General features: G+C 58.6%; 88 protein-coding genes and 1 other annotated feature (2 of these 89 only partly in view). Of the genes, 52 read left to right on the top strand and 36 right to left on the bottom strand.

The features are described from left to right. The 7 genes from F3I21_RS16765 to F3I21_RS23260 form a co-directional block, all read left to right on the top strand. A protein-coding gene (locus F3I21_RS16765; protein ID WP_223815708.1) for an ankyrin repeat domain-containing protein crosses the window boundary here: on the top strand, positions 1-267 show its 3' end. Its footprint begins 489 nt before the window's first position; the window shows 267 of its 756 coding nt (coding positions 490-756); its start codon lies beyond the left edge, outside the window; its stop codon occupies positions 265-267. Positions 268-401: 134 nt separating this feature from the next. Then, positions 402-659, top strand: coding sequence for a hypothetical protein (locus F3I21_RS23430; protein ID WP_223815707.1), 258 nt, complete (start codon positions 402-404; stop codon positions 657-659). After that, the gene (locus F3I21_RS16760) at positions 656-1,015 is read left to right on the top strand and encodes an ankyrin repeat domain-containing protein (RefSeq protein WP_255467582.1); all 360 of its coding nucleotides are present in this window, start codon (positions 656-658) and stop codon (positions 1,013-1,015) included. The genes F3I21_RS23430 and F3I21_RS16760 overlap by 4 nt, the downstream gene beginning before the upstream one ends. A 212-nt stretch (positions 1,016-1,227) precedes the next feature. After that, a complete protein-coding gene (locus F3I21_RS16755; RefSeq protein ID WP_150059361.1) occupies positions 1,228-5,145 on the top strand; it encodes an RHS repeat-associated core domain-containing protein in 3,918 nt (1,305 codons plus the stop codon). 37 nt (positions 5,146-5,182) lie between these two features. After that, on the top strand, positions 5,183-5,722 hold the full coding sequence (locus F3I21_RS16750) for a hypothetical protein (RefSeq protein ID WP_223815706.1): 540 nt from the start codon (positions 5,183-5,185) through the stop codon (positions 5,720-5,722). 474 nt (positions 5,723-6,196) lie between these two features. Beyond that, positions 6,197-6,508: a hypothetical protein gene (locus tag F3I21_RS16745; protein WP_150059359.1), complete on the top strand. Its 312-nt coding sequence runs from the start codon at positions 6,197-6,199 to the stop codon at positions 6,506-6,508. 535 nt (positions 6,509-7,043) lie between these two features. Then, a complete protein-coding gene (locus F3I21_RS23260) occupies positions 7,044-7,307 on the top strand; it encodes a hypothetical protein (RefSeq protein ID WP_190286105.1) in 264 nt (87 codons plus the stop codon). Between the two features lie 169 nt (positions 7,308-7,476). Here the strand turns inward: F3I21_RS23260 and F3I21_RS16735 are convergent, their stop codons facing one another. Beyond that, positions 7,477-8,151, bottom strand: a complete 675-nt coding sequence (locus F3I21_RS16735; protein ID WP_150059357.1) for a YtjB family periplasmic protein — start codon at positions 8,149-8,151, stop codon at positions 7,477-7,479. 107 nt (positions 8,152-8,258) lie between these two features. Between F3I21_RS16735 and serB the strand changes: the two genes are divergently transcribed. The 3 genes from serB to nadR all read left to right on the top strand — a co-directional run bounded on the left by serB (position 8,259) and on the right by nadR (position 12,169). Then, the gene (gene serB, locus F3I21_RS16730) at positions 8,259-9,236 is read left to right on the top strand and encodes a phosphoserine phosphatase (RefSeq protein WP_021506809.1); all 978 of its coding nucleotides are present in this window, start codon (positions 8,259-8,261) and stop codon (positions 9,234-9,236) included. A 13-nt stretch (positions 9,237-9,249) separates the two neighbouring features. Further along, positions 9,250-10,632 carry a DNA repair protein RadA gene (radA, locus tag F3I21_RS16725; protein WP_021506810.1) on the top strand — a complete coding sequence of 461 codons (1,383 nt, stop codon included), beginning with the start codon at positions 9,250-9,252 and terminating at the stop codon, positions 10,630-10,632. Positions 10,633-10,942: 310 nt separating this feature from the next. Further along, positions 10,943-12,169 (top strand): multifunctional transcriptional regulator/nicotinamide-nucleotide adenylyltransferase/ribosylnicotinamide kinase NadR, encoded by a 1,227-nt coding sequence (nadR, locus tag F3I21_RS16720; protein WP_010618490.1) that lies wholly within the window; start codon positions 10,943-10,945, stop codon positions 12,167-12,169. Positions 12,170-12,218: 49 nt separating this feature from the next. Here nadR and ettA read toward each other — a convergent pair whose 3' ends face one another. From ettA to atzF, 10 genes are all read right to left on the bottom strand, one after another. Then, positions 12,219-13,886: an energy-dependent translational throttle protein EttA gene (gene ettA / locus F3I21_RS16715; RefSeq protein ID WP_071813584.1), complete on the bottom strand. Its 1,668-nt coding sequence runs from the start codon at positions 13,884-13,886 to the stop codon at positions 12,219-12,221. Positions 13,887-14,002: 116 nt separating this feature from the next. Next, positions 14,003-14,767, bottom strand: a complete 765-nt coding sequence (gene deoR, locus F3I21_RS16710; protein WP_058757230.1) for a DNA-binding transcriptional repressor DeoR — start codon at positions 14,765-14,767, stop codon at positions 14,003-14,005. A gap of 113 nt (positions 14,768-14,880) precedes the next feature. Next, complete coding sequence (gene urtE, locus F3I21_RS16705; RefSeq protein ID WP_141496370.1) at positions 14,881-15,579, bottom strand: urea ABC transporter ATP-binding subunit UrtE; 699 nt, start codon at positions 15,577-15,579, stop codon at positions 14,881-14,883. Position 15,580: 1 nt separating this feature from the next. Continuing rightward, positions 15,581-16,372 carry an urea ABC transporter ATP-binding protein UrtD gene (gene urtD / locus F3I21_RS16700; RefSeq protein ID WP_058757139.1) on the bottom strand — a complete coding sequence of 264 codons (792 nt, stop codon included), beginning with the start codon at positions 16,370-16,372 and terminating at the stop codon, positions 15,581-15,583. After that, on the bottom strand, positions 16,365-17,441 hold the full coding sequence (gene urtC / locus F3I21_RS16695; protein ID WP_150059356.1) for an urea ABC transporter permease subunit UrtC: 1,077 nt from the start codon (positions 17,439-17,441) through the stop codon (positions 16,365-16,367). Before urtC ends, urtD begins: the two co-directional genes overlap by 8 nt. Next, positions 17,441-19,006, bottom strand: coding sequence for an urea ABC transporter permease subunit UrtB (urtB, locus tag F3I21_RS16690; protein WP_150059355.1), 1,566 nt, complete (start codon positions 19,004-19,006; stop codon positions 17,441-17,443). The genes urtC and urtB overlap by 1 nt, the downstream gene beginning before the upstream one ends. Before the next feature lie 257 nt (positions 19,007-19,263). Continuing rightward, positions 19,264-20,532, bottom strand: coding sequence for an urea ABC transporter substrate-binding protein (urtA, locus tag F3I21_RS16685; RefSeq protein WP_150059390.1), 1,269 nt, complete (start codon positions 20,530-20,532; stop codon positions 19,264-19,266). Between the two features lie 30 nt (positions 20,533-20,562). Continuing rightward, positions 20,563-21,264, bottom strand: a complete 702-nt coding sequence (locus tag F3I21_RS16680; RefSeq protein ID WP_021506818.1) for a GntR family transcriptional regulator — start codon at positions 21,262-21,264, stop codon at positions 20,563-20,565. A gap of 9 nt (positions 21,265-21,273) precedes the next feature. Beyond that, positions 21,274-24,891 carry an urea carboxylase gene (gene uca / locus F3I21_RS16675; RefSeq protein ID WP_150059354.1) on the bottom strand — a complete coding sequence of 1,206 codons (3,618 nt, stop codon included), beginning with the start codon at positions 24,889-24,891 and terminating at the stop codon, positions 21,274-21,276. A gap of 2 nt (positions 24,892-24,893) precedes the next feature. Next, positions 24,894-26,690 carry an allophanate hydrolase gene (gene atzF, locus F3I21_RS16670; protein WP_127834546.1) on the bottom strand — a complete coding sequence of 599 codons (1,797 nt, stop codon included), beginning with the start codon at positions 26,688-26,690 and terminating at the stop codon, positions 24,894-24,896. A 256-nt stretch (positions 26,691-26,946) separates the two neighbouring features. Here atzF and sltY point away from each other — a divergent pair, with 256 nt between their 5' ends. Together sltY and trpR are read left to right on the top strand one after the other, a co-directional pair. Then, positions 26,947-28,866: a murein transglycosylase gene (sltY, locus tag F3I21_RS16665; RefSeq protein ID WP_058757134.1), complete on the top strand. Its 1,920-nt coding sequence runs from the start codon at positions 26,947-26,949 to the stop codon at positions 28,864-28,866. A gap of 43 nt (positions 28,867-28,909) precedes the next feature. Beyond that, positions 28,910-29,218: a trp operon repressor gene (gene trpR / locus F3I21_RS16660; protein WP_021508685.1), complete on the top strand. Its 309-nt coding sequence runs from the start codon at positions 28,910-28,912 to the stop codon at positions 29,216-29,218. On the opposite strand, the gene yjjX is transcribed toward trpR, so the two are convergent. Continuing rightward, complete coding sequence (yjjX, locus tag F3I21_RS16655) at positions 29,219-29,737, bottom strand: inosine/xanthosine triphosphatase (protein WP_021508686.1); 519 nt, start codon at positions 29,735-29,737, stop codon at positions 29,219-29,221. It abuts the gene before it with no gap. Positions 29,738-29,788: 51 nt separating this feature from the next. Here yjjX and gpmB point away from each other — a divergent pair, with 51 nt between their 5' ends. Then, positions 29,789-30,436: a 2,3-diphosphoglycerate-dependent phosphoglycerate mutase GpmB gene (gene gpmB / locus F3I21_RS16650; RefSeq protein WP_021508687.1), complete on the top strand. Its 648-nt coding sequence runs from the start codon at positions 29,789-29,791 to the stop codon at positions 30,434-30,436. 331 nt (positions 30,437-30,767) lie between these two features. On the opposite strand, the gene robA is transcribed toward gpmB, so the two are convergent. Further along, positions 30,768-31,643 (bottom strand): MDR efflux pump AcrAB transcriptional activator RobA, encoded by an 876-nt coding sequence (gene robA / locus F3I21_RS16645; protein WP_021508651.1) that lies wholly within the window; start codon positions 31,641-31,643, stop codon positions 30,768-30,770. A gap of 193 nt (positions 31,644-31,836) precedes the next feature. Between robA and creA the strand changes: the two genes are divergently transcribed. Then, a complete protein-coding gene (gene creA / locus F3I21_RS16640; RefSeq protein ID WP_022548913.1) occupies positions 31,837-32,310 on the top strand; it encodes a protein CreA in 474 nt (157 codons plus the stop codon). 50 nt (positions 32,311-32,360) lie between these two features. On the opposite strand, the gene arcA is transcribed toward creA, so the two are convergent. Further along, complete coding sequence (gene arcA / locus F3I21_RS16635; RefSeq protein ID WP_021508652.1) at positions 32,361-33,077, bottom strand: two-component system response regulator ArcA; 717 nt, start codon at positions 33,075-33,077, stop codon at positions 32,361-32,363. Positions 33,078-33,686: 609 nt separating this feature from the next. Here arcA and F3I21_RS16630 point away from each other — a divergent pair. From F3I21_RS16630 to thrC, 5 genes are all read left to right on the top strand, one after another. Beyond that, positions 33,687-34,406 (top strand): tRNA/rRNA methyltransferase, encoded by a 720-nt coding sequence (locus tag F3I21_RS16630; RefSeq protein ID WP_104093702.1) that lies wholly within the window; start codon positions 33,687-33,689, stop codon positions 34,404-34,406. Positions 34,407-34,577: 171 nt separating this feature from the next. Then, the gene (thrL, locus tag F3I21_RS23425; protein WP_128601299.1) at positions 34,578-34,649 is read left to right on the top strand and encodes a thr operon leader peptide; all 72 of its coding nucleotides are present in this window, start codon (positions 34,578-34,580) and stop codon (positions 34,647-34,649) included. Then, positions 34,585-34,708 (top strand) — a sequence feature (Thr leader region). It overlaps the preceding gene by 65 nt. A 26-nt stretch (positions 34,709-34,734) precedes the next feature. Beyond that, positions 34,735-37,197 (top strand): bifunctional aspartate kinase/homoserine dehydrogenase I, encoded by a 2,463-nt coding sequence (gene thrA / locus F3I21_RS16620; RefSeq protein WP_021508654.1) that lies wholly within the window; start codon positions 34,735-34,737, stop codon positions 37,195-37,197. A gap of 2 nt (positions 37,198-37,199) precedes the next feature. Beyond that, a complete protein-coding gene (gene thrB / locus F3I21_RS16615) occupies positions 37,200-38,129 on the top strand; it encodes a homoserine kinase (protein ID WP_031279903.1) in 930 nt (309 codons plus the stop codon). A gap of 3 nt (positions 38,130-38,132) precedes the next feature. Beyond that, entirely contained in the window at positions 38,133-39,416 is a 1,284-nt protein-coding gene (gene thrC / locus F3I21_RS16610; RefSeq protein ID WP_021508656.1) for a threonine synthase, read from the top strand. Between the two features lie 119 nt (positions 39,417-39,535). On the opposite strand, the gene yaaA is transcribed toward thrC, so the two are convergent. Continuing rightward, positions 39,536-40,309, bottom strand: a complete 774-nt coding sequence (gene yaaA / locus F3I21_RS16605; protein ID WP_058757132.1) for a peroxide stress protein YaaA — start codon at positions 40,307-40,309, stop codon at positions 39,536-39,538. A 212-nt stretch (positions 40,310-40,521) separates the two neighbouring features. On the opposite strand from yaaA, the gene tal reads away from it, so the two are divergent. From tal to F3I21_RS16590, 3 genes are all read left to right on the top strand, one after another. Continuing rightward, the gene (gene tal / locus F3I21_RS16600) at positions 40,522-41,475 is read left to right on the top strand and encodes a transaldolase (protein ID WP_058757131.1); all 954 of its coding nucleotides are present in this window, start codon (positions 40,522-40,524) and stop codon (positions 41,473-41,475) included. 124 nt (positions 41,476-41,599) lie between these two features. Next, positions 41,600-42,187, top strand: coding sequence for a molybdopterin adenylyltransferase (gene mog / locus F3I21_RS16595; RefSeq protein ID WP_058771520.1), 588 nt, complete (start codon positions 41,600-41,602; stop codon positions 42,185-42,187). 113 nt (positions 42,188-42,300) lie between these two features. After that, positions 42,301-43,611, top strand: a complete 1,311-nt coding sequence (locus F3I21_RS16590; RefSeq protein WP_150059353.1) for an MFS transporter — start codon at positions 42,301-42,303, stop codon at positions 43,609-43,611. Positions 43,612-43,650: 39 nt separating this feature from the next. Here F3I21_RS16590 and satP read toward each other — a convergent pair whose 3' ends face one another. Next, positions 43,651-44,211: an acetate uptake transporter gene (gene satP, locus F3I21_RS16585; RefSeq protein ID WP_059011785.1), complete on the bottom strand. Its 561-nt coding sequence runs from the start codon at positions 44,209-44,211 to the stop codon at positions 43,651-43,653. Between the two features lie 297 nt (positions 44,212-44,508). Here satP and dnaK point away from each other — a divergent pair, with 297 nt between their 5' ends. The 4 genes from dnaK (at position 44,509) to F3I21_RS16565 (ending at position 49,433) form a co-directional block, all read left to right on the top strand. Next, complete coding sequence (dnaK, locus tag F3I21_RS16580) at positions 44,509-46,419, top strand: molecular chaperone DnaK (protein WP_021508662.1); 1,911 nt, start codon at positions 44,509-44,511, stop codon at positions 46,417-46,419. Between the two features lie 103 nt (positions 46,420-46,522). After that, positions 46,523-47,659: a molecular chaperone DnaJ gene (gene dnaJ / locus F3I21_RS16575; protein ID WP_021508663.1), complete on the top strand. Its 1,137-nt coding sequence runs from the start codon at positions 46,523-46,525 to the stop codon at positions 47,657-47,659. Between the two features lie 375 nt (positions 47,660-48,034). Next, the gene (locus tag F3I21_RS16570; RefSeq protein WP_150059352.1) at positions 48,035-48,808 is read left to right on the top strand and encodes a siderophore-interacting protein; all 774 of its coding nucleotides are present in this window, start codon (positions 48,035-48,037) and stop codon (positions 48,806-48,808) included. Positions 48,809-48,893: 85 nt separating this feature from the next. After that, complete coding sequence (locus tag F3I21_RS16565; protein ID WP_150059351.1) at positions 48,894-49,433, top strand: PadR family transcriptional regulator; 540 nt, start codon at positions 48,894-48,896, stop codon at positions 49,431-49,433. A 5-nt stretch (positions 49,434-49,438) separates the two neighbouring features. Here the strand turns inward: F3I21_RS16565 and F3I21_RS16560 are convergent, their stop codons facing one another. Then, entirely contained in the window at positions 49,439-49,726 is a 288-nt protein-coding gene (locus F3I21_RS16560) for a SelT/SelW/SelH family protein (RefSeq protein WP_021506610.1), read from the bottom strand. A gap of 342 nt (positions 49,727-50,068) precedes the next feature. On the opposite strand from F3I21_RS16560, the gene F3I21_RS16555 reads away from it, so the two are divergent. Genes F3I21_RS16555 through F3I21_RS16535 form a run of 5 tightly spaced genes read left to right on the top strand, consistent with a single transcriptional unit; the run spans position 50,069 to position 56,104 of the window. Further along, on the top strand, positions 50,069-52,435 hold the full coding sequence (locus F3I21_RS16555) for a TonB-dependent receptor domain-containing protein (RefSeq protein ID WP_150059350.1): 2,367 nt from the start codon (positions 50,069-50,071) through the stop codon (positions 52,433-52,435). Positions 52,436-52,485: 50 nt separating this feature from the next. Continuing rightward, positions 52,486-53,517: a hemin-degrading factor gene (locus tag F3I21_RS16550; protein WP_150059349.1), complete on the top strand. Its 1,032-nt coding sequence runs from the start codon at positions 52,486-52,488 to the stop codon at positions 53,515-53,517. Beyond that, the gene (locus F3I21_RS16545) at positions 53,514-54,338 is read left to right on the top strand and encodes a hemin ABC transporter substrate-binding protein (RefSeq protein WP_150059348.1); all 825 of its coding nucleotides are present in this window, start codon (positions 53,514-53,516) and stop codon (positions 54,336-54,338) included. The genes F3I21_RS16550 and F3I21_RS16545 overlap by 4 nt, the downstream gene beginning before the upstream one ends. After that, on the top strand, positions 54,331-55,332 hold the full coding sequence (locus F3I21_RS16540) for an iron ABC transporter permease (protein WP_104093696.1): 1,002 nt from the start codon (positions 54,331-54,333) through the stop codon (positions 55,330-55,332). The genes F3I21_RS16545 and F3I21_RS16540 overlap by 8 nt, the downstream gene beginning before the upstream one ends. Beyond that, complete coding sequence (locus F3I21_RS16535) at positions 55,325-56,104, top strand: heme ABC transporter ATP-binding protein (RefSeq protein WP_150059347.1); 780 nt, start codon at positions 55,325-55,327, stop codon at positions 56,102-56,104. The genes F3I21_RS16540 and F3I21_RS16535 overlap by 8 nt, the downstream gene beginning before the upstream one ends. 17 nt (positions 56,105-56,121) lie before the next feature. Here the strand turns inward: F3I21_RS16535 and F3I21_RS16530 are convergent, their stop codons facing one another. Continuing rightward, positions 56,122-57,114 carry an MDR family oxidoreductase gene (locus F3I21_RS16530; RefSeq protein WP_059011800.1) on the bottom strand — a complete coding sequence of 331 codons (993 nt, stop codon included), beginning with the start codon at positions 57,112-57,114 and terminating at the stop codon, positions 56,122-56,124. A 560-nt stretch (positions 57,115-57,674) separates the two neighbouring features. Here F3I21_RS16530 and F3I21_RS16525 point away from each other — a divergent pair. Next, positions 57,675-59,822, top strand: coding sequence for an ornithine decarboxylase (locus F3I21_RS16525; RefSeq protein ID WP_150059346.1), 2,148 nt, complete (start codon positions 57,675-57,677; stop codon positions 59,820-59,822). Between the two features lie 68 nt (positions 59,823-59,890). On the opposite strand, the gene mltC is transcribed toward F3I21_RS16525, so the two are convergent. Genes mltC through mutY form a run of 3 tightly spaced genes read right to left on the bottom strand, consistent with a single transcriptional unit; the run spans position 59,891 to position 62,382 of the window. Next, positions 59,891-60,970, bottom strand: coding sequence for a membrane-bound lytic murein transglycosylase MltC (mltC, locus tag F3I21_RS16520; protein WP_021506619.1), 1,080 nt, complete (start codon positions 60,968-60,970; stop codon positions 59,891-59,893). Between the two features lie 54 nt (positions 60,971-61,024). Continuing rightward, on the bottom strand, positions 61,025-61,297 hold the full coding sequence (locus F3I21_RS16515; protein WP_059011805.1) for an oxidative damage protection protein: 273 nt from the start codon (positions 61,295-61,297) through the stop codon (positions 61,025-61,027). Further along, positions 61,297-62,382: an A/G-specific adenine glycosylase gene (gene mutY / locus F3I21_RS16510; protein WP_150059345.1), complete on the bottom strand. Its 1,086-nt coding sequence runs from the start codon at positions 62,380-62,382 to the stop codon at positions 61,297-61,299. Before mutY ends, F3I21_RS16515 begins: the two co-directional genes overlap by 1 nt. A 154-nt stretch (positions 62,383-62,536) precedes the next feature. Between mutY and trmB the strand changes: the two genes are divergently transcribed. The 4 genes from trmB (at position 62,537) to F3I21_RS16490 (ending at position 66,937) form a co-directional block, all read left to right on the top strand. Next, positions 62,537-63,256 (top strand): tRNA (guanosine(46)-N7)-methyltransferase TrmB, encoded by a 720-nt coding sequence (trmB, locus tag F3I21_RS16505; RefSeq protein ID WP_021506621.1) that lies wholly within the window; start codon positions 62,537-62,539, stop codon positions 63,254-63,256. Further along, a complete protein-coding gene (locus F3I21_RS16500) occupies positions 63,256-63,582 on the top strand; it encodes a YggL family protein (protein ID WP_021313105.1) in 327 nt (108 codons plus the stop codon). The genes trmB and F3I21_RS16500 overlap by 1 nt, the downstream gene beginning before the upstream one ends. Positions 63,583-63,754: 172 nt before the next feature. Next, on the top strand, positions 63,755-64,471 hold the full coding sequence (locus F3I21_RS16495) for a DUF2884 domain-containing protein (protein WP_104188379.1): 717 nt from the start codon (positions 63,755-63,757) through the stop codon (positions 64,469-64,471). A 210-nt stretch (positions 64,472-64,681) separates the two neighbouring features. After that, positions 64,682-66,937 carry an Ig-like domain-containing protein gene (locus F3I21_RS16490; RefSeq protein ID WP_150059344.1) on the top strand — a complete coding sequence of 752 codons (2,256 nt, stop codon included), beginning with the start codon at positions 64,682-64,684 and terminating at the stop codon, positions 66,935-66,937. 70 nt (positions 66,938-67,007) lie between these two features. Here the strand turns inward: F3I21_RS16490 and hemW are convergent, their stop codons facing one another. The 4 genes from hemW to F3I21_RS16470 are packed head-to-tail and all read right to left on the bottom strand — an operon-like array spanning position 67,008 to position 70,019. Beyond that, positions 67,008-68,138 (bottom strand): radical SAM family heme chaperone HemW, encoded by a 1,131-nt coding sequence (hemW, locus tag F3I21_RS16485; RefSeq protein ID WP_058757116.1) that lies wholly within the window; start codon positions 68,136-68,138, stop codon positions 67,008-67,010. Continuing rightward, complete coding sequence (locus F3I21_RS16480; protein ID WP_059011651.1) at positions 68,131-68,724, bottom strand: XTP/dITP diphosphatase; 594 nt, start codon at positions 68,722-68,724, stop codon at positions 68,131-68,133. Before F3I21_RS16480 ends, hemW begins: the two co-directional genes overlap by 8 nt. A gap of 20 nt (positions 68,725-68,744) precedes the next feature. Next, on the bottom strand, positions 68,745-69,299 hold the full coding sequence (locus F3I21_RS16475) for a YggT family protein (RefSeq protein WP_021506626.1): 555 nt from the start codon (positions 69,297-69,299) through the stop codon (positions 68,745-68,747). 12 nt (positions 69,300-69,311) lie between these two features. Then, positions 69,312-70,019 (bottom strand): YggS family pyridoxal phosphate-dependent enzyme, encoded by a 708-nt coding sequence (locus F3I21_RS16470; protein WP_150059343.1) that lies wholly within the window; start codon positions 70,017-70,019, stop codon positions 69,312-69,314. A gap of 16 nt (positions 70,020-70,035) precedes the next feature. Between F3I21_RS16470 and F3I21_RS16465 the strand changes: the two genes are divergently transcribed. After that, complete coding sequence (locus F3I21_RS16465) at positions 70,036-71,028, top strand: type IV pilus twitching motility protein PilT (RefSeq protein WP_150059342.1); 993 nt, start codon at positions 70,036-70,038, stop codon at positions 71,026-71,028. Positions 71,029-71,094: 66 nt separating this feature from the next. On the opposite strand, the gene ruvX is transcribed toward F3I21_RS16465, so the two are convergent. The 7 genes from ruvX to F3I21_RS16430 form a co-directional block, all read right to left on the bottom strand. Continuing rightward, positions 71,095-71,511, bottom strand: coding sequence for a Holliday junction resolvase RuvX (gene ruvX, locus F3I21_RS16460; protein ID WP_058757113.1), 417 nt, complete (start codon positions 71,509-71,511; stop codon positions 71,095-71,097). Further along, on the bottom strand, positions 71,511-72,074 hold the full coding sequence (locus F3I21_RS16455) for a YqgE/AlgH family protein (protein ID WP_021506630.1): 564 nt from the start codon (positions 72,072-72,074) through the stop codon (positions 71,511-71,513). Before F3I21_RS16455 ends, ruvX begins: the two co-directional genes overlap by 1 nt. A gap of 85 nt (positions 72,075-72,159) precedes the next feature. Then, positions 72,160-73,104 (bottom strand): glutathione synthase, encoded by a 945-nt coding sequence (gene gshB / locus F3I21_RS16450; RefSeq protein ID WP_058781622.1) that lies wholly within the window; start codon positions 73,102-73,104, stop codon positions 72,160-72,162. Positions 73,105-73,200: 96 nt separating this feature from the next. After that, positions 73,201-73,932, bottom strand: coding sequence for a 16S rRNA (uracil(1498)-N(3))-methyltransferase (gene rsmE, locus F3I21_RS16445; protein ID WP_058757111.1), 732 nt, complete (start codon positions 73,930-73,932; stop codon positions 73,201-73,203). 73 nt (positions 73,933-74,005) lie between these two features. After that, positions 74,006-74,713 carry a deoxyribonuclease I gene (gene endA / locus F3I21_RS16440; RefSeq protein ID WP_150059341.1) on the bottom strand — a complete coding sequence of 236 codons (708 nt, stop codon included), beginning with the start codon at positions 74,711-74,713 and terminating at the stop codon, positions 74,006-74,008. 78 nt (positions 74,714-74,791) lie between these two features. Further along, the gene (locus F3I21_RS16435; protein ID WP_150059340.1) at positions 74,792-75,304 is read right to left on the bottom strand and encodes a SprT family zinc-dependent metalloprotease; all 513 of its coding nucleotides are present in this window, start codon (positions 75,302-75,304) and stop codon (positions 74,792-74,794) included. Between the two features lie 105 nt (positions 75,305-75,409). After that, positions 75,410-76,804, bottom strand: coding sequence for a sugar porter family MFS transporter (locus F3I21_RS16430; protein ID WP_031279461.1), 1,395 nt, complete (start codon positions 76,802-76,804; stop codon positions 75,410-75,412). 781 nt (positions 76,805-77,585) lie between these two features. Here F3I21_RS16430 and F3I21_RS16425 point away from each other — a divergent pair. After that, a complete protein-coding gene (locus tag F3I21_RS16425) occupies positions 77,586-78,041 on the top strand; it encodes a DUF943 family protein (protein WP_150059339.1) in 456 nt (151 codons plus the stop codon). A gap of 158 nt (positions 78,042-78,199) precedes the next feature. Here F3I21_RS16425 and metK read toward each other — a convergent pair whose 3' ends face one another. Continuing rightward, positions 78,200-79,351 (bottom strand): methionine adenosyltransferase, encoded by a 1,152-nt coding sequence (gene metK, locus F3I21_RS16420; protein ID WP_021506636.1) that lies wholly within the window; start codon positions 79,349-79,351, stop codon positions 78,200-78,202. A gap of 796 nt (positions 79,352-80,147) precedes the next feature. Here metK and speA point away from each other — a divergent pair. From speA to speB, 7 genes are all read left to right on the top strand, one after another. Then, complete coding sequence (gene speA / locus F3I21_RS16415; RefSeq protein WP_071813582.1) at positions 80,148-82,127, top strand: biosynthetic arginine decarboxylase; 1,980 nt, start codon at positions 80,148-80,150, stop codon at positions 82,125-82,127. Between the two features lie 705 nt (positions 82,128-82,832). Continuing rightward, positions 82,833-83,528 (top strand): EAL domain-containing protein, encoded by a 696-nt coding sequence (locus F3I21_RS16410; RefSeq protein ID WP_058757107.1) that lies wholly within the window; start codon positions 82,833-82,835, stop codon positions 83,526-83,528. 201 nt (positions 83,529-83,729) lie between these two features. After that, positions 83,730-96,713: an Ig-like domain-containing protein gene (locus F3I21_RS16405; RefSeq protein ID WP_150059338.1), complete on the top strand. Its 12,984-nt coding sequence runs from the start codon at positions 83,730-83,732 to the stop codon at positions 96,711-96,713. 71 nt (positions 96,714-96,784) lie between these two features. Then, complete coding sequence (locus F3I21_RS16400) at positions 96,785-98,236, top strand: TolC family outer membrane protein (RefSeq protein WP_031279469.1); 1,452 nt, start codon at positions 96,785-96,787, stop codon at positions 98,234-98,236. Then, on the top strand, positions 98,233-100,416 hold the full coding sequence (locus tag F3I21_RS16395) for a type I secretion system permease/ATPase (protein ID WP_150059337.1): 2,184 nt from the start codon (positions 98,233-98,235) through the stop codon (positions 100,414-100,416). The genes F3I21_RS16400 and F3I21_RS16395 overlap by 4 nt, the downstream gene beginning before the upstream one ends. Then, the gene (locus tag F3I21_RS16390; RefSeq protein ID WP_370515563.1) at positions 100,416-101,639 is read left to right on the top strand and encodes an HlyD family type I secretion periplasmic adaptor subunit; all 1,224 of its coding nucleotides are present in this window, start codon (positions 100,416-100,418) and stop codon (positions 101,637-101,639) included. The genes F3I21_RS16395 and F3I21_RS16390 overlap by 1 nt, the downstream gene beginning before the upstream one ends. Before the next feature lie 133 nt (positions 101,640-101,772). After that, positions 101,773-102,693, top strand: a complete 921-nt coding sequence (speB, locus tag F3I21_RS16385; RefSeq protein ID WP_021506644.1) for an agmatinase — start codon at positions 101,773-101,775, stop codon at positions 102,691-102,693. Positions 102,694-102,887: 194 nt separating this feature from the next. Here the strand turns inward: speB and F3I21_RS16380 are convergent, their stop codons facing one another. After that, complete coding sequence (locus F3I21_RS16380) at positions 102,888-103,643, bottom strand: M48 family metallopeptidase (RefSeq protein ID WP_021506645.1); 756 nt, start codon at positions 103,641-103,643, stop codon at positions 102,888-102,890. A 273-nt stretch (positions 103,644-103,916) separates the two neighbouring features. Between F3I21_RS16380 and tkt the strand changes: the two genes are divergently transcribed. The 6 genes from tkt to argO all read left to right on the top strand — a co-directional run bounded on the left by tkt (position 103,917) and on the right by argO (position 111,542). Further along, positions 103,917-105,908: a transketolase gene (tkt, locus tag F3I21_RS16375; RefSeq protein ID WP_058757105.1), complete on the top strand. Its 1,992-nt coding sequence runs from the start codon at positions 103,917-103,919 to the stop codon at positions 105,906-105,908. A 398-nt stretch (positions 105,909-106,306) separates the two neighbouring features. After that, a complete protein-coding gene (epd, locus tag F3I21_RS16370) occupies positions 106,307-107,326 on the top strand; it encodes an erythrose-4-phosphate dehydrogenase (protein ID WP_150059335.1) in 1,020 nt (339 codons plus the stop codon). Between the two features lie 51 nt (positions 107,327-107,377). Next, the gene (pgk, locus tag F3I21_RS16365) at positions 107,378-108,541 is read left to right on the top strand and encodes a phosphoglycerate kinase (RefSeq protein WP_021506648.1); all 1,164 of its coding nucleotides are present in this window, start codon (positions 107,378-107,380) and stop codon (positions 108,539-108,541) included. Positions 108,542-108,645: 104 nt separating this feature from the next. After that, a complete protein-coding gene (gene fbaA / locus F3I21_RS16360) occupies positions 108,646-109,725 on the top strand; it encodes a class II fructose-bisphosphate aldolase (RefSeq protein ID WP_058757103.1) in 1,080 nt (359 codons plus the stop codon). A gap of 188 nt (positions 109,726-109,913) precedes the next feature. Then, positions 109,914-110,789: a small-conductance mechanosensitive channel MscS gene (gene mscS, locus F3I21_RS16355; protein WP_021506650.1), complete on the top strand. Its 876-nt coding sequence runs from the start codon at positions 109,914-109,916 to the stop codon at positions 110,787-110,789. A 129-nt stretch (positions 110,790-110,918) separates the two neighbouring features. After that, the gene (gene argO, locus F3I21_RS16350; RefSeq protein WP_021506651.1) at positions 110,919-111,542 is read left to right on the top strand and encodes an arginine exporter ArgO; all 624 of its coding nucleotides are present in this window, start codon (positions 110,919-110,921) and stop codon (positions 111,540-111,542) included. Here the strand turns inward: argO and F3I21_RS16345 are convergent. Then, a complete protein-coding gene (locus tag F3I21_RS16345) occupies positions 111,521-113,797 on the bottom strand; it encodes an FAD-dependent oxidoreductase (protein ID WP_370515564.1) in 2,277 nt (758 codons plus the stop codon). The genes argO and F3I21_RS16345 overlap by 22 nt on opposite strands. A 61-nt stretch (positions 113,798-113,858) precedes the next feature. Between F3I21_RS16345 and F3I21_RS16340 the strand changes: the two genes are divergently transcribed. Beyond that, on the top strand, positions 113,859-114,557 hold the full coding sequence (locus F3I21_RS16340) for an IclR family transcriptional regulator (protein ID WP_021506653.1): 699 nt from the start codon (positions 113,859-113,861) through the stop codon (positions 114,555-114,557). Here F3I21_RS16340 and F3I21_RS16335 read toward each other — a convergent pair. After that, positions 114,544-115,343, bottom strand: the 3' portion of a protein-coding gene (locus F3I21_RS16335) for an MFS transporter (RefSeq protein WP_125309832.1). Its footprint extends 508 nt past the window's final position; 800 of the gene's 1,308 nt are visible here — the last part of the coding sequence; the start codon falls outside the window, past its right edge — the gene reads right to left on this strand; the stop codon is at positions 114,544-114,546. The two genes, F3I21_RS16340 and F3I21_RS16335, sit on opposite strands and share 14 nt — an antisense overlap.

The following is a 115,343-nucleotide window of genomic DNA, read 5'->3' as shown; positions in this document are numbered from 1 at the left end:
GAATATCTGGTCGGTATCGGTGCTGATGTAGATCAACCTGACTCAGCTGGCAAAACTGCACTGATGGTGGGATTGGGGAGGTATGATTTAGATGAAGTTGATTTCCTGTTACAACATGGTGCAAATCCTAACGTAAAAAATAAAGCAGGCTGGGGTTTTAGAGAAATGCTACAGAAAAAAATTGAAAAAGGCGACAATGATACTACAATGAAAAAACTTCTCGAAATCAAAAAAATAGCCGAAAGTAAAGGCATGAGGACCTTTTAAGAAGGAAAGGGAGTGCTAAAAATTATTACAGGGACGTACTGCATAAAGTTCTTTGCTTTCGTATTCATTCTTCTTGTTGTGAATAAATGTCTGGCTAAGGCTGTTTCAGCTGAAAATAATTCTCAGGTTATGCTTTGAAAGCCGCTGTTGCTATCAGAGAGGGAAACGCTTTTGCAGTGGATACCTTAGCTAAGGTCGATATCCTGAATATGTCAGGCAAGAAGGGAATGACACTTTTGATGTACGCGCTTTTAACCGCAACAAACAAAAAAACAGATGCCAGTTTTCAAATCGTAACCGAACTGGTAAAGAAAGGCGCGGATCCGTTGTACATTATTCCTCAATATGGCAGTGCTGCAGATGCTATGGCCCGCTCAAACTTAAGGCATTGATTGCGGGAGGTCTTGATAAAAATGCTGTTAGTAGTGCACGTCCATTGATCATGAACGCAACGTCAGAAAACTCAATGCCTGTGCTGGAATATCTTGTCAGTATAGGTGCCGATGTTAATAAGCCCGATACCGCTGGTAAAACGGCGCTTATTTTTGCTTTGACAAGAATGGACCTCGATCAGGTTGAATACCTCTTACATCATGGCGCCAACCCAAACGCAGTGACGAATGCTGGATGGGGGTTTAGCAATTTACTCGAAGACATGCTTAAGAAGGAAGGTAAAAACAATGATGCTACGGCACTTAAATTAATGGAAATCAAAAGACTTGCTGTTGCTAAAGGCATGCGGATTTGAGTTTTAATTTTACTGTTGTTACCTCTTAATTTATGGGGTTCTATGATTTCTCCACAAAAGATATTGCCTTCAGCCTGAAACCTCAACCTATAGATTAGCTAGTCGCCATTTTAAATGGCGGCTGCGTCAACGTTACTTTATCTTTTATTAATCTGAAAGTACCCGCACATATCCTTACTCATTAATACCTGAATTTCCTGCACGGAGCTCCAATGGCAACCGGAAACACGATTGGTAAATTACAATATGCGCCTGCGCCCCAGGGCCACGTTACGGCGGGCAGTGCCAACCCGCCTAAAAAGAAAAGCTGGTGGAGCGATTATGGCGACTGGGTACACACCGGCCTTGATGTCCTTGGCGCAGTCCCCGTCATTGGTGCCGTAGCAGACGGCGCTAACGCTGCTATTTATACCGCTGAGGGAGATTATGGCAACGCGGCACTTTCAGCTGCCTCTGCTGCAGCCAACTTTGTGCCTGGCGGTGGGGCAGCTTTTAAAGCGGGTAAGCTGGCAGCGAAAGCTGGCAAAGCGGTTGAGGCAGCAAAAGTCGGGAAAACCGTCGCCAAAGAAAGCACAGCACTGGCTGAAAAGGCTGCAGTGAAGGCAGAAAGTTCTGCTGCCAGAGCAGAAACTAAAGCAGCAAAAAAAGAAGCTGACGAAGTTATTAAAGCGAAAAAGGCCGGCAGTAATAAAGGCGGAAATGATAAAGGGCATGGGCAGAAAAAAACTGAGCCCTGCAAAATTCCGCAGAGGCCGTTGCCAGAGGTTGAGATGGCAATCGGTAGTCCGGTAAATCCTTTGCTGGGTATTAAATTACTTTTTGACGATCAAGATAAAGATTTTTCTTTTCCCGCTGCGGTACCGCTTAACTGGCAGCGTTTGTATTTCTCTGATGAAACAGGTAACGGCTGGTTAGGTCAGGGGTGGTCTTTACCTTTTGCTCAGGAATTACGCAAAGACAACGAACTGCTGATTCTGGTTGATGAACAGGGTCGAGAAATTGATTTTCCCTGGCCACAGTCGGGTCGGGAGCCGCAGTTGCATCGCTATGAGCAGCTATTACTTTCCCAGCCACAGCCGGGCGAGTTTTGCATTTCTGCGCCTGATGAAAGCCAGAACTGGCACTTCACTCATCAGGCAGGAGAGGGCCGCTGGCTACTTTCGGCAATCAGCGATCGCCACGGTAACCGCCTTACTCTGCAGTACAACGCGCAACATCAGCCGATATTAATTACTGACAGTGCAGGACGACGCTTCAATATTACATTTACCCGACTGATGCTTGATGAAGATCGAAGCGTAGAACGTATCACTGCCGTAAGCGTTTGTTATCCGTCTGCCCCCCTGAGTGCCGAAAAGCTCTGCAGCTATGATTATTCTTCTGAAGGAGATTTAAGTGCTGTTCGCAATGAGCATGATGAGGTGCTGCGTGAATTTCGTTATCGAAATCACGTAATGGTGGCACATCGTCGAGCGGGCGAACTTGAGTGTTTCTATCACTACGATAAACACGCACCGGATGGCAAAGTACTGGCGCATCGTGACAGCCTTGGCGGTGAATGGCGTTTCGAGTACGCCAGTAACAGTACAACCGTCACTGACGCATTGGGCCGCGTCACGCGCTATGACTTTGACGATAACCACGAGTTAACCGGTTTTCGTGATGCTTCGGGCGGCTATATCCGCATTCGCCGTAACGCGCGTGGACAGATAATACAGCTTACTGATCAGGCTGGCCGTGTGACGCGTTATCGCTATGATGAGCGCGGTAACTGCACTGCTGTTATCGAACCGGATGGCCAGACGACACGCTTTGACTACCATGCTCGCTGGAACCTGCCAGTGCGGGTTACAAACATGCTGGGCGGTATTCGCGAATACCATTATGACGTTGCAGGCAGCCTGATTCGTTTCACTGATGAGATTGGCCGCATTACCGAATATAACCATGACGATCAGGGTAACCTGGTTCGTATCCGCGACGCGGCAGCAGGTGTTCAAAAGCTGAGCTGGAACAGTGCCGGCTTTTTAACTAGCCATACCGATTGTTCCGGACGCACCACATGCTTTGATTATGACAAGTACGGCTGGATCAGGCAGCAAACTGATGCCGCAGGCAACGTTACCACTCTTTATAACCGTCGTGATGGTCTGCCACAGCGCATTGTGCATGCGGATGGCGGTGTCGAGCGCTTCGAGTTTGACCGCTGGCAGCGCCTGACAGCCTGGTATGACGCACAGAATCAGGCAACACGCTGGACGCTGGCGGGGGACGGTCTGCCGTTGACGCGAACAGATGCGCTCGGTAACCCTATTAGCTATGAATACGATCGCGCACGTCGTCTGGTTGCTCTCATCAATGAAAATGGCACGCGCTATAGCTTCAGTTACGATGCGCATAACAACCTGATCGGTGAACAGAGGTTCGATGGTTCTGCCACCTATTATGAATATGATGCCAGTGGAAATGCGCTGACGCGTACCGAGCGAGGCGACGGCAGCGGCCCGGAAATTCGCACGCATTATCGGCGCGATAACTGCGGCAGGCTGCTTGAGAAGCTGGTGGCACGCGGCGGAGATGCAAAGTGGCAGCGTACCCGCTTCAGTTACGATGCGCTGGGACGTCTGACAACTGGCGTCAATCACGGCGGACGTGTGGAGCTAGAGTGGGATGATGCCAGCCAGTTGCTGGTGGAGCGCAGCCTGATTCGTGGTATTAATTACGAGCTGCGCCATCAGTATGACGAGCTGGGTAACCGTACTCATACCAGGCTACCGGACGGTCGTGAGCTGAGTAACCTTTATTATGGCAGCGGTCACCGCGTGCAGGTCAATTTTGGCGGTCGCGTCATCAGCGAAAGCGAACGTGACATGCTGCACCGTGAGGTGCGCCGTACCCAGGGAGCGCTGGCCAGCGAGTATGTTCATGATGAGATGAGCCGGCTGGTGAGCCAGCGCGCTATGCGCGGTGACAGCACGGCGGTGGCACGTGATTATGTATGGCAACGCAACGGCCAGCTAATGCAGATGGTCGATCACTACACCGGTGACCACCGCTACGAATATGACGCACTGGGCCGACTCACGCGAGCGCAGGATGAGCGGTTTGCTTTTGACCCCGCACATAATTTGCTGAATGAGGTCGGCGCGCCGCCGTTGAAGGATAACCGTCTAAGGGTGCACGAAGACCGGCGCTGGGCGTATGACAGCTTTGGCAACGTGGCTGAGAAGCGCATTGGTCGGCATACGGTGCAACAGTTTTCCTGGAACGCCGAGCACCAGCTGACAGAGGCGGTAAGCACGCGTAACGGCACAGAACAGCGCACTACTTACGGCTACGATGCGTTCGGTCGACGCAGCTGGAAACGTGACGCCTTTGGCGTGACGTGCTTTATCTGGGACGGCAACCGTCTGCTGAGCGAAGTGCGTGGCTCGCGCCAGCACATCTGGATTTATGAAGACGAGAGCTTTGCACCACTGGCACAGATCAGTCTGCAGCAGGGTGAAACGGAGCACGCAGCGCAGGTACACTGGTATCACAATGACGTTGCGGGCATGCCGCGTGAGCTGACCAGTGCGGATGGTAGTGTAGCGTGGCGGGCAGAGTACCGGGCGTGGGGCAACACGGTGCGGGTAGAGCATGCGCAGGTGCGCCATGCTGAGCCGTTACACCAGCCGTTGCGCTATCAGGGCCAGTACTACGATGCAGAAACGGGTTTGCACTATAACCGGTTCCGCTACTATGATCCGGATACGGGTCGGTTCATCAGTCAGGACCCGATAGGGCTGGCGGGTGGGCTGAATCTTTATCATTATGCGCCGAACCCGCTGGCATGGATTGATCCCCTGGGTCTTTCAAAATGCCACTTAGATAATCCTAAGAAAAAAGTAAACAGTGCTGAAATAGGCGATATAGTAAGGACTCCATCATCACATCCTGAAGATTTTGTTAAAGTAAAAGGTGGGAATTATAAGAATAATCATACAAATGAAATATGGAGTAAAAGTAATACATCGCATAGTGATAAACAAGGTGAATGGAAAGTTGGTATAGGTAAAGCGGAACCAAAGCCAAGGCATAAAATAACTATAGGTATGAGTGATGGAAAGATCATTAAAATCGATAAGTAGCCTCTCACTAAATGAAATTAATTTCTCTGGATTTAGATTGTCTAAAAGTTGGGTCGGTTTTTTTGAAAAAAAAGATTCTTTTTCATACCCTCTAATTGACGAGGCTATTTCTTTATTCGAAGGGTTTTTTGGTAAAGAAGATGAAGGTGTAATTGTTATTGCAGCTCTTTCATTTAATGATGAAAGAGAGGGTGATAAAGAAACGATTGATAATTATCAGGCTTTATATGAGGAGATGAAAGATAAAAAATTACTTTTGCCAATGACCGAAGAGTTTGAAAGTTATCTTTATGGTGATTCTTGTTTGCCGGCTTTTTCACTCAGCTTAAGTAAAAAAAGTCATGACTTCAGAGGCCTATCAAGATTGATGATGTGTCATGCTGGAGTTGTTGGTCAGGTTTGTTTTTATATTAATCTGGATTTAAATGTGGCCATTTATCCACATGATGATGTCGGATTTGGGTGTATTGCTCTTAACGAGGAATATAAAAAATGTGAAGAGTTTCTGCATTATTGTGCGAAAAATGAATCGTTTAATGTTTTTATTGATAGCGATAATGGATTGGTAAAGTTATGATTGTTGATGTGTTTGCAAACTTATTCTTAACTTGCTTGTCCAGAACTTTATGGATAATTGGCTGTGAGTGTAAATAATAACGCCAGGGCGCCATTGATTAAGCTAATATAACTCGTGCGAGGCTAGTGGTATTATAAAGGTGTGAGGGATATAAAGTAATGCCATTGTAGTGACGAGGCTGGTTTTGGTCTTGATGTTTTACAGTGATCTTTATTTAATTAAGTAATAAATATTGTAACTTTCATTAGTTGGTTGTTTTTTCGTTGGCTTTTTTTAGTGCGTTTTTATCATCATTGATAAATGGTTTTTACGGGTTTTTAGTCTTTAGGGTCATTGTCTAACCGATATTTTATTGAAACACATGCCCCAACCTTAAGCCACAATAAATTCGTAATCAACGGTTTCATTCTGATTAATTAACTGTTGTTGACAATATTAAAATTTATAATCACATAATAATTAAAGGGGGTGGTGGTGTCGAGAAATAAAAAGAAAATATATTTAACAGAGGCTGAGGCAATTGATTTATATAAGGAGGTTTATTATATATTGGTGTCATTAAATAATATAGCTCATTATTATTATAACGAATCAACAATCAATGAGGAGAAGCGAAGAGCGTATGAGCGAGAAACTACCAATTTCATTGATGATAATGATGTTACTACATTGTTATCGAAGATGAGAGGAATGATTGGAGGTAAATTTGACCGTGAGCCTGGAGAGGATGATATGGACGATTTGGAGAGAGCTACTGAAAACACTAAATATTGGGAAGGTCCATAATTATCAGAGCATTAGCATAAAATTTAATTCAAACTATCCTTATGTCGATACATTGCTATATCTTTTCGGGTAAGGATAGTGCTACAACTTTCCATAAATTTCAAGAATAGTAGATGACCATTAGGGATAACTGGTGGTTTAAACATTTAAACATGTGTGCCTGATTATTAAAGCTTGAACGATTCGCGGACTTTACCAAATAAACGCCACGAAAAGAACATAGTTTTAACAATTCGATCTATTAATAGAAGTTTAAAGATTATTATACTTAGCGTGATAAATTAGCGCTGATGTCATAAGATGATTGCAAAATAGTCGTCACAGTTGTTATTGCGATAATAAATTTCCCTATTGTGCCAAAAACTAACAATCCGTCATGACTGGAGAGTAATCATAATTAATCTATTGGAACTTAAAGCCCCGAAGTGAAGATCCTGCAGCTGCTCAGGGCGCTGGATATCCTGGCTTAAGATATCAAGCTGTGGTTTCAAATCTCCCCCTGAACATAGGTTGTTAAAACTATGAGGGTTCGCTGGTGAATGCTTTAAATGATTTAATGAGATCGCTCGAAAAAATGATAGTTGAGCTTAATGCGAATGGTAAAATTGAGTCAGCGATTTTTTTCACTAATTGGTATAATGAAATAATCAAGTGTGGTGATAAAGTTTCTCTTGAAATATTAGAAAAACTATCAACATGCAGAGCTATGTCTCAATATGCTAATTTCTCCCAGAAAGAAGAAATGCTGCTTGATGATGTCGTAGATAATGCAATAGCGGTTAAAAATAAGGTCCCATAATAGTAGCCGGACGCAATCTTAACGATCCTTCCGGCTTTTTCTCTTAAGCTGCCAGTCGTCAGAATCAGGCTGTCCTGTCCAACTTTCACCGTCACTCTGTATCCCATCTCAGCCAGCCACCTCCCGGCAATATTAACCTGCGACGTGCTTCTATAGAGAGCTATCTGCCTCAACCCTCTTTCCTCTCCGTCTCCACACTCTCCGCCGCCGTCTCTTCCTCTTTATCTTCTTTCACCGTTCTGCTGGCCGTCAGCAGGAACGGTGATTGCTGCCAGCGGGTACGGCGATCGCGCAGCAGGGTACGGGTCAGGATAATGCCGATCGCCAGCGCCAGCAGCATCATCAGGCGCAGAATATTAGTGGTGTTATCCACCTGACGCGATTCCGTCACCAGCACATGGGTATCCAGCGTAATACGCAGAAAACCCTGCGGACCCTCTTTCCCTTCCAGCGGCTGGACAATCTGATGATTGAAATAGCTACCGGCACGTTTACCGTCGAGCGCCAGGCGGTCGCGCACATTAATACTCTCACCGCTGTGGGCCACCAGGCTGCCGTCGTCGGCATAGACCGAAGCATCCAGCACGCGGCTGTTATCCGTCATCTGATTCAGGATGGCTTCAATCTGCGTGCGGTTATCGTCGCTGTTATCCATGAGCGGTTTCAGGCTGAACGCCACCTGGCGCGTCAGCGTGTGCGCCAGCTCCTCGACCTGTTCGGAACGGGCCATCTGATGGCCAAGACTAAACCATGACGCGCCCTGCATCAGCACCACTAACAGCGCCAGCGAGATAAGAACGATCACCGTGCGATGCAGGCGAAATTTCAGTGTGGTTTTGACCATCAGAAACCCGTGTGACGTAACAGCAGAAAGGCTGGCAATTATGTTGCCAGAACCCGCGCAGACAAGGTAGCCTCTTGCGTGGTTTTGTTGTCCCTACAGGAGCTGTAATGCCAAATCGTCTTACCTGGTGCGATCTGCCCGCCGATGTCTCTCTTTGGCCGGGTTTACCCCTTTCCCTGAGCGGTGATGAAGTGATGCCGCTGGATTACCGTGCCGGTCGGACTGGCTGGTTACTGTATGGGCGCGGGCTCGATAAACAAAAACTGACCGATTATCAGCATCAGCTGGGCGCGGCGATGGTGATCGTCAGCGCGTGGAATGTCGATGAGTATCAGGTAATCCGGCTGGCGGGCTCGCTGACACCGCGTGCCAGCAAGCTGGCGCATGAGGCTGGCTTTGATGTGGCGCCGCTCGGCAAAATCCCTCATCTGAAAACGCCAGGGCTGCTGGTAATGGACATGGATTCCACCGCCATCCAGATCGAGTGCATCGATGAGATCGCCAAACTGGCGGGCTGTGGCGAACAGGTGGCGGAAGTGACGGAACGCGCGATGCGCGGCGAGCTGGATTTTAAAGCCAGCCTGCGTGAGCGCGTGGCGAAGCTGGCCGGCGCTGACGCCAACATCCTGAAGCAGGTGCGCGACACGCTGCCGCTGATGCCGGGCCTGACCACGCTGGTGCACAAGTTGCAGGCGCTGGGCTGGCAGGTGGCGATTGCCTCGGGCGGGTTCACCTTCTATGCCGATCACCTGCGGCAGACGCTGCATCTGGCCGCTGCGGTGGCCAACGAACTGGAAATGCGTGACGGTAAGCTGACCGGCGAAGTGCTGGGGCAAATCGTCGACGCGCAATTTAAAGCCGATACCCTGAACAGTCTGGCCCAGCGCTTTGACATCGCACCGGAACAAACCGTGGCGATTGGCGATGGTGCTAACGATCTGCCGATGATTAAAACGGCGGCGCTGGGTATCGCCTATCATGCTAAACCCAAAGTGAATGAGCAGACGGAAGTGATTATCCGCCACGCTGACCTGATGGGGGTGTTCTGCATTCTCACCGGCAGCCTGATTCACGAAGAGCGTTAACTGAGGATTTGATTTGGCCAAAGCGGCAAAACGCGCCTTCGTCTGTAACGAATGCGGCGCTGACTATCCGCGCTGGCAGGGGCAATGCAGCGCCTGTCACGCCTGGAATACCATTACCGAGGTGCGCATTGCCGCCTCGCCTGCGGCCGCGCGCAACGAGCGCCTGAGCGGCTATGCCGGTAGCGCCGGTACCAGCCGGGTGCAGAAGCTGTCGGAGATCAGTCTGGAAGCGCTGCCGCGTTTCTCGACCAGTTTTAAAGAGTTTGACCGCGTGCTGGGCGGCGGCGTGGTGCCGGGCAGCGCGATACTAATTGGCGGTAACCCTGGTGCCGGTAAATCGACGCTGCTGTTGCAGGTGATGTGTAAGCTGGCGGAAGGGATGAAAACCCTGTACGTCACCGGCGAAGAGTCGCTGCAGCAGGTGGCGATGCGCGCCCATCGTCTGGGATTGCCGACGGAAAACCTCAATATGTTGTCGGAAACCAGCATCGAGCAGATCTGCCTGATCGCCGAGCAGGAGCAGCCGAAGTTGATGGTGATCGACTCGATCCAGGTGATGCACATGGCGGAGATCCAGTCATCGCCGGGCAGCGTGGCGCAGGTGCGGGAAACCGCCGCTTACCTGACGCGCTTCGCCAAAACGCGCGGCGTGGCGATCATCATGGTCGGTCACGTCACCAAAGATGGCTCGCTGGCCGGGCCGAAGGTGCTGGAGCACTGCATCGACTGTTCGGTGCTGCTGGACGGCGATGCCGATTCGCGCTTCCGCACGCTGCGCAGCCACAAAAACCGCTTTGGTGCGGTGAATGAGCTGGGCGTCTTTGCCATGACCGAGCAGGGCATGCGCGAAGTCAGTAACCCGTCTGCTATCTTTTTGTCACGCGGCGATGAGATCACCTCCGGCAGTTCGGTGATGGTGGTCTGGGAGGGCACGCGCCCGCTGCTGGTTGAGATTCAGGCGCTGGTGGACCATTCGATGATGGGCAACCCGCGCCGCGTGGCGGTTGGACTGGAGCAGAACCGTCTGGCGATTCTGCTGGCGGTGCTGCACCGTCACGGCGGTCTGCAGATGGCCGATCAGGATGTATTTGTGAACGTGGTCGGCGGCGTCAAAGTCACCGAGACCAGTGCAGACCTGGCGCTGCTGCTGGCGATGGTGTCGAGCCTGCGCGATCGCCCGCTGCCGCAGGATCTGGTGATTTTTGGCGAAGTCGGACTGGCCGGGGAGATTCGTCCGGTGCCGAGCGGCCAGGAGCGCATTTCCGAAGCGGCCAAGCACGGCTTTAAGCGCGCCATTGTGCCGGCAGGGAATGCGCCGAAGAAGGCGATTGACGGTATGAAGGTGTATAGCGCGAAGAAACTGGCGGACGCGCTGGCGATTCTGGACGAGCTGTAAGGTGAGTTGTTGGGGGGAGGTTGGGCTTGTGCTCCACCTTTTCCCTCACCCTAACCCTCTCCCGCTTACGGGAGAGGGAACCGTTCGCAGGGGCGGGAAGTACGGTACCAATCTGTTGTTAACCGCTCTGTTCAGGATTTTCCTCCTCGCCCGCTTACGGGAGAGGGAACCGATCGGAGCGGCGGGAAGTACGGTACCGATCTGTTGTTAACCGCTCTGTTCAGGATTTTCCCCCTCTCCCGCGGGCGGGAGAGGGCCGGGGTGAGGGCCCGCGCGCACCATCCCTCTAATTCCATGCAGGAGGCACCACATGTCATCGTTTGACTATCTGAAAACCGCGATTCGCCAGCAGGGACACACATTGCAGCAGGTGGCTGATGCCAGCGGGATGACCAAAGGCTATCTGAGCCAGTTGCTGAATGCCAAAATCAAAAGCCCGAGCGCGCAGAAGCTGGAAGCGCTGCACCGTTTTCTCGGGCTGGAATTCCCGCGTCGCGACAAAACCGTGGGCGTGGTGTTCGGGAAGTTCTATCCGCTGCACACCGGTCACATCTACCTGATCCAGCGCGCCTGTAGCCAGGTCGATGAGCTGCACATCATCATGGGCCATGACGATCCGCGCGATCGCCAGCTGTTTGAGAACAGCGCCATGTCGCAGCAGCCCACCATCAGCGATCGTCTGCGCTGGCTGCTGCAGACCTTCAAGTACCAGAAAAACATCCGCATCCATTCGTTCAACGAAGAGGGCATCGAGCCCTATCCGCACGGCTGGGATGTGTGGAGCGCCGGTGTGAAAACCTTCCTCGCGGAGCAGGGTATTGAGCCCGACTGCGTATATACCAGCGAAGAACCGGATGCGCCGATGTATCAGCAGCATCTGGGTATTCCGGCGGTGGTGATCGATCCGCATCGATCGTTTATGAACATCAGCGGCAGCCAGATTCGTCAGGATCCGTTCCGCTACTGGGAATACATCCCGACTGAAGTGAAGCCGTTCTTCGTGCGCACCGTGGCGGTGCTCGGCGGTGAATCGAGCGGCAAATCGACGCTGGTCAACAAGCTGGCCAACATCTTCAACACCACCAGCGCGTGGGAGTATGGCCGCGATTATGTCTTCTCGCACCTCGGCGGCGACGAGATGGCGCTGCAATACTCCGACTACGACAAAATCGCGCTCGGCCAGGCGCAATACATCGATTTCGCCGTCAAATACGCCAACAAAGTGGCGTTTATCGACACTGACTTCATCACTACCCAGGCGTTCTGCCTTAAGTATGAAGGGCGCGAGCACCCGTTCGTGCAGGCGCTGATCGATGAGTACCGCTTTGACCTGGTGATTCTGCTGGAAAATAATGTGCCGTGGGTGGCCGACGGCCTGCGCAGCCTCGGCAGTTCGATGGATCGCCGTGAGTTCCAGTCGATGCTGGTCACCATGCTGCGTGAAAATCACATTGAATATGTGCACGTCAAAGAGGATGACTACGACACACGCTTCCTGCGCTGCGTCGAGCTGGTGAAGCAGATGCTGGGCAGCTAGCGCAGCACAACAAAAAAGGCGCCGCGGCGCCTTTTTGTTATCACAGCGATTACTTCGCCATGCGCTTGTACTTGATACGCTTCGGCTCCAGCGCTTCGGCGCCGAGGGTGCGTTTCTTGTACTCTTCGTACTCGGTAAAGTTACCTTCGAAGAACTCCACCTTACCTTCATCCTGATAGTCGATGATGTGGGTGGCGATACGGTCGAGGAACCAGCGGTCGTGCGAGATCACCATCGCGCAGCCCGGGAACTCCAGCAGGGCGTTTTCCAGTGCGCGCAGGGTTTCGATGTCCAGGTCGTTGGTTGGTTCGTCGAGCAGCAGCAGGTTGCCGCCCACCTGCAGCAGTTTCGCCAGGTGCAGACGACCACGCTCACCACCAGACAGTTCGCCGACGCGTTTGCCCTGATCGGTGCCCTTGAAGTTAAAGCGACCAACATAAGCGCGGCTCGGCATCTCGGTATTGCCGATGCGCATAATGTCCTGACCGCCAGAAACTTCTTCCCACACGGTTTTTGAATTATCCATCGCATCGCGGAACTGGTCGACCGACGCCAGCTTCACGGTTTCGCCCAGCTCGATGCTGCCGGAATCCGGCTGCTCCTGGCCTGACATCATGCGGAACAGCGTCGATTTACCGGCGCCGTTAGGACCGATGATGCCGACGATGGCGCCTTTCGGCAGCGAGAACGACAGATCGTCAATCAGCACGCGATCGCCATACGCTTTGCTCAGATTCTTCACTTCCAGCACTTTGTCGCCGAGGCGCGCGCCAGGTGGAATGAACAGTTCGTTGGTCTCGTTACGTTTCTGATAATCGGTGTTGTTGAGCTCTTCAAAGCGCGCCAGACGGGCTTTGCCCTTAGACTGACGGCCTTTCGCGCCCTGGCGCACCCACTCCAGCTCTTTCTCGATCGATTTACGACGCGCCGCTTCCTGAGAAGCCTCCTGCGCCAGACGCTGATCTTTCTGCTCCAGCCATGAAGAGTAGTTGCCTTCCCATGGAATGCCTTCACCACGGTCCAGCTCCAGAATCCAGCCGGCAACGTTATCGAGGAAGTAACGGTCGTGGGTGATGGCTACCACGGTGCCTTCGAAGTCGTGCAGGAAACGCTCCAGCCACGCGACGGATTCGGCATCCAGGTGGTTGGTCGGTTCGTCGAGCAGCAGCATGTCTGGCTTTTCCAGCAGCAGACGGCACAGCGCGACGCGGCGGCGTTCACCACCGGACAGGTTGGCGATTTTGGCATCCCACTCCGGCAGACGCATGGCATCGGCGGCGCGGTTCAGCTGGGTTTCCAGGTTGTGCCCGTCGTGTGCCTGGATCACTTCTTCCAGACGACCCTGCTCAGCGGCCAGCTTGTCGAAGTCGGCATCCGGATCGGCGTACAGCGCGTACACTTCGTCGAGACGCTTCAGCGCGCCAACCACTTCCGCGACGGCTTCTTCCACCGACTCACGCACGGTGTGTTCCGGGTTCAGCTGAGGTTCCTGCGGCAGATAGCCGACTTTGATGCCCGGCTGCGGGCGAGCTTCCCCTTCGATATCTTTATCAATGCCGGCCATGATGCGCAGCAGGGTCGATTTACCCGCGCCGTTCAGGCCGAGTACGCCAATTTTGGCGCCAGGGAAAAAGCTAAGGGAGATATTCTTCAGAATGTGACGCTTCGGCGGAACCACTTTGCCGACGCGATGCATGCTATAGACGAATTGAGCCACGTTGTGATGAGCCTCTTGGTCTGTAATGGGTGGAACGTCAGATGCTGAAGTTTAGCCGTTTTCACCCGGCAATCACAGCCGCATTGCGCGCAATCTTCCGCAGCGGCGGAATAATGCTAGCCGCAATGCAGGGTGAGCCTGGCCGCCTGCAGCACGGCAAGCAGCGCGGGCGGAGGCGGGCTGTCGCTGACCAGCATATCAAACAGCGAGAAGTCACCAATGCGCGCCGGCAGTACCTTGCCGTACTTGCTGCTGTCGCCGACCACGATTTTGGTCTGCGCCCGCTGCAGCGCCAGATGCTTGATGGGCAGTTCATTGAGGTTATAACAGGTGGCACCCTGCGCGGCGTCCATGCCGGCGGCAGAGATAAAGGCTTTATTGGGGCAGAGCGCATCCAGCACCGTGACCTGCTCGAGCGGGGTAAACACGGCGTTATCGGCGTGGAATTCGCCGCCGCACAGAATCACTCGACAGTGCGGCTTCTCTTTTAACGCCAGAAAGGTGTTGATCGCGCTGCAGATGGCGGTGAAGGGCAGATCATTATCAATCGCTTCGATCACCAGCGGCAACGTGGTGCCGCAGTCGAAAAACACCGTGTCGTTGGCCTGTACCAGCGCGGCAGCCCGCTGTGCCAGCAGACGTTTCTTGCTGACGTTGAGGTTTTGCTGGTCGCTGACAAAATAGTGCGCCACGTTCTGCCGCGGGTCGCGCATCACATAGCCACCCAGCAGCACCACGCCCTGCGTCGCGCCGGTTAAATCGCGGCGGATGGTCATTTCTGACACGCCCAGCAGTTGCGCGGCCTGTTTTAAGTGCAGGGTGTCGCTGTGTTTCAGCGCCTGCGCCAGCTTATTGATTCGTTCGTCGCGGCGGGTTTCCATCAGTAACTGTTCGCTCAACCTTCGCTGCGGCCGGAATGGCCGGGTGGAGGGTAAACATAAGTTTTTTCTTGCAGATTAACAACCTGTCTTCTGCCTGCCCGCCCGCCGCGCGGCTAAATCGCCACCAGCCCGCGCACGCCCTCGCTCTCCATATTCACCCCTGCGCCGCGCTGCACAATTTCGCCGCGCGACATCACCAGATAACTGTCGGCCAGTTCGGCGGCGAAATCATAAAACTGCTCAACCAGCAGGATCGCCATGTCACCGCGCTGCGCCAGCTGGCGGATCACCGCACCGATCTCTTTGATCACCGACGGCTGGATCCCTTCGGTCGGCTCATCGAGGATCAACAGCTGCGGCTGGCAGGCCAGCGCCCGGCCGATCGCCAGTTGCTGCTGCTGGCCGCCTGACAGATCGCCACCGCGCCGCGTTTTCATCTCGCGCAGCACCGGAAACAGCTGGTAGATCTCCTCCGGTACCCGGCTGGCCTGGGCGCCGGAGAAGCGCGCCAGCCCCATCAGCAGGTTCTCTTCCACCGTCAGACGCGGAAAAATTTCGCGTCCCTGCGGCACATAAGCAATGCCGGCCTGCACGCGCTGGTGTGGCTTGCGCGTGTTAATCAGCTGGTTTTGCCAGCGAACCTCGCCGGATTTGACCGGAATCAGCCCCATCAGACACTTCAGCAGCGTGGTTTTGCCCACGCCGTTGCGCCCCAGCAGGCAGGTTATCTCGCCCGGGCGAGCCTCAAACGACAGACCGCGCAGGATATGGCTGCCGCCGTAATATTGATGCAGTTCTGCTACCTGTAACATCTCAGCGCCCCAGATATACGTCGATAACCCGATCGTCCGCCTGTACCTCGCGCAGCGATCCCTCAGCCAGCACCTGGCCCTGATGCAGCACCGTCACGTGGTCGGCAATGGTTTCCACAAAGCCCATGTCATGTTCCACCACCATCAGTGAGTGCTTGCCCGCCAGGCTGCGGAACAGCTCGGCGGTGTAGTCGGTTTCGGCATCGGTCATGCCGGCTGCCGGTTCGTCCAGCAGCAGCAGGTGCGGCTCCTGCACCAGCAGCATGCCGATTTCGAGAAACTGCTTCTGCCCGTGCGACAGCAGACCCGCCTGCCGCTGGCGTTCGCCGCCGAGTCGCAGCAGTTTCAGCACCTCGTCGATGCGATCGCGCTGCTCGCCGCTAAGCCGGGCGCGCAGGCTGGCCCACACCGATTTATCGTTTTTCAGCGCGATTTCGAGGTTTTCAAACACCGTCAGCGCTTCAAACACCGTGGGTTTTTGAAACTTGCGGCCAATGCCGGCGCGGGCGATTTCGACCGGCGACAGCTGGCGCAGATCGGTATCCTGGTCGTAGATCACCTGGCCGCTGTCCGGCCGGGTTTTGCCGGTGATCACGTCCATCAGCGTGGTTTTTCCCGCGCCGTTCGGGCCAATCACGCAGCGCAGTTCGCCGACGCCGATCTGCAATGACAGATCGGTCAGCGCGCGGAAGCCGTCAAACGAGACGTTGATGTTCTCCAGCTGCAGCACCGGATCGGTTTGCTGACGATGGCGATCCGCCGGGTGCGGTTGGGTAAACAGTTGCTCAGTCATGACGCCTCCGGCGCAGCAGGCCAATTACGCCACGCGGCAGAAAAAGCGTGACCAGGATGAACATCAGGCCCAGGAAAAACAGCCAGTATTCCGGGAAGGCGACGGTGAACCAGCTTTTGGCACCGTTGACGATGGCCGCACCCAGCAGCGGGCCAATCAGCGTGCCGCGTCCGCCGAGCGCCACCCAAATCGCCGCTTCAATCGAGTTGGTCGGCGACATTTCACTCGGGTTGATGATGCCGACCTGCGGCACGTACAGCGCACCAGCCAGCCCGCACAGCACGGCGGAGAGCGTCCAGACGAACAGCTTGAAGCCCTTCGGATCGTAACCAATAAACATCAGGCGGTTTTCCGCATCGCGCACCGCCGTCAGCACGCGACCAAACTTACTGCGCGCCAGAGCAAAGCCCAGCGCCAGGCTGAACAGCAGCAACAGCACGGTCGCGATAAACAGTGCGATACGCGTGCCGGTGGCGGTGACGCTGACACCGAGCAGGGTAGTAAAACCGGTAAAGCCGTTGTTGCCGCCAAAGCCGGTTTCGTTGCGGAAAAACAGCAGCATGCCAGCGTAAGTCAGCGCCTGCGTCATGATGGAAAAGTAGACGCCTTTGATTCTGGAGCGAAAGGCGAAGAAGCCAAACAGCAGCGCCAGCAGGCCCGGAACCAGTACAATCAGGCACAGCGCCCAGAGAAAGTACTGGCTGCCGGCCCAGAACCACGGTAGCTCATTCCACGACAGAAACGACATAAACGCCGGCAAACCGCTGCCTGCAGCCTGGCGCATCAGGTACATGCCCATGGCATAGCCGCCGAGGGCAAAAAACAGCCCGTGGCCGAGCGACAGCAGCCCGGCGTAGCCCCACACCAGATCCAGCGCCACCGCGACAATCGCATAGCAGAGGATTTTGCCCACCAGCGTCAGCGTATAGGTGGAGATCGCCAGCGGATGGCTGGCGGGCAGCAGGGCGCAGAACGGCAGCACCAGCAGCAGCGCGATCACGATGACGCCGAGAATCAGGCTCAGGCGCGGCGCTTTGCGCACCGCGCGTAAGGTCAGTGGCTGGCTCATCAGTCAATCACCCTCCCTTTAACGGCAAACAGACCCTGGGGACGTTTCTGGATAAACAGCACAATCAGCACGAGGATCAGGATTTTGCCGAGCACCGCGCCAATCTGCGGCTCCAGCACTTTGTTGAGGATGCCGAGACCAAAAGCCGCCACCACGGTGCCGGCCAGCTGACCGACGCCGCCGAGCACCACCACGAGGAATGAGTCGATGATGTAGCCCTGACCCAGTTCCGGTCCGACGTTGCCCAGCTGCGACAGCGCGACGCCGCCGAGTCCGGCAATGCCGGAACCGAGTCCAAACGCCAGCATGTCGATGCGCCCGGTCGGCACGCCGCAGCAGTCGGCCATGGCGCGGTTCTGCGTGACCGCCCGCACATTCAGCCCCAGCCGGGTTTTATTCAGCAGCAGCCAGGTGAGCGCCAGCACCGCGATGACAAACAGGATCACCGCGATGCGGTTATACGGCAGCACCAGATTCGGCAGCAGCTGCCAGCCGCCGGACAGCCAGCCCGGGTTGGCCACTTCGAGGTTCTGCGCGCCAAACAGCATGCGCACCAGCTGAATCAGCATCAGGCTGATGCCCCAGGTGGCGAGCAGCGTCTCCAGCGGACGACCGTATAAGTGGCGGATGATGGTGCGTTCCAGCAGCATGCCCATTACGGCGGTGACGGCGAAGGCCACCGGCAGCGCCAGCAGCGGGTACCACGCCAGCCACTGCGGCGCAAACTGCTGGAACAGATTCTGCACCAGCCAGGTGGCGTAGGCGCCGAGCATCAGCATCTCGCCGTGCGCCATGTTGATTACGCCCAGCAGGCCGTAGGTGATCGCCAGGCCAAGCGCGGCCAGCAGCAGAATGGAGCCGAGCGACAGGCCGGTAAACGCCTGCCCGAGCCAGTCGCCCCACATCAGGCGCTGCTGTATGTGCTGCAGGCTGGCGGCCGCAGCGGCGCGCACCTGCGCATCGGGTTCGTTGCTGGCTTGGGTTAGGCGCGTCAGGCTGGCCTGCATCGCCGGATCGCCCGATTCTCCGAGCAGCGTGACCGCTTTCAGGCGCAGAGCGGCGTCCGGGCTGGCGAGCTGCAGATTCGCGGCGGCCATCGCCAGCACCGCGCGTACTTTGCTGTCCTGTTCGGCGGCAAGGCGCTGTTCAATCAGCGGCAGCTGGTCAGGCGCGGCATCGTTTTGTAACTGCTGCGCTGCGCGCAGGCGAGTCGCCGCATCGTCACTCACCAGCTGGTGGGCGGCGAGGGCGCTGGCAATCAGCACGCGCAGCCGGTTGTTCATGAAGAGTTTTTTGGTTTCGCCGTCCGGCTGCCGGGCGCTGTCGAGCGGCAGAAGCTGGTCAGCCTGTTTGCTGAACGGCTGTTTGTTCTGGTCGATAACCACGCTTTCATTGCGCAGCGCCTGCAGCAGCGGCAAGCGGCTGGCCTGCGGCGCCGCAGCCCACTGCTGCAGCAATGTCGCCTGCTGCGTGCGGCTGGCAGCGGCGAAATCAGCGCCATCACCGGCCTGCGCCAGCCATGGCAGCAGTAACAGCAGGCAGCTGAGAATACGGCGGAGTGTCATGGTGAGCATCCTGTTATGGTTACGTTGGGTGCGGTGTGGCCCTCATCAGGGTTAGGGCGTTGTCTGGCCCTCACCCTAACCCTCTCCCGCAAGCGGGAGAGGGAACCGATCGAGCGAATGAAGAGCGCCTCACTCACATGCAGCAGCGCCTCACTCACATGCAGCAGCCCTCACATGCAGCAGCGTCTCCCTCTCCCCCTGGGAGAGGGCCGGGGTGAGGGCCAGCGGGCCAGAGGGCGAGGACCATCAGCCTCCCCTTACTGCGCCGACTTCACCGGATAGTCCGGCTTCTTATCATTCCCGGCGATATACGGGCTCCACGGCTGGGCGCGCACCGGCTGTTCGGTCTGCCACACCACGTTGAACTGGCCGTTCTCCTCCACTTCACCAATCATCACCGGCTTGTGCAGATGGTGGTTGGTTTTGTCCATGGTCAGCGTGAAGCCGTCCGGCGCTTTAAAAGTCTGTCCGGCCATCGCGGCGCGCACTTTATCCACATCGGTGGTGCCGGCTTTCTCTACCGCCTGCGCCCACATGTGCAGGCCAACGTAGGTGGCTTCCATCGGATCGTTGGTCACTACGGTGCTGGCGTTCGGCAGGTTGTGCGCTTTGGCGTAAGCGCGGTAGTCGGTCACGAACTTCGCATTAGTCGGGTTATCCACTGACTCAAAGTAGTTCCACGCCGCCAGCTGACCGACCAGCGGTTTGGTATCGATGCCGCGCAGCTCTTCTTCCCCCACCGAGAAGGCGATCACCGGAATGTCGGTTGCTTTAATGCCCTGGTTCGCCAGCTCTTTGTAGAACGGTACATTGGAATCACCGTTGATGGTGGAGATCACCGCAGTTTTGCCACCGGCGGAGAATTTTTTGATATTGGACACGATGGTCTGGTAATCGCTGTAACCAAACGGCGTGTACACCTCTTCGATATCCTTATCCTGCACGCCTTTGCTATGCAGGAAGGCACGCAGAATCTTGTTGGTGGTGCGCGGATAGACGTAGTCGGTGCCGAGCAGGAAGAAGCGTTTGGCGCTGCCGCCATCTTCGCTCATCAGATACTGCACCGCCGGGATCGCCTGCTGGTTCGGCGCGGCGCCGGTGTAGAACACGTTCGGCGACATCTCTTCGCCTTCGTACTGCACCGGATAGAACAGCAGGCCGTTCAGCTCTTCAAACACCGGCAGCACCGATTTGCGCGAGACCGACGTCCAGCAGCCAAACACCACCGCCACTTTGTCCTGAGTCAGCAGCTGGCGCGCTTTTTCGGCGAACAGCGGCCAGTTAGAGGCCGGATCGACCACCACCGGTTCCAGCTTCTTGCCCAGCACACCGCCTTTGGCATTGATCTCATCAATGGTCATCAGCGCCACATCTTTCAGCGGCGTTTCGGAAATCGCCATGGTGCCGGACAGCGAATGCATAATGCCGACTTTGATGGTGTCTGCCGCCTGTGCGGTAAAGGCGAAGCCCATGCTGGCAACGGTAGCGGAGAGCGCGAAAGCTTTAAGCAACGAACGTCGTTTCATCATTTAAACCCCTAACTGTGTTATCTGTTGTTATTCAATGGGTTGAAGCCGAGCCTGCTGTAACATATGCAACGTAATCTTCCTGACCTCGGCCTTACTGACGGCAATGTGGTCGGTTAAAATGCGCTGTGCCTCCTCGGTGTGTTGCTGAAAAATCGCCCGTAAGATCTGAGCGTGCTCGCGGTACGTGGCATCGACCCGGTCATCCCGCGTGAAATCGAGACGGCGAATGATGCGGATTTTTTCTGTCAGCTCGGCGTGGATGCGCGCCATCTCCTGATTGCCCGCCGCGGCCACCAGCGCCATGTGAAACGCTTCGTCGTGCGCTGATACCGCTTTGCCATCTTCCAGCCGGGCATCGTCGATCCAGAAGGTTTTCAGCGCGGTCAGGGTTTCCGCGCAGGCCAGCGGCGGCAGCGCGCACAGGCGGCGCACCGCTTCGCGTTCCAGCACGGTGCGGAAGTCGTACAGCTCCTCGAAGTAGGCGAAATCGAACGGCCGCACCTGCCAGCCGCTGCGAAACCACACCTCGACGTAGCCTTCGCGCTCCAGCCAGAACAGCGCCTGACGCACCGGCGTGCGGCTCACCGCCAGCCGCTCGGCGATTTCGTTTTCGCTGAAGCGGTCACCCGGCATCAGACGGAATTCAAAGATGTCCTGCTTCAGCGCCTGATAAACCTTTTCGGCCAGCGCTTCGGGACGGCCTTTGCTGCGGGGCGCGCTACTGTTCATACCTGCTCCTTAAGCCAGCCACAGCAGGGTGTCGCCCGGACTTACCGGACGGCCCGCCTGGCAGGCAATGCGTTTCACCGTGCCGGCCTGCGGCGCGACAATCGCCAGCTCCATCTTCATCGCTTCCACGATGATCAGCGTCTGGCCGGCCTGCACCGTATCGCCCGGCGCAACCAGCACTTTCCAGATGTTGCCGTTCATGTCAGCGCACACGGCCAGCGCATCGTCCTCTGCGTCGGCGACCACCAGCGTCTCTTCACGGGTGAGCGGCGCTTCCTGCTCTTCCTGCGCCCACAGCGTGACTTCCTGCTCAAACGCTGCGGCCTGACGTTTGCGGAAGGCACTGATTTCCGGCGCGTTGTCGGCGAGGAACTGCTGATGGGCCGCGAAATCAAACTCGCTCTGCTCGATGCGGATGCGGGCGCGGCCGGCGCGGAAATCGTCGCGCAGTTGCGTCAGTTCTGCTTCGCTCACCGGATAGAAACGCACCTGGTCAAAGAAGCGCAGCAGCCAGGGTTCGCCGGCGGCAAACTGATCGTTTTGCAGGAACTTGTTCCAGATGGGCAGCGTGCGCCCCACCAGCTGATAGCCGCCCGGTGAATCCATGCCGTAGATGCACATGTACATGCCGCCAATGCCCACCGTGCCTTCGGCGGTAAAGGTGCGCGCCGGGCTGTATTTCGAACTCAGCAGGCGATGGCGCGGATCGATCGGTACCGCGCACGGCGCGCCGAGATAGACATCGCCGAGACCGAGAATCAGATAGCTGGCGGCAAACAGGGTGTCGCGTACCGCTTCGCGGCTCGCCAGTCCATTGATGCGCTGAATGAAGTCAACGTTATTCGGCAGCCACGGCGCGCTGGCGCGAACCGTCTCTTTGTAACGCTCCACCGCGCCGAGCGTGGCGCTGTCTTCAAACGCCATCGGCAGCCAGACGATGCGCGACGGCACTTTCAGCGCGCTGACGTCGCCCAGCCCGGCTTCCAGCTCCAGCAGCAGCGTCATCAGCTGCTGCTGACCGATCACCAGACTGTCATAGCGCACCTGCAGCGAGCGCACGCCGGGCGACAGCTCTTCGATGCCGGGCTCTGCACGCTGGCGCAGCGCCTGCATCAGCAGGTGTACGCGCAGGCGCAGCGCCAGATCCAGCACGTTATCGCCGTACTCAATCAGCACATATTTGTCGCCCGCCTGGCGGTAGACCGCCGCAGGCGTGGTGGCGGTCGCCGGCAGCGCCGCTAACAGGGTGGCAGAACCGATGTCGCTCGCCGCCAGCGACGGCACCGCGAAGGCCGGCGCGTGCTGGCTGCGCAGCGTGGTCACGCTGTGCGCCTGGGCTTTCTCCAGCGCGACCGCTTCGTCGGCGCTGATCGGGTGGAAGCGGATGCGATCGCCCGGTTTGACCTGGCCGACTTTCCACAGCTCGGCTTTGGCGATGGTGACCGGGCAGACGAAGCCACCAAGGCTCGGACCGTCGTGCGTCAGGATCACCGGGAAGTCACCGGTAAAGTTCACCGCGCCGATCGCGTATTCGCAGTCGTGTACGTTAGACGGATGCAGCCCGGCTTCACCGCCATTGGCGCGCGTCCAGCTGGGTTTAGGCCCGACCAGACGGACGCCCAGCCGGTTGGAGTTGTAATGCACCTGCCAGTCGCTGGCAAAGAACTCATCGATGGCGGCCTGGGTGAAGAAATCCGGTGCGCCGTGCGGGCCGTACAGCACGCCAATGCGCCATTCGCTGCCGTAGTGCGGCACCAGCGCGCGATCCAGCGCTTCAGGTTCGCTGACCGGGGCTGGCGTGGTGCAGGCGGCGAGCGTCGGCTGAGAGATCGGCAGCATGTCGGCGACGCGCAGCGTGCGTCCGGCGTGGCCGCCAAACTGGCCCAGCGAGAAGGTGGCGCGGCTGCCAAGATACTCCGGCACATCGAAACCATTACGCACCGCTAAATAGGTGCGGCAGCCGCTCTGCGCGCGGCCCAGCGTCAGGGTTTGTCCGGCTTTCACCGCCACCGGCTGCCAGTAGTCGACCGCGCTGCCGTCGAGATCGGCCGGACAGTCGGCACCGGTCAGCGCAATCATTGCATCGCTGTGGAAACGCAGCGTCGGGCCCTGCAGGGTGAACTCCAGCCCGGCGGCGCTGGCGTGGTTGCCGACGATACGGTTGGCCAGGCGGAAGGCGAAGTCATCCATCGGGCCGGACGGCGGCACGCCGATGTCCCAGTAGCCCAGGCGGCCGGGAAAGTCCTGAATGCTGCTGAACGTCCCCGGCTGCAGCACTTCGATGACGCTGGCCGCCGGCGTAAAGCCGTCAAGGAAGCGCGTCCAGACGTGGCCGCTGCGGAAGGCGTCGGTCGCCACGATCTGACGCAGATAATCGAGATTGGTGGCGATGCCGTGCAGTTGGGTGGCGTCGAGCGCCTGCTGCAGCTTCGCCAGCGCGGCGTCGCGCGTTTCGCCATGCACGATCAGTTTGGCTACCATCGGATCGTAAAACGCCGTCACTTCGCTGCCGGTCTCGATCCAGCCGTCGACGCGCACCCCCGGCGGGAAGCTGACGTGGGTTAACACGCCCGGGCTCGGCTGGAAGTTTTTCAGCGGATCTTCGGCGTACAGCCGCACCTCAATCGATGCGCCGTGCGGTGGCTGCTGCAGACGATCCCAGTCGATGGCATCGTCCGCCGCCACCTGCAGCATGCACTCCACCAGGTCAAGGCCGGTGACGCACTCGGTCACCGGATGCTCCACCTGCAGGCGGGTGTTCACTTCGAGGAAATAAAACGCGTCCTGCGCGGCGTCATAGATGTACTCCACGGTGCCGGCGCTGCGGTAATTGACCAGCTCGCCCAGCCGCACCGCTGAAGCCAGCAGCGCTTCACGCGTGGCCTGCGGCAGATTAGGAGCCGGCGTCTCTTCCACCACCTTCTGATTGCGGCGCTGCAGCGAACAGTCGCGTTCGCCCAGCGCAATCACCTTGCCCTTGCCGTCGCCAAAAATCTGTACTTCCACGTGGCGCGCACGATCGATGCAGCGTTCAAGAAACACGCCGGCATCGCTGAAAAACTGCTCGCCCAGACGGCGCACGCTCTCCCACGCGTTCTCCAGTGCCGTGGCGTCGGCGCAGCGGGTCAGACCGATGCCGCCGCCGCCGGCGGTGCTTTTCAGCATCACCGGATAGCCAATGTCTTCCGCCGCGCTGAGTGCGTCCTGCAGCGAACTGAGCAGCGGCGTGCCCGGTGTCATCGGCACGCCGGCGCTGGCCGCCAGTTCACGGGCGCGATGCTTGAGACCAAATTCGCCGATCTGCTGTGCGGTCGGGCCGACAAACGCGATGCCGGCCTCTTCGCAGGCGGCGGCAAACGGCAGGCTCTCGGAGAGAAAACCGTAGCCGGGCCAGATGGCCTGCGCGCCGCTTTGCTGCGCAGCGGCCAGAATTTTGTCGATGCGCAGATAGCTGTCGCTGGCTTTTTCACCGCCAAGGGCGATAGCCACATCGGCTTCGGTAACGTGACGCGCATTGCGGTCGGCATCCGAATAGACCGCCACGCTGGTTACGCCGAGGCGCTTCAGGGTGCGGATGGCACGACAGGCGATTTCGCCACGGTTAGCAATCAGAACGGTGCTGAACATGATTAGTGATTCCCCTGTGACGTCAGCCAGTTGCGCCAGCCGCCGAATTCAGTGATTTCCAGCGCCTGCGTCAGCGCTGCCGGTTCGCAGATAAAGCCTTTCACGATGCGTCCATCCGCCAGCGTCAGCGAACCGATGCCGAGCGGCGCCGGGATTTCCGCGACGAATTCGCCAAAACGCGCCAGCGGGATGTCCCACAGTTCGACGGTGATGGCGGCACCGCTGTCGCCGCGCAGCAGGCCGGGCTTTTTGATCGGGCCATCAAGCAGGGCGAACAGGCGATAGTGGCTGGCGGTTTGCGTCTCTTCGACCCACACCGCCTGACGCGTGGTGAGCTGGAAATTCAGCGGCATGCCGGTGAGATGGGCACCGACCACCGCCACGCGCACGTGGTCAGGCGACGGCGGCAGCGCGGCGGGCTGCGGCGGCAGCGCTTTGCCGGTGGCCCCGAGCGGCAGCGCCAGCTGCTGCTGCCAGCGCAGGCCAAACGTCGCCAGCGCGCGGTCGTGCCACGCCGGGGCGATCAGCGTGATGCCCGCAGGCAGCCCATCGGCGCGGAACGGGCCAGGCAGCGCCAGCGCGCTGAGGTCAGCCAGGTTCGTGAAGTTGGTATAGGTGCCGAACTGCGAGTTGTAGTGCACCGGCTCCTGCTGCATCTCTTCCAGCGTATGGATGGTGGGCGAGGTCGGCACCACCAGTGCATCGAACCGGGCCAGCGTCTGCTGGATCTGGCGCGTCAGTTCGGCACGCAGGTATTCGGCCTGATACGCCTCGACGGCGCTGTACTGGCGGCCGCTGCTGACGATGCCGTACACCACCGGATCCATCTCTTCCGGGCGGTCGAGCATCTCGCCGACCGCCACGGTGCGCTCGGCGACCCACGGGCCGTAATAGAGCTGCTCTGCCAGCTGGTGGAAAGGGGCGAAGTCGATAGGGTGCAGCGTCGCACCGCTCGCCGTGAGCTGCTCCAGCGCGCTGAGCCACGCCGCTTCCGCCTGCTGGTCACCGTAAAACTGCGGCGCGGCAGGGATCGCCAGCGAGGGCTGCGGCTGGAAACTGGCCGGTGCGCTGCGTGGCGACTGGCGCGCATAGGCGTCATCGGCGTCGTAGCCGCCCGCGATGCTGGCGACGCTAAAGGCATCGGCAACCGTCAGGGCGAACACCGAGATGGTGTCATTGAGACGGCAGGCCGGTACCACGCCGCTGGCCGAGAACCAGCCTTTGGTCGGCTTCAGCCCGACGATATTGTTAAAACCTGCCGGCACGCGGCCGGAGCCGGCGGTATCGGTGCCGAGCGAGAAGCCGACCAGGCCGCGCGCCAGCACTGACGCGGAGCCGGAGCTGGAACCGCCGCTGACGTAGGCCGGATTAAAGGTGTTGCTCACCGCGCCATACGGCGAGCGGGTGCCAACCAGACCGGTCGCGTACTGATCGAGGTTGGTTTTACCGATGACGATAGCGCCTGCCGCTTTCAGCCTGGCCACCACGAAGGCATCGGCTGCGGCCTGATACGTCAGCGCCGGGCAGGCGGCGGTGGTCGGCCAGCCTGCTACGTCAATATTGTCTTTGACGGCAAACGGCACGCCAAACAGCGGCAGGGCGGCCGGATTGCGCTGATACGCCGCCAGCAGCGGTTCAACCTGCGCCAGCAGCTGGGCCGGCGAAGCGAGGTACAGCCAGGCATTATCCTGGTTATCGAGTGCGTCGAGATGTGCGGCCAGCAGTGCAGGGATCTGCTGTGCATCCTGCTGTGCGCAACGTTGCCAGTCCTGAAGCGTAAAACCGAAGGTCGATGCCATGAGTGAATTCCAGCTGGTATACAAGATGGCATTCAACAGAGCAAAGCACGTGCCAGAGTTGTAACTGAATGAAAACGCGTAGCTATTTGATGGGTAATAAGTTTTTCTGATGATTATTTGCACAATTGCGGCGCAGGCGCTGAACAATCACGGTGCGCCTGGGTAAATTTTGTGAAGAACGTGGCAAGAGCCGGTTGGCCTGGTTAGCATGAAGGGAGTCCGGCATAAGCTGGAGCGCAGCAATGAGGAGAGCGGAGTGGAGAAGTGGCGTAACTGGATGATAGGGATCTGTCTGGTCAGCACGGCCGGCAGCGTGTGGGCCGATTCGCTGGATCAGCAACGACAGCGCTATGCGCAAATCAAACAGGCCTGGGACAACAAACAGATGGACCAGGTTGAGCAGCTGATGCCAACGCTGCAGGATTATCCGCTCTATCCGTACCTGCAGTACCGCCTGCTGGCGCAGGATCTCGATCAGGAGACCGGGCTGGCGGTGAAAAACTTTATTCAGCAATATCCGACGCTGCCGCCGGCGCGCTCGCTGCAGACGCGCTTTGTTAACGTGCTGGCGCACCGTCAGGACTGGCCGGGCGTGCTCAGCTTCAGCCCGGATGAGCCGAAGCCGGTGCAGGCGCGCTGTAACTGGTACTACGCCAAATGGGCGACCGGTCAGCAGCAGGCGGCGTTTGACGGGGCCAAAGCCATCTGGCTGCGCGGGACCGCGTTACCGAACGACTGCGATAAGCTGTTCTCGGTGTGGCAGGCTTCAGGGCAGCTGTCGCCGATCACCATCCTCGAACGCATCCGCCTGGCGATGAAAGCCGGCAACGACAGCCTGGTTAATTACCTGGCGAAAATGCTGCCGGCGGATTATCAAACCACCGCCAGCGCGCTGATTGCGCTGCAGCAAAATCCCCAGACCGTCACCACCTTTGCCAGCACCCTCGGCCCGACCGATTTTACCCGCATGGCCACCAGCTACGCCTTTGCCCGCGTGGCGCGTCAGGATATGGACAACGCGCGCATGATGATCCCGCAGCTGGTTCAGGCGCAGAAGATGAGTCCGGCGGAAGAGCAGGATCTGAAAGAGACGGTGGTGTGGCGCATGATGGGCGCCGATCTCACCTCGGAGCAGGCGCGCTGGCGCGATGCGGTGGTGATGAACAGCGAATCCACCGCGCTGATTGAGCGGCGCGTGCGGCTGGCGCTGAGTGAAAACGACCGTCGCGGCCTGAACACCTGGATTGCCCGTCTGCCGGTGGAAGCCAAAGAGAAAGATGAGTGGCAGTACTGGCAGGCCGATTTACTGATGGCGCAGGGGCGCAAAGAGGAAGCGGAAGAGATTCTGCGTAAGCTGATGCAGCAGCGCGGCTTCTATCCGATGGTGGCGGCACAGCGGCTGGGCGTAGAGTATCCGCTGCAGGTGGATCAGGCACCGGCGGCGGACAATAGCGTGGTGCAGGGGCCGGAGATGGCGCGCGTGCGCGAGCTGATGTACTGGGGGCTGGATAACCTGGCGCGCAGCGAGTGGGCCAACCTGATCAGCAGTAAAACCCGCACCCAGCAGCAGATGCTGGCGCGCTACGCCAATGAACAGGACTGGTGGGATCTCAGCGTGCAGGCCACCATCACCGCGAAAATGTGGGACAGCCTGAAAGAGCGTTTCCCGCTGGCGTGGCGCAATCTGTATCAGCAATACACCAGTGATAAAGGCATCACGCCAAGCTACGCCATGGCGATTTCCCGCCAGGAGAGCGCGTGGAACCCGAAAGCGCGCTCACCAGTTGGCGCCAGTGGCCTGATGCAGGTGATGCCGGGCACCGCCAGCCATACCGTGAAGATGTATAACATTCCGGGTTACGTTAACAGCAGCCAGCTGCTCGATCCGCAGACCAATATTCAGATTGGTACGCAGTATCTGGAGTATGTCTATCAGCAGTTTGGTCAGAACCGCATCTTCTCTTCTGCCGCCTATAATGCCGGCCCGGGGCGGGTGCGCAGCTGGCTGAATACCAGCGGCGGCAAACTGGATGCGGTGGCGTTTATCGAAACCATTCCCTTCTCGGAAACCCGCGGCTACGTGAAAAACGTGCTGGCCTACGATGCCTATTACCGCTACTTCATGGGCAAGCCGGATAAGATTCTCGCCGACGGCGAGTGGAATCGCCGTTACTGACTGTGTTATGCTTCCGTACTCGTTAATGAGTACGGAAGCCTTCATGAGCCAACCCCTTTCCCCGCAGCCGGTTGAAGACAACTGGCTGCGTTTCATCGACCTGATGCACAACGCGTTTTCCGATGACGTAGCGCTGCCCCTGCTGCAGCTGATGATGACGCCGGATGAGCGCGAAGCCTTAGGCACGCGCCTGCGCATTATCGAAGCGTTGATCAACGGTGATATCAGTCAGCGCGAGCTGAAAAACGAATTGGGCGTCGGGATTGCCACCATCACCCGCGGATCCAATAGCCTGAAAGAGGCGCCGCCCGAGCTGAAACGCTGGCTGGAAGCGCGCCTCGGGCGCAGCTGATCACTGCTGATACAGCGGGTGAGTGAACGGACAGAGCGCCAGAATCAGGGCCTGATGATAGACGCTGGAGCGGCTCAGCAGGCCGTGGGTGAAGGCGCCAATCGCACCGCCCTTGTGTTTGATATTCTCCACGCCGGTTAAGCGCGCCATTTCGTCACCGAGCTCATGCCCGGCAGCCAGACCGGCCATCACCACCGGCGGCAGCGTAAAGCTGGCAGAGCGGGATTCACCGCGTTGCTGCGCATTCTCCACCACCATCCAGGCAAAGGCGCAGTCGCCCTCAATGCCCGCTTCAATCGCCACCCAGTAATCCGCCTGTGGCCGCACATGACGCGCATTCGCCACGCGCTGGCGTGCGCCAGTTCGCGTTTCGGCATCGCTTAAGGGCTGCGCGGCGACGCCGCTCTCGACCTCGACCCCTTCAATATGGCAGGATCCTTCGCCGAAAACGTCGTTGAACGCCTGAGCAATTGCGCGGATTTTTGCCGGATTGATGGTGGCTGCGACAACATGGTACATAATTACCTGAACCCTCAAGACAAATTTGTCGCAGTATAACGGAAATTAAGCATGTTACAGGTCTATCTTGTTCGTCACGGTGAAACGGTTTGGAATGCGGCCCGACGCATTCAGGGGCAGTCCGACAGTCCGCTGACGGATAAAGGTGAGCAGCAGGCGCATCAGGTAGGCGAGCGCGTGAAATCGCTGGGCATTACTCACGTGATTGCCAGCGATTTAGGACGTACCCGGCGCACCGCGGAGATTATCGCTGATGCCTGCGGTTGTACGGTGACGCTCGATGCCCGCCTGCGCGAGCTCAATATGGGCTGTCTGGAGCAGCGTCCGCTCGACGGCCTGACGGCGGAAGAGGAGAGCTGGCGTAAAGCGCTGGTGGATGGCACCGAAGGCGGCCGGATTCCGGGCGGCGAATCGATGGAAGAGATGGCGACGCGCATGCATGCCGCGCTCAATGCCTGTCTCGATCTGCCGGCGGGTAGCCGTCCGCTGCTGGTGAGTCACGGCATGGCGCTGGGCGTGCTGGTGAGTACCATTCTCGGGCTGCCGGCCCATGCGGAGCGCCGTTTGCGTCTGCGTAACTGCTCGATTTCGCGCGTCGATCATCAGCAAAGCGCCTGGCTCGCCGCCGGCTGGGTGGTGGAGACGGCAGGCGATGTGTCGCATCTGGATGCCCCGGCGCTGGATGAGCTGCAGCGTTAAGCGCGGTAGCACATGACGCAGAATGACCGCGTATCGGTGCGTATCAATGATCGCGTATCGGTGCGCATCAATGCGCACCCTACGAGGGCATGGGCAATGCGCATCAACAACAAACGGTGGGGGTTGTTGCTGCGGTTGAATCGGTGCGCATGAATGCGCACCCTACGGGAGCATGGGCAATGCGCATCGGCGACAAACGGTAGGGGTTGTTGCTGCGGTTGAATCGGTGCGCATGAATGCGCGCCCTACGGGAGCACGGTCAGTACGCATCGGCGACAAACGGTGATGCTTCTGTAGGGTCGCCATTCATGGCGACCGTCGACAACGCCCGTTACTGCTGCGGACGAATTGGAATCAGATATTCGCAGCGAATCTCCATTGGCGGCTCGCTGCGCTTCTTGCCACCGTGCGTATAGAAACGCTCAATATCCTGGCCCTGACGGCGCACCAGGCCGAGGGTTGGCATACAGGTGCCGTACAGCAGCAGAATAAACTCCTGCAGCGCAGTGCGCGGTCCCTGATAGCTGAACTGCACATAATCCCCGGCTTCCAGAATCACGCTCTGGTTTGACTGCATGCTCAGCGCCTGCTGGTCGGCCGGCACCGCCGTGGTGTACAGAATCTCCTGCTCATCATCCTTCTCATGGCTGGCGCGTACCTGATGCAGGCCGTACAGCACCGGCGGCACGGTATCGGTCTCCAGCAGGAACTGCTTCCAGAAGTGGATGCGCATCTCGTCGCGGTAGCTGGAGATCTGCTCCAGCGTACAGGTATAGCTCTGCGTTTGCCCCACCAGCACCGTTTCCGGCAGCGTGACGAACTGCGCCTGCGGCATCGGGTAATCATCGAGGCGAATCGGCGGGCGAATGCCGTACGAATTCCACTCCGACGAGCGGCGATACCACGCAGGTGTCTGATTGAACTGCTTTTTAAACGCGCGGGTAAAGGTTTGCTGCGAATCGAAGCGATACTGCAGCGCAATGTCGAGGATCGGCCGGCTGGTGAGACGCAGCGCGACGGCGGCCTTGGACAGCCGGCGGGCGCGGATATACGCGCCGATGGCGTGGCCAGTAACTTCCTTGAACATTCGCTGCAGGTGCCACTTGGAATAGCCCGCTTTTAGCGCAACGTTATCGAGCGAAAGGGGTTGATCCAGATGGCTTTCCAGCCAGACAAGCAAATCGCGAATGATACCGGCTTGGTCCATAAAACATCCTCATAACTCTCTGGTGGCGCAACGATGAAGTCACCGAATAGTAGCACGAATTGCACAACGGCGCGGGGGTGGTTTGCCAGTTAACTGTGCTACATCAATGCGGGTTGAAACCCGTTAGGTTTGGTTCTCGGTTCGATTAACAGTACATTACATTCACATCTATTCCGTTTGCAATGGTAACTCAATGACAATAGCTCGCAATCTTATAGTCACGCTGGCAACATTTATGTTGAGTCAGAGCGTGCTGGCCGAGGAGATCGGCTCCGTTGACACCGTATTCAAGATGTTTGGCCCCGATCATAAGATCGTGGTGGAAGCCTTCGATGACCCCGACGTTAAAAATGTAACCTGTTATATCAGCCGGGCAAAAACCGGCGGTATTAAGGGCGGACTGGGTCTGGCGGAAGATACTTCCGACGCGGCCATCTCCTGTCAGCAGGTGGGACCGATAGAGCTTAGCGATAAAATCGCGCAGGGCAAGGCGCAGGGTGAAGTGGTGTTCCGCAAACGCACTTCGCTGGTGTTTAAAAAGCTGCAGGTGGTGCGCTTCTTTGACCAGAAACGTCATGCGCTGGTGTACCTGAGCTATTCGGATAAAGTAGTTGATGGCTCACCGAAAAATGCGCTGAGCGCGGTGCCGATTATGCCGTGGCACTGAGCCGATAAAAAAACGCCCTGACGGGCGTTTTTTTGTTTCGCGACGGACGCTTAATCCTGCAGCTCGCCGCAGAAGCGGTAGCCTTCGCCGTGGATAGTGGCGATGATTTCCGGCGTATCCGGCGTCGACTCAAAGTGTTTGCGGATGCGGCGAATAGTGACATCCACCGTGCGGTCATGCGGCTTCAGCTCGCGACCGGTCATTTTCTTCAGCAGGTCAGCACGCGTCTGGATTTTGCCTGGGTTTTCACAGAAGTGCAGCATGGCGCGGAACTCACTGCGCGGCAGCTTGTACTGATCGCCGTTCGGGCTGATCAGCGAGCGGCTGTTAATATCCAGTTCCCAGCCGTTGAAGCGATAGCTCTCGACCTGACGGCGCTCTTCGCTCGGCATCGCCAGATTCATGGTACGCGACAGCAGGTTGCGCGCACGAATCGTCAGCTCACGTGGATTAAATGGCTTGGTGATGTAGTCGTCGGCACCGATCTCCAGACCGAGGATTTTATCCACTTCGTTATCACGGCCAGTGAGGAACATCAGGGCGACGTTAGCCTGTTCGCGCAGTTCACGCGCCAGCAGTAAACCGTTTTTGCCCGGCAGGTTGATATCCATAATCACCAGATTGACGTCGTTATCGGTCAAAACCTGATGCATCTCGGCGCCGTCGGTGGCTTCATAGACCACGTAACCTTCGGCCTCAAAGATACTTTTGAGGGTGTTACGCGTGACCAGTTCGTCTTCAACGATAAGAATGTGCGGGGTCTGCATGTTTCGCTACCTAAAATTTGCCAACAAATCGAAAACAGGGCGTACGGCGGTTGCCATAACTGTTCCACTGAACAGTGGGCCGTTCGCAACCGGTGTACGAAATGATCTTCGGAATACACCATCCATCTACGTCAACTTCAGTGTTAGCTCAGCCAGTCAGGATGAATATTTGCGTGCCCCGTGGGTATCGGACTGGCGCTTATCCTAACCGTATTAACAGCAACCTAACAGCACCAACAACAACCGATAAGCATAAAAACAACGCTTCGTTGACTTATATCAAATGCAAGTGTAGCACGTTAACACTTTTATGAAAAACTTCTACTGGAATGCCAGCTTAGCTCACAAAAAGCAGCATTTTCGCTACATTTCAGCTGCATCAGCGCAAAAGTAAAACCTGCAGGTAATAACTTTTCAATTGTATGAAAAATAATGTTTTAATATGGGTTTAGTGCATAAATTTTGCTTATTACGCATAATTACGCCTTCCCGGCATTTTTGCCCTGTTTTAACATCCTTAACATCTTATTTTCTCAGGCCCGTGCGGTTGGTATTTTGTCGCCTGCATGCCAACATAGGTCGGGTTATTAACCGTTCGATGGAAAAATCATGCATTTCCCCCTGATCCTTGTCTCACCCGCTCGCCCGGAGAATATCGGCGCGGCCGCCCGCGCCATGAAAACCATGGGATTTAGCGAGTTGCGTATTGTCGCCAGTGACGCCTGGCAGGATCCGGCCGCGCGGCGTGTGGCCCACGGCGCCGGTGAGATTCTTGACCACGTGAAAACCTATGACACGCTGAGCGCCGCGCTGGCGGATGTCGATTTTTCCGTGGCCACTACCGCCCGCAGCCGGGCGAAGTTTCGCTATTACGCCACGCCGGCGCAGGTCGAAACCATCCTGCAGGAGAAGCGTCAGTGGCTGAATCGCATCGCGCTGGTGTTTGGCCGCGAAGACAGCGGGCTGACTAATGAGGAGCTGGAACAGGTTGATCTGCTGACCGGCATTCCGATGGCGCAGGACTATCCTTCGCTGAATCTCGGCCAGGCGGTGATGGTGTACTGCTATCAGCTGTCGGCGCTGCATCAGGTGGCGGCCGCGCCGGTTGAGGCGGCTAACGCGCAGCAGCTGCAGGCGCTGCGCCAGCGTTTTCATCAGCTGCTGGTGACGCTGGACGTCAGCAATGATGCCAAGCTGGCGGACTGGATCGATCAGCGCATTGGTCTGCTTGAGCAGCGCGACAGCGCCATGCTGCACCGTTTGCTGCACGACGTAGAAAAAAAACTTATAGATAATTGCTCGGGAAAACCGGCTCCGGACAGTGAGTGATCGGGCGTCTGTGACGCTGCCTGAACGATCGCAATCCGTTTCGGCGTCTGCGGCGCAGCACTGCGCAGCAGCACCATTCGGGTGCAAAGACAAATTCGTTGACTTAACGTGCGCTTTGCTTTACTTCTGGAAGGCAGACGGACAAGACAAAGACAGACAGAAAAAATCTCAATGCGTAACCACAGCCTGAACACCACCATTATTATTACCACCACCATTACCACAGGTAACGGTGCGGGCTGACGCATACAGGAAAAACAAAAGAAAGAAGCCCGCACCTCAACAGTGCGGGCTTTTTTTTCGGCAAAAATTCAGGAGAGCTTCAATCATGCGAGTGCTGAAATTCGGCGGAACCTCGGTAGCCAATGCGGAACGTTTTCTCCGCGTGGCAGATATTCTGGAAAGCAATGCGCAACAGGGACAGGTTGCCACCGTGCTCTCTGCGCCAGCGAAAATCACCAATCATCTGGTAGCGATGATTGAGAAAACCATCAGCGGTCAGGATGCACTGCCGAATATCAGCGATGCCGAACGCATTTTTGCCGAACTGCTGCAGGGGCTGGCCGACGCTCAGCCAGGTTTCGATTACGATGGCCTGAAAACCCGCGTTGAGCTGGAGTTTGCCCAGCTGAAACAGGTGCTGCACGGCATCAGCCTGCTGGGCCAGTGCCCGGATGCCGTCAACGCCGCCATTATCTGTCGTGGTGAGAAGCTGTCTATTGCCATCATGGAAGCGCTGCTGCAGGCGCGCGGCCACAAAGTGACGGTGATCGATCCGGTCGAAAAACTGCTGGCGGTGGGCCACTATCTTGAATCGACCGTGGATATCGCCGAATCCACCCGGCGTATCGCGGCCAGCCAGATCCCGACCGATCATATGATCCTGATGGCGGGCTTCACCGCCGGCAATGAGAAGGGCGAGCTGGTGGTGCTGGGGCGTAACGGCTCCGACTACTCAGCGGCCGTGCTGGCGGCGTGTCTGCGCGCGGACTGCTGTGAAATCTGGACCGATGTCGATGGCGTTTACACCTGCGATCCGCGTCAGGTACCGGATGCGCGTCTGCTGAAGTCGATGTCCTATCAGGAGGCGATGGAGCTCTCCTACTTTGGTGCCAAAGTGCTGCACCCGCGCACCATCGCGCCGATTGCTCAGTTCCAGATTCCGTGCTTAATCAAAAATACCGCCAATCCTCAGGCGCCGGGCACTCTGATTGGCGGCGAAGGCGAAGTGGATGAAAATCCGGTAAAAGGCATCACCAATCTGAATAACATGGCGATGTTTAACGTCTCCGGTCCGGGCATGAAAGGGATGGTGGGCATGGCGGCGCGCGTGTTTGCCGCGATGTCGCGCACCGGCATTTCCGTGGTGCTGATTACTCAATCCTCCTCCGAATACAGCATCAGCTTCTGCGTGCCGCAGAGCGAGCAGGCGCGCGCACGTCGCGTACTGGAAGAGGAATTCTACCTCGAACTGAAAGATGGCCTGCTCGATCCGCTCGACGTGCTGGAGCAGCTGGCGGTGATTTCGGTGGTGGGCGACGGCATGCGCACGCTGCGCGGCATCTCCGCTAAATTTTTCTCGGCGCTGGCACGCGCCAACATCAATATCGTGGCGATTGCTCAGGGCTCCTCTGAGCGTTCTATCTCGGTCGTGGTCAGCAACGATGACGTCACCACTGGTGTACGCGTGGTGCATCAGATGCTGTTCGCCACCGATCAGGTGATCGAAGTGTTTGTGGTGGGCGTCGGCGGTGTCGGCGGCGCGCTGCTTGAGCAGCTGCACCGTCAGCAGGCGTGGCTGAAGGGCAAGCATATCGATCTGCGCGTGTGCGGCATCGCCAATTCGCATGCGCTGCTGACCAACGTGCACGGCATCGACCTCAGCAACTGGAAGGCGGCGCTGGCGGAAGCCAAAGAGCCGTTTAACCTCGGCCGGCTGATTCGTCTGGTGAAAGAGTACCATCTGCTCAACCCGGTGATCGTCGACTGTACCTCCAGCCAGGCGGTGGCCGATCAGTACGCAGACTTCCTCGCCGAAGGTTTCCACGTGGTCACGCCGAATAAAAAGGCCAATACCTCGTCGTGGAATTACTACCAGCAGATGCGTGCGGCGGCGGCGAAATCGCGCCGTAAGTTCCTTTACGACACCAACGTCGGTGCCGGTCTGCCGGTGATTGAAAACCTGCAGAACCTGCTGAACGCCGGCGATGAGCTGATCAAATTCTCCGGCATCCTGTCGGGCTCGCTGTCGTTTATCTTCGGCAAGTTGGATGAGGGCGTGACGCTGTCCGAAGCCACCCGCATGGCGCGCGAGCTGGGCTTTACCGAGCCGGATCCGCGTGACGACCTGTCCGGTACTGACGTGGCGCGTAAGCTGCTGATTCTGGCGCGTGAAGCGGGTCACCAGCTGGAGCTGAGCGACATCGACATCGAACCGCTGCTGCCCGCCAGCCTGACGGACATCGCCGACGTCGATCAGTTTATGGCGCGGCTGCCGGAGCTGGACAACGCCTTTGCCGCGCGCGTTGCCAAAGCGCGTGATGAGGGTAAAGTGTTACGCTTCGTCGGCGCGATTGAAGAGGGCGGCGCCTGCAAAGTTAAAATCGATGCGGTGGACGGCAACGATCCGCTGTACAAAGTGAAGAACGGCGAGAACGCCCTGGCGTTTTACAGCCGCTATTATCAGCCGATCCCGCTGGTTCTGCGCGGATATGGCGCGGGGAATGATGTCACCGCGGCGGGTGTGTTTGCCGATTTGCTGCGCACGCTGACGTGGAAGTTGGGAGTTTAATGATGGTAAAAATTTATGCACCGGCCTCGATAGGTAACGTCAGCGTCGGCTTTGATGTGCTGGGCGCGGCGGTTTCGCCGGTGGATGGCTCGCTGCTGGGCGACTGCGTGTCGGTCGAAGCGGCAGACCAGTTTAGCCTGCAGAATAAAGGGCGCTTTGTCAGCAAACTGCCCGCCGATCCGCAGGACAACATCGTTTACCAGTGCTGGCAGCGTTTCTGCCAGGCGATTGGTAAAGACGTTCCGGTGGCGATGACGCTGGAGAAAAACATGCCGATTGGTTCAGGCCTCGGTTCCAGCGCCTGCTCGGTAGTGGCCGGCCTGATGGCGATGAATGAGTTCTGCGGCCAGCCGCTTAACGACACCGAGTTGCTGGCGCTGATGGGCGAGCTGGAAGGGCGCATCTCCGGCAGCGTGCACTATGACAACGTCGCGCCGTGCTTCCTCGGCGGCGTACAGCTGATGATTGAAGAGAACGGGATCATCAGCCAGGAGGTGCCGTGCTTTGATGACTGGCTATGGGTAATGGCTTATCCGGGCATCAAAGTCTCCACGGCGGAAGCACGCGCCATCCTGCCGGCGCAGTATCGCAAGCAGGATGCCATCAAACATGGTCGTCTGCTGGCCGGCTTTATTCACGCCTGCCACACCCGTCAGCCGCTGCTGGCGGCTAAACTGATGCAGGATGTGATCGCCGAGCCGTATCGCACCAAACTGCTGCCGGGCTTTGCTGAGGCGCGGCAGGCGGCCAGCGACATTGGCGCGCTGGCCTGCGGTATTTCGGGCTCTGGCCCGACACTTTTCGCCGTTTGCAACGAGATGGCAACGGCACAGCGGATGGCAGACTGGCTGAGCCAGCACTATCTGCAGAATGAGGAAGGCTTCGTCCATATCTGCCGTCTTGATACGGCTGGCGCACGTAAACTGGGATAACGCATGAAACTCTACAACCTTAAGGATCATAACGAGCAGGTTAGCTTCGCGCAGGCCGTGAAACAGGGCCTCGGCTCGCAGCAGGGGCTGTTTTTCCCGCTGGAACTGCCGGAATTCGAGCTGACCGACATTGATGCGATGCTGGAGATGGATTTCGTCAGCCGCAGCAGCAAGATTCTCTCTGCTTACATCGGCGATGAAATTGCCGCGCACCAGCTGGCCGAGCGCGTGAAGAACGCCTTTGCTTTCCCGGCACCGGTGAGCCAGGTGAGCGACGATGTGGCCTGTCTCGAACTGTTCCACGGTCCGACGCTGGCGTTTAAAGATTTCGGCGGGCGCTTTATGGCGCAGATGCTGTCGTACGTGTCTGGCGCGGATGAGCAGATCACCATTCTGACCGCGACCTCCGGCGATACCGGCGCAGCGGTGGCGCACGCGTTCTACGGCATGGAAAACGTGCGCGTGGTCATCCTGTATCCGCAGGGCAAAATCAGTCCGCTGCAGGAGAAGCTGTTCTGTACGCTGGGCGGCAACATTGAAACCATCGCGATCGACGGCGACTTCGATGCCTGCCAGGCGCTGGTTAAGCAGGCGTTTGATGACGAAGAGTTGAAGAAAGCCATCGGCCTGAACTCGGCTAACTCCATCAATATCAGCCGTCTGCTGGCACAGATTTGCTATTACTTCGAGGCGGTGGCGCAGCTGCCGCAGGAGAAACGTAATCAGCTGGTGGTGTCGGTGCCAAGCGGTAACTTTGGCGATCTCACGGCCGGTCTGCTGGCGAAATCGCTCGGTCTGCCGATCAAGCGCTTTATCGCCGCGACCAACGCCAACGATACCGTGCCGCGCTTCCTTGCCGACGGTCAGTGGCAGCCGAACGCGACCGTGGCAACGCTGTCGAACGCGATGGATGTCAGCCAGCCTAACAACTGGCCGCGTGTGGAAGAGCTGTTCCGCCGCAAAACCTGGCGCCTGACCGATCTGGCCTACGGCGCGGTGTCGGATGAGACCACCAAAGCCACCATGCGCGAGCTGGCAGAGCTGGGTTACCTGTCAGAACCGCACGCGGCGATTGCCTATCGTCTGCTGCGCGATCAGCTGCAGGAAGGGGAGTTTGGCCTGTTCCTCGGCACCGCGCATCCGGCGAAGTTTAAGGAGAGCGTGGAAGAGATTCTCGGCCAGCCGCTGCCGCTGCCGGAAGCGCTGGCCGCGCGCGCCGATTTGCCGCTGCTGTCGCATGCCATGAAGGCGGATTTCGCCGCGCTGCGGGCGTTTTTGCTGAAGTAAATATCTTACGGGCCGGTCACATCGGCCCGTTATGCATTTTTCTGGCGGCGCGATTTAACGCGCGGGTTTTTAACAGACGCGCAATGATTTGCGCCGCTACGATTCAGGTGAAGCTGGCGTTATTGCTCGCGGCGCTTAAATACCAGCTCGTTACCCTTACTCTCCGCCGCATCAAAGAAATAACCGTCAACATCAAACTTCTTCAGCTGCGTCGGTTTCGTCAGGCGCTTCTCAATCACATAACGGCTCATCAGGCCACGCGCCTTCTTGGCGTAGAAACTGATCACCTTGAACTTACCGTTTTTCTCATCGAGGAACACCGGCTTAACCAGCTCGGCATTCAGCTGCTTCGGCTTGATGGCTTTAAAATACTCATCGGAGGCGAGGTTGATCAGCACGTCATCGCCCTGTTCCGCCAGCGCGTCGTTGAGCTTTTGCGTCAGCAGGTCGCCCCAGAAGCTGTAGAGATCTTTGCCGGCCGGATTCGCCAGTTTGATGCCCATCTCTAAGCGGTACGGCTGCATCAAATCCAGCGGGCGCAGCAGGCCGTACAGGCCCGAAAGCATGCGCAGGTGTTTTTGGGCAAAATCAAAGTCGGCTTCGCTGAAGGTCTCTGCCTGCAAACCGGTATAAACATCACCTTTGAAGGCCAGAATTGCCTGCCGCGCATTATCGGGTGAGAAGGGCGGCTGCCACTGGCTGAAACGGTCGGCGTTGAGGTGCGCCAGTTTGTCGCTGATGCCCATCAGCGAAGCGATTTGCGCCGGGGAAAGATCGCGCGCCACGTCAATCAGCTGCTGTGATTTTTCTAACAGCGCCGGTTGGGTAAACCGTGACGTTGCCAGCGGGCTTTCATAATCCAGTGTCTTGGCTGGCGAGATAACCATCAGCATTGTGTCTGTCCTCGTTGACCCGCTGTTTTCAGGGGATGGATGGGAAAAATGTCGCGACGAGTGTAGCAAAAAAGCTGCACGGATCGGCAAATCGCTCCCATTTGTTAGCGCTATCGTAAAGGGCACGCGGCGATGTTGCGCCGCTTAGCCTGCGTGATATTATCGCAACAGCCTTTTACACCCTGACAGTCAACTTAAGAGAAAAGAGAACCATGACGGACAAACTTACTTCCTTGCGTCAGCTGACTACTGTGGTCGCCGACACCGGTGATATCGCGGCAATGAAACTCTACCAACCGCAGGATGCCACCACTAACCCTTCTTTGATCCTCAACGCTGCGCAAATCCCTGAATACCGCAAACTGATTGACGAAGCCATTAGCTGGGCACGTCAGCAGAGCAGCAACAAAGAAGAGCAGCTGGCGCTGGTTTCTGACAAGCTGGCCGTTAACATTGGTCTGGAAATTCTCAAACTGATCCCGGGACGTATCTCTACTGAAGTTGACGCGCGTCTCTCTTACGACACCGAAGCGAGCATCGCGAAAGCACGCAGCCTGATCAAACTGTACAACGATGCCGGCATCAGCAACGATCGTATCCTGATCAAACTGGCCTCAACCTGGCAGGGCATCCGCGCGGCGGAGCAGCTGGAGAAAGAAGGCATCAACTGTAACCTGACGCTGCTGTTCTCCTTCGCCCAGGCGCGTGCCTGTGCCGAAGCGGGCGTGTTCCTGATTTCGCCATTTGTTGGCCGTATCCTCGACTGGTACAAGCAGAACACCGACAAGAAAGAGTACGCAGCGCATGAAGATCCAGGCGTGGTATCCGTGTCTGAGATCTACAACTACTACAAGCAGCACGGCTATGAAACCGTGGTGATGGGCGCCAGCTTCCGTAACGTCGGCGAAATCATCGAGCTGGCCGGTTGCGACCGCCTGACTATCTCTCCGGGCCTGCTGAAAGAGCTGGCCGAGAGCGAAGGCAGCGTAGAGCGTAAACTGAGCTACAGCGGCGAAGTGAAAGCGCGTCCGGCTAAAATGACCGAAGCGGAATTCCTGTGGCAGCACAACCAGGATCCAATGGCGGTGACCAAACTGGCCGAAGGTATCCGCAACTTTGCCATCGACCAGGGCAAACTTGAGAAGATGATCGCCGAACTGCTGTAAGGTGATGTGCCGTGGCGGCTGCCGGTCGCCACGGTTTTCGCGTTTCCCTCGCTGATGCTTTGTATTATCCTTTCTGCCATTCCCCTTTTTCTCACCGCCCCGCGGTCAACACAGCGATAACTCTATGGATACTTTACGTATTGGCTTAATTTCCGTGTCCGATCGGGCCGCTAACGGCATCTATCAGGATCAGGGCATTCCGGCGCTGGAAAGCTGGCTTAGCGCTGCGCTGGCGACACCGTTTGAGATTGAAACCCGCCTGGTTCCGGATGAACAGCCGATGATTGAGCAGGCGATTTGCGAGCTGGTCGACGAACGTTTTTGCCACCTGGTGCTGACCACCGGCGGTACCGGTCCGGCCCGGCGCGACGTCACGCCGGATGCGACTCTGGCGGTAGCCGACCGCGAGATGCCCGGCTTTGGCGAGCAGATGCGGCAGATCAGCCTGCAGTTTGTGCCGACCGCGATTCTGTCACGCCAGGTGGGCGTGATCCGCAAGCAGTCGCTGATCCTCAATCTGCCAGGACAGCCGAAATCGATTAAAGAGACGCTGGAAGGGTTGAAAGCGGATGACGGTACGGTGAAAGTGCCAGGGATTTTCGCGGCTGTACCCTATTGTTTACAGCTGCTGGAAGGGCCTTACGTCGAAACCCACCCGGAGGTGGTAGCAGCTTTTCGCCCGAAAAGCGCACGGCGTGAGACAAACGTCTGAAAATTGCCGTTTTCAGGCATAAAATGCAGAGTGACTGGTGTGGCAAAATATTGACGGTATAGTAACCGCAGCTTTACAACTATACTGACATGGCCTCTGGATACCGCACTCTTATGGATTCGCTGACAACGCGTCGACTCAACCGCCAGGACTACAAAACCCTGGCGCTGGCTGCCCTGGGCGGGGCGCTGGAATTCTACGATTTTATCATCTTCGTCTTCTTCGCTGCGGTAATTGGCGAGCTGTTCTTTCCGCCAGACATCCCGGAATGGCTGCGTCAGGTGCAGACCTTTGCCATCTTCGCCGCCGGTTATCTGGCGCGCCCGCTGGGCGGCATCATCATGGCGCACTTTGGCGACAAAGTCGGGCGCAAGAAGATGTTCAGTCTGAGTATTCTGCTGATGGCGCTGCCGACGCTGGCGATGGGCGCGCTGCCCACCTACGCCAGCATTGGCATTGCCGCACCGTTACTGATGCTGCTGATGCGCGTGCTGCAGGGCGCGGCCATTGGCGGCGAGGTGCCGGGCGCGTGGGTGTTTGTTGCGGAGCATGTGCCGGAGAAGCGCATCGGTTTTGCCTGCGGCACGCTGACTGCAGGCTTAACCGCCGGCATTCTGCTCGGTTCGCTGGTGGCGACGGTGCTGAATACTTCGCTCTCGCCGGCGGTGATACGCGATCACGGCTGGCGCATTCCTTTCTTCCTCGGCGGCCTGTTTGGCCTGCTGGCGATGTATCTGCGTCGTTGGCTGCATGAAACCCCGGTATTTCGTCAGATGCAGCAGCGCAAAGCGCTGGCGGAAAAACTGCCGCTACAGACCATTCTCGCCAGCCATAAGCGCGGTATTGCGGTGTCGATGCTGCTTACCTGGCTATTATCAGCCTGTATTGTGGTGGTGATTCTGATGGCGCCGACGCTGATGCAGAAGCAGCATGGCGTGCCGGCGGCGCTCAGTCTGCAGGCCAACAGTTTCGCGACCGTGATGCTGCTGATCGGCTGCGTGCTGGCGGGCTGGATTGTCGATCGCTACGGTGCGGCGCGTACCTTACTGATTGGTTCGCTGCTGCTGGCGCTGTGCAGCTGGAGCTTTTTCCAGCAGCTTGGCGGCACGCCGCAGATGCTGTTCATCTGGTACGGTCTGGCGGGACTGAGCGTGGGCGTGGTCGGCGTGGTGCCGTTTGTTATGGTGCGGGCGTTTCCAGCGGCGGTGCGCTTCACCGGCATTTCCTTCTCTTACAACGTGTCGTATGCCATCTTTGGCGGCCTGACGCCGATCAGCGTGACGCTGATGATGTCGCTGACGCCGATGGCGCCGGCATGGTACGTGCTGGCGCTGGCGCTGATCGGTATGCTGGTGGCGCTGTGGTTATGGCATGACAGCCGCCAGGCTAATGCGCAGCTGGATGTCTCGCTGCATTCATCGTAATGACAGCGCGCGGAGCGGCACGGCTCCGCGCGCCGTTGATTACTCGCCAATCGGCAACACGCTGCGCTCAAACTTCTCGTTCAGCACTTCGCCCATCGCCAGATAAAAGGCGCTGGCACCACAGACGATGCCCACCCAGCCAGCGATACGCAGCAGCGCCGCGTGATCCAGCAGATGACCGATAGCCAGCAGCGCAAACAGCAGCGTCAGGCTGGCAAACACAAACTGCAGCATCTTCGCGGCCCGCAGCGTGCCAAAGAACAGAAACAGCGTGAAGAGTCCCCACAGCGCCAGATAAGCGCCGAGGAAATGGCCATCGGCGGCCGCGGCCAGTCCCATTTTTGGCAGCAGCAGAATCGCCACCAGCGTCAGCCAGAAGCTACCGTACGAGGTAAAGGCGGTCAGGCCGAAGGTGTTGCCTTTTTTATACTCCAGCAGCCCGGCAAGGATTTGCGCGATGCCGCCATAAAAGAGGCCCATCGCCAGGATAATCACATCCATTTCAAACAGACCGGTATTGTGTAAGTTGAGCAGGATGGTGGTCATACCAAAACCCATCAGGCCCAGTGGGGCGGGATTCGCCAGCGTGGTGTTGCCCATAATTCCTCAGCAGCAGCGTTATTGTTTATTGGTTTAACGCCCGCGCCAACAGCGGTGGGGCGCGGGGCGCTGCATCATAATCAGGTGGCTTTTGCCGCACTTTGATCTCACGCGGTAAGCGAATCTAAATTTTTTTTAGTTTTAACCCTTGATGCGCTTCGAAGCGGCCCCATTTAGTTGTCATCAAGCATTGTGAGGCAGCAAAAAAATCTGCCGCAGCAGTTGAAAGTGGTCAGCGTGACCGCATCTCTGCTTCACAACCCAATTTGGCAAAGAATTTAAGTGGGAGACGTTTAGATGGGTAAGATTATTGGTATTGACCTGGGTACAACCAACTCATGTGTGGCGATTATGGACGGTGGCAAAGCACGCGTGCTTGAAAACGCCGAAGGCGATCGCACCACACCGTCAATCATTGCATATACCGGGGATGGCGAAACTCTGGTCGGTCAACCGGCTAAACGTCAGGCGGTGACCAACCCGCAGAACACCCTGTTTGCAATCAAGCGCCTGATCGGCCGTCGTTTCCAGGACGAAGAAGTGCAGCGTGATATCAAAATCATGCCGTACAAAATCATCGGTTCTGACAACGGTGACGCATGGCTGGACGTGAAAGGCCAGAAAATGGCACCGCCGCAGATCTCTGCAGAAGTGCTGAAAAAAATGAAGAAAACCGCGGAAGATTTCCTCGGTGAGCCGGTAACCGAAGCGGTTATCACCGTTCCAGCTTACTTCAACGATGCGCAGCGTCAGGCGACCAAAGACGCCGGCCGTATCGCGGGTCTGGACGTAAAACGTATCATCAACGAACCGACCGCAGCGGCACTGGCTTACGGCCTGGATAAAGGCCAGGGCAACCGCACCATCGCGGTATATGACCTGGGTGGCGGTACCTTCGATATCTCTATCATTGAGATCGACGAAGTCGACGGCGAAAAAACCTTTGAAGTACTGGCGACCAACGGTGATACCCACCTGGGTGGTGAAGACTTCGACAGCCGTCTGATCAACTACCTGGTTGCCGAATTCAAGAAAGATCAGGGCATCGATCTGCACAACGATCCGCTGGCGATGCAGCGCCTGAAAGAAGCCGCAGAGAAAGCGAAAATTGAGCTCTCTTCTGCGCAGCAGACCGACGTTAACCTGCCGTACATCACGGCGGATGCGACGGGTCCTAAGCACCTGAACATCAAAGTGACCCGCGCGAAGCTGGAATCACTGGTAGAAGATCTGGTTACCCGTTCAATTGAGCCGCTGAAAGTGGCGCTGAACGACGCTGGCCTGTCGGTTTCTGACATCAACGACGTTATCCTGGTTGGTGGTCAGACGCGTATGCCAATGGTGCAGGCGAAAGTGGCGGAGTTCTTCGGTAAAGAGCCACGTAAAGACGTGAACCCGGACGAAGCGGTCGCTGTGGGTGCTGCGGTACAGGGCGGCGTGCTGGCCGGTGAAGTAAAAGACGTTCTGCTGCTGGACGTGACCCCGCTGTCGCTGGGTATCGAAACCATGGGTGGCGTGATGACGTCGCTGATCAGCAAGAACACCACGATCCCAACCAAGCACAGCCAGGTGTTCTCGACTGCTGAAGACAACCAGTCTGCCGTGACCATTCACGTGCTGCAGGGTGAGCGTAAGCGTTCAGCGGATAACAAATCGCTGGGCCAGTTTAACCTCGACGGTATTCAGCCTGCGCCGCGCGGTATGCCACAGATCGAAGTGACCTTCGACATCGATGCTGACGGTATTCTGCACGTGTCTGCGAAGGACAAAAACAGCGGGAAAGAGCAGAAGATCACCATCAAAGCTTCTTCTGGCCTGAACGAGGAAGAGATCGAAAAAATGGTTCGTGACGCGGAAGCTAACGCCGAGTCAGACCGTAAATTCGAAGAGCTGGTGCAGACGCGTAACCAGGGTGACCAGATTGCGCACAGCACGCGTAAGCAGCTGGACGAAGCCGGTGACAAACTGTCAGCGGAAGACAAAGCACCGATCGAGTCTGCCCTGAACGAGCTGAACACCGCGCTGAAAGGCGAAGATAAAGCAGAAATCGAAGCCAAAATGCAGGCGCTGATGGAAGTGTCCAGCAAGCTGATGGAACTGGCGCAGCAACAGGCTCAGGCCGGCGCAGCGGATGCCGGCGACGCTTCGGCGAAGAAAGATGACGACGTTGTCGACGCTGAATTCGAAGAAGTGAAAGATAAAAAATAATTGCCCCTGACCGGGCGCGACGGCTGGCCTGACAGCCGTTGAAACCAGCACGGGCGTCGGAGATTTCTCCACGCCCGTGCGATCATGTTAAGGGCAGAGAAAAATGGCTAAGAGTGATTTTTACGAGATCTTAGGCGTCTCAAAATCCGCCGATGAGCGCGAAATCAAAAAGGCCTATAAGCGCCTGGCGATGAAGTATCACCCGGACCGTAATCCGGGCGATAAAGAGGCCGAGACGAAATTCAAAGAGGTCAAGGAAGCCTACGAGATCCTCACCGATGCGCAGAAGCGTGCAGCTTACGATCAGTACGGTCATGCGGCGTTTGAGCAGGGCGGTGGTGGCGGCTTCGGCGGCGGCTTTGGTGGCGGCGGTGCCGACTTCAGCGATATCTTTGGCGACGTGTTCGGCGATATCTTTGGTGGTGGTCGCCGTCAGCGCGCCTCACGTGGCGCCGATTTACGCTACAACATGGAACTGACGCTGGAAGAAGCGGTACGCGGCGTGACCAAAGAGATCCGCATTCCAACGCTGGAAGAGTGTGATGTCTGCCACGGCAGCGGCGCCAAAGCGGGCACCCAGCCGCAGACCTGTCCGACCTGTCACGGTGCGGGCCAGGTACAGATGCGTCAGGGCTTCTTTACCGTGCAGCAAGCCTGTCCGACCTGTCACGGTCGCGGCTCGGTGATTAAAGATCCGTGCAACGCCTGTCACGGCCATGGCCGCGTTGAGCGCCAGAAAACGCTGTCGGTGAAAATCCCGGCCGGCGTCGATACCGGCGACCGTATCCGCCTCAGCGGAGAAGGTGAAGCGGGTGAGCATGGCGCACCGGCTGGCGATCTGTACGTGCAGGTTTCGGTGAAGAAACACCCGATCTTTGAGCGTGAAGATAACAACCTGTACTGCGAAGTACCGATCAACTTTGCCATGGCAGCGCTGGGCGGCGAGATTGAAGTGCCGACGCTCGACGGTCGCGTGAAGCTGAAAGTGCCGGCAGAAACCCAGACCGGCAAGCTGTTCCGCATGCGCGGCAAAGGCGTGAAGTCGGTGCGCGGCGGTGCGGTCGGCGATCTGCTGTGTCGCGTGGTGGTGGAAACCCCGGTCAGCCTCAACGACAAGCAAAAAGCGCTGCTGCGCGAGCTGGAAGAGAGCTTCGGCGGACCCACCGGCGAGAAAAACAGCCCGCGTTCGAAAAGCTTCTTCGATGGCGTAAAGAAGTTCTTTGACGATCTGACCCGCTAATCGGGTGCGCAGACAGTAACAAGCGGAGAGGCGACTCTCCGCTTTTTTTATGCGCAGTTCTGCCGTGCAGATATTCAACGGCATTGTTTTTCGTCATTCACATCCCCGACAGCCGTTACCTTTCAAAAATACGCGGACACGCTGTAGGGTCGCCATTTATGGCGACCTCAAGCCGTGAAAATCCTCGCCAAAAAACGCTTCCTCACCTTGCAAAAACCGGTTCCGTTTTCGCCAATAGCATTTTTCGGCATTGCGTCGAAAATATATCATAGGTATCTTGCAAGGCGTTTAATGAGAATGATTTTCGATAACATGCACCATCAGCGGTGTGCGGCAGCGCAGTAGCGCGGGACCGTCGCTGCAGGGAGAGAAACGTTGCCAAACCCGACTCACCACCGCGCTCCACAACGCGTGCGCAATGAATTACGCTTCCGTCACATCACCATCGCCAGCAAAACGCGGGTGGCCGATGCCTTCTGGCGCATCGTCTTTAGCGGCAGCGATCTGGCGGGTTTCCACTCGCCCTCTTTTGACGACCACATCAAAGTGTTTTTCCCGGATACGCCGGGCGGTGCGCTGGCGCTGCCACACATGACCGACGAAGGCATCGTCTGGCCTGACGGCGTGCGCCCGGCGGCGCGCGACTATACGCCGCTGGCCTTTAACGGCAGCGATTCGCTGACGCTGGATTTTTACATCCACGACGGCGGCGTCGCCAGCAGCTGGGCGAGTGCCGCTCAGCCGGGCGATCGCATTGCGATGGGCGGCCCGCGCGGCTCATGCGTCGTGCCGGTGGATTATGCCTGTCAGATTTATGTGTGCGATGAGACCGGTCTGCCGGCGTTTAAGCGCCGCTATCAGGAAATGCAGGCACAGCAGATTCATCTGCTGGCCTGTGTTGATGAGCCAATCGGCCGCGCGTATCTTGGCGACCTGCCGGACGTCACGGTGAGCTGGCTCGGCAGCGGCAACATGCAGGCTGAGGCGCTGACGCCGCTGCTGGACCCGATTATGCTGCCTGCTGATGACTACTTCATCTGGCTGACCGGCGAAGGCGCGGCGGTGAAACAGCTGAGCGATTACTTTACTCAGCAGCGCGCGGCGCACAGCGACCTGGTGCGCGCCGTCGCTTACTGGCATCAGAAATAACCGGCGCCCGCCCGCTGCCGCCTGTGTTGAATTTTACCAGGCACCAGACTACTATCAACCTCCCTCAACTGACCCCGGGAAGGCGATGAAACAGCAGCGGGATGTTCCAGAGCACGCCGATGCGGCACAGCGTGCCAGCTGTGCCGGCGCACGCAGAAAGCGGCGCGAAAGGATGCTGGATGGCAGTGATATTCGCCTGCTGATGCTGCACTTTCTGGCCAGCGGCGCGGCGCACGGTTATGAGCTGATCAAGTCGGTGGAAGAGTTGTCGAAAGGCGAATATTCCCCCAGCCCCGGCATTATTTATCCCAACCTGACGCTGCTGGAAGAGATGGACGCCATTCGCGTGGTGGATGCCCAGGCCACGCGCAAAGCCTACGCGCTTAACGATGCGGGCCGCGCGCTGCTGGCGGAAAATGGCGAAAACGTGGCGGTGATTATCGGGCGGCTTACTTCGCTGGCGATTCTGGTCAACAACCGCAGCATTCCACAGGTGGAGCAGGCGATCCATACGCTTCGCTATACGCTCAATCATCGGTTATCGCAGGAGCAGATTTCACCGGCCACGGTGGAGATTGTCGTGGCGGCGCTGCAGGACGCGGCAGAGAAGATCGCCAACAGCTAAGCGCGTTACGGTTTCTTCTTGTCCACGTGCCCCAGTTCGCGATCCGGCCAGCAGACATCGCGCACCCGCTGCTTCAGTGCTGCCGCATCGGGAAAGCCGCCTTCCTGTTTGCGTTCCCAAATTACCTGACCATCAATGCTGATTTCGAACACGCCGCCGCTGCCGGGCTGGAGCGTGACCGCGCTGAGATCGCCGGCAAAGGTATGCAGCAACTCCTGCGCCATCCATGCCGAACGCAGCAGCCAGTTACATTGGGTACAGTAGTGAATGGTTACTGCCGGTTTATCTGCCATCCTATCCCTCCTGTTAGTGCTTGATTAATCATGGGTTAACAAATTGTGCGCACAAAGATACATCTTGATGCAAATGATATTGATAATGATTACCAATTGCATTAAATTGTTTTCGCCATCATTTTACTCTCTATAAATACCACAGGCATCCCTGCGGCACCGCGGCCAGTTATATACGGCAGCTGTGCACTGAAGCGCGCATGACACTGTGCCACAGGTGCCGGGATCGATAACATTATCTGGCCAGCGTGACGCGCTGTTTCACGGTTTTTAGCATAGAGCCGTGGTTTTCTGGCAGCAAATAAGTGAGCGAATACTAACAATTAACCAGGTATTTCGCGCATGTCTTTCAACCTTCAGGGAACTGTTCAGCAGCGTCTGTGTAAAGTCGCTGTTCTTGCTTCAGCCATTCACGCAGCCTGCAGCTATGCCGCCAGCGACAGCAGTACGCTGGCGCGTTCCGCAGAGAACAACAGCAGCAATGAACCGGTAATGACCGTTACCGCACCTAAGCAGCAGGCCGGCAGCAAAACCACGCTCACCGCCAGCGATCTGCAAAATCGCGGCGCCAATGACTTCGGTTCGATTATGCGTTATGAGCCGCTGGTCAGCGCCACTGGCGCGGCGGGCGGTTCGTCAGCCGGTAAAAGCGGCTTTGACCGTGCAGGCTATACCGGCTACAACATTCGCGGTCTGGAAAGTAACCGTGTCGGTCTGGATATTGATGGCATTCCGGTACCGGACGCCACCGGTCGTCCGTACGTCAGTCGCGCCGGTAACAATACCTTCGGTATCGGTCGCGACTACATCGACCCGTATATGTTTGGCAGCGTCGAAATTGAGAAGGGCGCTACATCGGTGGAACAACCTAACACCGCCATCGGCGGTAACGTATCGTTTCATAACAAGTCGCCGGACGACTACCTCAGCAGCGATAAAACCCACTATTTCGGTTATCAGAGCGACTACAGTTCGGCAGATCGCAGCTGGCACAACGGCATCACCGCGGCGGCAGGGGATGATGAACTGCGCGGCCTGTTTGTCTACAGCCGCCGCGACGGCCAGCAGACGCGCAACAACAGCGGCGTAAAAGACGCCTACCCGGCCAACTGGCACTCGGATGCCTTTATGACGTCGGGCATCTGGCAGCCAAACGATCAGCACAAGCTGAGCGCCACCTTCGACTACTACCACAAAACTAATCACACCCACTACGATACCTGGGACAGCAGCAGCGGCAACACTATTTGGGGCACTGCGCAACAGCAGAGCGATTCGCGCCGCTGGGGCATTAATCTTGCCGATGAGTGGACGCCGTACAACGAGATGATCGATACGCTGACCACGCGGGTTTACTGGCAGCAAACCGAGGCGCACGACACCACCTGGTTACCGACCAGCGCCAGTCAGTACGGCTTCGTCTACTCTGACTACAACGTCGATACCTTAGGGTTTGACACGCGCGCCAGCAAAACCCTCGGCCGCCACGAGCTGAGCGGCGGCGTCAACGCGCGCGTGGAGAACAGCGAGCGTCCGTTCCGCCAGGCGCCGAACCCGGGCACCTTCGGCACCATTACCCAGCCGCAGTCAGACAGCCGTTCCTGGACCGTGGCCGGTTATCTGCAGGATAAAATCAATTTCGATCTCGATAGCCACAATTTCGCGGTGATTCCCGGCGTGCGCGTTATTCATCAAAGCACCAAACCGAAGAACCTCGGCGATCTGACCAACGGCAGCACGGTGCTGACCGAAGAGCAGGTGGAAAAACTGTACGGCAAGACCAATTCAGACACCGAAGTGCTGCCGTCACTGACCTTCCAGTACGATATCAATCCGGCGCTCACCACCTGGCTGCAATATAAGCGCGGCGTGGAGTTCCCGACCACCAGCCAGCTGTACGGCTCGTGGAACCTTGGTTCAAGCTACGCCGGCAGCGCGCAGTATGCGCTGATTGGTAATGCCGATCTGAAAACCGAGACCAGCAACAATTTTGAGTGGGGTCTGAAAGGACAGCCGACCGACGGCATCACCCTCAATACCTCGGTGTTCTACAACACCTATAAAAACTTTATTGCCTACACCCGCTATCGCCGCGCCACCAACCCGGCGATGTTCGTCAATGTTCCGGCCAACATCTACACCAGCTATCAGGCTGAGAACCGCGACAAAGCCTACATTTATGGGGCGGAGATCAGCACCCGCGTCAACTACGGCAGCTGGTTCCCGACCGTGGATGGCCTGAGCAGCACGTTCGCGCTCGGCTACAGCGAGGGGAAAGCGAAATCCCGCTATCTGGGCGACAAATACATCGATCTCGACAGTGTCGCGCCGCTGAAAGCGATTGTCGGCGTCGCGTGGGACGACAAAGCGCGCGGTTACGGCGCGGCGCTCACCGCCACCTTCGTCAAAGGCAAACAGGCCAGCGCCACCAACCGTGAGAGCTACAGCAACAGCGGGGCGGCCATCAGCGACGCCAGCAGCGAATACATGCGCGTGCCGGGCTATGGCCTGATCGATGCCACCGCTTACTGGCAGCTGACAAAAAACGTCAGGCTGAGCGGCGGTGTCTACAACATTACCGATCGTAAATACTGGGATTACCTCAGCAGCCGCACGCTGACCAGCGCCAGCGCGCAGGAGCGCAACGACATCAATCTGGCCGTGATGCCGGGACGCACCTGGCAACTGGGCGTGAACGTCGACTTCTAATCACTTTTCGCCCTGCGGTGGCGCAGGGCATTTTCACGGGAGCAAGCGCAATGCATCAACGCTATCAACACTATCTGGCGCTGAAAGGCCAGCAGCCAAAAATGTACGCGCGTGATTTAGCCGCGCTGATGGGCATAGGGGAAGCACAGCTGTGCGAAGCGCGCGTGGGCCACGACGCGCAGCCGCTGCGCGCCGATTTTCCGGCGCTGCTGACGGCGCTGGCGGCAGTGGGTGAGACCAAAAGTATTACGCGCAATGCCTGGGCGGTGCACGAACAGGTGGGAACCTACAGCAATCTGCATCTCGGCGAACATGGCGGGCTGGTGCTTAATCCGCGTGCGCTCGACCAGCGTCTGTTTCCCGCGCAGTGGCACAGTGCTTTCTTCCTGCACGAGCAGACCGCGCACGGCGAACGGCAGAGCATACAGATTTTCGATCGTCACGCTGATGTGGTGCTGAAAATCTACACCACCGCGCAAACGGAGATGCCGGCGTGGCAGGCGTTAATTGAACGCTTCCGGCTGGCGCACGCGCCTCAGCTGCAGCCGCAGCCGGTCAGTGCCACGCCGTTCAGCGACAGGGTGGATGCCGGCACTGTCGAAGCGGAGTGGCGTGCCATGACCGATGTGCATCAGTTCTTTGGCCTGCTGAAGCGTCACCATCTCTCGCGGTCGCAGGCGTTTCGCGCGGTGCCGGATGATTTAGCGCGTCAGGTGAGCAACACCGCGCTGGCAACGCTGCTGGCCCAGGTACAGCAGGATGGCAATGAAATCATGATTTTCGTCGGCAATCGCGGCTGTACCCAGATCTTTACCGGCACTATCGGGAAAGTGGTGCCGCTGGATAACTGGATTAACGTTTTTAACCCCACGTTCACGCTGCATCTGATGGCGAATCGCATTCACGAGAGCTGGGTGACGCGCAAGCCGGGCGGCGATGGCTTCGTCACCAGTCTGGAGCTGTTTGCTGCCGATGGCACGCAGATTGCCCAGCTGTACGGCCAGCGCAGCGAGGGCACGCCGGAACAGGCACGCTGGCGCGAGCAGGTGATGGCGCTGACGCCGACAGGAGCCGCCGCATGAAAGCGCTGATCCTGACACTGCTTGCTCTGCTGACGCTGCCGGCGTGGGCGGCGCAGCGCATCATTACTATCGGGGGCGATGTAACGCAGATCGTCTACGCGCTGGATGCGCAGGCGCAGCTGGTGGCGCGCGACAGCACCAGCCAGCATCCGGCGGCGGCCACCAGGCTGCCGGATGTCGGCTACATGCGCCAGCTCAACGCGGAAGGCATTCTGGCGCTGAAACCGACGCTGGTACTGGCCAGCGCGCTGGCTAAACCATCGCTGGTGTTGCAGCAGGTGGCGGACGCCGGGGTAACGGTGGTGGAGGTCAGTGGGGATAACCGCCTCGACGCCATCACGGACAAAATCGCCACTATTGGCAAAGCGCTGCAGCGTGAACAGGCGGCCCGCGCGTTGATCGACAAGGTCAACAAACAGCGTGCGCAGCTACCGCAGCAGCCGCTGTCGGTGAAAGTGCTGTTTATCATGGCGCACGGCGGTTTACGCACCCAGGCGGCTGGTGCGCAGACCGGCGCTGACGGCGCAATTCGCGCTGCCGGCCTGATTAATGCCATGGGCGCGGTGCCGCATTATCAGCAGCTGTCGCAGGAGGGCGTCGTGGCGGCGGCACCGGATTTGGTGGTGGTCGGCGAAGAGGGGCTGCGCACGCTGGGAGGCGAGCAGGCGATGTGGGCGCTGCCGGGCCTGCAGCTGACGCCGGCCGGCCAGCATCACGCGCTGCTGGTGATTGATGAGATGGCGCTGCTGAGTTTCGGCCTCGATACGCCGGACGCGATTTTGCGCCTGCGCCATGCGGCGGAAGCCGTGCAGCATGATTAACCGCCTGATGATGCGCTGGCTGATGTTAATGAGTATCAGCATGCTGGTGTGCATGCTGCTGGCGGCCAACCTCGGCGCGATGCCGCTGTCGCTGCGCACGCTGTGGCAGGCGCCGCTCAGCGATCTGGCCTGGCAAATCTGGCTCACAATTCGCCTGCCGCGCGTATTGCTGGCGGTGCTGACTGGCATGGCGCTGGCGGTGTCCGGTGCGGTGATGCAGGGGCTGTTTCGTAATCCGCTGGCCGATCCCGGACTGCTGGGTATCAGCAGCGGTGCCGGGCTGGCGGTGGCGCTCTCAGTGGTGTTGCCGCTCAGCCTGCCGCCGCTGCTGGCGCTGTGGCTGCCCTCGCTGGCAGCGTTTGCCGGCAGCCTGGTAGTGACGCTGCTGATCTTCAGCTTTAGCCGGCTGGCGCAGGGCCAGCTGGCGCGCCTGCTGCTGGTGGGCATTGCGATTAATGCGCTATGCGGCGCGGCGGTTGGCGTGCTGTCGTGGCTGAGCAACGACCAGCAGCTGCGTCAGCTGTCGCTGTGGGGCATGGGCAGCCTGACGGGTGCCCAGTGGCCGAGCCTGCTGGTGTGTGCGCTGCTGATCGTCCCGGCGCTGCTGCTGGTGCAGACGCGCGCGCGTCGCCTCAATCTGCTGCAGCTGGGCGAAGAGGACGCGCACTATATGGGCGTCGATGTTAAACGCACGCAGCGCCAGCTGCTGGTGCTGAGTGCGCTGCTGGTGGGCACGGCGGTGGCGGTCAGCGGCATTATCGGTTTTGTCGGGCTGGTGGTGCCGCACGTGATGCGTTTTTGTCTCGGCAGTGACCACCGCTGGCTGCTGCCGGGCGCGGCGCTGGCGGGAGCGATTCTGCTGTTGCTGGCGGATACGCTGGCGCGCACCGTGGTGATTCCGGCCGAAATGCCGGTCGGGCTGCTAACCAGTCTGCTGGGCGGGCCGTGGTTCCTGTGGCAGATTCTGCGCCAGCAAAGGGGGCTGAATGAGTGAGCAGTTGCAGGCGCGCGGACTGCGGTTTTGCCGGGGAACGCGTACCTTAATCGATGATGTTTCCCTGACGCTGCCGCCGGGCGAAATGGTTGCCCTGATCGGCCCTAACGGTGCCGGTAAGTCGACGCTGCTGCGGCTGCTGACCGGCTTTCTGCACGCGGACGCCGGCGAATGCTGGCTGGGCGATCGTCCACTGGCGGCCTGGCCGCGCGAACCGCTGGCGCAGCGCCGCGCGGTGATGCGCCAGCAAAACAGCGTCACCTTTCCGCTGCCGGCTGCCGACGTGGTGGCGATGGGGCGCGCACCCTGGCCGACCGGTAACTGCCAGGCGGTGGTGCAGGAGGTGATGCAGTTAACCGGCAGCGCGCCGCTGGCGCAGCGCGACTATCGGTCGCTGTCGGGCGGGGAGCAGCAGCGCGTGCAGCTGGCCCGGGTGCTGGCGCAGCTGTGGCATGACGACGGCCCGCGCGGCTGGCTGCTGCTGGATGAACCCACCTCCGCGCTCGATCTCTACTGGCAGCAGTCTACTCTGCGCCTGCTGCACCGGCTGACGCGCAATGGCCATTTTAGCGTCTGCGCGGTGCTGCACGATTTGAATCTGGCCTCACTGTGGTCGGATCGGGTGTTGTTATTACACCACGGCCAGCTGGTGGCGCAGGGCGCGCCGCACGCGGTGATGACCGAACCGATCCTGACACGCTGGTATCAGGCCGACCTGCAGGTGGTTACGCCGCCAGCGCAGGATCGGCCGCAGATACAGCTGCGGCCATAACGGCACCCTGCACCGGGTCAGGGCGCCTGGCGGCAATCGACAATCAGCCGACCACGCACCTGGCCCGCCAGCAGCTGTTCTGCGCCTGCGCGCGCCTCACTCAGTGGAATCACTTTGGTCATCTGCTCCAGCAGCGCGCCGTCAACCAGCTCCGCCAGACGCTGCCACGCCTGCTGACGCAGCGGTTTGGCGCACATCACGCTGTCCACGCCGGCCAGCGTAACGCCGCGCAGAATAAACGGCGCGACGCTGGTGGGCAGATCGAGGCCCTGCGCCATGCCGCAGGCGGCGACCACGCCGTCGCGCTGGATCCCGGCTAACACATTGGCCAGCGTGTGGCTGCCGACGCTATCGATCGCGGCGGCCCAGCGCTCTTTCGCCAGCGGTTTGCCGGGCGCGCTCAGTTCGTTACGGTCGATAATCGCGGAGGCGCCGAGCGTATCGAGCAGGTAGGCGCTGTCGCTGGCGCGGCCGCTGGATGCCACGACCTCATAGCCGAGACGTGCCAGCAGGCTCACGCTGAAGCTGCCCACGCCGCCGCTGGCACCGGTAACCAGCACCGGACCGTGCTGCGGTGTGATGCCCTGTTTTTCCAGCGCCAGCACGCACAGCATCGCGGTAAAGCCGGCGGTGCCAATCGCCATGGTTTGCAGCGGGCTGAGCGCCGCCGGGACCTTGACCAGCCAGTCGCCGGAGACGCTGGCTTTCTGCGCCAGCCCGCCCCAGTGTTTTTCACCCACGCCCCAGCCGGTGAGCAGCGCAACATCGTCCTGCTGCCACTCCGGATGACGGCTGTGGATCACCCGGCCAACAAAATCGATGCCTGGCACCATAGGAAACTGGCGCACAATCGGCCCTTTATTACAGATGGCCAGCGCGTCTTTGTAGTTGAGGGTGGAGTAGCTTACTTCGAGGGTAACATCCTGATCAGGCAATTGTTGCTCTGACAGATCCTGCAGGGATGTGCGGTATCCCTGTTCATCATTTTCAATGACCAGTGCCTTGAACATGCAGCCTCCGGCTGGTTGGGAGAAGTGCGCTCCATAGTACGCTTCTGCCGCAGGGAGCGCCAGGCGGATGGGCGCGGCAGGCGGTCGCTATCGCACCTGCGTTACATTCTGCATAACTTTGCATAACCTTCGACTATTCAGGCAGTTAAAAATAGATGCTTTAACTATTATTCATGTAAATCAATGAAGTAGCGCGTTGGTGTTCTGCATCAAAATTCCGCCCTGATTGGTTGTTCCCGGTAAAAAAAGATGCCATCATGTCGCCCGAATTTCTTCCCCATCTTCATCGCTGAGGACGCCGCCATGTCCGGTACAATGCACATCTGCACTTGTCGCCGTGCGCTTCATGACAAGCGCGCCTCTGTCATCTGTTGTTCGCATTTCCCGCTCACCATGCGGTGAGGCTACGCCCCGTTCGCTGTTGGATATGAGTAAAGACAGACGCGATCTGGCTTTACTGATGTCTATCGGTTGCGGCCGCCGGACGTTATTCGCCGGGGAAATTTCCTCATTGCTGTGCCACTGGCACCCACTCATCCTTCATTACGGGGATTTGTGTTATGAACCCATTGAAAATTGCTGCCAGCGTAGCGGTAGCGCCAAGCCTGAGTCTCAACACCGCGCGCGACGTGGTGACGCTGGATAATACCGATTTCACCGACGTGGCCGCGGTAGTGGTCTCGCTGGCCGATACACGCAGCGGCGTGCTGACGCTGCTGCGCCAGACTGGCTTCAATCTGCCGGTGTTTGTCGCGAACGCCTTTGATGACGCGGTGCTGACGCTGCCGGGCGTGACCGGAGAGATCAACGGCGCAGCGGAAGAGTGGCAGGCGCTGGAGCAGGCGGCGCAGGCGTACGAGGCGGAACTGCTGCCGCCGTTTTTCGACACCCTGACGCGCTATGTCGATATGCAGAACAGCACCTTTGCCTGTCCGGGCCATCAGGGCGGGGCGTTTTTCCGCCGCCATCCGGCCGGACGTCAGTTTTATGAGTTCTACGGCGAGAACGTCTTTCGCTCCGATATGTGTAACGCGGACGTCAAGCTGGGCGATTTACTGATCCACGAAGGCTCGGCCAAGGATGCTCAGAAATATGCCGCGCGCGTGTTCAACGCCGATAAAACCTACTTCGTGCTGAACGGCACCTCCAGCGCCAACAAAGTGGTGACCAATGCGCTGCTGACGCGCGGCGATCTGGTGCTGTTTGACCGCAATAACCATAAATCTAACCACCACGGTGCGCTGATTCAGGCGGGCGCCACGCCGGTTTATCTGGAAGCGGCGCGTAACCCGTTTGGCTTTATTGGCGGCATCGATGCGCACTGTTTCGACGAGACGTATCTGCGCGAGCAGGTGCGCCAGGTCACGCCACAGCGCGCGGATCAGCCGCGCCCGTTCCGGCTGGCGATCATCCAGCTTGGTACCTACGATGGCACGGTATACAACGCGCGCCAGGTGGTGGATCGCATCGGGCATCTGTGTGACTACATCCTGTTTGATTCGGCATGGCTGGGTTATGAGCAGTTTATTCCGCTGATGGCCGGCTGCTCGCCGCTGACGCTGGAGCTTAACGAGAACGATCCGGGGATCTTTGTCACCCAGTCGGTGCATAAGCAGCTGGCGGGCTTCTCGCAGACTTCGCAGATTCACAAGAAAGATAACCATATTCGCGGCCAGAAACGCTTCTGCCCACACAAGCGGCTGAACAACGCGTTTATGCTGCACGCCTCAACCAGCCCGTTCTATCCGCTGTTCGCTGCGCTGGATATCAACGCCAGAATGCATCAGGGCGAAGCGGGGCGCAGCATGTGGCACGACTGCGTCACGCTGGGCATTGAGGCACGCAAAGCGATCCTCGAGCGCTGCAGCCTGATTCAGCCCTTCCTGCCGGAGCAGGTGCACGGCAAGCCATGGCAGGCGGCAGAAACCGCCACCATCGCCGCCGATCCGGCGTATTTCAGCTTCGAACCGGGCGCGAAGTGGCACGGTTTTGCCGGTTACGATGCCGGACAGTATCTGGTGGACCCGTGCAAACTGCTGCTCACCACGCCAGGCATCGATGCCACCAGCGGCGAATACACCCGCTTTGGCATTCCGGCTACCATCCTCGCCAACTATCTGCGCGAGAACGGTATCGTGCCGGAGAAGTGCGATCTCAACTCAATCCTGTTCCTGCTGACCCCAGCGGAAACGCCGGAAAAAATGGCGCATCTGGTGGCGATGCTGGAGCAATTTGAACAGCACGTGCGTGAGGATGCGCTGCTGGCCGAAGTGCTGCCGAGCGTGTATCGCAGGCACGTCGAGCGCTATCAGGGCTACACGCTGCGTCGCCTGTGCCAGGAGATGCACGATTTGTACGTCAGCTACGACGTTAAGGATCTGCAGCGCGACATGTTCCGTCAGGCGTGTTTCCCGAAAGTCGAGGTCAATCCGCAGGATGCGCATCAGGCGTATATTCGCGGTGACGTTGAGCTGGTGCCGATCGCCAGCGCCGAAGGGCGCATTGCCGCCGAGGGGGCGCTGCCGTATCCGCCGGGTGTGCTGTGCGTGGTGCCAGGCGAAACCTGGGGCGGGGCAGTGCAGCGCTATTTCCTCGCGCTGGAAGCGGGTATCAATCTGCTGCCGGGCTTTTCACCGGAGTTGCAGGGGGTTTACACCGAGGAGGATGACAGCGGGCACAAGCGGTTAGTGGCGAATATGATGTTGTAGGAGGGGGCTGTTCCCCCATCGCACGCCACCTTCTCCCGCAGGCGGGAGAAGGTGGCGATGAGCGCGAATCAATAACGGTGGTAGCTGCGCTGTGCCTGGCTCACTTTGTACAGATAGCGGCGCGACTCGGCCGACGGATGATTGGTGGTCAGCGTCTGATACACCTGGCTCGGTGACATGCCGTTGATGGTGGCGAAGGCGCGGTCTTTATCGCTGGAGAACACGCGCAGCACGCTGCCCGCCCCGCCGTTATAAGCGGTGATCACTGCGTAACGGCGTGATAGCGGATCCTGAATCCCGCCGAGATAGCTCTTCTGCAGCAGCGACAGATAAGCGGTACCGGCATCAATATTATTGGCCGGATCGAGCAGATAGCTGCGGCTCGGTTTACCCCATTTGCCCTTCATGCGGAACACATCGACCCCGGCAGTATGCTGCACCACCTGCATCAGACCCAGCGCATCGGCGTTGCTTACCGCATAAGGGTTGAAGCTCGATTCGGTCTGCATGATCGCCAGAATCAGCGAGGCATCAACGCCATACTGTTCGGCGGCTTTGCGCACCAGCGGCAGATATTTATGCGCACGTTTGTCGAGGTGGTTAGGCACCATCGGAATGGTCACCGACCAGATAACGTGCAGCCCGGAGGTGCGTTTCTGCAGTTTGTTCTGAATCAGGTAATCAGCAAAGTTACCGGCGCGTCCCTGCCAGCGGATCGGCTGACCGGTGTTATCCAGCACCTGGCCGTACAGCAGTGGCTCTTTACTGATCTGAATATCGTTGGCGTCGGAGTAGAGATCGACGTTGCCCGGATCGTCACCAATCAACAGCGTGGTGATGATGGCCTGACGCAGGCTGGCCATCGGATCGGTGCCGGAAATGGTCTCAATGGTGATGCTACCGCTGTCGAAGTTGATGTGACTGCGGGTGTAATAGTTATCGCTGTATTTGACGTAGTCCTTGGGTCCGGCGATCAGAACCTCATTGATTCCCCAGATATTCTCGATGTTGGCGGCAAATTGCCCCATCAGAATGTCAAAACCGTTGGTGTCCTTAACCCACTCTTCATGGTACTGCGATTTTTTTTGTCCGGAGCAGGAGACTAACAGGGGTGCGATGACCAGCAGTGCTATCAGTTTTTTATTCATTGTGAATGCGTGCCTGACTCGAAAAAGAGGGCCTCAAAGGGAGGCCCTGAACGTTTATTTTTCTGGCGGGGTGTAACCTTCAATGTGCACATCTTTGCCTTCGAACAGGAAATTCACCATCTCCTTCTCCAGCACTTTGCGATCTTCCGGGTTCATCATGTTGAGCTTCTTCTCGTTGATCAACATGGTCTGCTTGGACATCCACTGCTGCCAGGCTTCTTTGGAAATCTCATTGTAGATGCGCTTACCCAGTTCGCCAGGATAGAGCTGAAAGTCCTGGCCTTCAGCTTCGCGTTGCAGATAAGAACAAAAAATGGTGCGGCTCATTACTCTTCCTCTTCGGTCAAACTGGTTCGCAGTTGAAGCTGCCGGGGATGGCGCAGCTCATGCAGCAGGCGCTCTACCGGCGCGGCCAGCCCCACTGACGGTGGTTGCGCTAAGTTATACCAGAGACCGCCGGCTTCATCCATCAGCGACCCGGAGGAAGGCCACGCCAGCCACATAGGCACAATATCTAAGTGGAAATGGCTGAAGGTGTGGCGGAACGCGGTAAGCTGCTGCGGTTTCGCGTGGATGCCGCGCGCCGCCAGCCAGTCAGTCAGCGCTTGCTCACTGGTGAACTGCGGGAAGCAGAACAGGCCGCCCCACAAACCCACTGGCGGACGCTGCTCCAGAAACACCTCATCGCCGTGTTGCAGCATCAGGAACCAGCCGCTGCGCTCTGGTAGCGTGACTTTCGGTTTCTTACCGGGATAATCAGCCCAGTTGCCTTGTGCATAGGCCGCGCAGCCGCTATTCAGCGGGCAGATTTCGCATTTCGGGCGGGAGCGAGTACACACTAACGCGCCGAGATCCATCATCGCCTGATTAAACTGGCTGACGCCATCCGCTGGCGTGACGTCTTCACTGATCTGCCACAGTCGCTTCTCCACCTCTTTTTTGCCCGGCCAGCCGCTCACTGCATAGCAGCGCGCCAGCACGCGTTTTACGTTGCCGTCGAGGATCGGGAAATGCAGGCCAAGCGACAGCGACAGGATCGCGCCCGCCGTGGAGCGGCCGACGCCCGGCAGCGCCGCGACGTCATCGAAATGAGGCGGGAATACGCCGCCGTACAGCTCAACCACCTGTTTAGCCGCCTTGTGCAGGTTACGCGCCCGTGCGTAATAGCCGAGGCCGGTCCACAGATGCAGCACTTCATCAAGCGGCGCGGCGGCCAGGTCGGCAACCGTGGGGAAGCGCGCCATAAAGCGTTCGAAATAGGGAATAACGGTGGCAACCTGCGTCTGCTGCAGCATCACTTCGGAGAGCCACACCTTGTAGGGCGTTTTCTCCAGCTGCCACGGCAGAGTTTTACGGCCAAAGCGTTGGTACCACTCCAGCACCTGTTGCGCGAACTGCGGCGCCTGCATCATAAGAAGGAAATTTTCCGTGTTTACTCTACAATCAGGCAGGAATTCCAGCACAGAGACATCAGGGTGTAAACCGGAAGATTGCAAAGGCTTGCTTCTGTTACTTAACTTTGCATAATGCCCGTTTCCCTGAACAGGCTAACCAGCAGGTTTCAACATGATTAATGACGTCATCACCCCGGAATTTGATGAGAACGGGCGGCCTTTACGCCGTATCCGCAGTTTTGTGCGCCGCCAGGGGCGCTTAACGAAAGGACAGCAGCTCGCGCTCGACAATTACTGGCCGGAGATGGGCGTCGAGTATCAGCCGCAGCCGCTGGACATGGTCGCGCTGTTTGGTCGCGAAGCGCCGCTGGTGCTGGAGATTGGTTTTGGCATGGGTGCCTCGCTGGTGACCATGGCGCAGAACAATCCGCATCAGAACTTCCTCGGCATTGAAGTGCATGCGCCAGGCGTCGGTGCCTGTCTGGCCTCGGCCAAAGAGGCTGGCGTGCAGAATCTGCGCGTGATGTGTCACGACGCGGTGGAAGTGCTGGAAAACATGGTGCCGGACAATTCGCTGCGCATGGTGCAGCTGTTTTTCCCGGATCCATGGCATAAGGCGCGCCACAACAAGCGCCGCATCGTCCAGGTACCGTTTGCCGAGCTGGTGCTGCGCAAGCTGAAGCTGGGCGGCGTGTTCCACATGGCGACCGACTGGGAAGAGTACGCCACGCACATGCTGGAAGTGATGAGCAGCATCGATGGCTATAGCAATCAGTCGGAGAGCCAGAATTACGTGCCGCGTCCGGAAACGCGTCCGTTAACCAAATTTGAGCAGCGCGGGCAGCGACTGGGCCATGGCGTATGGGATCTGATGTTTGAGAGGGTGAAATAATGGCTGTAAAACGTAGCCGCCGTTTACGTAAAAAGTTGCATGTTGATGAGTTTCAGGAGCTGGGCTTCTCTGTTGCCTGGCGTTTTGCCGAAGGCACCAGCGAGGAAGAGGTGGATGCCACGCTCGATCAGTTCATCAATGAGGTGATCGATCCGAATGGTCTGGCCTATGACGGCAGCGGCTATCTGGTGTGGGAAGGGCTGGTGTGTCTGCAGCAGACCGGCAAATGCACCGACGCGCACCGCGAGCTGGTGCGTAACTGGCTGGAAAAGAAAAATCTCGCCGATATTCAGGTCACTGAACTCTTCGACGTTTGGTGGGACTAAGTATCACCACTGGCGATAACTTCGCGCGATGAATCGCGCCGCTACACATTCAGTGCGTGTTGGTTGATTCGCTTGTCCAATGCACCTTTCGTAGCGGCGCAATTTATTGCGCATCGCCAGACGCAGCACAATGCCACCGCTTATCAGACTATTCACATCTGCAGGAGATTTCATGGTTCGTAAGGCTCTTCTCGCCGCGCTGCTGCTGGCGGCAGCTCAGGCGCATGCTGACTATCAGTGCAGCGTCAATCCAAAGGATGATGTGATCATCAAACCCCAGAGCGTGCAGGTGGTGGGCAGCAACGGCAACCTTGAAATCACGCCGCAGGGCGATGTGCAGTTCAACGGCAAGGCGGTGAGCGTCGATAACGCCACGCGCCAGCAGGCGATTGACTACCAGAACGCGCTGCGTCGCGATCTGCCGTGGGTCGACAGCGGCGCAACCACCCGTCTGGAGCGGGGCCGCGTGGCGCTGGATAAAGTGATCGTCGAAAAACTCGGGGCGGACAGCAATGTGCGCAATCGCCTGACCACGCTGAACGGTCAGCTGAAGCAGCAGATGAACCGCATCATCGAGCACCGCCCGGATGGCCTGACTTTCCACCATCAGGCCATTGAGCAGGTGCGCGCCGACGGCGAGAAGCTGGTGCAGAGCACGCTGGGCGGGGTGTTGCAGGATAGCCTGAACGAGATGGGCACCAAACAGGCCGCCAGCGGCAGCAATCCGCTGCAGGCGCTGATGGGCAACCTCGGCGGGCTACAGCAGTCGATTCAGACTGAATGGAACAATCAGGAGCAGGATTTCCAGAACTTCGGGCATGAAGTGTGTAACCGGGTGACTGCACTGGAGAGCCAGCGCAAGACGCTGATGCAGAACGTAAAGGGCTAAGCCAGCCGCGTTGCCGCTGAATGCACGGAACATCACGGCGTCATTGTTCTTCTGAACAGTGGCGCCTTTTTTATCCCCGCAGCTTTTAAGCCGTGATTTAACGGATTGTCTTAGATTCGGGACGAATCTGATAACGGCAAAATTTCCGCATTAATAACTATATCAACGGGCATTCAGCCTATTGAACTTATTAATTTTTAAGGAAATTTTATGTTATTTTCTGACACCTCTGCTTCCAGTTCACATCCGGTTTTATCACCCCCTGTGGTTATCGTTGCCGAACGCGGCTGGTACAACGATCCGCAAAAACGCTGGCAGGGAACGGTACAAACGCCGGACGCCGTTGAAGTCATCGTGACGGTTAACGGTGGCAATCCGCTACGCGTGCCGGTGATCAATGGCCACTTCGAGTGGATGCCGCCGCAGCCGATGGCCGATGGTGAATACCAGCTAACCTTCACCGCCGTGGATGCCGCCGGCAATCACAGCGCACCTACGCGCGTGGATTACAATATCGATACTCATCCGCCCGCCAGACCGATCATCGAAGCGATAGAGGATCACGTTGCCGGCGGCGTGGAGGACGGTAACAGCATCCGCCGTAACGGCTATACCAATGATGATCAGCCGGTGGTACGCGGGCAGGCGGAAGCCAACGCGCTGGTTTATCTCTATAATGGCAACCAACTTCTCGCCTCTGTGCGTGCCGATGCGCAGGGTAACTGGCAGGCGCAGCTCGATCTGCCGCAGGACGGAACCTATAACCTGACGGCGCAGGCCGAGGACCGCGCCGACAACCGCAGTCAGCCGTCGCCGAAGTGGACCTTTCATCTCGATACGCTTACCCCGGAAACGCCAACGTTTAGCTATTACGACGACAATCGCGGGCTGTATCAGGGCCAGTTTGGCCGCGGCCAACCCACCGATGATGTCCGGCCGGAACTGCACGGCGAAGCCGAGCCCGGCAGCGTGGTGCGCATTCAGTATGCCGCACCAGGCGGTAAGTGGATTGTCGGCGGTACGGCCACCGTCGACAGCAGCGGCCATTGGCACTGGACGCCGCCGCAGGATCTGCTGCCGGACGGCGACTGGCGTTTTCGCAGCCGCAGCAGCGATAAAGCCGGCAACGTCAGTCAATGGAGCGACAGCTGGACGCTGACTATCGACACCCGTATCAACACGCCCGCCATCCTGCAGGCTATCGATGACGTCGGCACCATCCAGCCGGTGCTGCCGGGCCAGACCACTGACGATAAGCGGCTCGATTTTTCCGGACAGGCCGAGCCTTACAGTCAGGTGACGCTGTACCAGAACGGCGTGGCAGCCGGCAGCGCGACGGTGGGGGCCGATGGCCGCTGGCAGATTACCCCGGACCGCGACATGCAGCCGGGTAGCAACAACTTTACGGTAAAAGCAGTCGATCTGGCGGGTAACATCAGCAACTATGCGCCCAACTGGGCGATTAACTATGACTCTGGCGTGAAGCACAGTTCTGGCGAAGAGAACTGGAACTGTCGCGCCAATACCAGCTGGCAAACCGGCCGGGTGTATCAGTACGGCGGGTTGAAAGTCACCGAACTGAAACATGGCACCAGCAACAACTGTTTCTATACCGGCATCATGAACCGGCCGGATGGCTATGAAAGCAAAGCGATTGAGATGCTGGATCATTCGGTCGTGCAGTTTGATTTTGGTGCCACCAATTACGTGGAGTTCAATTATGGCTATCTCCACAATTGCGATACCTACGTAGATATTTTCTCCCCCAGCGGTGAGCTGCTGGGGCGCGAATACCTGCAGCCCGGCGGCGCCAGCCGGTCTGAGCAGGGCCTGAACACCTTTAGCTGGCAGGCTCCGGCGGGCCAGCAGATTGGCTATATTGACGTCCATTCAGGTGAAGATCCGGATACCTATAAAAAAGTGCTGTGCTGGAACGTGCTGGTGAAGCGCGATGTGGGCTGGATTATTGATACTGTGCGCTGGGGCAAAGACGAGAGCCTGGTACAGCACCATACGCTGCCGGAAACGCAGGAACAGGAGGGCGCGCAGCTGCATCTGAATGATGTGCAGCAGTGGCTGGCGGCGCACAGCGGACCACTGCTGCAGGGCTTCTCTGCGCTGGTGCTGGAAGGAGAACATCAGCAGCTTGATTATCAGCAGCTGACGCAGCATATCAGCGGCCTGCAGCATATCGATCTCACCGGCTCAGGAGACAATCTGCTGCAGCTGGATGCGCAGCAGCTGTTGCAGCAGGCGCACCAGGATGTGCTGCTGCCAGAGCGCACGCGCAGCTGGCTGATTGATGGCGATGCCGGCGACGTGGCGCAGCTCAGCGATAGCACGCAATTTTATCAGCAGTGGCAGCAGCAGGGGACGCAGCAGAGCGGTGGCAAAGTGTGGCAGGTGTTTGAGAGTCCCGACCACAGCGCGACGCTGTTAATCAATAATGAGGTGATGATCGCCTGAGCGTAACAGATGCAGCCGTGCCGCACAGCACGGCTGCCAGCGGAAAAGGCGCGCGCCTTCTCCGCTGAATTTACATGAACAGCTCCAGCAGCGAATTCAGGAACAGTTTGCCTTTTTCGGTAATCTGCCAGTGCTCTGGCTGCTCCTGCACATAACCGGCGGCAATGGCTGCGTCGATCTGCGGGCGAATCACTGCCTCGTCCAGCCCGGTGTAGCGCTGAAAGTCGGCGCGCGGCGCGGCTTCCAGCAGGCGGAAACGGTTCATAAAGAACTCGAACGGCTTGTCCTCGTCCGGCACGTCATGCTGCTTATCCAGATAGTTGCCCTTCATAAAACCGCGCGGATGACGGGTTTTCACCGTGCGCACGATGCGCCCGTCCGGCTGCGTCAGCTTGCCGTGCGCGCCACAGCCGATGCCGAGGTAATCACCGAAGCGCCAGTAGTTCAGGTTATGCTCGCAGCGATAGCCCGGTTTGGCGTAGGCCGAGGTTTCATACTGCTGATAGCCTGCGGCGCTCAGCAGCTGATGACCCTGCTCAAAGATATCCCACAGCGCATCGTCATCCGGCAAAACCGGCGGGCGTGAACCAAACAGCGTGTTGGGCTCAATGGTCAGCTGATACCACGACAGATGCGGCGGGTTAAGGGCAATCGCCTGGCGCAAATCGTCCAGCGCCTCTTCCAGCGACTGATCCGGCAGGCCGTGCATCAGGTCGAGGTTAAAGCTGCGCAGGCCGAGACCGGCCGCCAGTTGTGCCGCGCGGACCGCCTCGTCCGGACCGTGGATGCGGCCCAGGCGCGTCAGCTTTTGCGGACTGAAACTCTGCACGCCAATCGAAATCCGGTTAATGCCCGCCCGCTGATAGCCGCTGAAGCGATCGGCTTCCACCGTGCCCGGATTGGCCTCCATGGTGATTTCGGCGTCCGCCGCCAGCGGCAGGCGCGCACGCACGCCATCCATCAGCTGCTGCATCGCCTCGCTGCTCAGCAGGCTGGGCGTGCCGCCGCCGATGAAAATGGTGCGCACTTCGCGCCCGGCGGTCAGCGGCAGATCCTGGTCAAGATCGTTGAGCAGATGCTGCACATACTCGCTGTGCGGCACTTCGCCTTTGAGCGCGTGCGAGTTGAAGTCGCAGTACGGACATTTCTGCACGCACCACGGGATGTGGATATAAAGGCTTAACGGTGGTAACTCAGGCATTGCGCATCGCTTCCAGCAGCAGCGTCAATGCTTTACCCCGGTGCGACACGGCACGCTTTTCATCCTTGCTCAGCTCGGCGGCGGTTTTACCCAGCGCCGGCACGTAGAAGATCGGATCATAACCGAAACCGCCTTCACCGGCGGCCGCGCGGGTAATCTCCCCGGCCCAGCTGCCGTGGAACACCAGCGGCGTCGGATCGGCGGCGTGACGCACGTACACCAGCACGCAGTGGAACTGTGCCTGGCGCTCGCCGTCCGGCACCTGCTCCAGTGCCTGCAGCAGTTTGTCGAGATTCTGCTGGTCGCTGGCATCAACGCCGGCATAGCGTGCCGAGTAAATGCCCGGTGCGCCGCCCAGCGCATCGACCGCCAGCCCGGAGTCATCGGCAATCGCCGGCAGGCCGGTGATCTGCGCCGCGTGACGCGCTTTCAGGATGGCGTTTTCGATAAAGGTCAGCCCGGTCTCTTCGGCAGACTCTACGCCCAGCTCGGTTTGCGCCACGATATCCAGGCCGAAGGCCGCTAACAGATCGGCCAGTTCACGTACTTTGCCCGGATTACCGGTGGCGAGCACAACTTTTTGCATAACAGTTCCAGATTAACGAATTACAGCAGGTACCAGAGACCCGGGAACAGGTCCATACCGAGGAAGTTCAGCGCATACAGCACCAGAATCACGATCATCGCCGAGAAATCGATGCCGCCCATCGCCGGCAGGATACGGCGAATCGGGGCCATCAGCGGTTCGGTCAGCTGGATCAGCACATAGTCCATCGCACCGCGTCCCTGGCTGATCCAGCTCATCAGCGAGCGAATGATGATCACCCAGAACACCAGATAGCCGGCGGATTTGACCAGCGACAGCAGGCCCACCAGCAGGTTGGTCGGATCGACGGAGAACACCCCGACCTGAATCAGCAGCAGAATCGGATATTTCAGCGTGGTCAGCACGAATGCCAGCAGCAGCGACGCGGTGTCAATCGGTCCCAGCGCCGGCAAAATGCGGCGCAGCGGTTTAACAATCGGCTGGGTGATCTTCACGACAAACTGCGCCAGCGGATTGTAAAAGTCACAGCGTGACCACTGCATCCAGATGCGCAGCAGCAGCACCATCACGTACAGATCAATCAGCGTTTTGACTAAAAACGTCAGTGTTAACATGAGGTTCCTCAATTATTGTTGTGAAGGGCGTGCATAATCCCGCGCGCCAAATACCGCGGTGCCGATGCGCACCATCGTACTGCCTGCGGCTATCGCCGCATCCATATCGTCGCTCATTCCCAGAGAAAGCGTATCGACGCCAGGATAGTCCTGTTGCAAGGCACGAAACGCGCTGTCCATCTGCTGGCATACCGCCAGCTGGCGCGCGTAATCCTGCTCGGGCGCCGGAATCGCCATCAGTCCACGCAGGCGCAAACGCGGCAGAGCGGCAATCTGTTGTGCCAGCCCGGCGACGGCCTCCAGCATGATGCCAGATTTGCTGTGCTCGTCACTGATATTTACCTGAATTAACACGTTGAGCGGCGGCAGCGCGGCCGGACGCTGATCGTTCAGCCGCTGCGCGATACGCAGACGGTCAACGGTATGGCACCAGGCAAAGTTTTCCGCCACCAGACGGCTTTTATTGGATTGTAACGGCCCGATAAAGTGCCATTGCAGATCAGGATGTGCGGCCAGTTCGGCAACTTTTTCAACCCCTTCCTGCACGTAATTTTCACCGAAGGCGCGCTGTCCGGCGGCAATGGCTTCTGCGATAGCGCTCGCAGGTTTGGTTTTGCTCACTGCAAGCAGCGTAATTTCTTCTGGCGCGCGGCCGCAACGCGCGGCGGCAGCAGCGATCCGCTCGCGCACTTGCTGTAAGTTGTGCTCAATGGAAGTCATAGTCAGGAGAAGTTAAATGGATTTGGATGACGTTGTGGCGCTTAGTGTAAAGCATAATGCGGCCGATCTGCACCTTTGCAGCGGACATTTACCGCACTGGCGCCGGCAGGGCGTGCTGGAGCCAATACCGCAACAGCACAGCTTGCCTGAGCGCTGGCTACAGGCCTTTAGCGAGCAGTGGCTTAGCGCCGTGCAGCGCAGCGAGTTAGCCAGTAGCGGTCACGTCGATTTCGCCATCACGCTCGGCAACGGCAGCCGGCTGCGCGCCAATCTGTTCCGCCAGCGTCACGGACTGGCGCTGGCGCTGCGGCTGATTGCCAGTCAGCCACCGGATATAGCGCGCCTGCAGCTGCCGGACGTGGTGCGCTCGCTGCTGCAGCAGGAGGAAGGGCTTATCCTCATCACCGGCGCGACCGGCAGCGGCAAATCCACCACGCTGGCGGCGCTGGTGGATAGCCTCAATCGTCAGCAGGCGCGTCACATTATCACGCTGGAAGATCCGATCGAGTTCGTCCACCACAGCCAGCGTTCGCTGATTCAGCAGCGCGAAATCGGCGCGCACTGCGCTTCGTTTCAGCTCGGATTAAAAGCGGCGCTGCGTGAAGACCCGGATGTGATCCTGCTGGGTGAGCTGCGCGACAGCGAAACCATCCGGCTGGCGCTGACCGCTGCCGAGACCGGCCATCTGGTGCTGGCCACGCTGCATACGCGCGGCGCGACGCAGGCGGTGGACCGGCTGGTGGATGTGTTTCCGGCCGAGGAGAAAAACCTCGTGCGCACGCAGCTGGCCTGCAGCCTGAAAGCGGTGCTGGCGCAGCGTTTAGTCGCTGCCAAAGCCGGCGGCCGCATTGGCCTGTTTGAAGTGCTGGTGGCGACGCCGGCGGTCGCTAACCTGATCCGCGAAGGCAAAATGCATCAGCTGCCCGGTGTGTTGCAGACCGGCGCGCAGGCAGGGATGCAGACTTTCGCCCAGAGCGAGCAGGCCCGGCGTGAGGCGGGATTAATTTGAGCAGGGACGTGCCCTGAGAACCGCCGACACGGCGGCGCGAAACCGCGCGGCCGCGTCCGGGCTGATTTAATGCGTCTCGAACCAGTCCTGCAGGATAATCACCGCGGACTGCGAATCGATATGGCCTTTTTGCAGCGCGCGATAGCCGCCGCGTTCGAACAGGTCGGCACGCGCTTCTACGGTGCTCAGGCGCTCATCCTGCAGCTCCACCCGCACGCCGAAGCGGCCGTGCAGCCGGTTAGCAAACTTGCGCGCGCGCGCCGTCAGCGGCTGTTCGCTGCCGTCCATGTTGAGTGGCAGGCCAACCACCACGTAATCCGGCTGCCACTCTTTCAGCAGCTTACCAATGAGCTCCCAGTCCGGCGTGCCGTCCTGCGCTTTCAGCGCGGTGAGCGGGCGCGCAGTGCCGGTCAGCTGTTGCCCGATGGCAACGCCGATGCTTTTGGTACCGAAGTCAAAGCCGAGCAGCGTTTCACTGGCCATCAGGCGTGCCCTGCATCGCTGGTCATGTTGTGGATGTCCACACCCATGCTGCGCGCGGCTTCACGCCAGCGTTCGGCAATCGGCGTCTGGAACAGGATCTGCGTATTGGCCGGCGTGGTCAGCCAGGCATTCTCCAGCAGCTCATTTTCCAGCTGATCCTTCTCCCACGCGCAATAACCCAGTGCTACCAGCACGTTCTCTGGCTGTTCACGCGTGCCGATCGCTTCCAGCACATCGCGCGAAGTGGTGATTACCGTATTGTCAGAAATGCGGATACTGGAGGAGAACACGCGCTGGGCCGAGTGCAGAATAAAGCCACGATCTTCCGCCAGCGGACCACCGGCAAACACCGGTTTGTCCAGTTTGATAGCAGGATCGCGTTCTGATGGGCTGATTTTAAGTTTTTTCAGGATGCCTTCGACTGTCAGGTTGTCCATCGGCTTGTTAACGATCAAACCCATGGCACCCTCTTCGTTATGCTCGCAGATATACACCACCGAGCGTTTGAAGAAAGGGTCCTGCAGCGACGGCATCGCAATCAAGAAATGGTGCTGTAAATTCATTCTCACTCGTTTACCAAAAATAGCCGGTGCTGAACGGCTGCACCGGCTTTGGGTGGTTCACGGAGCTCTCACTCCTGCGGCATCCTCAGCCCAAACGTTTTTCAATCGCGTCCATCAGCATGCCGGTGATGGAGACCGGGAACGCCGCCTCGATTTCGCGGATGCAGGTTGGGCTGGTGACGTTAACTTCTGTCAGTTTATCACCGATAATATCGAGGCCGACAAAAATCAGCCCTTTGGCTTTCAATGTCGGACCTACGCGGCGGGCAATTTCCCAGTCGCTGTCGCTCAGCGGACGGGCTTCGCCGCGGCCACCGGCGGCGAGGTTGCCACGGGTTTCGCCGCCCTGCGGAATGCGTGCCAGGCAGTATGGCACCGGTTCACCATCGACCACCAGCACGCGCTTATCACCGTCTTTGATCGCCGGCAGATAATTTTGCGCCATGCAGAAGAACTGACCGTGGTTGGTCAGCGTTTCAGTGATCACGCCGAAGTTGGCATCATCTTTTTTGATGCGGAAAATCGACGCGCCGCCCATGCCGTCGAGCGGCTTGAAGATTACATCGCCATGCTCCTGCCAGAACGCGCGCAGCTGCTCTTTGTTGCGCGTCACCAGCGTGTCTGGCGTCAGGTCGGCAAACCAGGCGGTGTAGAGTTTTTCGTTGCAGTCACGCAGGCTCTGCGGTTTGTTAACGATCAGCGTGCCTTGCTCTTCCGCGCGCTCCAGCAGATAGGTTGCGTAGATAAACTCGGTATCAAACGGCGGGTCTTTACGCATCAGCACCACGTTAAGATCGGCCAGCGGGATAGTCTGCTCGCTGCCAAACGTGTACCACTGCTCGTAGTTCTGCTCGACGCTCAGCAGCCGGGTGCGCGCGTAAGTCACGCCACCACGCAGCGACAGATCGCCCATCTCCATGTAGTGAATTTCATAACCGCGGCGCTGTGCTTCCAGCAACATGGCGAAGCTGGAGTCTTTTTTAATGTTGATGGACGAAATCGGGTCCATAACGATGCCAAGCTTAATCATTATTCTCTCCTCAAAGGGGAATTCAGCCACCCCGTTCCGTGCGAAAGCGTTGTGCTGGTCAGTTATCTGCGTGTGTCTTCGGGCTGAAAGTATCCCTTAACCGAGGTCACCAAACCTCACCTGAAGTGCCGTGATGGCGGTGAGCGCCGTGGTTTCGGTGCGCAAAACGCGCGGACCGAGCAGGATATCGGTAAAGCCGTGCTGCGCCGTCATGGCAATTTCCTCTGCCGACAGGCCGCCTTCCGGGCCAATCAGCAGCCGTACACGCCCAACCGGTTGCGGCAGCGTATTGATGCTGTGGCTGGCGCGCGGATGCAGGTTGAGCTTCAGGCCGTCATCCGCTTCGGCGCACCAGGCTTCGAGCGTCATCGCGGCGCGGATTTCCGGCACGCGATTACGACCGCACTGCTCGCAGGCGGCGATGGCAATTTTCTGCCACTGCTGAATCTTTTTCGCCAGGCGTTCGGCATCCAGCTTTACGCCACAGCGTTCAGAAAACAAGGGCGTAATCACATTCACGCCCAGTTCGATCGATTTCTGGATAGTGAATTCCATTTTTTCACCGCGCGACATCACCTGACCGAGGTGTAAGTGCAGCGGGGATTCGCGATCGTCAGGCTGGCTGGCAAGGACCTTTACTTTTACACGCTTTTTGTCGGCCTGGGTGATTTCGGCGCTAAAAGTCAGATTACTGCCATCAAACAGCTCGATCTGCTGTCCGGCGCTCATGCGCAGCACGCGGCCGACGTGGTTGGCGGCATCCTCATCAAGCAGAACTTCACTGTTAACGGTTAGAGCTTCGGGGTGATAAATGCGGGGTATGCGCATGCGGTTCCTGCCGGCGTTATGCCGCATCGCGCGATGCGGCCCAATCGAAAAAAGCTAGTGTAGGGTAGCGCTTTCAGCGCTGGCAAGCCTGCTGTACCCAGGAATTGTGATTTCCCTGCACCGCGGCAATGCGCTGGTCGCGTTCGCACTCCCACGGCGTGACCGGATACTGCTTGTTCCACGCGGTGAACAGCTGGGTTTGCTGGCGTGACAGGCGCAGATGATACTGGTCGCGCATATAGAAGTAGGTGCGGGCGATGGCGCCGCGCGCGCGCTCTGGAGGCTCGGCGCGCTTCTGCTTAAAATCGATCTTCATGCTGCACTGACCGTACTGCTGCTCGCCACCGTTCCACTGGCTGTACTGGAAGTTGTTGCGGTCACCGTTCACTTCACCGATGGCTGGCTGCAGGTTGTGCAGATCGCTTTCGATGCGGCGGTAATCTGCGTCTTTGCTGCAGTTTTTCCGTCCGCCATTTTGCCAGCACTGACGCTGATGACCAAACTCCCACGCCGGCATGACGTGTTCCCACTCGATGCGTTCCGCGCGGTTGGCGTTCTTGCGCACGCTATAGCCGCAGCTGTTCAGATCCGGCACGCCTTTTTTACCGTGCCAGCTGATTTTGCAGCCGCAATAAAAATCCGCCGGCGCATCCGCGTTGATCTTTGCCGCGACCACTTTCGCCTGCTGAAAATTGTTCTGGTTGTAATGGGTGAGACTGAGGCTGTACGCGCTGAGCGGCGCGACCAGCAGAGAGAGTAATAACAGCGTTTTGCGAGACATATTCCAAAAAGTAACCTGGTACCGAAAAAGGGCGGCAGGGTAACAGAATGGTCGGGCGCGGGGAATGAGAATCGCGGACTAATCCGCTGCGTATTCACCGGGTTGCAGCAGGGTACCGCAATGCACGCAGCGATATTCGCTCTCACCACGCAACACGCGGTTGTGGCGGCGTACCGTCAGCTGATGTTGCTGGCAGCGACAGCGATAGGGGAAGGTATTGCTGCGCACCGAAGTGATGGCGAACTGGTGGGTGCGGCGGGCGGGCACGCCCAGCACGTCCTCCATCATCCACTTCCACTCTTTGCCGTGCGGCGGTACGCGGCCGAAGGTTTTCCACACCAGCAGATGCGCCAGCTCATGCGGCACCACTTCATCAATAAAAGCCTGCTGGTTTTCCAGCAGCAGCACCGGGTTGAGGCGAATTTGCCACTGTTCCAGCCACGCGGTGCCTGCGGCCGTGCCGCGCTGCTGATAAACCAGCGTCGGCTCTTCGAAATGACGTTCGAGTTTTTGCTGAGCCAGCTGCAAAAAATGGCGCAGCGAGCGCATGACGGCTTGTTGCAGGGCGATGGGCAGACGTGGCGTTTTCATGTGCGGCAGCATAAGGCGTTGCAGCGGGGTTCGCAACTGCATGCGTAAAGGGGGCAGATAAAAAAAAGGGCCGCCCTGCGGCAGCCCCGGTTAACGCATCCGGCCTTACTGCTGGCCGATATCGCGCAGTTTTTTGCCCGACATCAGGTTGCGCTCGATGTGCTCCAGCGAGACGTTTTTGGTCTCCGGAATCAGCGCGACCGTCAGCAGAATAAAGAACACGTTCAGCGCGGCGTAGACCCAGAAAGTCGGCGCGTTGCCCAGCGAGTTCAGCATGGTCAGGAAGGTGGCACCAACGATCATGTTGGCAATCCAGTTGGTCGCGGTAGAGACGGTGATACCAAAATCACGCCCTTTCAGCGGCTGGATTTCAGAACACAGTACCCAAATCAGCGGACCGGCTGACATCGCGAAGCCAACGATGAACATCAGCAGCATGGCGATGGCAAAGTACTGCTCACCGGCAGAGTTAATGCCAATGTGCAGCATGGTACCGAGGATACCCATGCCGGCTGCCATCACCAGGAAGCCCAGCACCAGCGTGGGTTTACGGCCCCAGCGATCCACCAGACCGATAGCGATAAAGGTGGCCAGCACGTTCACCAGACCTACGATCACGGTGCCCCACATTTGCTGCGTGGTATTGGCGAAGCCGGCGATTTCGAAGATTTTCGGTGCGTAGTACATGATGACGTTCATGCCGGTGAACTGCTGCATTACCTGCAACAGAACGCCGAGGAACACCGCGCGGCGGAAGTTGCTGTTGCTCTGGAACAGTTGCCAGCCGGACTGTTTGATCTTCAGGCTTTCGCGGATCTCATCCAGCTCGCGTTTCGCCTGTTCGCTGGTGTCACGCAGGCGGTCCAGCACGCGCTGTGCATCGCGGAAGTCACCTTTCGCCGCCAGCCAGCGCGGGCTGTTTGGCAGGAACACTACGCCAACCAGCAGCAGCACCGCCGGAATAGTGATGATGCCCAGCATCCAGCGCCAGTCGCCCGAGGCACTGAACGCGGTGTCAGACAGGTAAGCGCCGAGAATACCGATGGTGATCATCAGCTGATACAGGGAAATCATACTGCCGCGGATCTTCTCCGGTGCGATTTCCGAGAGATACAGCGGGGCGGTATAAGAGGCAACGCCGACGGCAAGGCCGAGCACCACGCGTGCGGCAATCAGCATTTCCGGGTTTGGCGCCATCGCCGACCACAGTGAACCGATAACGAACAGGATGGCACCGGCCATCAGGCTCTTTTTACGGCCGAGACGCGAAGACATCCAGCCGCTGCCCACGGCACCAACCGCAGCACCGAACATCATTGAGCTGACGATCCACTCCTGCTGATGTGCGGTAACGTTGAAATCTTTCGCGATGAAGGGCAGGGCACCGGCGATAACGCCGATATCCAGACCGAACAGCAGGCCCGCCAGAGCGGCCAGAAAGCAGACAAACAGGGTCATCGCCTTGTTTGAGGTTCTGCTTTTGTGAGTATTACCAGGCATATTGCCTCCGAAGTTTATCCATCTTTGTTTTTATCAATGTTAAGTAAGCTGTCTGCGGGAAAAAGTGAGTGCGATCACATCGATGTAATCGGTTACACACGCTGAAACCCTGTAATCCAGCATTTTTTGCCCGAATCAGTCACATAACCAGTAAGGTATAGCACCCTTTAAGTTTCTGACATCACTATAAATATCGGCTATCAGACGACGCTGAAAATAACGCATTTTCATCATCGTTACTACGCTGAAAAATCTCTAAATTGAAGATATTAAAAGGATTTCAAAATGTAATCGTTAACACTTTGTTGTAAGCGCAGTGCTAACAGTGTAGACAGCGCTGAAAAATGCGCCTGCGGTGGTATAGACAAAAAGTGTGATGGTGCAGAGGCGCGTTGGATTGGTTCGGAGATATAGTAAATAACCACTTTATTTGAGTGGTTATTGTTCATTTATGATACTATCGGTGCCAGGAACAATTTCTTTCGGAAAGGGAAATCGAATAATGAGTAGCTTATTTCTTCAGGTTGATGGTGTTGCAGGGGATAACGGTACGCCACTTGTAGATTGCAGTTTATAAGACACAAACTTTCCTGTTATCCAGGTGCAGGAGTGCATTTCCCAATTAAAAATTTGCACGCAATCCAGGTGCGCATAAATGCACACCCTACAAAAAGTAACCAGCTCAGATGTAGGGTCGCCATTCATGGCGACCTGAAATAGCGGACTTACAATCATCAATACATCATGCCAATTTCACTTTGGATGAGAAACCAGAGTTATCATGTTTAAAACAGCTAAAGCCACAATGGTCATATTGACACTGGGTGCCGTCTTTTTCTCAAAATATTTTTTGATAGAGACTTTCTATCATCCCGTAATCAAAGGTTTTTTTTCGGGAAATGGCGCATTAATGGTCGTTGTTCAGCATCCCCCCTCATCAGGTAAAGCACTTGAGAATTGGTGGGTGAATAAAATTAAGCCCATGATTGATCAGCTACCGAACCAGCAGCAACACGATTTAAAATCCATATTCGTGGTGAATTTTAACGGTGGATATAAATCTTTATCGTTTCCGGAAAAGGACTTTTCTGGCGAAAGTGATGAGGATTACATTTGTTTTGAAGAAATAAAAAGCGAAAAAAGATGCTTGTTAAAAGACTATCCGGTTTTTATAAATGTTGGGAGTGTTTATTATTCATTGCATATGGGTGAGTTGACTATAAACCTAAAAAAATAGCTTTTTTATGGTCTTCCAGTGAGTGAACCGAAAAGTAGTGCATTCAGCGCATTAAAATAAAAGTTTGCTGTTATAAAAAAGCCCGCTTGCGCGGGCTCGATTTACCTTCTCCGCTAAGAGAAGCTCGGGGTGAGGGCCGTTGCCCGCACCCGCGTTGATTACAGGCCTGCGGCCTCGCGCAGCTGGGCGGCTTTGTCGGTCTGTTCCCACGGGAAGTGTTCACGACCAAAGTGACCGTAGGCAGCGGTTTCTTTGTAGATTGGCTTCAGCAGATCCATCATCTGAATCAGACCGTATGGACGCAGGTCGAAGAATTCACGCACCAGTAGCGTCAGCTGTTCGGTTGAAACTTTCTCGGTACCGAAGGTTTCCACCATGATTGAGGTCGGTTCTGCCACACCAATCGCGTAAGAAACCTGGATTTCGCAGCGATCGGCCAGGCCAGCGGCAACGATATTTTTCGCCACGTAGCGCGCAGCGTAAGCCGCTGAACGGTCAACTTTCGACGGATCCTTGCCGGAGAACGCGCCACCGCCGTGACGAGCCATGCCGCCGTAGGTATCGACGATGATTTTACGACCGGTCAGGCCGCAGTCGCCCATCGGGCCGCCGATCACGAAACGACCGGTTGGGTTGATGTGGTATTTGGTGCTGGCGTTGATCCACTCGGTCGGCAGTACCGGCTTGATGATCTCTTCCATCACCGCTTCACGCAGATCGGCCTGTGAAATCTCTTCTGAATGCTGAGTTGACAGCACTACCGCATCGATACCGACAATCTTGCCGCCGTCATACTGGAAGGTAATCTGGCTTTTGGCATCCGGGCGCAGCCATGGCAGCGTACCGTTTTTACGCACTTCAGCCTGACGCTGCACCAGACGGTGCGCGTAGGTCACCGGTGCCGGCATCAGCACGTCGGTTTCATTGGTGGCGTAACCAAACATCAGGCCCTGGTCGCCCGCGCCCTGTTCCAGCGGATCGGTACGGTCTACGCCCTGGTTGATGTCCGGCGACTGTTTACCAATCGCGCTTAGCACCGCACAGGAGTTAGCATCAAAGCCCATATCGGAATGAACATAGCCGATTTCACGTACGGTATTGCGGGTGATCTCTTCGATATCGACCCAGGCGCTGGTGGTGATCTCACCGCCAACCAGCACCATACCGGTTTTTACGTAGGTTTCGCAGGCGACGCGTGCTTTGGGATCCTGTTCAAGGATGGCGTCCAGCACGGCATCGGAAATCTGATCGGCGATTTTATCAGGATGTCCTTCTGATACGGACTCGGATGTAAAAAGGTGTTTAGCCATTCTGTTCTTTACCTTGCAAATGGTTTGAATTCGACTGCATAGCGTAAGCGGGATGATGCCAGCTCGACGCCCCTTCAGGCAAAGCCGCAAGCAGTAGGAAGTGTCAGCGTACCAGGCTCACACCGCCTGGATGTTAATCAGTTTAGATGGAAAACCATCTGGACGGCTATTTTAGGTCACTCAGTGCGCGTTTTTCCAGTGCTTTTTCGCCATCCGCATTTATCGCTACAGATCAACTGGAATATTTTCCTGACACCCGCCGCAGCGCGCCGACAAAGATTTTGCATTTTGCCGCGTCAGACTGTATAAAACGCCGCAGTTGTCCCATGGATGACGCCCCCGTGCGTCGCGCTGTCAGAGGCTGTTGATCTGATTTTCATCCACTCCGTTTCCGCATGCTGTTAGCAGGCGCTGGAGGTGATAAAAACAATGAACCACATTTTCGCTCTCTTCGGTTCACGGCGCCGTTCTGGCGCGCTGGCACGCCTTTCCATTTCCAGTTCTGCTCTTTTCTCTCGTCGAAGTTTTCTGCGCTGCGGTAATTATCCCGACACGAGCGCCGGCTAAGCTATTCCCCCAGTTTCTCTGCTGTGTTTCACTCGCCTGTGGTGAGGTGATGCGGGACGATTTTGCCCCGTTGTTCACCGCTTCCGGCACGGTGTTTTACACTTAACCTCAGTAAGGCGCACGGTAACCTGCTGAGGCAAGATAAGCAGAATGAGGAAATTTCCATCCGGCGCAGTAGCAGCAAATCCGGCAACTTTTTCATATTTTCAACGGAAAATTGAGGTTCGTGATGTCTGACGACATGAAGAATATCAAGGGTTCGTCAGCTGGCGAACAGGGTGTACTCCGCTCGATGCAGGAGGTGGCGATGAACGATCAGGACGCAAGCAGAATGCTGCGCACCTACAACATTGCCTGGTGGGGAAACAACTATTACGACGTCAACGAACTCGGCCACATCAGCGTCTGCCCGGATCCGGATCAGCCGGAGGTGCGCGTTGACCTGGCGAAGCTGGTTAAAGAGCGCGAGGCCGACGGCCAGCGCCTGCCTGCGCTGTTCTGCTTCCCGCAAATTCTGCAGCACCGTCTGCGTTCGATTAATGCCGCCTTTAAACGCGCGCGTGAATCCTACGGCTATAAGGGCGACTACTTCCTGGTTTACCCGATCAAAGTTAACCAGCATAAGCGCGTGATTGAATCGCTGGTCAACTCCGGCGAGCCGCTGGGGCTGGAGGCGGGTTCCAAAGCTGAGCTGATGGCGGTGCTGGCGCACGCCGGGAAAACCCGCTCGGTGATTGTGTGTAACGGCTACAAAGACCGCGAATATATCCGTCTGGCGCTGATTGGTGAAAAGCTCGGCCATAAAGTCTATCTGGTGATTGAGAAGATGACCGAAGTGCGCCTGGTGCTGGAAGAAGCCGAGCGGCTAAACGTGGTGCCGCGCCTCGGCATTCGCGCCCGTCTGGCATCGCAGGGTTCCGGCAAGTGGCAGTCGAGCGGCGGCGAGAAATCCAAATTTGGTCTGGCGGCATCGCAGGTGCTGCAACTGGTCGATATCATGCGCAAAGCGGGTCGTCTTGACAGCCTGCAGCTGCTGCATTTCCACCTCGGCTCGCAGATGTCCAATATTCGCGATATCGCCACCGGCGTGCGTGAATCGGCGCGCTTCTATGTTGAGCTGGCGAAGCTGGGCGTCAACATCAAGTGCTTTGACGTCGGCGGCGGGCTCGGGGTTGACTACGAAGGCACACGTTCGCAGTCAGACTGCTCGGTCAACTACGGCCTGAACGAATACGCCAACAACGTGATCTGGGCCATCGGTGACGCCTGTGAAGAGCACGGTCTGGAGCATCCGACTGTGATTACGGAATCGGGGCGTGCGGTGACCGCGCACCATACCGTGCTGGTCTCCAACATCATCGGCGTTGAGCGCAATGAATTCAGTACGCCGGTCGCACCGGATGCCGACTCACCGCGCCCGATTCAGAGCCTGTGGGATACCTGGCAGGAGATGCACGAGCCAAGCGTACGCCGTTCGCTGCGCGAATGGCTGCATGACAGCCAGATGGATCTGTTCGACATCCATACCGGCTATTCGTCAGGCACCTACGATCTCGGTCAGCGCGCCTGGGCAGAGCAGCTGTATCTCAGCATCTGCCACTATATTCAGCAACACCTTGACCCGAGCAACCGCGCCCATCGGCCGATCATTGATGAGCTGCAGGAGCGCATGGCGGACAAGATTTACGTCAACTTCTCGCTGTTCCAGTCGATGCCGGATGCGTGGGGCATCGATCAGCTGTTCCCGGTACTGCCGCTGGAAGGGCTGAACAAAACTCCGCAGCGTCGTGCGGTACTGCTGGATATCACCTGTGACTCCGATGGCACCATCGATCACTACGTTGACGGCGACGGTATTGCCACCACCATGCCAATGCCGGAGTACGATGTGGATAATCCACCGATGCTGGGCTTCTTTATGGTCGGGGCGTATCAGGAAATCCTCGGCAATATGCACAACCTGTTTGGCGATACCGAAGCGGTTGACGTCTTCGCCTTCCCGGATGGCAGCGTAGAAGTGCAGCTGTCTGATGAGGGGGATACCGTGGCGGATATGCTGCAATACGTGCAGCTCAATCCTAACGATTTGATGACGTTATTCCGCGATCAGGTAAAACAGCAGCAGGATATTGACGAAGAGCTGCGGGCGCAGTTCCTTGAAGAGTTTGAGAGTGGGCTTTACGGCTACACCTATCTCGAAGACGAGTAAGTGTATTTCCCGCAACGGGCTCCGGCTGGAGCCCGTTATTATCACCTTCCCTGACAATCCTTCCTGCCATTTATTCAATTCGTGATCGCTATCACTCTGAAATTATCCCGGCCGAAACAGCAAATTCAAACCGTTTATTAACAAAAGCTATCTGCTTAATTCAGCAGCGAAAGCGCATCGGCAGCGAAAAAAACGTTTTTTAAATCTGTGGCTTAGTGTTGCACCTGCCCGCAAATGACCAATATTTCTTTTATGAGTTTCTGGCTATCTATAATAAAAATTTAAGCATAAGGCGATGGGTGAGCGATGTGCAGACTGTCGGTTTTTTGACGCTTTCTGGAATCCCGCTTTAAGCAGCGCATTATCTCATCTTAAGGACAAAGCCAGAATCTATACCAATGCTGTGTAATTTATTGCTTATTAATCAATTTGTTATTGCTTTTATTTTTTGTCAAGGCCGATAATCAAAAATACAAAACTAGGAATTATCTGATCTTTATGTGAAACATGCAGTGATAATGAAGCTTTATTAATTGGTTTAAACGATTAAAGTTCACGCTGTTGTTCACTGAAATCTATTTTTCAAAATGTAAGTTGTAAGTTAACCTTCAGTTAAGGTGTTAAGTTTTATCGATGTTTCCCTTACGAATCACATGAGAAAAGCTGACGGTTTAACGCGCTATCAGCCAGTGTAAGGATCGTAAAATGCGCTGCAAATCCGACTACATTCTGATGCTGGAGCCGGTTCACGCTATTTCCGGTGAAGTGGTGGCATGGGAATTGTTGACGCGTTTCGCAGATGATGCAGATACCAATAATAAGCGTAACCCTGACAGGGATGCAGGGTTCTTCAGTCGGCTTTCTGCTGACGAAAAATGGCAGTTATTCCTCCACCAGGTCGAAAAACTTATTCAGCTTTACCATGCGGGGTTTGAGCAGGTCATCAGCGTTAATGTAGACAGAGATATTGTTTCAGGCATTTTTAAAGATGCTGAAATACAAAGAAAACTGGCCGCGCTGACGCGATTACGGCTGGAAATCTCTGCCTTCTTCACCGCACGTTTTAATAGTGCCGACCTGCTGATCCTGAAAGGCGTAGCCAAAATCACGCCGGCCCCGTTATGGCTCGATGACTTTGGTCCGGGTTATTCCAACCTGACCATGCTCGATAGCGGAATATTCGACATCGTCAAGATTGATAAAAATTTTTTTTGGCAATTTGGCGAAGATCGCACTTTCGACATTCTGCTCGACCACCTCAATCAATTATGTCGCGGCGTGATTATTGAGGGCGTTGAACATCAACGTCAGGTTGATTTGCTGTCGCAAAAATCAATTTACGGCATGCAAGGCTACCACTGGAAGAGCGTCTATCTCACTGATTTGTTGGCGCAAGTCTGAAAAGAGTTCGGCAGAGCTTTTTTTTCGGACGGGCGGCAAATAACGACTCAGCGCGTTTTCACTGTGCCTCTGGCAGATGAAACCGGCCTGGAGAGGATGTGAGTAATTCATTGAATTATTCGCGAAGAATACCGGTGTCTGGCGATACCGGGCGTTTTTATGGATGCCATTAAGCTTATAACTGCGCGGGATATCGATAAAATGAACAATATCTCTGTAACGCCTAAAGGCGGAACGATTGCTACTGAAGTGAGCGGTAATCAGGTTAATTTGACTGCTCCCAGTGTGGTTAAGCTCAACCTTAATCAGGCTGATATTAAGTCTTTCACACGCAATGGTAGTGATTTAGTGGTCACCACTAAATCCGGTGAAGTCGTTGTTATTCATAAATTCTACGATGCTAACGGCGACAGCGATCTGGTGCTGCAGGACGACAAAGGCGCGCTGTGGTGGGTGGAAGATCCCGGCACAGAAGGCTTCCAGTTTGTCTCTATCGACAGCACGGAAGGGCTGTTAGCGGAAAACGTCACGGGTGACGGAACACTAACCGCCTTTGGTATCGCCGGCGCCGCGCTGGCCGGTATCGGTGCGCTGATCGCCGGTAACAACGGCGGTGGCGGCGGTGGTGGTGGGGATAACGGCGGCGGCGACAATGGCGGCGGCGGTGATACCACGGCTCCGGCGGCAGTCAGCGATCTGCTGATCACGGATAACGCGGGCAGCGTGCAGGGCGCTATCACGGGTGGCACCAGCACCGATGACAACACGCCTACGCTGAGCGGCACGGCCGAAGCGGGGACCATTGTCAGTATTTACGACGGCACCACGCTGCTGGGTACGGTCACCGTCGGTGCCGATGGCCGCTGGAGCTTCACGACACCCGCTCTGGGTGAAGGGCAGCACAGCCTGACGGTTACCGTCACCGATGCTGCCGGCAACACCAGTCCGGCCACCAGCCCGGTTGATTTCACCGTCGATACGCAGCCACCGGCAGTGGCCACGGACGTGGCCCTGACCAACAACAGCGGTGGCAGCACCACGCCGGTACCAAACGGATCGAGCAGCGATGATAACACGCCGACCCTGAGCGGCCGCGGTGAAGCGGGCGCTGTGGTCAGCGTTTACGATGGTCAGACGCTGCTCGGCACGGCGCTGGTGGGCGCGAACGGCAACTGGAGTTTTACCACGCCAGCGCTGAGCAATGGCAGCCACAGCCTGACCGTGACGCTGACGGACGCTGCCGGCAACGTCAGCGCTGCGTCCTCTCCGTTTGTGGTGACGATTCAGGCGGGCCTGCCGTCAACCAGCAGTTCGCTGCAAATTACCGACGATAGCGATGCCACGCTGCGCACGCTGAGCGATGGCGCCAGTACCAAAGACAGCACGCCGGTGCTGAGCGGCCTGGCGAGCGCTAACGCCGTCATAACGCTGTACAACGGCACCACGCTGCTGGGCAGTACTATTGCCGACGGCAGCGGTCAGTGGCGCTTCACTCCCGCCACGCTGGCAGATGGTACTTATGCGTTCCGCGCGGTTGCCACCGACGCCGCCGGTAACGTCACCACCTCCGTCACCCTGACGGTCACCATTGATACCGTGGCGCCCGGCGCGGCAGGCGATCTGCTGCTGACCGGCGACAGCAATGGCACCGTGACGCCGATTGCCGCCGGCGGCAGCAGCAATGACAACACGCTGGTGCTGAGCGGCACGGCAGAGGCCGGCAGCACCGTTACGGTACGCGATGGCAACGTCGTGCTCGGCACGGCGATCGTCGGCAGTAACGGCAGCTGGAGCTTCACCACGCCAGCGCTCAGCGACGGCAATCACAGCCTGACTACCACGGTAACCGACAGCGCCGGTAATACCGGTCCGGCGTCAGCGGCTATCGTGGTCACCGTCGATACCACCGCACCGGCGGCGATCGGCGATCTGCAGGTGAGCGACAACGTGGGTGCCAGCCAGGGCCCGCTGACGTCGGGCGCTACCACCGATGACAACACTCCTACCCTGAGCGGCAGCGGCGAAGCCGGTGCGCTGATCAGCATTTACGACGGCAGCACGCTCCTGGGCAATACCCTTGTCGGGGCCAACGGCAGCTGGAGCTTTACCACGCCAGCCCTCAGCAACGGCAGCCACAGCCTGACCGTTACGCAAACTGATGCGGCGGGCAACGTCAGCAGCGCGACCGCGGAATTTGTGGTCAATGTGGACGCTGCGCTGCCGCCCGCCAGCGCCAGCATTGAGCTGGTGGGCGACAGCGGCAATACCCTCGTCTCACTGCAAAACGGCGCCGTCACCAATGACGACAGCCCGACCCTCGCCGGCCTGACCCGGGCGGGCAGCCTCGTCCGCATCTTTGACGGCGGCGATCTGCTCGGCAGCACCACCGCCGACGGCAATGGGCAGTGGAGCTTTGCCCTGAGCAACCTGAGTGAGGGCGGCCACGCGTTCAGCGCCACCATTACCGACGTTGACGGCAATGTGATTGACACCGTCACCCTGAACATTACGGTTGATACCACGCCACCGACGGCAGCCAGCGATCTGGCACTGCTGAACGATGCCGGCAGTACCGCACAGCCGGTGACGGGCGGCAGCACGATCAACGATGCGACACCGCTGCTGAGCGGCACGGCGGAAGCCGGCAGTATTGTCACGATTCGCGACGGCAACACCATTCTCGGCAGCGTCAGCGTGGGCAGTAACGGCAGCTGGAGCTTCACCACGCCAGCGCTGGGCGAGGGCAATCACAGCCTGAGCACCACGGTGACCGATGCCGCCGGCAACGTCAGCCCGGCATCAACGCCGATCGCCTTTAGTGTTGACACCATCGCGCCTGCCGCCGTCAGCGGCCTGCAGGTGACGGATAACGCGGGCAGCGCCACCGGCGCGCTGGCTTCCGGCCAGACCACCGACGATCGTACGCCAACCCTGAGCGGTTCGGCAGAAGCGGGCGCGGTGGTGCGTATCTATGACGGCACCACGCTGCTCGGTAGCGTTACCGCCGGCAGCAACGGCAGCTGGAGCTTTACGCCAGATGCGCTCACCAACGGGCAGCACAGCCTGACCACCACGGTGACTGACGCGGCCGGCAACGTCAGCCCGGCATCGCCGGTGTTCACGGTCAACATCGAGGCGGGCGTGCCGGCCACCAGCAGCCTGCTGATTGTCACCGATGATAACGGCAGCACACTGGTCGAACTGGCCAATAACGACAGCACCACCGACAGCACGCCGATTCTCAGCGGCCAGGCCGGGGCGGGCGATCTCGTCACCCTGTACAACGGCAGCACGGCTTTGGGCAGCGTGGTCGCGGGCAGCAACGGACAGTGGAGCTTCACGCCAGCGGCGCTGGCCGACGGCACCTACGCATTCCGCGCCAGCGCCGATAACGGCAGCGGCACGGTGACGGATTCGCCGGTAATCACCATCACCATCGACACCGTCGCGCCCGCGGCACCGACAGGCATCCAGCTGACCAACGATGACGGCGATCCGCTGGGCACAGGCAGCACTAACGTCGCTGCGCCAACCCTGAGCGGCAGCGGCGAAGCTGGCGGTGTGGTGATTATCTCCGATGGCGGTACGGTGATTGGCAGCACCACGGTGGGCAACGATGGCAACTGGAGCTTCACCACGCCGCCCCTCAGCGATGGCAGCCACAGCCTGACCAGCACCGTGACCGATGCGGCTGGCAACACCGGACCGGCGTCAACACCGGTAACCGTCACCGTCGATACGCAGGCACCGGCGGCGGCAGGCAATCTGCAGCTTAGCAATGGCGACGGCACACCGGTTGCCGCGGGCGGCAGCACCAATGACACCACGCCAACCCTGAGCGGTACCGCTGAACCCGGTAGCACGGTGACCGTCAGCGATGGCGATACGGTGCTGGGCACGGCGACGGCAGGCAGCGACGGCAGCTGGAGTTTCACCCCGACCGACCCGCTGAGCGAAGGGCAACATAACCTGACGTCCACCGTTACCGACACGGCGGGCAATACCGGGCCGGGCAGTACGGCGGTGATTGTTATTGTCGATACCAGCGCACCCGCTGTGGCCAGCGAGCTGCTGCTCAGCAACGACCAGAGCGGCACACCGGTGCCGGTCAGCAATGGCCTCACCAATGACACCACGCCGGTGCTCAGTGGCCGCGCGGAACCGGGCAGCACCGTGACCATTTCCGATGGCGATACGGTACTGGGCACCGCCACCGTCGGCAATGACGGCAGCTGGAGCTTCACCGCACCGGTGCTGGCGGCGGGCGACCATAGCCTGACGGCGACGGTGACCGATACCGCTGGCAACACCAGCGAACCCTCGGCCGCCCTCAGCTTCACCATCGATACCACCACGCCAGCCGCGCCGGGCAATGTACAGCTCAGTGATGATCAGAGCGGCACGCCGGTGCTGATCACCAGCGGTGCCACTAACGACACCACGCCGGTCCTGAGCGGCAGCGGCACCGCCGGCAGCACCATCACCGTCTCGGATGGCAATACCGTGCTGGGCACTACCACGGTCAACGACGACGGCAGCTGGAGCTTCACGCCAGCCACCGCGCTGGGCGAGGGGCCGCACAGCCTGACGGCGACCGAAACCAGTCCGGCTGGCAATACCAGCGCACCTTCTGCTCCGCTGGAGGTGAACATCGATCTCACCGATCCGGCGCCCGCCGCAGACTTGCTGCTGGTTAACGATCAGGGCGCAACGCCGCTGCCGATCGCGGCGGATGGCGTCACTAATGACACCACGCCGCTGTTCAGCGGTAGCGCGGAGCCGGGCAGCCTCGTCGCGATTTACGACAATGGCAGCGTGATTGGCTCGGCGCAGGCCGATGCAAACGGCAACTGGAGCTTCACGCCGGATCCGGCACTGGAGGCGGGCACGCATAGCCTGACCACCGTTGTCACCGACACGGCGGGCAACAGCGGGCCGGTGTCTGATGCGTTTGATTTCACAATCGATCTCACCACACCGTCTGCCGCCGTTGATGTCGTGCTGAACAACGATAACGGCGAGACGCTGCAGCCGATCAACAGCGGCACCGCGACCAACGACACCACGCCGCAGCTGAGCGGCACCGCCGATGCCGGCAGCACCGTCACCATCCTCGATGGCAACACGGTGCTGGGCAGCGTGCTGGTGGGTGCCGGTGGCACATGGACCTATGCGGTACCGACGCTGAGCCAGGGCGAACATAGCCTGACCACGACGGTTACCAGCCCTGCGGGCAACGTTAGCGCACCGTCCGCGGCGATTGATTTTACCGTGGATACCACGGCACCGGCTGAGCCGACCGGCCTGCTGCTGGTGAACGATGAGGTTGATCCGGCCGTATCGGTGGCCTCTGGCGGGGCGACCAACGACACCACACCAGTGTTGAGCGGTAGCGCCGAGCCTGACAGCGTAGTGATCGTGCGCGACAACGGCGTGATCATCGGCTCGGCTACCGTCGGCAATGACGGCAGCTGGCGCTTCACGCCAGATACCGCCCTGGAAGCGGGCAGTCACAGCCTGACGGCCAGCGTCACCGATCCGGCAGGCAACGTCGGGCCGGAGTCCGCGCCGTACACCTTCACCGTTGATCTCACGCCACCGGCAGCGCCAGTGGACGTGGTGCTGAGCAATAACGATGGCAGCACGCTGGTGGCGATTGCCGCCAATGGGGCGACCAACGACACTACGCCGCAGCTCTCCGGCAGCGCCACGGCGGGCAGTATCATCACTGTCTACGATGGCGACAGCACGACGCCGATCGGTTCTGTGACCGTGGGCGCCGATGGCAGCTGGCAGTTTGTTACCGGTACGCTGGACGAGGGCGATCACAGCCTGACGGTAACGGTGACTGATGCGGCGGGTAACGTCAGCGATCCTTCCGCGCCGATTAGCTTTACCGTGGATACCACGGCGCCGGACGCGGTCGTTGATCTGCTGCTGGTGAACAACAATGTCGATCCGGCCACGCCGATCGCCTCAGGCAGCAACACCAATGACAGCACGCCGCTGCTCAGCGGAACGGCAGAGCCGAACAGCACCATCATCGTCTATGACGGACAGACGCCGATCGGCACGGCGACGGCAGATAACGACGGCGCATGGACCTTCTCACCTGAACTGACCGATGGCTCGCACAGCCTCAGCGTGACGGTCACCGACGTCGCCGGCAATGTCAGCGCACCGAGCGCCAGCGTGGCGATCACCGTCGATACCGTAGCACCGTCGGCGGTCACCCAGTTGAGCGTCGCCAGCGACAATGGCAACGGCGATCCGGTCACCATCCCGAACGGCGGCTTAACCAGTGACAACACGCCGGTGCTGAGCGGCAGCGGCGATCCGGGCAGCCTGATTGTGATTACCTCGCAGGACGGTCCGGTGGGCAGCGTCACTGTCGGCAGCAGCGGCAGCTGGAGCTTTACACCGGCCAGCGCGCTGAGTGACGGCAGCTACACCTTAACCGTTGTGGCGCGCGACGCGGCGGGCAACGTCAGCGCGCCGGTCACGGCTCAGCTGGTGATTGACGCCACCGCACCGGATCAGGTGACGGAAATCAGTCTCTCCAATGACAACGGCAGTGCGCTGGTGGATATTCCGTCGGGATCGACCACCAGCGATACCACGCCGTTGCTGGCGGGCGTTGCTGAGCCGGGCAGCACGGTGAACATTCTGGATAATGGCGCGCCGATTGGTACGGCGATTGCGGGCAGTGACGGCGCGTGGAGTTTCAACGTGCCAACCCTCACCAACGCGGCGCACAGCCTGACGGTGACGGTCACCGATGCGGCCGGTAACACCGGGCCGGCGTCGGCACCGATCACCTTTACCGTGGATAGCCAGGCTCCGGCCCAGGCCACGCTGGAAGTGAATAACGACAACGGCACCGATCTGGTACTGGTGCCCGATGGCACCTTTACCAATGACAACACGCCACGCCTGAGCGGTACGGCGGAGGCTGGCAGCCTGGTGACCATTTACGATGGCAATGTGGTGCTGGGTTCGACCACCGCCAATGCGGACGGCGAATGGGTGTTCCTGTCGCCCGTGCTCACCGATGGTCAGCACACCCTGACGGCCACGGTGACGGACAGCCTCGGCAACGTCAGTGCGCCGTCTTCCAGCTTTACCGTTCAGGTTGATGCTACGCCGCCGCAGCCGGTCAGCGCCGTGCTGCTGCAGAATGACAACGATCCGGATAACCTTGTCACCATCGCCAACGGTGGCGCCACCAACGACAACACGCCGCTGCTGAGCGGCAGCGGTGAGCCGGGTGGTCTCGTCAACGTGTACAACGGCAACGTGCTGGTGGGGTCGGCGACGGTGGACAGCGAAGGCAACTGGAGCCTGAATACGTCGCCGCTGGATAACGGCAGCTATACGCTGACGGTCGTCGTCAGTGACAGCGCGGGTAACGTCAGCGACCCGGTGAGCGTTGGCGTGACGGTTAACACCGTCGGGCCGGATCCGGTGCTGTCGTTTGAGGTCAACGCCAATAACGGTCCGACCGCACTGCCGCTGGTGGATGGCAGCTTTACCAACGACACCACGCCGGTACTGAGCGGAACGGCGCAGGCGGGTGCCATCATCAATCTGCTGCAGGATGATACGGTGATTGGCTCGGTGGTCGCCGATGCGAATGGCGTATGGCGCTTTGAAACCAGCGCGCTGCAGGATGGCAGCTACGCCTTCTCGGTGCAGGTGGTGGATGCCGCTGGCAACGTCAGCGAGCCGGTGGGGCCGGTGAATATCACCGTCGATACCCTGGTGCCAGACGCGGTTCCTGACCTGGTGGTCGCCGACAACGTGGGCGGCACGACGGGCCCGCTGGATGACGGCGCGTCGACCGATGACAACACGCCAACCCTGAGCGGCACGGCAGAAGCCGGCAGCACGGTGAGCATCTACGATGGCACCACGCTGCTGGGCACTGCACTGGCCGGCTCGGGCGGGGCCTGGAGCTTTACGACCGCGGCGCTCAACAACGGACCTCACAGCTTCACCGTGACCGTGACCGATGCGGCGGGCAACGTCAGCACGGCGACGCCGGCGTTCAGCCTTAACGTGCAGGCCGATCTGCCGCCAGCTACCTCGACGCTGCAAATCACTGACGACACGGGCACGACGCTGGTGACGCTGGCAGACGGCGCGGTAACCCGCGACACCACGCCAACGCTCAGCGGCTCTGCCGAAGCCGGTCAGCTGATTCGTATTTATGACGCTAATACGGATGCGGTAATCACCAGCGTTACGGCGGATGCTAACGGCCAGTGGAGCTATACGCCGACGCTGGCTGAAGGCAGCTACGCATACTACATCACCGCGCAAAACCCTGGCGGTGATGAGGGGACGCCATCGGCGACCCTCGGCTTCACCGTGGATATCACCGCGCCGGCGGTGGCCGCTGATGTGGTGATCAGCAACGATCGCAGCGGCACGGCGGTGCCGATTAGCGACGGCAGCGTCATCAATGACAACACGCCGGTACTCAGCGGCAGCGCCGAAGTGGGCAGCCTGGTCACAGTGTACGATGGCAACAGCGCTATCGCGTCGGTGGTGGTGGGCGCAGGGGGAAGCTGGACGCTGACCACGCCTGCATTGAGCGAAGGGGCGCACGCGCTGAGCGTGGGCGTCAGCGATGCGGCGGGTAACAGCAGTGCTCTCACCGCGGCGCTTAACTTCACTGTGGACAGCATCGCACCGAACGCTTCGACGCTGGTCATCACCAACGATGATACCGCGCAGCCGGTGCTTAACGGCGGCTACAGCAGCGATGCCACGCCAACCCTGAGCGGCGTGGCGGAAGCGGGCAGCACGGTCACCATCCTCAACAATGGTGATGTGCTGACCACGCTGACCGTGCCGTCCGGCGGCAACTGGAGTTACACGCCAGCGGCAGCGCTGAGTGAAGGATCGCACACCCTGAGCGTTTCGGTGACCGATGCGGCGGGCAACGTCAGCACCAGCACCAGCGCGACGGTAATCGTTGATACCCTGGCGCCGGACGATCTGACGCTGACGGCCAGCAACAACAACGGCAGCACGCCGGTGACGATTGCTGACGGCGGTACCACTAATGACAACACGCCACTGTTACGCGGTGTGGCAGAAGCGGGCAGCGTGGTGACCATTCGCCTCGATGGCGATGTGGTGGCCTCGCTGACGGTCGGCAGCAGTGGTAACTGGAGTTACACCTCTGCGGCACTGAGCGACGGCAGCCATACCTTCAGCGTCACGGAAACGGACGCGGCGGGTAACACCGGCGAGGCGCTCAGCGTGACGCTGATCGTTGATGCGACGCCACCGCTGGTGGCCACCAACCTGACCATCACTAACGATGTTACCGGCGTCAGCATACCGGCTGGCGGCGCGACTAACGACACTACGCCAACGCTGAGCGGCAGCGCCGAGGCCAACGCCACGGTTAGCGTTTATGACGGCAACACATTGCTCGGCACGGCGCAGGTGAACGGCAGCGGCGCGTGGAGCTTTGTCTCGCCGACACTGGGTAACGGCGCGCATGCGCTGAGCGTGGCGGTCACCGATGCGGCGGGCAATACCGGCCCGCGCACCACGCCGGTAACTATCACCGTCGATACCGTTGCGCCGGGCGCGGCCACGCTGGTGGTCACCAACGACGTCAGCGGCAGCGTCATCCCGAATGGCGGCGTCACCAGCGATACCACGCCGGTGCTGAGCGGTCGGGCGGAGGCGGGCAGCATCGTCACCGTGCTGGATGGCACCACGCTGGTCGGTTCCGCGCTGGTGGGTAGTGACGGTAACTGGACGCTGACGCCAGCCACGGCGCTGAGCGAAACGCTCCATACGCTCAACGTCACGGTCACCGATGCGGCCGGTAACGTCAGTGCCACCACCAGCGCCACGCTGGTGATCGACACCACGCCGCCAGTGGCCATCACCGGGCTGGCAGCGGTGAACAACAACGGCAGCACGCCGGTGGCGATTGCGGCGGGTGGCGTCACTAATGACAGCACGCCACGCCTGAGCGGCACGGCGGAAGCCAACAGCATCGTGACCATCCGCGATGGTGATACGGTGCTGGGTTCGGTAACCGCCGCCAGCAACGGCAACTGGAGCTTCGTCACCGGCACCTTGTCTGACGGTTTACACACCTTCAGCGTGACGGCCACCGATGCAGCAGGCAATACCGGTCCCGCAGCGTCCCTGGCGCTGACCGTCGACACCGCGCCGCCGCTGGCGGCAACCGGACTGACGCTGACCAACGACGTCACCGGTGTGGCTATCGTCAATAACGGAGTCACCAACGACAGCACGCCGACGCTGCAGGGCACGGCGGAAGCGAACGCCATTGTCACGGTTTACGATGGCAACACGCTGCTCGGAACGGTGCAGGCTAACGCCAGCGGCAGCTGGAGCTTCGTCTCGCCGACGCTGAGCAATGCCGCCCACGCGCTGAGCGTGACGGTGACCGACAGCGCGGGCAACGTCAGTCCCCGTTCTGAGGTGATTAACCTCACCGTGGATACGGTGGCGCCAGCGAACACCAGTCTCACCATTATTAATGATGCGACCGGTGCCACCATCGTCAACGGTGGTGCGACCAACGACACCACGCCAACGCTGCGCGGCAGCGTCAGCGCGGCGGAGGCCGGGGCACGCGTCACCATTCTGGACAACGGTCTGGCACTGGGCACGGCGATTGTACAGGCGGACGGTAGCTGGAGCTTCACGCCACTGGCGGCGCTGAGCGCCGGGCCACACCCGATCACGGTGACGGTAACGGATGCGGCAGGTAACGTCAGCGGCACCACCGCGGCCACGGTGATCATCGATACCACGGCACCGGCGGCCATCACCAATCTGCTGGCGCTCAACAACAACGGCAGCACGGCGGTGACCATTCCGAATAATGGCGTCACCAACGACAGCACGCCGCTGCTGAGCGGCAACGGCGAGGCGGGCGCGCGCATCACGGTGTACGACGGCACTACATTGCTGGGCAGCACCACGGTGGGCAGCAACGGCAGCTGGAGCTTCGTGGTAGGTAACGCGCTGAGCAACGGCAGCCACACGCTGAACGTGACGCAGACCGACCCGGCGGGCAACGTCAGCCCGCAGGTGTCGACCACGCTGATCGTCGACACCGTGGTGCCGGTCGCCAGTACGCTGACCATCATTGATGACATCAGCGGTACGCCGGTGACGCTGGCGAACGGCGCCTTTACGCGCGATACCACGCCAACGCTGCGAGGCACCACGGAAGCGGGTGCCGTGGTCACCATCTACGACGGTGCCAGCGCCATTGGTTCTGTGACCGCGGGGAGTGATGGCAGCTGGAGCTTCACCACCGCCACGCTGGCGAACGGCGCGCACACGCTGAGCACCACGGTGACCGATGCGGCGGGTAACGTCAGCACCGGCAACATCACGGCGACGGTGAATGTCGATACCCTGCCTCCGGCGGCGGTAAGCGGGCTGGCGATCAACAGCGCCGGTACCCTTGTCACCGGTAGCGGTGAAGTGGGGGCTACGGTGACGGTGCGCGATGCCAGCGGCAACGCGCTCGGCACCACCACGGTCGGCAGCGGCGGCAACTGGTCGGTGACGCTCACCACCGCGCAAATCACCGGTGCGCCGCTCTCGGTGATTCAGACGGATCGCGCCGGTAACGTCTCGCCGGGGGCCTCGCTGACCGGTGCGATTCGCATCGTGGCGACCAACGACAGCAACGAGGTGGATTACACCAGTACGCAGGCAACGGTGAACAACGGTACGGTCAACTCGTCGCACACCGCGCTGCTGACCGTGGGGCTGGGTACGGTGCTCAATGCCAGCGTACTGAACAACGGTAATGCTTACCTGTTCAGCGTGGGTAACGATGACAGCCGTACCGTGACGCTCAACGGTTCGGTGACCAGTCTCGGCGTGGCCGCCAACTATTCGTTAAACCTGTACGAACAGCAGGCGAACGGCTCGTGGCAGTTGATCAGTATCAAGACCAACTACATTAACGCGCTGCTGACGATCGGTACGCTGAAAGGGGCAAACGTCACCTACACCGGACTGGGGACCGGCAACTATGCGGTGGTGGTGGCAGCCACCACCAACATTAGTGTGTTGCCAACCACCACGGTAAGCACGGTGTCGGATTTCACCACGCTGGCGGTCACCACCGCCGCGACGGTCACCGGTAACCTGCTGACCAACGACACCAGCTCCATCGCCGGGACGATTCCGTCCGGCACGGCGGTGGCGTCGGTGGGCAGCAGCACGGTGGCGTCCAGCGGCAATACGGTGATCAACACCACCTACGGTACGCTGACCATTGATGCGAAGGGTAACTACACCTACACGCTGAAGGCCGGGCTGGATATCGATACCCTGCCATCAGCGGACACCTTCACCTACTCGGTGCGGGATGCCAGCGGTGCAGTGACCTCGGCGACGCTGACGGTGACGCTGCATAACGGTGCGGCCACCGCGCTGTTCGCCACCACCAGTCTGGCGGCGGAAACCACCACCAGCAGCGAGCACGATGCCAGCGGCAGCATCTGGGGAGACAGCAACGTCAGCCACAGCGGCACGCTGAGCATCCTCAATGAGCACGGCGATCTCACCACCGTGAGCAGCGTGGGCAGCACGGCGGTGGCCGGGGACTTTGGTGTGCTGACCATCGCCGCCAACGGTAGCTATACCTATACCCTGAACGCGGATGTGAATATCCAGAACATCACGCATAAGGAGGTGTTTACCTACACCCTGGCGTCGTCCGACGGCACCATCACCAGCAACACCTTTACCATTGAGCTCCACCCGACCATCACGGGCAGCGCCGCGGCTGACAGCCTAACCAGCAGCGCCTACGACGACACCATTACCAGCGGTGCCGGCGCAGATACGCTGGTTTACCACCTGCTGAGCAGCGCAGATGCCACCGGTGGCAACGGCCATGACACCTGGACCGACTTCAGCGTCGCGCAGGGTGACAAGATCGACGTCAGCAGTCTGCTGATCGGCTGGAATGATTCCACCAGTAATATCAATGACTTTGTGAAAGTGGATCATACCGCGGACGGCAATACGGTGTTGTCGATTGACCGTGACGGCAGCGGCACGGGGTACAGCAGTACACAGCTGATTACCCTGGAAGGCGTAAACGTCTCACTGGAGGAGTTGCTGCAGCAACCGCATCAAAACCACACGGCTTAGTGGGTGTAACGCAGGGAAGCATAACGGGCACAGGGAGGTGCCCCTTTCTCTCTTTTACTGGTGAACAATCGATGGATCTGATGCAATCAGGCGCAACAACTCGCCGTACCTGTAAGCTCAGCGCCCTGTGTGCTGGCATTGTGTTTTTTCACAGTTCTCATCTTATGGCTGCCAGTGATGCCGTGACGCAGGCGGGGCGCATAACCTCAGCCGGTCTGGCGCAGCAGCAGGATCTTCCCTCCTTAACCGGTCAGGTGGCCGAACCCGCGCTGGCTAACGTGCCGGATACCTTAACCCTTAACCAGGCCGTACAGCGCGCCATCCAGTGGCATCCGGACATCGCGCAGGCAATTGGCAAAATGCTGGAGCAGGCCAGCCAGGTCGATGTGGCGCAGGCCAAATACTACCCGCAAATCAGCGCCGGCATGAATAACGGCTACAGCAACGCCTACAGCGAGAAAGGCTTCAGCCCGTCATTTGTGCTGTCGGTTTCGCAGATGCTGTATGACTTTGGCAAAGTCAGCAGTTCGGTGCGCTCCGCCGAAGCCGGGGTAGCGCAGGAGCAGGCCAGCGTGCTGGTGAGTATTGATACCGTCGCGCACGACACCGCCGCCGCGCTGGTGCAGGTGCAGGGCTATCAGCAGCTGGTAAAGATCGCCCAGGATCAGCTGACTGCGCTGAGTAAGATTGGCGATCTGGCGCGTCAGCGCAATGAAGAGGGGGCGGCATCGCTCTCGGACGCCACCCAGACCGACGCGCGTATCGAAGGGGCGCGCACTACGCTGACCCAGTATCAGGCCAGCCTCAACCGCTGGCGTGCCACGCTGGCCAGCTATCTCGGCTGGCCACTGGTGAAAAAGGTCAGCGATGCGTTTCCGCCCAGCCTGACGCGCGCCTGCGCGGTGGGCAAAGCCGACGACAAATCCAATCCGGCGGTGCTGGCGGCGTGGGCGCAGGCACGGCAGGCGCAGGCTAAACTGGATAACGCCAACGCGCAGAATTTACCCACTATTTCGCTGGAACCGCAGGTCACGCATTACCTCAACAATCACTACTCCGGCAGCGAAACGCTCGACCGCACCCAGTATTCCGCGTTCGTCAAAGTTGAGATGCCGCTGTATCAGGGCGGCGGCATTACCGCGGCGCGCGATGCGGCGGCCAGCGCGCTGCAGGCGGCCAATGCGGCGGTGAACTCGGCGCGTCTCAAAGCGCAGCAGCAGCTCAGCGAATCGCAAACCGAAGCGCTGAGCCTGTCGCAGAGCCTGGCGATCATGTCGCGTCAGCAGACGCTGGGCGAGAAGACGCAGCAGCTGTATCAGGATCAGTATCTGCAGCTCGGCACCCGTCCGCTGCTGGACGTGCTCAACGCCGAACAGGAAGTGTTTCAGACGCGCTTCGCCATGCAGCAAACCATCAGTCAGTTACGTTCACTGCAGCTCGACTGCTTATACAGCACCGGGCAGATGCGGTCAGCGTTTGCGCTGAATAACCAGCGCATCCAGTCCGTGGAGATCCAGCCATGACGCAATTACAGATTCCGGACGCCCCCAATGGCAATCCCGCCAGCGCCGCCGGTGGCGAGGTGCCGCTGCACGGCTGGGCCACCGCCATTATTCTCATCTCGACCCATTATCGCCTGCCGTGCTCGCCGGGCATGATCATGGCTGCCAGCGAATGGCAGGGCAAACAGTCACGTGATAAAGCGTTGCGCCATCTGGCGCGTCAGGCCGGGCTGTCGCTGCAGCTGTATGAAGAGCATCAGTGGGAGATCAGCAGCTGGCGCTTGCCGCTGGCGGTGGAACTGAGCGACGGCCAGGTTGGCGTCATCACCAGCTTTGATGGCGATGACACGGTGCGCGTGCACCTGGCCGGCGATGAACAACCGGCGCCGATCGCGCTGAACACGCTGCTGCCGCAGATCCGCTACGCCGCGGCGCTGCGTCCGGTGACGGCCGCCAAAGATAGCCGTGTCGATCGCTATCTCGCCACGGTCAGGCCCGACTGGCTGCGCCGTCTGGTGCTGCACGACATGCGTCCTTATGGCTACGTGATGCTGGGATCGTTCCTGATCAACCTGCTGGCGCTGGTCGGCATCATCTTCTCGATGCAGGTGTACGATCGGGTGATCCCGGCGCAGTCGTACCCCACGCTGTACGTGCTGTATATCGGGGTGATCCTCTCGGTGGTGTTCACCTATATTCTGCGCGTCGGTCGCGATCACGTCACCGATCTGCTCGGCAAGCGCGCCGATATGCGCGTCTCCGATCGCGTGTTCGGCCACGCGCTGCGGCTGCGTAACAGTGCGGTGCCGCGATCGACCGGTACCTTTATCTCGCAGCTGCGCGAGCTGGAGGCGGTGCGCGAAATGGTGACGTCGACCACGGTGACGGCGATCGTCGATATGCCGTTCTTCCTGCTGTTTATGCTGGTGATGGCGATCATCGCGCCGCAGCTGGCGTGGATCGCGCCCGTGGCAGTGCTGCTGATGATCCTGCCCGGCGTGCTGAGCCAGAAAAAACTGGCGAAGCTGGCGCAGCAAAACCTGAAAGAGTCGACGCTGCGCAACGCGGTGCTGGTGGAGAGCGTGCAGGGGCTGGAAGATATCAAGCTGATGCAGGCGGAGGATCGCTTTCTGCAGCAGTGGAACAGCTATATCCGCATCACCGCGCAGTCGGGCGTCGAGATGCGCAAAGTGATGCATGCGCTGATCAGCTGGGGCGTCACCATTCAGGGACTGGTGTACGCCAGCGTGATCGTGGTCGGAGCGCCGATGGTGATCAACGGCGATATCACCACCGGGGCGATTGTCGCCGCGTCGCTGTTGTCTTCGCGCATGATTGCGCCGATGGCGACGCTGTGTGGCGTGCTGGCGCGCTGGCAGCAGGTAAAAGCGGCGAAGAGCAGCCTCGATGCGCTGATGAATCTGCCGGTGGAGAACAGTAAAGACGAAACGCGCATTCACTGTCCGGTGCTGTTTGGCCACTATCAGTTCACCGATGCCATGTTCCGCTACTACAGCGATTCGCTGACGGTGGCGCTGCGCATCAAGACGCTGACCATCAAGCCGGGTGAGCGCATCGCCGTGCTGGGGCGCAACGGCTCTGGCAAATCCACGCTGCTGCAGGCGATGGCCGGCGGCATGGATCTGGTGGGCGGCGAGCTGCGGCTGGACAATCTTAGCCTGCCGCATATTGATGTCGCGGACGTGCGGCGCAACGTCGGGCTACTGACGCAGAACGCGCGGCTGTTCCACGGTACGCTGCGGGAAAACCTCACCATGGGCGCGGCGCACGCCACCGACGAAGCGATTTTTGCCGCGCTGACGGTCAGTGGCGGGGCCGATTTTATTCGCCGTCTGCCGCTCGGGCTTGATCATCCGGTCATGGAGGGCGGCGTCGGGCTGTCCGGCGGTCAGCGCCAGTCGCTGCTGCTGGCGCGCATGCTGCTGCGCGATCCTAATATCGTGTTGCTGGATGAGCCGACCGCTTCGCTCGACGATCATACCGAGAAGGATTTTATTGAGCGGCTGGGCGCCTGGCTGAATGGCCGCACGCTGATCGTGGCGACGCACCGCGCGGCGATTCTGTCGCTGGTGGATCGCATACTGGTGCTGAAAGAGGGGCAGCTGGTAATGGACAGCCCGAAAGAGAATGCGCTGCCGGCACCGCGCGCCAGCGGAGCAGCGGGGGAGGGACAGGCATGATGAAACAATTGCCGGCAAAACTGCGGCGGGTGACCGCCGCGGAAGTGGATTCGTCCGACGATCTGCTCGGTGAACTGAAATCGGAAAGCCACTACACCGGCGCAGTGCGGCTGATCGTCATCAGCACCGCGCTGATCGTGGTGGCGCTGGTGTGGGCGTGGTTTGGCATGCTGGATGAGGTCTCAACCGGCACCGGGAAGGTGATCCCCAGTTCGCGCGAGCAGGTGCTGCAGTCGCTGGAGGGCGGCATTCTCACGGAACTGTATGTGCATGAGGGCGATCGCGTGCAGGCCGGGCAGATCGTGGCGAAACTGGATGCCACACGCTCGCAGTCCAGCGTCGGCGAGAGCGCGGCGCGCTACCGGGCCGCGCTGGCAGCGGCCTCGCGCCTGCGTGCGGAAGTGAACGATGATCCGCTCACGTTTCCCGCCGAGCTGAAGGGCTACCCGGATCTTATCGCGGCGGAAACCCGGCTGTATAACACCAAACGCGCCCAGCTTAATGATGCAACCCGGCAGTTTAAGGAGTCGCTGGCGCTGGCTAATCGCGAACTGGCGATCACCCAGCGGCTGGCGAAAACCGGTGCCGCCAGCAGCGTGGAAGTGCTGCGCTTACAGCGCGATAAGTCCGACCTGGAGCTGAAACTTACCGATATGCGCTCGCAGTATTACGTGCAGGCGCGTGAAGAGCTGGCGAAGGCCAGCGCCGAAGCCGACAGCCTGGCGCAGGTGATTAAAGGACGCGAAGATACCGTAACGCGTCTGACCATCCGCGCGCCGATGCGCGGCATCGTGAAAAACATCAAAGTCTCGACGGTGGGCGGGGTGATTCCGCCCAACGGTGAGTTGATGAACATCGTACCGATGAACGATCGGCTGCTGATTGAAGCACGCCTGTCGCCGCGCGATATTGCTTTTATCCATCCCGGCCAGCGCGCGGTGGTAAAAATCTCCGCTTACGATTACGCCATCTACGGCGGCCTCAACGGCGTGGTGGAAAGCATTTCGCCGGATACCATCCAGGATGAAGTTAAACCGGAGATTTACTACTACCGCGTGTTTATTCGTACTGATAACGACTATGTGCAGAACAAGGCTGGCCGGCGCTTTGCCATCAGCCCGGGCATGGTATCCACCGTGGATATCAAAACCGGCGAGAAGAGCATCATGGATTATCTGGTCAAACCGTTTAACAAGGCCAAAGAGGCGATGCGCGAGCGCTAATTGCGATGCGCGGCAATCTCGGCGATAATCACGCCCATCAATCCCTTCCTCGTCGGGCCTAACGACGCGGAGGGGATTTTTTTCATCTATACCTTAACTGGCTAACCGATTTAAGGATTTAAGAGGACTCGTTATGTACAACACGCTGGGCAATCAGTACGACAACTCCCTGGTTTCTAACGCCTTCGGTTTCATGCGTTTTCCGCTGAACTTCCAGCCTTATGACAGCGACGCCGAGTGGGTGATTACCGGTGTGCCGTTTGATGCCGCGACGTCAGGCCGGCCGGGCAGCCGTTTAGGGCCGGGCGCGATCCGTCAGATCTCCACTAATCTGGCGTGGGAAGGCTGCCGCTGGCCGTGGGATTTCGATCTGCGTCAGCGCCTCAACGTGGTGGACTGCGGCGATCTGGTGTACGCCTTCGGCGATTCACAGGATCTGTCCGATAAGCTGCAGGCGCATGCGGAAAAGCTGCTGGCGAACGGCAAGCGCATGCTGACTTTTGGCGGTGATCACTATGTCACGCTGCCGCTGCTGCGCGCGCACGCTAAACACTTCGGCAAGATGGCGCTGGTGCACTTTGATGCGCATACCGATACCTACTCCAACGGCCCGACTTTTGACCACGGCACTATGTTCTACACTGCGCCGCAGGAAGGGCTGATCGATCCGCAGCATTCGGTGCAGATTGGTATCCGTACCGAGTTCGATAAGAGCCTGGGCTTCAACGTGCTGGACGCCGCGCAGGTTAATGACCGCAGCGTGGACGATATTCTGGCCGAAGTGAAGCGCACCGTGGGCGATCTGCCGGTGTACCTGACGTTTGATATCGACTGCCTCGATCCGGCCCATGCGCCAGGCACCGGTACGCCAGTGATTGGCGGCCTGACCAGCGATAAAGCCACTAAGCTGATTCGCGGCCTGCAGGGCATGAACATTGTGGGGATGGATCTGGTGGAAGTGGCGCCGGGCTACGATCACGCCGACCTGACCTCACTGGCCGCTGCCACGCTGGCGCTGGATATGCTGCACGTGCAGGCGGCGAATAAAGGTTAAGCGGCGGTGCGGACGAGTGCCCTCACCCTGACCCTCTCCCCCAGGAGAGGGAACTGATCGAGCGGGCGGTGAAAACAGCACGGACCGCTCCCTCTCCCCCAGGAGAGGGAGCCGATCGAGCGGGCGGTGAAAACAGCACGGACTGCCCCCTCTCCCGCGAGCGGGAGAGGGCTGGGGTGAGGGGAAAACGGCGACTACTTACCATCCGCCGCGATGCGGTCGCGAATATGCTGCGCGCGCGACTCAGAATCCGGATGCGAGTCAAACATCGAGCTCTGGCGGCCCTGATCCAGCTTCGCCAGCTTCTCGAAGCTGGTCGCCAGACCAAGCGGATTAATGCCGCGCTTCTTCAGCAGATCGTACGAATAGTCATCCGCCTGCGACTCCTGGGTCTGTGAGAACTGCGCGTTAACCAGCTTCTCGCCCATCTCGCCCAGCTGTGACTGCGACAGAGAACCAATCACGCCACCCACCGACGCCGCAGCGTTGCGTGCCGCCGTGGTCGCGAAAGCCACCTGCATCGCTTTGCGCGTATGGCCGAGCGCGACGTGGCCCATTTCATGGCCGAGCACGCCTTCCACTTCGTTGTCGCTCATCATATCCATCAGACCGCTATAAACGCGGATACAGCCATTCGCCATCGCCCAGGCGTTGACGTCTTTGGTCAGATACACCTTGTAGTTGGCCGGTACGCCGTTAATGTTATCGCCCAGCGCGGCGGCGATTTTGTTCAGCCGCTGCTGATAGCTGCTGTTGGCCGGCGCCAGCTGGTTCTCTTTATCCATCTGCGCACATGACTGATCGCTCAGCTCTTTAACCTGGGCGTCATTCAGCGAGTAAGCCTGAAACGCCTGCGCGCCAGATTGCAACAGTGCGTTATTATCCATTCCTTCGCAGCCGCTCAGCAGCGAAACCATTCCCAGCGCGACAACCATGGCGCGAATTTTCATATCAGCATCCTTTGAGTAACAGGTAGAGAAAACAAACACCTGAAAAACCACGCAGGTGTTTAAACGCATTGGTTATAGCGTGCCAGGGGCGGATTGGCTAGCAGACAGGCCCCGAAATGCAACCCTGAACCGCAGATTTAGCATCCTGATACATGTACTTTTGCCCCGATTTTCATGTACATTGATGTGCGACTTTTTTCTCGCTTCGCCTTATAACTCATTAATTACAATCAGTTAAGCGTGGCGGAGCATTAATCCGACCTGGAGTAGAAGATGCCCTCTCGTAAAGAGCTTGCCAACGCCATTCGCGCGTTAAGTATGGATGCAGTACAGAAAGCGAAATCGGGACATCCGGGTGCCCCAATGGGCATGGCCGATATCGCTGAAGTGCTGTGGCGTGATTTCCTGAACCACAATCCAACTAACCCGCTGTGGGCAGATCGCGACCGTTTCGTGCTGTCCAACGGCCACGGCTCGATGCTGATTTACAGCCTGCTGCACCTCACCGGCTATGACCTGCCGATGAGCGAGCTGCAGAACTTCCGTCAGCTGCACTCTAAAACCCCAGGTCACCCGGAATACGGCTACACCGCAGGCGTAGAAACCACCACCGGCCCACTGGGTCAGGGCATCGCGAACGCCGTGGGCTTCGCCATTGCTGAGCGCACGCTGGCGGCGCAGTTCAACCGTCCGGGCCATGATATCGTAGACCATCACACTTACGTGTTCATGGGCGACGGCTGCATGATGGAAGGCATCTCACACGAAGTGTGCTCCATCGCCGGTACCCTGAAGCTCGGCAAGCTGGTGGCGTTCTATGACGACAACGGCATCTCTATTGACGGTCACGTGGATGGCTGGTTCACCGACGACACCGCCAAACGCTTCGAAGCCTACGGCTGGCACGTGGTGCGTGGCGTGGACGGTCATGACGCCGACGCGATCAAGAAAGCGGTGGAAGAAGCCAAAGCGGTCACCGACAAGCCATCGTTGCTGATGTGCAAAACCATCATCGGTTTCGGTTCCCCGAACAAAGCCGGTACGCACGATTCGCACGGTGCCCCGCTGGGTGACGACGAAATCGCGCTGACCCGTAAACAGCTGGGCTGGAACTACGCGCCATTTGAAATTCCTTCTGAAATCTACGCACAGTGGGATGCCAAAGAAGCCGGCCAGGCGAAAGAGAAAGCCTGGGACGAAAAGTTTGCTGCTTACGCCGCTGCGCATCCGGAACTGGCCACAGAGTTCAAACGCCGCGTGAACAATGAGCTGCCAGCCAACTGGCAGGCGGAATCGCAGAAGTTCATCGAGCAGCTGCAGGCTAATCCGGCAAAAATCGCCAGCCGTAAAGCATCGCAGAATGCCATCGAAGCTTTCGGTAAGCTGCTGCCGGAATATCTGGGCGGCTCGGCTGACCTGGCGCCAAGCAACCTGACCATGTGGTCTGGCTCGAAGCCGATCAATGAAGATGCCGCAGGCAACTACATTCATTACGGCGTGCGTGAGTTTGGTATGACTGCCATCGCCAACGGTATTGCGCTGCACGGTGGCTTCCTGCCGTACACCGCAACCTTCCTGATGTTCGTCGAGTACGCGCGTAACGCGGCACGTATGGCGGCGCTGATGAAAATCCGTCAGGTGATGGTTTATACCCACGACTCTATCGGTCTGGGTGAAGATGGCCCGACGCACCAGCCGGTTGAGCAGATGGCGAGCCTGCGCACTACCCCGAACATGAGCCTGTGGCGTCCGTGTGACCAGGTGGAATCTGCGGTGGCGTGGAAATACGCTATCGAGCGCGTTGACGGTCCATCAGCCCTGATCTTCTCGCGTCAGAACCTGGCGCAGCAGGATCGTAGCGCTGAGCAGCTGGCTAACGTGGCGCGCGGTGGTTACGTGCTTAAAGATTGCGACGGCACGCCGGAGCTGATTCTGATTGCGACCGGTTCTGAAGTTGAGCTGGCGGTTGGCGCTTACGAGCAGCTGAGCGCGGAAGGTCGTAAGGTGCGCGTGGTGTCCATGCCGTCTACCGATGCGTTTGATAAGCAGGATGCGGCTTATCGTGAGTCTGTGCTGCCGAAAGCAGTTGGCGCACGCGTTGCTATCGAAGCCGGTATTGCGGATTACTGGTTCAAATACACTGGTCTGCACGGTGCCATCGTTGGCATGACCACCTTCGGTGAGTCAGCGCCAGCTGAGAAGTTGTTCGAAGAGTTCGGCTTCACTGTGGCCAACGTGGTGAAAACCGCGAAATCGATTCTGTAATTTCGCGTAATCCGTCGCGCCGCTGCGCATTGTAGCGGCGCGATTCATCGCGCATTTCTGCTGCTATCCTCATGCTTTACCACGCGCAATAAATTGTGCCGCGACACTGATGTGCAGATCGGCGGTCCTGTTATCGCCTGAACCTGAAACGGTTCAATTATTCCTGCAGTAATAATTATCATTGCCTGAATTTGTGACGCAGATCCAATAATCAGCAGCACAGTTGATCGCAATCATTCCTGTTATTCCTTCCATGCTTTATTCTCGCTGAACCGTTTCAGTTGCAGCCGTGTGCTCTCCGTCAGCAACTGTAACCGGGCAAGAATTCCCTGTACAAAACGCAGCGAAACGCTCAAGGTATTTGGCACGTTTTTTCAGGTGTGGCTGCAGGAAGTGAGATGACCATTCGTATCGCAATAAATGGTTTTGGTCGTATCGGGCGCAACGTGTTGCGTGCGCTGTATGAAACCGGTCGCCGGGCGGAAATCACCGTAGTGGCGATTAACGAACTGGCGGAAGCGGCTGGCATGGCGCATCTGCTGAAGTACGACACCAGCCACGGCCGCTTTGCCTTTGACGTCCGCCAGGAGCGCGATCAGCTGTGGGTTGGTGACGATACCATCCGTATCCTGCATCAGGCGGAGATTGCCGCGCTGCCGTGGCGCGAGCTGAATGTCGATATCGTGCTGGACTGCACCGGCGTGTTCGGCAGCCGCGACGATGGTGAAGCGCATCTGCAGGCTGGCGCGAAAAAAGTGTTGTTCTCGCATCCCGGCGGCAACGATTTGGATGCCACCGTAGTGTTCGGCGTTAACGAACAGGCTCTTAAACAAACTGACCGCATTGTCTCCAACGCATCCTGCACCACCAACTGCATTATTCCGGTGATCAAGCTGCTGGATGACGCCTTTGGCATTGAGTCGGGCACCGTGACCACCATCCACTCGGCGATGCACGATCAGCAGGTGATTGACGCGTATCACAGCGACCTGCGCCGTACCCGTGCCGCCAGTCAGTCGATCATTCCGGTCGATACGCGTCTTGCCGCTGGCATTACCCGTATTTTTCCGAAATTTAACGATCGCTTCGAGGCTATCGCGGTGCGCGTGCCAACGATCAACGTCACCGCCATTGATCTGAGCGTTTCGGTGCGCCAGGCGGTGAAGGCGTGTGAGGTCAACGCGTTGCTGCAAAACGCGTCAGAGGGGGCATTTCGTGGTATAGTTGACTATACGGAATTACCGTTAGTCTCAGTAGATTTTAACCACGATCCGCACAGTGCCATAGTGGACGGCACGCAAACGCGGGTCAGCGGTCACCACCTGATCAAAACCCTGGTCTGGTGTGACAACGAATGGGGCTTTGCTAACCGCATGATCGACACCACGTTAGCAATGGCCGCAAGCGGTTTCAGGTAAGACGCGGACTGCGTCTGGCAAAACTTATGAGAATCAACGAGAGGGTTCACCATGTCTGTAATTAAGATGACCGATCTGGATCTTGCTGGTAAACGCGTTCTGATCCGTGCCGATCTCAACGTACCAGTGAAAGAAGGGAAAGTGACGTCAGATGCACGTATTCGTGCTTCTCTGCCTACCATCGAAGCGGCGTTGAAACAGGGCGCGAAAGTGATGGTTACCTCTCACCTGGGTCGCCCGACCGAAGGTGAATACAACGAAGAGTTCTCCCTCCTGCCGGTTGTTAACTACCTGAAAGAAAAACTGAACGGCACTAACGTGACCCTGGCGAAAGACTACCTCGACGGCGTTGAAGTGGGCGCGGGTGAACTGGTAGTGCTGGAAAACGTTCGCTTCAACAAAGGCGAGAAAAAAGACGACGAAACCCTGTCGAAGAAATATGCCGCACTGTGTGACGTGTTCGTCATGGATGCATTCGGCACCGCGCACCGCGCGCAGGCGTCCACTCACGGCGTGGGCAAATTCGCCCCTATCGCCTGTGCCGGCCCGCTGCTGTCTGCCGAACTGGAAGCGCTGGGCAAAGTGATGAGCAATCCACAGCGTCCGCTGGTCGCCGTGGTGGGGGGTTCTAAAGTGTCGACCAAATTCGACGTGCTGCAGTCGCTGGTGAAAATCGCTGACACCGTGATTGTCGGTGGCGGTATCGCTAACACCTTCGTGGCGATCGACAACAACGTCGGCAAATCGCTGTACGAGCCAGACTTCGTTGAGGCCGCTAAAGGCCTGCGCGACCAGTACGGCATTCCGGTACCTACCGATTCACGCGTCGGCACGGAATTCTCCGAAACTGCCCCGGCAACCGTGAAAAAGGTTTCCGAAGTAGCGGATAACGAAGAAATTATGGACTTCGGTGACGAAACCGCACAGAACATGGCGAAACTGCTGAAAGACGCAAAAACCATTCTGTGGAACGGTCCGGTTGGCGTGTTTGAGTTCCCGAACTTCCGTAAGGGCACCGAAATCGTTGCCAACGCTATCGCAGACAGCGACGCGTTCTCTGTTGCCGGCGGCGGTGATACCCTGGCGGCTATCGACCTGTTCGGTATCGAGGACAAAATCTCCTACATCTCTACCGGTGGCGGAGCGTTCCTCGAGTTCGTGGAAGGCAAAAAACTGCCGGCAGTAGCCATGCTGGAAGAGCGCGCGAAGCAGTAATTTTTGGGGGCAGCGCTTCGGCGCTGTCTGAAGGCTTGCCCGCTGTGGGCGAACAGATCGCATTCCCATTGGGGAGTGGACGATAAACGAAACAGGACACAACCATGTCTAAAATTTTTGATTTCGTAAAACCCGGCGTTGTCACTGGTGATGACGTTCAGAAAATCTTCAAAGTAGCGAAAGAAAACAAATTCGCTCTGCCAGCCGTTAACTGCGTCGGCACGGATTCCATCAACGCGGTACTGGAAGCTGCGGCTAAAGTTAAAGCGCCGGTCATCGTTCAGTTCTCCAACGGTGGTGCTGCCTTCATCGCCGGTAAAGGTTTCAAAACCGACAAACCACAGGGCGCTGCGATTTTCGGCGCAATCGCTGGTGCACACCATGTGCATCTGATGGCTGAACAGTACGGCGTGCCAGTAATCCTGCACACCGACCACTGTGCGAAGAAACTACTGCCGTGGATCGACGGCCTGCTGGATGCTGGCGAAGAGCACTTCAAGAAAACCGGTAAACCTCTGTTCTCCTCACACATGATCGATCTGTCTGAAGAGTCACTGGAAGAGAACATCGAGATTTCTTCTAAATATCTGGCGCGCATGGCGAAACTGGATATGACGCTGGAAATCGAACTGGGCTGCACCGGTGGTGAAGAAGATGGCGTGGACAACAGCCACATGGACGCTTCTGCACTGTACACTCAGCCAGAAGACGTAGATTACGCTTACACCGAGCTGAGCAAAATCAGCCCGCGTTTCACCATCGCTGCGTCCTTCGGTAACGTGCACGGCGTGTACAAGCCAGGCAACGTGAAACTGACTCCAACCATTCTGCGTGATTCGCAGAAATACGTTTCAGAGAAACACGGCCTGCCGCACAACGCGCTGGACTTCGTGTTCCACGGCGGTTCCGGTTCTTCTGCTGCAGAAATCGAAGAGTCTATCAGCTACGGCGTGATCAAGATGAACATCGATACCGATACCCAGTGGGCAACCTGGGACGGCATCCTGCAGTACTACAAAACCAACGAAGCGTACCTGCAGGGTCAGCTTGGCAACCCGAACGGTGCTGACAGCCCGAACAAAAAATACTACGACCCACGCGTCTGGCTGCGTGCGGCACAATCTTCCATGGTTGTGCGCTTAGAGCAGGCTTTCAAAGAGCTGAACGCTGTCGACGTACTGTAATTTTTGCTTACCGTACAAAAAAGGCCCGAAAGGGCCTTTTTTTATGCGTCCCGTCTGGAAATCCCGGTTTATACAGCACATTTTTGGCGCTTCGCCCCATTATTGTTTACCCTTGTACTCGGGAGTGTCGGATTGAATCTGGCAGTTTTTGTACTTTCCTGCGGGAAACTCAACAACAGGGCTAACAAATGGAAGATCTTAACGTCGTTGACGGCATTAACAACGCAGGTGGCTGGCTGGTGCGCAACCAGGCGCTGATCCTCAGCTATGCGGTGAACATCGTGGCGGCTATCGCCATCATTATTGTCGGGATGATTATCGCGCGCGTGGTATCAAACGGCGTCAATCGTCTGCTGGTCGCGCGTCATATTGATGCCACCGTGGCTGATTTCCTCTCGGCGCTGGTGCGCTACGGTATCATTGCCTTCACGATTATTGCTGCGCTGGGCCGTGTCGGCGTGCAGACTGCCTCTGTGATCGCCGTGCTGGGTGCTGCCGGTCTGGCCGTCGGTCTGGCACTGCAGGGGTCGCTCTCCAACCTGGCGGCAGGCGTACTGCTGGTGACCTTCCGTCCATTCCGCACCGGTGAGTTCGTCGATCTCGGTGGCGTGATGGGGACAGTACAGAATGTACAGATCTTCTCGACCACGCTGAAAACCGCTGACGGCAAAATCGTGGTGGTGCCAAACGGCAAAATCATCGCCGGCAACATCGTCAACTTTTCGCGCGAACCTATCCGCCGCAACGAGTTCATTATTGGCGTCGCCTACGATGCGGATGTCGATCAGGTGATCGATCTGCTGCGTGAAGTGGTGGAAGCGGACGAGCGCGTGCTGAAAGATCTGGGTATCCAGATTGGCCTGAACGAACTGGCGGCTTCGTCGCTGAACTTTGTGGTGCGCTGCTGGAGCAAAAGCGGTGATCTGCAAAACGTCTACTGGGATCTGATGAAGAACTTCAAGCGCACCCTGGATGCGCACGGTATCGGTATTCCTTATCCGCAGATGGACGTGCACCTGCATCAGGTGCAGAGCGAGGCGCAGCAGCCTGCGCGCAGCGAGTAAGTTATCAGGGCACCGGCGGGTGCCCTTGTTTTATCAGTTACGCTAATGACCGATTAATTCTTTCCATTTCCGCTAATATCCGCGCCTCACTATACTGCCCAGCAACACCCATTTTTCAGGAACTCTTCTGTGTTATCTGTTTACTTACAAGGGCTTGCCCTTGGTGCTGCGCTTATCCTGCCGTTAGGCCCGCAGAACGCCTTCGTCCTGAACCAGGGCATTAAGCGCCACTACCATTTGATGACCGCGTCGTTGTGCACACTGAGCGATATTGCGCTGATTTGTGGCGGAATATTTGGCGGCAGCGCGCTGTTGCAGCAGTCGCCGGTTCTGCTGATGCTGATCACCTGGGCTGGCGTGGCGTTTCTGCTGTGGTATGGCTGGGGCGCGCTGCGCAGTGCCTGGCAGGGCGATGTCACGCTGGCGTCAGAGGCGGCGCTGAAGCAGGGGCGCTGGCGCATTGTCGCCACTATGCTGGCGGTGACCTGGCTCAATCCGCATGTCTATCTCGACACTTTCGTGGTGCTCGGCAGCCTCGGCAGTCAGCTGCCGTCGGCGGAGGCGCGCCGCTGGTTTGCTTTCGGCACCGCCAGCGCCTCGCTGCTGTGGTTTTTCGGTCTGGCGCTGTTGGCCGCCTGGCTGTCGCCGCGCCTGCGCACCGTACGGGCGCAGCGCATCATTAATCTGCTGGTGGGCGGCGTGATGTGGTTTATCGCCCTGCAGCTGGCGCGTCAGGGCATCGCCGGCTGGTGATACACATGCAGGCCGTAAAGCGCGGGCAGGGCGCCTGCGCTGGCCAGCAGCTCCAGTCGTATCTGGCGGAATGCGGTATCCGGGGGCAGCGCATGATGGCACAGCGAGTGATGATTATCGCTGACCTCGGCCAGCAGCGTGTTATCCAGCCATAGGCGATAATGGGTAGTGCAGTGCGGCGTCACCGCCTGCGCATGGCCCATCTGCACCGTTTCCATCGCATGATCGAAATCGTTATCGAACAGCAGCGTAATCTGGCTGGCGCGCTGCGCGTCCGGCCACTGCCAGCACACCCACGGCTGGCGATCGTCCGCTGCCGGCAGCCAGCCGTTGGTGTGACTTTCCGGCCGCAGTTTACCGTTGAGCAAATAGTCGCAGTGCCACAGCTGCAGCGGCGTCGCCAGACTAAACGCGATCAGGATCTGATTAGGCGCGCGGCGCGGTAGCCAGAAATCAAACTCATCCACGCCGTAATCGCCGTCGTTTATCTGCCGGGTGCGTTTCGCGACGCGCGGATTGAGGCTGTTGAACACCATCATGATGCCCGGCAGGCGCTGGCGGGTGAGCGCCACTTCAACCGCCGGATTTTCTTCAAAGGCGATAAACAGGTAGCGATCGCACTCCGCACGGTAGTCAAACGGCAGCGAATACGCCTCTTCAGCGTCAATCTGCAGGCTGTGTGTGGCCAGCAGCCGATCGCCGCAGGTGTTGGCCGGATTGTCGCTGGTCAGCAGTGAAACCTGCAGCGTCTGCGCGGATGACGCCCGCAGCCGCACCGTCAGCGCGGGCAGGCGTTCTCCGGCTTTAAGCGGCAGCAGCAGGGCGCAGCGTGAGGTGAGGGCGTGCCAGCCGCCATCCGCCGGCAGGGCGTGCAGCGCGAAGGTGCTGCTGGCGCTGACCTGAGCGGCACCGGCCGGATGCGCCAGCTGCTGACGCGGAATGAACGCGCCGTGGCGCAGCAGCTGTTGCTGCAGCTGACCAATATGCTCCGGCTGCGCCAGCTGACGCGGTGTCTGGTTATGCTGCTGGCACAGCGCCGCCGCGCGGCCCACCACTTCGCCCAGCACGCCACAGGTGCACATCACGCGCGCGCTGCCAAAGGCAACGTGCGTGGCAGAGATAAGCCGGCCGGTCAGCAGCAGATTATCCAGCGACTGGCTGTACAGCGCCCGAAACGGAATGGTGTAAGTGCCTTTGCTGTGGAACTGGCGGCAGCCGTCGTGAGCACTGTACACGCCGTCGGCCGGATGCAGGTCAATCGACCAGCCGCCGTAGGCCACCGCATCGTAGTGGTCGCGCTGCGCGATGATATCCTGCTGACACAGCAGAGTATCGCCGAGAAAGCGTCGGCTCTCGCGCTTGCCGGGAATCAGCCCAACCCATTCAATGGTCAGCGTGTCGGCATCGGCAAACTCGCCGGAGTTTTTGATGTAATCCCACACGCCCCAGACAATCTTCCACAGCTCCCACTTGATGGTTTCGCTTTCATGCACGGTATCCAGCCGGCCGCCCCACTCAAGCCACCACAGATCGCAGCCGTTGAGATCGGAGCTCAGGCGTTTATAGCGCGGAATGGCGGTGATCTCTTTCAGCGCAAAGGAGGGCGGTACAAAACGCACCGGCTGCGCGCTGCGTTTGGTATAAAAATAAATCGAGTGGCCGAGCTTGTGGCCAAACTGCTCGCCCGGCGCCATTTTTTCGCCAAACTCCTGCGGTGATTCTGCGCCGACACGGTGCGCTGCCCCGGCCAGATAGCCGAGCACGCCGTCGCCGCTGGCATCGATAAACTGGTCGGCCGTCACGCGATAGCGGGTCTGATTGATGGCGTTGAAAGCCTGAACCGCCTGCAGGCGCTGCGCGGATTTTTCGATGTCGCTGACCACGGTATTGAGCAGCAGCGTCAGGCGCGGCTGCGCCTGCACGATGTCCAGCAGCACCATGTCAAACAGCACCGGGTTGCCCTCTTTGTTGCGCCACAGGTTCTCCTCCATGATCTCGCCCATGATGCCGCCTTCACGCGCCCAGCGGTTGTTATTACCCATATGCGACGTCGCGCCGTTGGCCCACAGCCGTACTTCGCTGGAGGCGTTGCCGCCGAGCACCGGGCGATCCTGAATCAACACCACCTGCTGGCCCGCGCGTGCCGCAGCCAGCGCGGCGCACACGCCCGCCAGACCGCCACCGGCGACCAGCACATCGGCGTGTAACGACTGCAACGGAAAGGCACGGGAGGCCTGAGAAGAGAAAGTTTGCATCATGAGGTTACTCCCGCCTGAAGGCTGCTAAGATTGAATTTTTACCGTCACAAGGTGATTTATGTCTTCGCAACCCAACCAGAGCCTGATTGACGGAATTCGCTGCCTGCAATATCTGGTCTCCAGTGACAAAGCGGTCGGCGGCCGTGAACTGGCGCGCCAGATGGGGATGAACAGCACGCGGGTAAACCGTCTGCTGATGACCATGGCGTCCATCGGCCTGACGATTCAGGATGAACACCGGCGCTATCTGCCGGGCCCGGGCATTCATGCGCTGGCGGCGCAGGCCATTCGTGGATCGTCGCTGTTTGCTTCGGCACTGCCGCAGCTGGAGGCGCACGCGCCGCGCGATATCGTGGTGGCGCTTGGCGTGCTGTGGGAGGACCAGGTCATCTACATCTGGCACTCGGAGCCCGGCGAGCGCACCAGTACCAGCCAGGCGCTGGCCGGATTCCGCATGCTGCCCGCGTGGCAGTCGGTGATTGGCGTCGCGCTGCTGGCGGCGGAGAGTGACGAGGTGCTGCGGCCACGCTTCAGTGACGAACAGTGGGCGCAGATTGCGCCGCTGCTGGCGCGCAAACGCACCGGGGATTATCTGGTGTGGCATCGCGAGGACGGCGAAATCAGTATGGCGCAGCCGATCAATAACAACCGCGCGGCGCTGGCCTTCGCCAAAATCTGGCAGGCCGATGAAGCCCAGCTGGCGCAGCGTCTGCAACAGCTGCACGCGCTGGCGAAACGGCTCATCAGCGCGCGCTGACATGGTCAATTTTTCCTACTACAAACAGATAACTGCAGATGCCAATAGCGGCCAGCACGGCGATAAAGGCCAGCGCCGGCGCGAAGTTGCTGCCGTCAATCAGGGCGCCGATGGCGATCGGCACCACGATCGATGATAGCGCGCCGGTAAAGTTAAATACGCCGCCGGCCAGACCGATCAGATGGCGCGGCGCCAACGCGGTAACAAACACCCAGGTGATGGTCGCGAGGCCATTACCAAAAAACGCCAGCGACATGAACAGGATGATCAGTCGCGAATCTTCAGTGTAGTTAGCACCCAGAATGAACAGCGTGAGGAACAGGCCGAGGATCACCGGCAGCTTGCGCGCCACGCTGGCTGACACGCCGCGCCGGATCATGCGGTCTGAGGCAAAGCCAGCCAGCAGCACACCACAAAACGCCGCGAAGTAAGGCAGCGACGCCACATAGCCGCTCTTGATAAAGTCCATGTGGCGATACTCCACCAGATAGGTGGGAAACCAGGTGAGGAAAAACCAGAAGGTGGCGGAGATGGTGAACTGGCCAATATAGATGCCGACCAGCTTGCGGCTGCGAAACATCTGCGCCAGATCGGCCCAGCGTGCGCGCGGCGGCTGGCTGTCCTGACGATTTTCCAGCAGTGCGCCGTTGTCACGCAGATAGTTAAGTTCAGCCTCTGATACGCCTTTGTGCTGGTTCGGCTCGCGATACAGCAGATACCACACCAGCGCCCAAATCATGCCCGCTACGCCGGTAATCAGAAACAGCCCGCGCCAGCCAAACGCAG

This window comes from Pantoea sp. B_9 (assembly GCF_008632015.1).
Taxonomy (GTDB): Bacteria; Pseudomonadota; Gammaproteobacteria; order Enterobacterales; family Enterobacteriaceae; genus Pantoea; species Pantoea dispersa.
The sequence above is the reverse complement of the archived record's forward strand: the minus strand, read 5'-3'. Positions and strand labels throughout refer to the sequence as shown.

Coding starts and splice junctions, on each gene's coding strand:
- F3I21_RS16515 (WP_059011805.1), bottom strand. CDS start 61,297: ATGAGCCGCACCATTTTTTGTTCTTATCTGCAACGCGAAGCTGAAGGC.
- mutY (WP_150059345.1), bottom strand. CDS start 62,382: ATGATGCAGGCGCCGCAGTTCGCGCAACAGGTGCTGGAGTGGTACCAA.
- F3I21_RS16680 (WP_021506818.1), bottom strand. CDS start 21,264: ATGAACAGTAGCGCGCCCCGCAGCAAAGGCCGTCCCGAAGCGCTGGCC.
- mog (WP_058771520.1), top strand. CDS start 41,600: ATGGATACTTTACGTATTGGCTTAATTTCCGTGTCCGATCGGGCCGCT.
- urtE (WP_141496370.1), bottom strand. CDS start 15,579: ATGTTACAGGTAGCAGAACTGCATCAATATTACGGCGGCAGCCATATC.
- urtA (WP_150059390.1), bottom strand. CDS start 20,532: ATGAAACGACGTTCGTTGCTTAAAGCTTTCGCGCTCTCCGCTACCGTT.
- F3I21_RS16480 (WP_059011651.1), bottom strand. CDS start 68,724: ATGCAAAAAGTTGTGCTCGCCACCGGTAATCCGGGCAAAGTACGTGAA.
- epd (WP_150059335.1), top strand. CDS start 106,307: ATGACCATTCGTATCGCAATAAATGGTTTTGGTCGTATCGGGCGCAAC.
- yjjX (WP_021508686.1), bottom strand. CDS start 29,737: ATGTACCATGTTGTCGCAGCCACCATCAATCCGGCAAAAATCCGCGCA.
- F3I21_RS16425 (WP_150059339.1), top strand. CDS start 77,586: ATGTTTAAAACAGCTAAAGCCACAATGGTCATATTGACACTGGGTGCC.
- satP (WP_059011785.1), bottom strand. CDS start 44,211: ATGGGCAACACCACGCTGGCGAATCCCGCCCCACTGGGCCTGATGGGT.
- F3I21_RS16410 (WP_058757107.1), top strand. CDS start 82,833: ATGCGCTGCAAATCCGACTACATTCTGATGCTGGAGCCGGTTCACGCT.
- urtB (WP_150059355.1), bottom strand. CDS start 19,006: ATGACACTCCGCCGTATTCTCAGCTGCCTGCTGTTACTGCTGCCATGG.
- F3I21_RS16345 (WP_370515564.1), bottom strand. CDS start 113,797: ATGCAAACTTTCTCTTCTCAGGCCTCCCGTGCCTTTCCGTTGCAGTCG.
- F3I21_RS16380 (WP_021506645.1), bottom strand. CDS start 103,643: ATGAAAATTCGCGCCATGGTTGTCGCGCTGGGAATGGTTTCGCTGCTG.
- dnaK (WP_021508662.1), top strand. CDS start 44,509: ATGGGTAAGATTATTGGTATTGACCTGGGTACAACCAACTCATGTGTG.
- dnaJ (WP_021508663.1), top strand. CDS start 46,523: ATGGCTAAGAGTGATTTTTACGAGATCTTAGGCGTCTCAAAATCCGCC.
- F3I21_RS16390 (WP_370515563.1), top strand. CDS start 100,416: ATGAAACAATTGCCGGCAAAACTGCGGCGGGTGACCGCCGCGGAAGTG.
- speB (WP_021506644.1), top strand. CDS start 101,773: ATGTACAACACGCTGGGCAATCAGTACGACAACTCCCTGGTTTCTAAC.
- urtC (WP_150059356.1), bottom strand. CDS start 17,441: ATGAGCCAGCCACTGACCTTACGCGCGGTGCGCAAAGCGCCGCGCCTG.
- yaaA (WP_058757132.1), bottom strand. CDS start 40,309: ATGCTGATGGTTATCTCGCCAGCCAAGACACTGGATTATGAAAGCCCG.
- endA (WP_150059341.1), bottom strand. CDS start 74,713: ATGTCTCGCAAAACGCTGTTATTACTCTCTCTGCTGGTCGCGCCGCTC.
- F3I21_RS16340 (WP_021506653.1), top strand. CDS start 113,859: ATGTCTTCGCAACCCAACCAGAGCCTGATTGACGGAATTCGCTGCCTG.
- atzF (WP_127834546.1), bottom strand. CDS start 26,690: ATGGCATCGACCTTCGGTTTTACGCTTCAGGACTGGCAACGTTGCGCA.
- F3I21_RS16465 (WP_150059342.1), top strand. CDS start 70,036: ATGGATTTGGATGACGTTGTGGCGCTTAGTGTAAAGCATAATGCGGCC.
- robA (WP_021508651.1), bottom strand. CDS start 31,643: ATGGACCAAGCCGGTATCATTCGCGATTTGCTTGTCTGGCTGGAAAGC.
- F3I21_RS16525 (WP_150059346.1), top strand. CDS start 57,675: ATGAACCCATTGAAAATTGCTGCCAGCGTAGCGGTAGCGCCAAGCCTG.
- nadR (WP_010618490.1), top strand. CDS start 10,943: ATGTCATCGTTTGACTATCTGAAAACCGCGATTCGCCAGCAGGGACAC.
- ruvX (WP_058757113.1), bottom strand. CDS start 71,511: ATGGCCAGTGAAACGCTGCTCGGCTTTGACTTCGGTACCAAAAGCATC.
- F3I21_RS16630 (WP_104093702.1), top strand. CDS start 33,687: ATGCATTTCCCCCTGATCCTTGTCTCACCCGCTCGCCCGGAGAATATC.
- creA (WP_022548913.1), top strand. CDS start 31,837: ATGACAATAGCTCGCAATCTTATAGTCACGCTGGCAACATTTATGTTG.
- thrB (WP_031279903.1), top strand. CDS start 37,200: ATGGTAAAAATTTATGCACCGGCCTCGATAGGTAACGTCAGCGTCGGC.
- F3I21_RS16430 (WP_031279461.1), bottom strand. CDS start 76,804: ATGCCTGGTAATACTCACAAAAGCAGAACCTCAAACAAGGCGATGACC.
- F3I21_RS16565 (WP_150059351.1), top strand. CDS start 48,894: ATGAAACAGCAGCGGGATGTTCCAGAGCACGCCGATGCGGCACAGCGT.
- fbaA (WP_058757103.1), top strand. CDS start 108,646: ATGTCTAAAATTTTTGATTTCGTAAAACCCGGCGTTGTCACTGGTGAT.
- pgk (WP_021506648.1), top strand. CDS start 107,378: ATGTCTGTAATTAAGATGACCGATCTGGATCTTGCTGGTAAACGCGTT.
- uca (WP_150059354.1), bottom strand. CDS start 24,891: ATGTTCAGCACCGTTCTGATTGCTAACCGTGGCGAAATCGCCTGTCGT.
- F3I21_RS16535 (WP_150059347.1), top strand. CDS start 55,325: ATGAGTGAGCAGTTGCAGGCGCGCGGACTGCGGTTTTGCCGGGGAACG.
- F3I21_RS16540 (WP_104093696.1), top strand. CDS start 54,331: ATGATTAACCGCCTGATGATGCGCTGGCTGATGTTAATGAGTATCAGC.
- F3I21_RS16500 (WP_021313105.1), top strand. CDS start 63,256: ATGGCTGTAAAACGTAGCCGCCGTTTACGTAAAAAGTTGCATGTTGAT.
- arcA (WP_021508652.1), bottom strand. CDS start 33,077: ATGCAGACCCCGCACATTCTTATCGTTGAAGACGAACTGGTCACGCGT.
- rsmE (WP_058757111.1), bottom strand. CDS start 73,932: ATGCGCATACCCCGCATTTATCACCCCGAAGCTCTAACCGTTAACAGT.
- gpmB (WP_021508687.1), top strand. CDS start 29,789: ATGTTACAGGTCTATCTTGTTCGTCACGGTGAAACGGTTTGGAATGCG.
- metK (WP_021506636.1), bottom strand. CDS start 79,351: ATGGCTAAACACCTTTTTACATCCGAGTCCGTATCAGAAGGACATCCT.
- F3I21_RS16550 (WP_150059349.1), top strand. CDS start 52,486: ATGCATCAACGCTATCAACACTATCTGGCGCTGAAAGGCCAGCAGCCA.
- F3I21_RS16455 (WP_021506630.1), bottom strand. CDS start 72,074: ATGAATTTACAGCACCATTTCTTGATTGCGATGCCGTCGCTGCAGGAC.
- F3I21_RS16530 (WP_059011800.1), bottom strand. CDS start 57,114: ATGTTCAAGGCACTGGTCATTGAAAATGATGAACAGGGATACCGCACA.
- mltC (WP_021506619.1), bottom strand. CDS start 60,970: ATGAATAAAAAACTGATAGCACTGCTGGTCATCGCACCCCTGTTAGTC.
- F3I21_RS16590 (WP_150059353.1), top strand. CDS start 42,301: ATGGATTCGCTGACAACGCGTCGACTCAACCGCCAGGACTACAAAACC.
- trpR (WP_021508685.1), top strand. CDS start 28,910: ATGAGCCAACCCCTTTCCCCGCAGCCGGTTGAAGACAACTGGCTGCGT.
- thrA (WP_021508654.1), top strand. CDS start 34,735: ATGCGAGTGCTGAAATTCGGCGGAACCTCGGTAGCCAATGCGGAACGT.
- tal (WP_058757131.1), top strand. CDS start 40,522: ATGACGGACAAACTTACTTCCTTGCGTCAGCTGACTACTGTGGTCGCC.
- urtD (WP_058757139.1), bottom strand. CDS start 16,372: ATGACTGAGCAACTGTTTACCCAACCGCACCCGGCGGATCGCCATCGT.
- F3I21_RS16735 (WP_150059357.1), bottom strand. CDS start 8,151: ATGGTCAAAACCACACTGAAATTTCGCCTGCATCGCACGGTGATCGTT.
- F3I21_RS16545 (WP_150059348.1), top strand. CDS start 53,514: ATGAAAGCGCTGATCCTGACACTGCTTGCTCTGCTGACGCTGCCGGCG.
- trmB (WP_021506621.1), top strand. CDS start 62,537: ATGATTAATGACGTCATCACCCCGGAATTTGATGAGAACGGGCGGCCT.
- serB (WP_021506809.1), top strand. CDS start 8,259: ATGCCAAATCGTCTTACCTGGTGCGATCTGCCCGCCGATGTCTCTCTT.
- F3I21_RS16555 (WP_150059350.1), top strand. CDS start 50,069: ATGTCTTTCAACCTTCAGGGAACTGTTCAGCAGCGTCTGTGTAAAGTC.
- F3I21_RS16475 (WP_021506626.1), bottom strand. CDS start 69,299: ATGTTAACACTGACGTTTTTAGTCAAAACGCTGATTGATCTGTACGTG.
- gshB (WP_058781622.1), bottom strand. CDS start 73,104: ATGATTAAGCTTGGCATCGTTATGGACCCGATTTCGTCCATCAACATT.
- F3I21_RS16560 (WP_021506610.1), bottom strand. CDS start 49,726: ATGGCAGATAAACCGGCAGTAACCATTCACTACTGTACCCAATGTAAC.
- F3I21_RS16395 (WP_150059337.1), top strand. CDS start 98,233: ATGACGCAATTACAGATTCCGGACGCCCCCAATGGCAATCCCGCCAGC.
- thrC (WP_021508656.1), top strand. CDS start 38,133: ATGAAACTCTACAACCTTAAGGATCATAACGAGCAGGTTAGCTTCGCG.
- mscS (WP_021506650.1), top strand. CDS start 109,914: ATGGAAGATCTTAACGTCGTTGACGGCATTAACAACGCAGGTGGCTGG.
- F3I21_RS16405 (WP_150059338.1), top strand. CDS start 83,730: ATGAACAATATCTCTGTAACGCCTAAAGGCGGAACGATTGCTACTGAA.
- F3I21_RS16495 (WP_104188379.1), top strand. CDS start 63,755: ATGGTTCGTAAGGCTCTTCTCGCCGCGCTGCTGCTGGCGGCAGCTCAG.
- hemW (WP_058757116.1), bottom strand. CDS start 68,138: ATGCCTGAGTTACCACCGTTAAGCCTTTATATCCACATCCCGTGGTGC.
- F3I21_RS16470 (WP_150059343.1), bottom strand. CDS start 70,019: ATGACTTCCATTGAGCACAACTTACAGCAAGTGCGCGAGCGGATCGCT.
- tkt (WP_058757105.1), top strand. CDS start 103,917: ATGCCCTCTCGTAAAGAGCTTGCCAACGCCATTCGCGCGTTAAGTATG.
- F3I21_RS16400 (WP_031279469.1), top strand. CDS start 96,785: ATGGATCTGATGCAATCAGGCGCAACAACTCGCCGTACCTGTAAGCTC.
- F3I21_RS16490 (WP_150059344.1), top strand. CDS start 64,682: ATGTTATTTTCTGACACCTCTGCTTCCAGTTCACATCCGGTTTTATCA.
- speA (WP_071813582.1), top strand. CDS start 80,148: ATGTCTGACGACATGAAGAATATCAAGGGTTCGTCAGCTGGCGAACAG.
- F3I21_RS16435 (WP_150059340.1), bottom strand. CDS start 75,304: ATGAAAACGCCACGTCTGCCCATCGCCCTGCAACAAGCCGTCATGCGC.
- deoR (WP_058757230.1), bottom strand. CDS start 14,767: ATGGAAACCCGCCGCGACGAACGAATCAATAAGCTGGCGCAGGCGCTG.
- F3I21_RS16755 (WP_150059361.1), top strand. CDS start 1,228: ATGGCAACCGGAAACACGATTGGTAAATTACAATATGCGCCTGCGCCC.